This window comes from Psychroserpens luteus (genome assembly GCF_015319355.1).
Taxonomy (GTDB): domain Bacteria; phylum Bacteroidota; class Bacteroidia; order Flavobacteriales; family Flavobacteriaceae; genus Psychroserpens; species Psychroserpens luteus.
This window is the reverse complement of sequence record NZ_JADILU010000005.1, coordinates 230,686-346,028: the sequence shown is the minus strand read 5'-3', so window position 1 is coordinate 346,028 and position 115,343 is coordinate 230,686. Positions and strand designations below refer to the sequence as shown.

General features: G+C 32.8%; 87 protein-coding genes (2 of these 87 only partly in view). 58 read left to right on the top strand and 29 right to left on the bottom strand.

The window, feature by feature from the left end; translation table 11 throughout:
- From sufB to sufD, 4 genes are all read left to right on the top strand, one after another.
- Nucleotides 1-167 carry the end of a Fe-S cluster assembly protein SufB gene (sufB, locus tag IM744_RS13540; protein WP_194508677.1) on the top strand. 1,282 nt of this gene lie to the left of the window's left edge, so the window shows 167 of its 1,449 coding nt (coding positions 1,283-1,449); the start codon falls outside the window, past its left edge; its stop codon occupies nt 165-167.
- Between the two features lie 10 nt (nt 168-177).
- Nucleotides 178-609: a hypothetical protein gene (locus IM744_RS13535; RefSeq protein ID WP_194508676.1), complete on the top strand. Its 432-nt coding sequence runs from the start codon at nt 178-180 to the stop codon at nt 607-609.
- 1 nt (nt 610) lies between these two features.
- Nucleotides 611-1,363 carry a Fe-S cluster assembly ATPase SufC gene (gene sufC / locus IM744_RS13530; protein ID WP_194508675.1) on the top strand — a complete coding sequence of 251 codons (753 nt, stop codon included), beginning with the start codon at nt 611-613 and terminating at the stop codon, nt 1,361-1,363.
- A gap of 126 nt (nt 1,364-1,489) precedes the next feature.
- Nucleotides 1,490-2,803, top strand: a complete 1,314-nt coding sequence (sufD, locus tag IM744_RS13525; protein ID WP_194508674.1) for a Fe-S cluster assembly protein SufD — start codon at nt 1,490-1,492, stop codon at nt 2,801-2,803.
- Here the strand turns inward: sufD and IM744_RS13520 are convergent.
- The 5 genes from IM744_RS13520 to IM744_RS13500 all read right to left on the bottom strand — a co-directional run bounded on the left by IM744_RS13520 (nt 2,781) and on the right by IM744_RS13500 (nt 6,778).
- Nucleotides 2,781-4,439, bottom strand: a complete 1,659-nt coding sequence (locus IM744_RS13520) for a serine hydrolase domain-containing protein (RefSeq protein ID WP_194508673.1) — start codon at nt 4,437-4,439, stop codon at nt 2,781-2,783. The genes sufD and IM744_RS13520 overlap by 23 nt on opposite strands.
- Nucleotides 4,433-4,606: a hypothetical protein gene (locus IM744_RS13515; protein WP_194508672.1), complete on the bottom strand. Its 174-nt coding sequence runs from the start codon at nt 4,604-4,606 to the stop codon at nt 4,433-4,435. The genes IM744_RS13520 and IM744_RS13515 overlap by 7 nt, the downstream gene beginning before the upstream one ends.
- A 143-nt stretch (nt 4,607-4,749) precedes the next feature.
- Nucleotides 4,750-5,973 (bottom strand): alpha/beta hydrolase-fold protein, encoded by a 1,224-nt coding sequence (locus tag IM744_RS13510; protein WP_194508671.1) that lies wholly within the window; start codon nt 5,971-5,973, stop codon nt 4,750-4,752.
- Between the two features lie 26 nt (nt 5,974-5,999).
- Nucleotides 6,000-6,428: a hypothetical protein gene (locus IM744_RS13505; protein WP_194508804.1), complete on the bottom strand. Its 429-nt coding sequence runs from the start codon at nt 6,426-6,428 to the stop codon at nt 6,000-6,002.
- Nucleotides 6,425-6,778 carry a PadR family transcriptional regulator gene (locus tag IM744_RS13500; RefSeq protein WP_317175395.1) on the bottom strand — a complete coding sequence of 118 codons (354 nt, stop codon included), beginning with the start codon at nt 6,776-6,778 and terminating at the stop codon, nt 6,425-6,427. The genes IM744_RS13505 and IM744_RS13500 overlap by 4 nt, the downstream gene beginning before the upstream one ends.
- A gap of 93 nt (nt 6,779-6,871) precedes the next feature.
- Between IM744_RS13500 and IM744_RS13495 the strand changes: the two genes are divergently transcribed.
- The 7 genes from IM744_RS13495 (at nt 6,872) to IM744_RS13465 (ending at nt 12,935) form a co-directional block, all read left to right on the top strand.
- The gene (locus IM744_RS13495) at nt 6,872-8,086 is read left to right on the top strand and encodes an aminotransferase class V-fold PLP-dependent enzyme (RefSeq protein WP_206694498.1); all 1,215 of its coding nucleotides are present in this window, start codon (nt 6,872-6,874) and stop codon (nt 8,084-8,086) included.
- A gap of 53 nt (nt 8,087-8,139) precedes the next feature.
- Complete coding sequence (locus tag IM744_RS13490) at nt 8,140-8,634, top strand: hypothetical protein (protein WP_194508670.1); 495 nt, start codon at nt 8,140-8,142, stop codon at nt 8,632-8,634.
- 57 nt (nt 8,635-8,691) lie between these two features.
- Nucleotides 8,692-9,114: a SufE family protein gene (locus IM744_RS13485; RefSeq protein WP_194508669.1), complete on the top strand. Its 423-nt coding sequence runs from the start codon at nt 8,692-8,694 to the stop codon at nt 9,112-9,114.
- A gap of 6 nt (nt 9,115-9,120) precedes the next feature.
- Complete coding sequence (locus IM744_RS13480; RefSeq protein WP_147231411.1) at nt 9,121-9,447, top strand: DUF59 domain-containing protein; 327 nt, start codon at nt 9,121-9,123, stop codon at nt 9,445-9,447.
- Nucleotides 9,448-9,470: 23 nt separating this feature from the next.
- Nucleotides 9,471-11,306 carry an ABC transporter ATP-binding protein gene (locus IM744_RS13475; RefSeq protein WP_194508668.1) on the top strand — a complete coding sequence of 612 codons (1,836 nt, stop codon included), beginning with the start codon at nt 9,471-9,473 and terminating at the stop codon, nt 11,304-11,306.
- Between the two features lie 21 nt (nt 11,307-11,327).
- Entirely contained in the window at nt 11,328-11,834 is a 507-nt protein-coding gene (locus IM744_RS13470) for a DUF2480 family protein (protein ID WP_194508667.1), read from the top strand.
- A 141-nt stretch (nt 11,835-11,975) separates the two neighbouring features.
- The gene (locus IM744_RS13465; protein WP_194508666.1) at nt 11,976-12,935 is read left to right on the top strand and encodes a DUF3078 domain-containing protein; all 960 of its coding nucleotides are present in this window, start codon (nt 11,976-11,978) and stop codon (nt 12,933-12,935) included.
- A gap of 84 nt (nt 12,936-13,019) precedes the next feature.
- Here the strand turns inward: IM744_RS13465 and hflX are convergent, their stop codons facing one another.
- The gene (gene hflX / locus IM744_RS13460; protein WP_194508665.1) at nt 13,020-14,240 is read right to left on the bottom strand and encodes a GTPase HflX; all 1,221 of its coding nucleotides are present in this window, start codon (nt 14,238-14,240) and stop codon (nt 13,020-13,022) included.
- A 71-nt stretch (nt 14,241-14,311) separates the two neighbouring features.
- Between hflX and IM744_RS13455 the strand changes: the two genes are divergently transcribed.
- The 5 genes from IM744_RS13455 to IM744_RS13435 all read left to right on the top strand — a co-directional run bounded on the left by IM744_RS13455 (nt 14,312) and on the right by IM744_RS13435 (nt 28,664).
- On the top strand, nt 14,312-15,277 hold the full coding sequence (locus tag IM744_RS13455; RefSeq protein WP_194508664.1) for an endonuclease/exonuclease/phosphatase family protein: 966 nt from the start codon (nt 14,312-14,314) through the stop codon (nt 15,275-15,277).
- A 215-nt stretch (nt 15,278-15,492) separates the two neighbouring features.
- On the top strand, nt 15,493-20,706 hold the full coding sequence (locus IM744_RS13450) for a T9SS type B sorting domain-containing protein (protein WP_194508663.1): 5,214 nt from the start codon (nt 15,493-15,495) through the stop codon (nt 20,704-20,706).
- Nucleotides 20,707-20,774: 68 nt separating this feature from the next.
- Nucleotides 20,775-21,677: a PorP/SprF family type IX secretion system membrane protein gene (locus IM744_RS13445; protein WP_194508662.1), complete on the top strand. Its 903-nt coding sequence runs from the start codon at nt 20,775-20,777 to the stop codon at nt 21,675-21,677.
- Between the two features lie 18 nt (nt 21,678-21,695).
- Entirely contained in the window at nt 21,696-23,609 is a 1,914-nt protein-coding gene (locus tag IM744_RS13440) for an OmpA family protein (protein WP_194508661.1), read from the top strand.
- 105 nt (nt 23,610-23,714) lie between these two features.
- Nucleotides 23,715-28,664, top strand: coding sequence for a choice-of-anchor L domain-containing protein (locus tag IM744_RS13435; protein WP_194508660.1), 4,950 nt, complete (start codon nt 23,715-23,717; stop codon nt 28,662-28,664).
- Between the two features lie 263 nt (nt 28,665-28,927).
- Here IM744_RS13435 and IM744_RS13430 read toward each other — a convergent pair whose 3' ends face one another.
- The 3 genes from IM744_RS13430 to IM744_RS13420 all read right to left on the bottom strand — a co-directional run bounded on the left by IM744_RS13430 (nt 28,928) and on the right by IM744_RS13420 (nt 33,596).
- Nucleotides 28,928-29,308: a hypothetical protein gene (locus IM744_RS13430; RefSeq protein ID WP_194508659.1), complete on the bottom strand. Its 381-nt coding sequence runs from the start codon at nt 29,306-29,308 to the stop codon at nt 28,928-28,930.
- 76 nt (nt 29,309-29,384) lie between these two features.
- Complete coding sequence (locus IM744_RS13425; RefSeq protein WP_194508658.1) at nt 29,385-30,791, bottom strand: DUF5689 domain-containing protein; 1,407 nt, start codon at nt 30,789-30,791, stop codon at nt 29,385-29,387.
- A 36-nt stretch (nt 30,792-30,827) separates the two neighbouring features.
- Nucleotides 30,828-33,596: a TonB-dependent receptor gene (locus tag IM744_RS13420; protein ID WP_194508657.1), complete on the bottom strand. Its 2,769-nt coding sequence runs from the start codon at nt 33,594-33,596 to the stop codon at nt 30,828-30,830.
- Between the two features lie 139 nt (nt 33,597-33,735).
- Between IM744_RS13420 and IM744_RS13415 the strand changes: the two genes are divergently transcribed.
- Nucleotides 33,736-34,806, top strand: a complete 1,071-nt coding sequence (locus IM744_RS13415; protein ID WP_194508656.1) for an endonuclease/exonuclease/phosphatase family protein — start codon at nt 33,736-33,738, stop codon at nt 34,804-34,806.
- Between the two features lie 140 nt (nt 34,807-34,946).
- On the opposite strand, the gene IM744_RS13410 is transcribed toward IM744_RS13415, so the two are convergent.
- Both IM744_RS13410 and pbpC read right to left on the bottom strand, forming a co-directional pair.
- Nucleotides 34,947-35,387 carry a hypothetical protein gene (locus tag IM744_RS13410; protein ID WP_194508655.1) on the bottom strand — a complete coding sequence of 147 codons (441 nt, stop codon included), beginning with the start codon at nt 35,385-35,387 and terminating at the stop codon, nt 34,947-34,949.
- Between the two features lie 52 nt (nt 35,388-35,439).
- A complete protein-coding gene (gene pbpC / locus IM744_RS13405; protein WP_194508654.1) occupies nt 35,440-37,791 on the bottom strand; it encodes a penicillin-binding protein 1C in 2,352 nt (783 codons plus the stop codon).
- Nucleotides 37,792-37,879: 88 nt separating this feature from the next.
- Between pbpC and IM744_RS20845 the strand changes: the two genes are divergently transcribed.
- Nucleotides 37,880-42,898: a T9SS type B sorting domain-containing protein gene (locus IM744_RS20845; protein WP_194508653.1), complete on the top strand. Its 5,019-nt coding sequence runs from the start codon at nt 37,880-37,882 to the stop codon at nt 42,896-42,898.
- Nucleotides 42,899-43,013: 115 nt separating this feature from the next.
- Here IM744_RS20845 and IM744_RS13395 read toward each other — a convergent pair whose 3' ends face one another.
- From IM744_RS13395 to IM744_RS13385, 3 genes are all read right to left on the bottom strand, one after another.
- Nucleotides 43,014-43,325, bottom strand: a complete 312-nt coding sequence (locus tag IM744_RS13395; protein ID WP_194508652.1) for an antibiotic biosynthesis monooxygenase family protein — start codon at nt 43,323-43,325, stop codon at nt 43,014-43,016.
- Nucleotides 43,322-44,011, bottom strand: coding sequence for a hypothetical protein (locus IM744_RS13390; protein ID WP_194508651.1), 690 nt, complete (start codon nt 44,009-44,011; stop codon nt 43,322-43,324). Before IM744_RS13390 ends, IM744_RS13395 begins: the two co-directional genes overlap by 4 nt.
- Nucleotides 44,012-44,346: 335 nt before the next feature.
- A complete protein-coding gene (locus tag IM744_RS13385; protein WP_194508650.1) occupies nt 44,347-49,941 on the bottom strand; it encodes an alpha-2-macroglobulin family protein in 5,595 nt (1,864 codons plus the stop codon).
- A 363-nt stretch (nt 49,942-50,304) separates the two neighbouring features.
- Here IM744_RS13385 and amaB point away from each other — a divergent pair, with 363 nt between their 5' ends.
- The 4 genes from amaB (at nt 50,305) to IM744_RS13365 (ending at nt 56,418) form a co-directional block, all read left to right on the top strand.
- Nucleotides 50,305-51,858: an L-piperidine-6-carboxylate dehydrogenase gene (gene amaB / locus IM744_RS13380; RefSeq protein WP_194508649.1), complete on the top strand. Its 1,554-nt coding sequence runs from the start codon at nt 50,305-50,307 to the stop codon at nt 51,856-51,858.
- A gap of 79 nt (nt 51,859-51,937) precedes the next feature.
- Complete coding sequence (locus tag IM744_RS13375; protein ID WP_194508648.1) at nt 51,938-53,665, top strand: T9SS type A sorting domain-containing protein; 1,728 nt, start codon at nt 51,938-51,940, stop codon at nt 53,663-53,665.
- A gap of 185 nt (nt 53,666-53,850) precedes the next feature.
- Nucleotides 53,851-55,218 carry a DUF1800 domain-containing protein gene (locus tag IM744_RS13370; RefSeq protein ID WP_194508647.1) on the top strand — a complete coding sequence of 456 codons (1,368 nt, stop codon included), beginning with the start codon at nt 53,851-53,853 and terminating at the stop codon, nt 55,216-55,218.
- 9 nt (nt 55,219-55,227) lie between these two features.
- Nucleotides 55,228-56,418, top strand: coding sequence for a DUF1501 domain-containing protein (locus IM744_RS13365; RefSeq protein ID WP_194508646.1), 1,191 nt, complete (start codon nt 55,228-55,230; stop codon nt 56,416-56,418).
- A gap of 417 nt (nt 56,419-56,835) precedes the next feature.
- On the opposite strand, the gene IM744_RS13360 is transcribed toward IM744_RS13365, so the two are convergent.
- From IM744_RS13360 to IM744_RS13340, 5 genes are all read right to left on the bottom strand, one after another.
- The gene (locus IM744_RS13360) at nt 56,836-57,969 is read right to left on the bottom strand and encodes an ATP-binding protein (RefSeq protein WP_194508645.1); all 1,134 of its coding nucleotides are present in this window, start codon (nt 57,967-57,969) and stop codon (nt 56,836-56,838) included.
- 28 nt (nt 57,970-57,997) lie between these two features.
- The gene (locus IM744_RS13355) at nt 57,998-58,726 is read right to left on the bottom strand and encodes a phosphodiester glycosidase family protein (protein WP_194508644.1); all 729 of its coding nucleotides are present in this window, start codon (nt 58,724-58,726) and stop codon (nt 57,998-58,000) included.
- A 1-nt stretch (nt 58,727) separates the two neighbouring features.
- On the bottom strand, nt 58,728-59,357 hold the full coding sequence (locus tag IM744_RS13350) for an HD domain-containing protein (protein ID WP_241738330.1): 630 nt from the start codon (nt 59,355-59,357) through the stop codon (nt 58,728-58,730).
- A complete protein-coding gene (locus IM744_RS13345) occupies nt 59,354-60,106 on the bottom strand; it encodes an SDR family NAD(P)-dependent oxidoreductase (protein WP_194508643.1) in 753 nt (250 codons plus the stop codon). Before IM744_RS13345 ends, IM744_RS13350 begins: the two co-directional genes overlap by 4 nt.
- Before the next feature lie 80 nt (nt 60,107-60,186).
- Nucleotides 60,187-61,050 carry an aldo/keto reductase gene (locus IM744_RS13340; RefSeq protein ID WP_317175394.1) on the bottom strand — a complete coding sequence of 288 codons (864 nt, stop codon included), beginning with the start codon at nt 61,048-61,050 and terminating at the stop codon, nt 60,187-60,189.
- A gap of 104 nt (nt 61,051-61,154) precedes the next feature.
- Between IM744_RS13340 and IM744_RS13335 the strand changes: the two genes are divergently transcribed.
- The 6 genes from IM744_RS13335 to IM744_RS13310 all read left to right on the top strand — a co-directional run bounded on the left by IM744_RS13335 (nt 61,155) and on the right by IM744_RS13310 (nt 67,650).
- Complete coding sequence (locus IM744_RS13335) at nt 61,155-61,727, top strand: DUF4382 domain-containing protein (RefSeq protein ID WP_194508642.1); 573 nt, start codon at nt 61,155-61,157, stop codon at nt 61,725-61,727.
- A gap of 166 nt (nt 61,728-61,893) precedes the next feature.
- On the top strand, nt 61,894-62,895 hold the full coding sequence (locus IM744_RS13330) for an AAA family ATPase (protein WP_194508641.1): 1,002 nt from the start codon (nt 61,894-61,896) through the stop codon (nt 62,893-62,895).
- Nucleotides 62,896-62,992: 97 nt separating this feature from the next.
- A complete protein-coding gene (locus IM744_RS13325; RefSeq protein WP_194508640.1) occupies nt 62,993-63,859 on the top strand; it encodes a DUF58 domain-containing protein in 867 nt (288 codons plus the stop codon).
- A 52-nt stretch (nt 63,860-63,911) separates the two neighbouring features.
- On the top strand, nt 63,912-65,579 hold the full coding sequence (locus tag IM744_RS13320; RefSeq protein WP_194508639.1) for a BatD family protein: 1,668 nt from the start codon (nt 63,912-63,914) through the stop codon (nt 65,577-65,579).
- Nucleotides 65,579-66,583 (top strand): vWA domain-containing protein, encoded by a 1,005-nt coding sequence (locus IM744_RS13315; RefSeq protein WP_194508638.1) that lies wholly within the window; start codon nt 65,579-65,581, stop codon nt 66,581-66,583. Before IM744_RS13320 ends, IM744_RS13315 begins: the two co-directional genes overlap by 1 nt.
- Before the next feature lie 23 nt (nt 66,584-66,606).
- On the top strand, nt 66,607-67,650 hold the full coding sequence (locus IM744_RS13310) for a vWA domain-containing protein (RefSeq protein WP_194508637.1): 1,044 nt from the start codon (nt 66,607-66,609) through the stop codon (nt 67,648-67,650).
- Nucleotides 67,651-67,699: 49 nt separating this feature from the next.
- On the opposite strand, the gene IM744_RS13305 is transcribed toward IM744_RS13310, so the two are convergent.
- The gene (locus tag IM744_RS13305) at nt 67,700-67,963 is read right to left on the bottom strand and encodes a hypothetical protein (RefSeq protein ID WP_194508636.1); all 264 of its coding nucleotides are present in this window, start codon (nt 67,961-67,963) and stop codon (nt 67,700-67,702) included.
- 222 nt (nt 67,964-68,185) lie between these two features.
- On the opposite strand from IM744_RS13305, the gene IM744_RS13300 reads away from it, so the two are divergent.
- The 10 genes from IM744_RS13300 to IM744_RS13255 all read left to right on the top strand — a co-directional run bounded on the left by IM744_RS13300 (nt 68,186) and on the right by IM744_RS13255 (nt 78,398).
- Nucleotides 68,186-69,016 (top strand): tetratricopeptide repeat protein, encoded by an 831-nt coding sequence (locus IM744_RS13300; RefSeq protein WP_194508635.1) that lies wholly within the window; start codon nt 68,186-68,188, stop codon nt 69,014-69,016.
- A 125-nt stretch (nt 69,017-69,141) separates the two neighbouring features.
- Nucleotides 69,142-70,917: a BatD family protein gene (locus IM744_RS13295; RefSeq protein ID WP_194508634.1), complete on the top strand. Its 1,776-nt coding sequence runs from the start codon at nt 69,142-69,144 to the stop codon at nt 70,915-70,917.
- A gap of 2 nt (nt 70,918-70,919) precedes the next feature.
- On the top strand, nt 70,920-71,678 hold the full coding sequence (locus IM744_RS13290; RefSeq protein WP_194508633.1) for a tetratricopeptide repeat protein: 759 nt from the start codon (nt 70,920-70,922) through the stop codon (nt 71,676-71,678).
- 59 nt (nt 71,679-71,737) lie between these two features.
- Entirely contained in the window at nt 71,738-72,019 is a 282-nt protein-coding gene (locus tag IM744_RS13285; RefSeq protein ID WP_194508632.1) for a hypothetical protein, read from the top strand.
- 89 nt (nt 72,020-72,108) lie between these two features.
- Nucleotides 72,109-73,701 carry a SulP family inorganic anion transporter gene (locus tag IM744_RS13280; protein WP_194508631.1) on the top strand — a complete coding sequence of 531 codons (1,593 nt, stop codon included), beginning with the start codon at nt 72,109-72,111 and terminating at the stop codon, nt 73,699-73,701.
- 4 nt (nt 73,702-73,705) lie between these two features.
- The gene (locus tag IM744_RS13275) at nt 73,706-74,506 is read left to right on the top strand and encodes a universal stress protein (protein WP_194508630.1); all 801 of its coding nucleotides are present in this window, start codon (nt 73,706-73,708) and stop codon (nt 74,504-74,506) included.
- A 38-nt stretch (nt 74,507-74,544) separates the two neighbouring features.
- The gene (locus tag IM744_RS13270) at nt 74,545-75,174 is read left to right on the top strand and encodes a carbonic anhydrase family protein (protein ID WP_194508629.1); all 630 of its coding nucleotides are present in this window, start codon (nt 74,545-74,547) and stop codon (nt 75,172-75,174) included.
- The gene (locus tag IM744_RS13265) at nt 75,167-75,850 is read left to right on the top strand and encodes a DUF2490 domain-containing protein (protein ID WP_194508628.1); all 684 of its coding nucleotides are present in this window, start codon (nt 75,167-75,169) and stop codon (nt 75,848-75,850) included. Before IM744_RS13270 ends, IM744_RS13265 begins: the two co-directional genes overlap by 8 nt.
- 49 nt (nt 75,851-75,899) lie before the next feature.
- A complete protein-coding gene (locus IM744_RS13260) occupies nt 75,900-77,762 on the top strand; it encodes a SulP family inorganic anion transporter (protein ID WP_194508627.1) in 1,863 nt (620 codons plus the stop codon).
- Between the two features lie 9 nt (nt 77,763-77,771).
- Entirely contained in the window at nt 77,772-78,398 is a 627-nt protein-coding gene (locus IM744_RS13255; protein ID WP_194508626.1) for a carbonic anhydrase, read from the top strand.
- A gap of 48 nt (nt 78,399-78,446) precedes the next feature.
- Here the strand turns inward: IM744_RS13255 and IM744_RS13250 are convergent, their stop codons facing one another.
- Nucleotides 78,447-78,974 (bottom strand): CvpA family protein, encoded by a 528-nt coding sequence (locus IM744_RS13250; protein ID WP_194508625.1) that lies wholly within the window; start codon nt 78,972-78,974, stop codon nt 78,447-78,449.
- A 133-nt stretch (nt 78,975-79,107) separates the two neighbouring features.
- Between IM744_RS13250 and IM744_RS13245 the strand changes: the two genes are divergently transcribed.
- The 8 genes from IM744_RS13245 (at nt 79,108) to IM744_RS13210 (ending at nt 88,031) form a co-directional block, all read left to right on the top strand.
- Nucleotides 79,108-79,464, top strand: a complete 357-nt coding sequence (locus tag IM744_RS13245; protein ID WP_194508624.1) for a hypothetical protein — start codon at nt 79,108-79,110, stop codon at nt 79,462-79,464.
- 131 nt (nt 79,465-79,595) lie between these two features.
- Nucleotides 79,596-80,615: a phenylalanine--tRNA ligase subunit alpha gene (pheS, locus tag IM744_RS13240; protein WP_194508623.1), complete on the top strand. Its 1,020-nt coding sequence runs from the start codon at nt 79,596-79,598 to the stop codon at nt 80,613-80,615.
- Nucleotides 80,616-80,784: 169 nt separating this feature from the next.
- A complete protein-coding gene (locus IM744_RS13235; RefSeq protein WP_194508622.1) occupies nt 80,785-81,288 on the top strand; it encodes a GbsR/MarR family transcriptional regulator in 504 nt (167 codons plus the stop codon).
- An 11-nt stretch (nt 81,289-81,299) separates the two neighbouring features.
- Nucleotides 81,300-82,430 carry an efflux RND transporter periplasmic adaptor subunit gene (locus tag IM744_RS13230; protein ID WP_194508621.1) on the top strand — a complete coding sequence of 377 codons (1,131 nt, stop codon included), beginning with the start codon at nt 81,300-81,302 and terminating at the stop codon, nt 82,428-82,430.
- Nucleotides 82,431-82,452: 22 nt separating this feature from the next.
- Nucleotides 82,453-85,590: an efflux RND transporter permease subunit gene (locus tag IM744_RS13225; protein WP_194508620.1), complete on the top strand. Its 3,138-nt coding sequence runs from the start codon at nt 82,453-82,455 to the stop codon at nt 85,588-85,590.
- Nucleotides 85,591-85,594: 4 nt separating this feature from the next.
- Nucleotides 85,595-87,013 (top strand): efflux transporter outer membrane subunit, encoded by a 1,419-nt coding sequence (locus IM744_RS13220; RefSeq protein ID WP_194508619.1) that lies wholly within the window; start codon nt 85,595-85,597, stop codon nt 87,011-87,013.
- Nucleotides 87,014-87,024: 11 nt separating this feature from the next.
- On the top strand, nt 87,025-87,618 hold the full coding sequence (locus IM744_RS13215) for a TetR/AcrR family transcriptional regulator (protein WP_194508618.1): 594 nt from the start codon (nt 87,025-87,027) through the stop codon (nt 87,616-87,618).
- A 17-nt stretch (nt 87,619-87,635) separates the two neighbouring features.
- Complete coding sequence (locus tag IM744_RS13210; protein ID WP_194508617.1) at nt 87,636-88,031, top strand: hypothetical protein; 396 nt, start codon at nt 87,636-87,638, stop codon at nt 88,029-88,031.
- A gap of 126 nt (nt 88,032-88,157) precedes the next feature.
- Here IM744_RS13210 and IM744_RS13205 read toward each other — a convergent pair whose 3' ends face one another.
- Complete coding sequence (locus IM744_RS13205) at nt 88,158-89,159, bottom strand: NAD(P)H-dependent glycerol-3-phosphate dehydrogenase (protein WP_194508616.1); 1,002 nt, start codon at nt 89,157-89,159, stop codon at nt 88,158-88,160.
- Nucleotides 89,160-89,313: 154 nt separating this feature from the next.
- On the opposite strand from IM744_RS13205, the gene IM744_RS13200 reads away from it, so the two are divergent.
- Nucleotides 89,314-90,261, top strand: a complete 948-nt coding sequence (locus IM744_RS13200; RefSeq protein WP_194508615.1) for a nicotinic acid mononucleotide adenyltransferase — start codon at nt 89,314-89,316, stop codon at nt 90,259-90,261.
- A 205-nt stretch (nt 90,262-90,466) separates the two neighbouring features.
- Complete coding sequence (lysM, locus tag IM744_RS13195) at nt 90,467-90,976, top strand: peptidoglycan-binding protein LysM (protein WP_194508614.1); 510 nt, start codon at nt 90,467-90,469, stop codon at nt 90,974-90,976.
- 64 nt (nt 90,977-91,040) lie between these two features.
- Here lysM and IM744_RS13190 read toward each other — a convergent pair whose 3' ends face one another.
- On the bottom strand, nt 91,041-93,971 hold the full coding sequence (locus tag IM744_RS13190; protein WP_194508613.1) for a TonB-dependent receptor: 2,931 nt from the start codon (nt 93,969-93,971) through the stop codon (nt 91,041-91,043).
- Nucleotides 93,972-94,172: 201 nt separating this feature from the next.
- On the opposite strand from IM744_RS13190, the gene aspS reads away from it, so the two are divergent.
- The 4 genes from aspS to IM744_RS13170 all read left to right on the top strand — a co-directional run bounded on the left by aspS (nt 94,173) and on the right by IM744_RS13170 (nt 98,345).
- Nucleotides 94,173-95,927: an aspartate--tRNA ligase gene (gene aspS, locus IM744_RS13185; protein ID WP_194508612.1), complete on the top strand. Its 1,755-nt coding sequence runs from the start codon at nt 94,173-94,175 to the stop codon at nt 95,925-95,927.
- Between the two features lie 45 nt (nt 95,928-95,972).
- On the top strand, nt 95,973-97,751 hold the full coding sequence (locus IM744_RS13180) for a chloride channel protein (protein WP_194508611.1): 1,779 nt from the start codon (nt 95,973-95,975) through the stop codon (nt 97,749-97,751).
- A gap of 11 nt (nt 97,752-97,762) precedes the next feature.
- On the top strand, nt 97,763-97,999 hold the full coding sequence (locus tag IM744_RS13175) for a hypothetical protein (RefSeq protein ID WP_194508610.1): 237 nt from the start codon (nt 97,763-97,765) through the stop codon (nt 97,997-97,999).
- 154 nt (nt 98,000-98,153) lie between these two features.
- Nucleotides 98,154-98,345 carry a cold-shock protein gene (locus IM744_RS13170; RefSeq protein WP_206694497.1) on the top strand — a complete coding sequence of 64 codons (192 nt, stop codon included), beginning with the start codon at nt 98,154-98,156 and terminating at the stop codon, nt 98,343-98,345.
- Nucleotides 98,346-98,539: 194 nt separating this feature from the next.
- On the opposite strand, the gene IM744_RS13165 is transcribed toward IM744_RS13170, so the two are convergent.
- Both IM744_RS13165 and IM744_RS13160 read right to left on the bottom strand, forming a co-directional pair.
- Nucleotides 98,540-99,109 carry a cytochrome c oxidase subunit II gene (locus tag IM744_RS13165; RefSeq protein ID WP_194508609.1) on the bottom strand — a complete coding sequence of 190 codons (570 nt, stop codon included), beginning with the start codon at nt 99,107-99,109 and terminating at the stop codon, nt 98,540-98,542.
- Between the two features lie 8 nt (nt 99,110-99,117).
- Nucleotides 99,118-99,567 carry a nucleoside deaminase gene (locus IM744_RS13160; protein WP_194508608.1) on the bottom strand — a complete coding sequence of 150 codons (450 nt, stop codon included), beginning with the start codon at nt 99,565-99,567 and terminating at the stop codon, nt 99,118-99,120.
- 399 nt (nt 99,568-99,966) lie between these two features.
- Here IM744_RS13160 and IM744_RS13155 point away from each other — a divergent pair, with 399 nt between their 5' ends.
- A complete protein-coding gene (locus IM744_RS13155; RefSeq protein WP_194508607.1) occupies nt 99,967-100,626 on the top strand; it encodes an energy transducer TonB in 660 nt (219 codons plus the stop codon).
- 22 nt (nt 100,627-100,648) lie between these two features.
- The gene (locus tag IM744_RS13150; protein ID WP_194508606.1) at nt 100,649-102,427 is read left to right on the top strand and encodes a 1-deoxy-D-xylulose-5-phosphate synthase; all 1,779 of its coding nucleotides are present in this window, start codon (nt 100,649-100,651) and stop codon (nt 102,425-102,427) included.
- On the opposite strand, the gene IM744_RS13145 is transcribed toward IM744_RS13150, so the two are convergent.
- The 3 genes from IM744_RS13145 to IM744_RS13135 all read right to left on the bottom strand — a co-directional run bounded on the left by IM744_RS13145 (nt 102,405) and on the right by IM744_RS13135 (nt 106,845).
- Complete coding sequence (locus tag IM744_RS13145; RefSeq protein WP_194508605.1) at nt 102,405-102,581, bottom strand: hypothetical protein; 177 nt, start codon at nt 102,579-102,581, stop codon at nt 102,405-102,407. The two genes, IM744_RS13150 and IM744_RS13145, sit on opposite strands and share 23 nt — an antisense overlap.
- 133 nt (nt 102,582-102,714) lie before the next feature.
- Entirely contained in the window at nt 102,715-105,486 is a 2,772-nt protein-coding gene (locus tag IM744_RS13140; RefSeq protein WP_194508604.1) for a T9SS type A sorting domain-containing protein, read from the bottom strand.
- 15 nt (nt 105,487-105,501) lie between these two features.
- Nucleotides 105,502-106,845 carry a deoxyguanosinetriphosphate triphosphohydrolase gene (locus tag IM744_RS13135; protein WP_194508603.1) on the bottom strand — a complete coding sequence of 448 codons (1,344 nt, stop codon included), beginning with the start codon at nt 106,843-106,845 and terminating at the stop codon, nt 105,502-105,504.
- A 195-nt stretch (nt 106,846-107,040) separates the two neighbouring features.
- On the opposite strand from IM744_RS13135, the gene IM744_RS13130 reads away from it, so the two are divergent.
- Together IM744_RS13130 and IM744_RS13125 are read left to right on the top strand one after the other, a co-directional pair.
- The gene (locus IM744_RS13130; protein WP_194508602.1) at nt 107,041-108,321 is read left to right on the top strand and encodes a hypothetical protein; all 1,281 of its coding nucleotides are present in this window, start codon (nt 107,041-107,043) and stop codon (nt 108,319-108,321) included.
- Nucleotides 108,322-108,441: 120 nt separating this feature from the next.
- Nucleotides 108,442-111,288 (top strand): TonB-dependent receptor, encoded by a 2,847-nt coding sequence (locus tag IM744_RS13125; RefSeq protein ID WP_194508601.1) that lies wholly within the window; start codon nt 108,442-108,444, stop codon nt 111,286-111,288.
- A 69-nt stretch (nt 111,289-111,357) separates the two neighbouring features.
- Here IM744_RS13125 and IM744_RS13120 read toward each other — a convergent pair whose 3' ends face one another.
- Nucleotides 111,358-111,711, bottom strand: coding sequence for a toxin-antitoxin system YwqK family antitoxin (locus IM744_RS13120; RefSeq protein ID WP_194508600.1), 354 nt, complete (start codon nt 111,709-111,711; stop codon nt 111,358-111,360).
- A gap of 397 nt (nt 111,712-112,108) precedes the next feature.
- Here IM744_RS13120 and IM744_RS13115 point away from each other — a divergent pair, with 397 nt between their 5' ends.
- Together IM744_RS13115 and IM744_RS13110 are read left to right on the top strand one after the other, a co-directional pair.
- Nucleotides 112,109-113,311 (top strand): porin, encoded by a 1,203-nt coding sequence (locus tag IM744_RS13115; protein WP_194508599.1) that lies wholly within the window; start codon nt 112,109-112,111, stop codon nt 113,309-113,311.
- Nucleotides 113,312-113,389: 78 nt separating this feature from the next.
- Nucleotides 113,390-115,343: the 5' portion of an inorganic phosphate transporter gene (locus IM744_RS13110; protein WP_194508598.1), read on the top strand. Its footprint extends 347 nt past the window's final position; 1,954 of the gene's 2,301 nt are visible here — the first part of the coding sequence; the start codon lies at nt 113,390-113,392; the stop codon falls past the right edge of the window.

The following is a 115,343-nucleotide window of genomic DNA, read 5'->3' as shown; positions in this document are numbered from 1 at the left end:
GTGAAGACCAAATTTTCTATTGTAATCAAAGAGGTATTGAAACTGAAAAAGCGATTGCTTTAATTGTTAATGGGTTTAGTAAAGAAGTACTTAATAAATTACCAATGGAATTTGCTGTAGAGGCACAAAAATTATTAGAAATAAGTTTAGAAGGATCTGTAGGTTAAAAGTAGTATTATGAAAAAAATAATTGCATTAATTATGATTTTTACAGTAGTATTAAGCTGTAAAGAAGATAAAAAAACAGATGTTGAGGTGACTCAAGACAGTGAATCAATTGTTGCTGAAGATGGTAAAACAATGAAGCAAAGTGATGGGTTAATTGCTGTTCAAGGTGATTTTATTTATTATGCTGATGCAGCAGTTTTAAAAACACCAACAAAAATGTATGGTGTAGTTATCAATGAGGAAATGCAAGACTTACAAGAGCAAGTAAAAGCATTTAAAAAAGAAGATACAGATATGGTTCCTGTAACCGTTAGAGGACGTATGTTTAAAAAAGACCCAAGTGAAGAAGGTTGGGAAGATAGAATTGAGATTAAAGAAATTTTAAAAGTTTCGCCTCCTAATCCTGAGGCAAACGATGTTATAAAAATTGGAAGCAAATAGTATGTTAGAAATAAAAGATTTGCACGCTAGTGTAGACGGTAAAGAGATTTTAAGAGGAATCAATTTAGAAGTAAAAGCAGGAGAAGTTCATGCTATTATGGGACCAAATGGTTCTGGTAAGAGTACATTAGCTTCTGTTATTGCTGGTAAAGAGGAATATGAGGTTGAGAAAGGACAAATCCTTTTAGATGGTCAAGATATTGAAGAATTAGCTGCAGAAGAACGTGCTCATAAAGGTGTGTTTTTATCATTTCAATATCCAGTAGAGATTCCTGGAGTTAGTGTGACTAACTTTATAAAAACAGCAATCAACGAAACCAGAAAAGCTAAAGGTCTTGAAGATATGCCAGCAAAGGATATGCTAAAAATGATTCGTGAAAAGGCAGAGCTTTTAGAAATTGATAGAAAATTTTTATCACGTTCTTTAAATGAAGGATTTTCGGGAGGAGAGAAAAAGCGAAATGAGATTTTTCAAATGGCAATGCTTGAACCTAAACTAGCAATTCTTGATGAAACAGATTCTGGTTTAGATATTGATGCTTTACGTATTGTCGCTAATGGTGTTAATAAATTAAAAAGTAAGGATAATGCTGTAATCGTTATTACGCATTACCAAAGATTATTAGACCATATTGTTCCTGATTTTGTGCATGTACTTTATAATGGACGTATTGTTAAATCTGGTACTAAAGAATTAGCGCACGAATTAGAAGAAAAAGGTTACGACTGGATTAAAGAAGAAGTTGGAGCTTAAAAATTAGTTTACAGTATTCATTCATAGTTTGCAGTTGCTTACTCAGATGAATACTAAATAAAGAAAGTATAGTCTATATATTTGAAGTTTTTACTGAAAACCTGGACTCATACTAAAACGGAAAAAATGGAATTAAAAGATAAATTAGTATCGTCATTCATGGCATTTGAAAATACGGTAGATGTAGATTCTCCTGTGCATGATGTGCGTAATGAAGCGATAAAGATTTTTGAAGATAAAGGATTTCCTTCTAAGCGTGATGAAGCATGGAAATATACATCACTTAATAGCGTTTTGAAACATGATTATAGTGTGTTTCCTAAGCAAGAAAAGGCTATTGAATACAGTGATGTTAAGAAATATTTTATTCACGATATTGATAGTTATAAAATTATTTTTATAGATGGTAAATACTGTTCTCATTTATCACAAACCACTCATGATGGTATTGATGTATGCTTAATGTCATCTGCATTATCAAAACCAAAGTATCAACTCATTATTGAAAACTATTTCAATAAAGTAGCGACTAAAGATGGTTTGTCTTCATTAAATACTGCATTTTCTAAAGAAGGTGCTTATATCCATATTCCGAAGAATAAATTAGTAGCGAAACCAATTCAAATTGTACACTTTTCTACTGGGAATGAATCAGCTTTAATGCTACAACCACGTAATTTAATTGTGGTAGACGAAAATTCTCATGTTCAAATTATTGAACGTCATCAAAGTTTGACTGACAATCCTGTTTTGACTAACAGTGTTACAGAGATTTTTGCTAATAAAAGAGCAATTGTTGACTATTATAAAATTCAAAATGATAAAGAAAGTGCATCACTAATTGATAGCACATCTGTAAATCAAAAACGTGAGAGTCATGTCTCAATGCATACCTTTACTTTTGGAGGAAAATTAACACGTAATAATCTTAATTTCTATCAAAATGGTGAGCGTATGGACTCCACTTTAAATGGAGTTACTATTATTGGAAATAAACAACATGTAGATCACAACACGTTGGTTCATCATATAGAACCAAACTGTGAAAGTCATCAGGATTACAAAGGTATTTTCGCAGATCAATCTACAGGTGTTTTCAATGGAAAAGTTCTTGTAAATAAAGAAGCTCAAAAAACAAATGCTTTTCAATCTAATAATAATATTTTATTAAGTGATAAAGCATCAATTAATAGCAAGCCTCAGTTAGAGATTTTCGCAGATGATGTAAAATGTTCTCACGGTTGTACGATTGGACAATTAGATGAAAGCGCTATGTTTTATATGCGTTCTCGAGGAATTCCAGAAAAAGAAGCTAAAGCTTTATTAATGTTTGCTTTTAGTAATAATGTATTAGATTCAGTGAAAATCCCTGAAATTAAGCAACGTATCACTAAGATTATTGCTAATAAATTGGGTGTTAATATTGGGTTTGATCTTTAGTAAATTCAATGTTGCTTACTTGTCCGTCGCAGGATAATAACATACCTTTTATAGTTCCATCAGTTCCAGTTGTGAAATGATAAAGCGTTCTATCTTTATTTCCAAATTCATTCAATTGGACTGGATATAATTTGATGTTTTCATTATTGGTATACGACAATTTTAGAGTATAATTTTCTATAAATAAATGATAGGTCGTGTCTAGTTCTTCAGAATAATATTTACCACTAAATTGTATTAAATTTTCAGGATTTGATGTAACTAGTTTAGCACGCTTAAAGTAAAAAGGAGTGCCTCCAAATGATATCTCCATATCATATTGAGGTGTTTTTTCAAAATTGTATTTCACGTTTTGAGCATTACGTCTAACAAATTTATTTGTGTCGTTTTGTTGTAACGATATTTTATTATTTCCCATAGAGCCTTGGGCTTTTAGAGTATCGTTTTCTTCGGAAATTTGCATTGTCATATCACTGTTAACTTCTTTATAATCTCCAGTAAATTGATCAAGGTTTTGTGATTTGAAATCAATTGCTCGATCACTAATTGTATTTTCTAGTTCTTTAGAGTTGATTAATAGATCTAGGATTCTATAAGAAATTGGAGTTGGGTTTATAGATTGTAAATTAGTTAGAATAATGATTCCAATACCCTCTTCTGGAACAGTAATTAATTGCGTTTGTCCTCCAAAACCAAAACCGCTATGGCTGTAAGTTGTATGACCTTTATAATCATCAACCATTAATCCTCTTGCATATGATGCTTTTTTTCCAGTCGTTAGAATTTCAGTAGTTTTAAGAAATGTTGCAAGGTCTTTAAATTCAGGAATATTCTCATTTAGCATATGTATCCAAATAATCATATTCTTAGCATTACTTCCCATACTTCCTGCACCATAACTCAATTGGTTTGAAATAGAGTAGATATAATTATCATCTTGATTTTGATAACCAATAGCTCTGTTTTTAATAACTTTTCCATGAGAAACTCTAACAAATGTATTTGTCATTCCTAATGGAAGTAGAATTTTAGATTTTAGATAATCATTTAGATTCTGACCTGATAATTGTTCAATAATCAATGCTAAAATGTTGTAATTGGTATTTGAATAACTGACTTTTTCTCCAGAAATATGGTTTAAGTTTTTTTGTCTATTGGCAAGACTTAAAACCGTTTGATTGTCATAATAATCTCGATCATAATCAAATCCAGATAAATACATTAGGGTGTGATAATTACGAATCCCACTCGTGTGATTTAATAAATGTTTTATTTTTATAGATTTACCATATTCTGGAAAATCCGGAAAAAATTGATGTAAGTTGTCATCCAAACTTAGCTTGCCTTCCTCAATTAAAGCCCATATTGCTGCAGCTGTAAATTGTTTACTAATAGATGCTAAGCTAAAAATTGTAGAATCTGTATTTTTTATAGCATAATCTAAATTAGCAATTCCAAAACCTTTAGAATATAAAACTTCATTTTTATTAATGACGCTTATAGCTAATCCTGGTTGATGATTAGTGTCATATGTTTTTAAAATACTATCAATTGTATACTCTAGTTGGTTTTGAGCATTAAGATTAGTAAAGCAAAATGAAAGTATTATTAAGCCGAAGGTTTTTAACTTTAACATTGCTTATACTTTTGGTAAAAATAAGTTGGTATTAACCCGAAGTTTAAAAACAGGAAACCTATAAACACTATAATTCCTCTGTAAGGCCATGTTAAGAATTCAAACATTGCTCCAATACCGAGTATAAAACAGGTTAAGAACCCTAATATGTAAATTGATTTTTTCATAGTTAGTTATTTAAGAAAACTTATTAATTGATTGTTTGTATTTCCCATAAAATTGAATAGGTGGTATTACTAAAGTCGAAACTAGTATTGCAAAAAGCAAACCCGCTTGCATACAGAGGTGAGCCTTGATTTATTAATAGTTACTATTTCATTTCCAATTTTTTTAATTTATCTTTAGAAGGAGACTCTATATTTAAGGAGACTGATTTATTATAATTATCAATAGCCTTTTCTTTGTTTTCTATTTCTAAATAAAAGTCTCCTAGTGAATCATAAACGTTAAAACTTTCAGGATAATGTATCGCATTAAGACTAAAAAATTGTTCTGAATTTTTAAATTGGCTCTTACTCAACGCCCAATAACCTAGCATATTTAATAATTCTTCTTCTGGTTTTATCTCTCTTCCAAATTCTTTTGATAATCGCTTGTAATGATTTTCAACCTTCTCTAAGGTAACACTTTCCGGGCGTGTAAAATCAAGATCGAATTTAAAGAAGTCGAAAATAAACCGCAGTGCATCGTATGTAGCAATAAGCGGAACGGAACCATGGTGGTCGTCTTTATAAAATCTTCCTTTAAAGGATATATTTTTTTTATTGTCATTAGTGAAGTAATCATTAAGTTCTAGAATGGAACGTATATGGTTTGTTCCAGGAGTTGTGTCTTTTTTTACACTTAGGATATTTAAGCCTTCACTCATAGTATTTGCAATCCCTATAAATAGATTTTTGTCACTATACTTTCCATCTAAAGAGGTGTCCTTAATTTTATTTAGTAATTTATTGTTGTCCCACCACATCGATGGGTCAATTGAAATATAGGAATTAAATAAATTGGGTTTTTCTATTAATGTATTCATAACCATAAGGCCTCCGAATGAGTGACCAATAAAGGTGCGATATGAATCTGTAGGGTAATTAGAATCCATATATGGAATTAACTCGTTTTCAATAAATAGCATAAACTTTTCGCCTCCTCCTGAATTAGCAACCATACTGCTGTCAGTGTAATAACCGAGTTTTCCTTTTGTTGGTGTCAAATCTCTCGTTCTATTTGTATTAATAATTCCAACCACAATCATTTTTGGAAAAACTGAACCTCCTCCTAAACCACTTAAATGTTGAGTCATCCCAACTACTGAGTTAAAATGAGAATCTCCATCTAAAAGATAAACAACTGGGTAATTTTTCTTTTCAATTGCTCCTTCAGAATACTCTTTCGGAAGATGAATCCATAATTCTCTTTGTTCTTTTAATATTTTTGAATTTAAGCTGTCAATTTTTCCAATAATAATATCACTTACACTCTGTCCGTTCACAGTAAAATGAAATAAACATAGAAAGTATAATAAATGTATTTTTTTCATTTAATATTTTTATTCTAAAGAGTTAGTTATGAGAATTTGCGTATTGATGATTTGTAGCGATCATAGAAATATGTTGGAATCACCACTAAAATGAAAACTACACATCCTGAAAACAAAAGTATTGTAGCATAAGGCCAATGCATCACTTTAAAAAGTAATCCTGTCATAATTAATAGAACAGCAATTGTTGATACCAAATGAAGTACACGTTTTAATCGAATAGTATGTTGTGCAAATTTCTGCATATTAGTTTCTAACTGAAGATTTTGAAAACTACTATAGCCTCCAAATTTTTGAAGCGCTTCCTGATATAAGCTATCAAAATCTTGAGACTCATTTGTTTCTATATATGTACAAATATGATCTAACAAATCTTCTCTTAAATCAGTAGATTTAACACCATATAGCTTTAAATTGTTTTCTATAAATTCAATATGTTGATCAGTTAGTATCATGATTTTAAAGTTTTAGAATTAAAAATTATATGTAAGGTGTCCATGAAATCATTAATTTCTTTAGTGACCTCCGTAACCATCAGTTTACCATCTTTAGTAACTTTATAATACTTCCTTACTCGTTTTCCTATATATACTTTTTCAGTCTCCAAAACACCTTTGGCTTCTAATTTGTGAAGAATAGGATATAAAGCACCTTCAGAAATATCTATTTTCCCAGAGGTCATTTTTTTTACTTCTTGCGTTATTTCGTATCCATACATTTTATCTCTACTATCTATGAGTTTTAAAATGATGGGTTGTAATGTTCCTTTTGTGAGTTCTTTGCTATACATTTTGTAAATATACATTTTATTTAAATGTATTGTAATAAAATATTAAAAAATATATAACTTTCGTTTTCAGAATATCTTTTTAGGCAAACATCTCGTAACTTTGTCATTATGATAAACGTCAACAAAATCAGAGAAGATTTCCCAATCTTAAACCGAGAGGTTAACGGGAAACCATTAATATATTTTGATAATGCAGCAACATCTCAAACACCTAAACAAGTGATTGATGTGATTGTAGATTATTATTCAAATTACAATGCTAATATTCATAGAGGAGTTCACACCTTAAGTCAAGAGGCGACAGATTTATATGAAGAAGCACGATTGAAAATTCAGAAACATTTCAATGCTAAGCATAGTTATGAAATTATATTAACTTCTGGAACAACTCATGGAATCAACTTGGTAGCCAATGGTTTTTCTTCTTTAATAAAAAAGGGAGATGAGGTTTTGGTGTCTGCTTTAGAGCATCACAGTAATATTGTGCCTTGGCAAATGTTGTGCGAGCGCACTGGAGCTACTCTAAAAGTGATCCCAATGAATGACAATGGGGAATTGATTATGAGTGAGTATGAAGCGCTGCTTTCAGAAAAAACAAAATTGGTATTTGTTAATCATATTTCTAATGCTTTAGGAACAATCAATCCAATTAAGCAAATGATTGAAATGGCACATAAAGTTGGTGCTGCAGTTCTTGTTGATGGTGCGCAATCTTGTCCGCATTTAAAATCTGACGTTCAAGAATTAGATGTAGATTTCTATGTGACATCAGCTCATAAAATGTGTGGTCCAACAGGTGTTGGTATGCTTTACGGAAAAGAAGAATGGCTCAATAAATTACCACCTTATCAAGGAGGAGGAGAAATGATAGATCAAGTTACTTTTGAGAAAACAACCTATGCTGGATTGCCTCATAAATTTGAAGCAGGTACACCAAATATTTGTGGAGGTATTGCTTTTGGAGCTGCGGTAGATTATATGAATGCAATAGGTTTTGAAAACATAGCTAGTTATGAGCACGAACTTTTAGAATACGCAACGCAACAACTTTTAAAGATTGAAGGTTTAAAAATCTACGGAACAGCAAAAGAAAAAACCTCTGTGATTTCTTTTAACGTTGAAGGCATTCATCCTTATGATATAGGAACCATTCTCGATAAATTGGGCATTGCAGTAAGAACAGGTCATCATTGTGCTCAGCCTATAATGGATTTCTTTAAAATTCCAGGAACGGTTAGAGCGTCATTCGCATTTTATAATACTAAAGAGGAAATTGATGCTTTAGTTGAAGGTGTTAAGACTGCAAAAATGATGTTGTCTTAAACTTTGGCTTCTTTTTTGTAATATTACTATCGTAACCATTAAAATTTAATATTATGAAATTAATTATATGTATGTTCATTGTGCTTATTTCGGCTAAAGAATGTGATAAAAACAAAGCCCAATTAGCGAGCCAAAATAATACTGAAGCTATAGCGACAGGATCATCTGAAAAGCAAATGCAAAACGATTCAAAAATTACATATCTAGCAGTCTCTAGAGGTTACTTTTTAACTGTTGTATTAGAGGGAGATACAATAATATTCTCAAATGAAAGGGATTTAAAATCTGCAATAGCTCATGAAATTCCGAAGGAAGAAAAAGAATCACTAATGAATCTTATAAGCAAACTTGATGCAAAGACACTACCAGAATTAGAAGCGCCTTCAAAGGCACATGAGTATGATGGTGCAGCTATAGCAACTCTTGAAATTGCAGATGGAGAGAATTCTTATAAAACGGTTTCTTTTGATCATGGGAATCCGCCAGAATCAATAAAAGCTATCGTAGAAAAGATGTTATCGATTAAAACAATGATCGAGAAACAATAGAGATGTCGTATCTTTGTGTCTTCGGAAGATAATGGTCAAATAGACAAAAATAGAAGGATGACAATTTCAGAAATACAAGAAGAATTAATAGACGAATTTTCAATGTTTGATGATTGGCAAGAACGCTATCAATACATGATTGATCTCGGAAAATCTTTGCCTCTTATAGACCCAAAATATAAGACAGAAGACAATATCATTACAGGTTGTCAAAGTAAAGTTTGGGTTCATGCAGAAATGAATGGAGATAAAGTTGAATTCACTGCAGATAGTGATGCTATTATTACAAAAGGTATTATTGCCATATTGATTAGAGTATTTTCTAATCAGCATCCAAAAGATATCATAGAAGGTAACACCGATTTTATTGATGAAATTGGATTAAAAGAACATTTATCACCAACACGTGCAAATGGGTTGGTAAGCATGATAAAAAAAATAAAAATGTATGCTCTTGCATATCAAACACAATTAAAATAGTTCAAAATGAGCGATACAAAAATAGATACCAACCTCTTAGGAGAAAAAATAGTACGCGTTTTAAAAACAATATTTGACCCAGAAATACCAGTTGATATTTATGAGTTAGGTCTTATTTATGACGTATTTGTTAATGAAGATTATGAGGTAAAAATCTTAATGACTTTAACGACTCCAAATTGTCCAGTGGCAGAGACATTACCTTTAGAGGTAGAAGAAAAAGTAAAATCTTTAAACGATGTGAAAACTGCAGAAGTTGAGATTACTTTTGATCCACCATGGACACAAGATTTAATGAGTGAAGAAGCTAAATTAGAGTTAGGAATGCTTTAATGATGCTGAGTTTATAATTTTGAATGGCTAGACAAAAACCTAAATCTATAACTGAGGGAAATAAGGTTAACTTCAAAGGGTCCTTTAAAGCCTTAGTCTATATTCCAAGATTTTTTAAAGAAATCTGGAATACTAATAAAACACTTTTTTTAGGGTCTGCTTTTTGTCGTTTAATAGCTGCTGTTTTGCCTGTAATCATTTTATGGATTGGTAAAATAATCATAGATGAAATAATCTTACAAGCAAAAACTGAGGTTACAGATTTATCTACACTTTGGTTGTATGTTGGGATTGAGTTTGGTCTTATTATTCTTTCAGATTTAATAAGTAGAGCTATTTCCTTAACAGATGGACTTTTGGGAGATGCTTATTCCATAAATTCTTCAGTCAATATTATTAAAAAGACGAATAAGATTGAAATTAGTCTTTTAGAGGATTCCGAATTTTACGACAAACTAGAACGCGCAAGAACTCAAACTACAGGACGTGTAGGTTTAATGTCTAATGCGCTTGGCGAAGTACAGAGTCTTATTTCTATAGCTACTTTAGTTGCTGGTCTTATTTATTTTGAACCTTATTTAATTATACTTCTTGTTATTAGTATTATTCCATCGTTTATAAATGAAATTTGGTTTAGTCAAAGGCAATATTCTTTAGCCAGAGGCTGGACAACAGAGCGTCGCGAATTAGATTACCTTAGATATATTGGTGCCAATAATGAAACAGCAAAGGAGATAAAACTTTTTGGTCTTACAGATTTTATTGTGGACCGCTTCAAGAACCTCTCACAAGAATATTATGACCTCAATAAGAATCTAGCAATCAAAAGATCTGCTTTAGGTTTTTTATTTAATGTGCTGGGAACTTTGAGTTATTATGGCGCTTACGTATTTATAATTTACAGAGTTGTTACTGGCATGATAACATTGGGTGAACTTACATTTTTATCAGGCTCATTCAATAGGCTTACCCGAAATTTGCAAGACTTCTTTTCTAAATTCACGAGAATTACTGAAAGTGCATTATATCTAAAAGATTATTTTGAATTTATTGATATTTCAATAGAGCCAAACCATATAGAAGATCAACCAATGCCATCTAAAATTAAAAATGGATTTGAATTCAAAAACGTTACATTCTCTTATCCAGGATCTGATATAAAAATTCTAAAAGGCATATCGTTTAATTTAAATGCAGGCGAGAAGTTAGCATTCGTTGGACAAAATGGAGCAGGTAAAACTACACTTACAAAATTGCTACTACGTTTTTATGAGCCTACTTCTGGTGAGATCTTATTAGATGGAATTAATATTAACCGATTTAATAAAGCAGAATATCAGGAGTTTTTTGGTGTTATTTTTCAAGATTTCTTTAAGTATGAATTTACTGCTAAAGAAAACATCGCTATTGGTGATATCGCTCAGATAGATAATCTTGAAAAAATTAAAAATGCTGCGGAAATGAGCTTGGCAAGTGAAGTCATTTCAGAATTAAAAAAAGGTTACAACCAACAACTAGGAAAACGTTTTGCTAAAGGTCAAGATTTATCTGGTGGACAATGGCAAAAAGTTGCATTAGCACGATCCTATATGAAAGATGCGGAAGTCATGGTTCTTGATGAGCCAACATCGGCATTAGATGCAAAAGCAGAAAGTGAAGTGTTCCAGCGTTTTATAGCGTTAACCGAAAATAAAACCAGTATTATCATTTCTCACCGGTTTTCTACCGTTAGACAAGCAGACCGTATTCTTGTTTTAGAAGAGGGTAAAGTCTTGGAAATTGGAACACATGAAGAATTAATGGCTAATGATTCTTTGTATGCAGAATTATTCACTTTACAAGCAGAAGGCTATCAATAGAAAATAACTTAATTTTGTGTTATGGAGGAAGAGATAATAAATAGAGTCGCATTAAGTAAACTAATGGTTGTTGATCTTGAAGATTACTATCCAGAAGGAGAGCGTGTTGTTTTTGATATTAAGGATTGGTTGTATGAAGGTTTTGTATTAAGAGAAAAAGACTTTAGGCAATTGGTCAAAGACTATGATTGGTCAAAACATAAAAACCAATTTATCGCGCTAAGTTGTTCTACAGATGCTATTATTCCTGCTTGGGCTTATATGTTAATGACTATAGAATTACAGCCTTATGCTAAAAAAATTATTACAGGAGATTTAGAAGCACTTGAAACTTCAATTTATCAAGACATTATTAATAATTTAGATGTGGAGCCTTATCAAGATAAGCCTCTCATTATAAAGGGTTGTACGCATAAACCAGTTCCTTCAAATGCTTATATTATGCTATCTAGCAAATTAAAACCAGTTGCCAAGTCTATTATGTATGGTGAGGCATGTTCTTCGGTTCCTTTATTTAAAAGAAAATAAAGTAAATATTTTTGTGACCTTAGATAAAAAATAGGGTCTAATTAATTAGTGAATTATAAATCAAACTCTTAAGTTTTAAAATAGGGAAAGAATTATATTTGCATATTAATTAATTATATTGAAACTATTAAAATTAAAATTATGACTAAAAAATTACTTTTAACATCTGCATTGATGTTATCGATAGCATTTGGTTTTTCCCAAACAAAAGAAGAATTACATGCTCAAAAAGCTGAAAAACAAAGTATTGCTGATGCTGCTCAAGCAGAAGCTAATGCGCTTCAAGCTCAAATAGACGCACTTCCAGGATGGAGAGTTGGAGCATTTGGTGTTATTGGAGGAAGCTTATCCAACTTTAATAATTGGTATTCTCAAGGAGTTCCTAATAATTCATCAGGAAACATAGGAATTTCAGTTAATGGATTTGCTAATTTAATTGAGGATAAATTTTTCTGGAGAAACTCTTTAACGACTAATTTGAGTTGGGTAAAATTAGATAATAAGGATACAGATTTTGATTCAGATAAATTTGAACCAACAACAGATGTATTTAATATTTCTTCTTTATATGGAAGAAAATTAAGCGAAAAATTAGCAGCTTCTACATTACTAGAATACAGAACTACAATTTTAGATAACTTCAATGATCCTGGTTATTTAGATATTGGGGTTGGTGTAACTTGGACTCCAATTGAAAATTTAATCGTGGTGATTCATCCATTAAACTACAACTTTGTATTTGCAAAAAATGATGCAGTTTTTGAATCTTCTTTGGGAGCTAAAATTATGGCAGATTATACACGTCAAATTGGTAAAGTTGGATTTAAATCTAACTTATCTATGTTTCAAAGTTACAAGAGTGGAGATTTATCTAACGCAACTTGGACAAACTCTTTCAGTTATACATTATGGAAAGGAATTGGTGTAGGATTTGATTTTGCATTAAGAAGTAATAAGCAAGAAGCATTAAATTATGGACTTGACCAATATGCTATCGCATTAGCTGATAATCCAGGTTTAACTGATGCAGTACCTACATTTGATAATGTTGATAATGATTTACAAACATACTATACATTAGGATTGACTTACAAATTCTAAATTGTTTTAGTATTATACTAATAAAAAAAGCACCTCATTGAGGTGCTTTTTTAGTTTTAAGTATAATTTTTTTTTCTTTGGAAATTACTCTTCTTCTTCTTCTTCTGAATAATCTGGATATAAGAAACTATTATAAGGAAATCGCGTGACGTGTATTTCTCTTACTTCATCATAAACTCGTTTTTTAAAGACATCGATATTCTTTTTGTTCAATGCCGAAATGAACAATGCATTATTCCCAACGCGATTCATCCACGTTTTTTTCCACTCCTCAAGAGAATAGTGTAATGACGTTCTCTCAGTAACCAAATCATCGTCATCAAAAGGTTCAGCTTGATAAGCATCAATTTTATTAAACACCATTATAGTAGGTTTATTTGAACTATCAATTTCACCTAAAATTTTATTTACAGATTCAATATGCTCTTCAAAATTTGGATGAGAAATATCTACGATATGTAGTAATAAGTCTGCTTCTCTAACTTCATCTAATGTGCTTTTAAAAGACTCGACTAGTTGTGTCGGCAATTTTCGAATAAAACCAACCGTATCAGTTAACAAAAATGGAAGATTTTGAATCACAACTTTTCTAACCGTCGTGTCTAATGTTGCAAATAATTTGTTTTCTGCAAAGACATCACTTTTACTAATGACATTCATTAAGGTTGATTTACCAACATTAGTATAACCAACTAAAGCAACTCTAACCATTTTGCCACGATTACCGCGTTGCACAGCCATTTGTTTGTCAATAGTTTTAATCTTTGCTTTTAATAAAGCTATTTTGTCACGTACAATACGTCTATCTGTTTCTATTTCTGTTTCACCAGGACCACGCATTCCAATTCCACCTTTTTGTCTTTCAAGGTGAGTCCACATTCCTTTTAAACGAGGCAATAAGTATTCGCATTGTGCTAATTCTACCTGAGTACGTGCATAACTAGTTGTAGCTCGTTGAGCAAAAATATCGAGGATTAGATTTGTTCTATCTAGAACCTTACATCCTAAAATCTTGCTAATGTTACGCTCTTGAGCAGATGAAAGTTCATCATCAAAAATAGCAGTTCCAATATTATTATTTTCAATATACTCTTGTACCTCATTCATTTTACCACTACCTATAAAAGTTTTAGGGTTTGGCATATCCATTTTTTGAGTAAATCGCTTGAGAACTTGTCCTCCAGCAGTGTAAGTCAAAAACTCTAACTCATCTAAGTATTCATCAGATTGCTCTTCATTTTGTTCTCTGGTAACGACACCAATGAGTACTGTTTTCTCAAGTGATATATCTTTTTTTTCAATCATAAATTTTAGTAAAAAACAAAGTTACATAATTGGATGCTCGTGTATTGCATTTTAAAACTTAAATTTGTGTTGTGAATTCCCAAGAAATAAAAACATCTACACATACAATTGCATTCTATAATCTCGAAAATTTATTCGATATACATAGTGATGCAACAATACATGATAACGATTTTTTACCAGGTTCCCAAAAACGATGGACAAAAAAGAGATATGAACAAAAAATATTTAAGCTAGGTCAAGTTATTTCTAAGATTGGTTTTGAAGACACTCAAAGACCACCTGCAATCGTTGGTTTAGCAGAAATAGAGAATAAAAATGTTATTCAAGATTTAATACAAAGTAAAGATTTAGAGCCTTACGATTATGACTTAGTTCATTATGATTCCAAAGATGAACGAGGTATTGATGTTGCATTAATTTATGATAAAACTGTTTTTACAGTAGAAGACTCTAAAACATACACGGTTTATTTAGAAGATCATATTGGAGAGCAAGATTATACAAGAGATATTTTGCTCGTATCTGGTATGTTTAATTCTGAAAGATTACATCTCATAATCAACCATTGGCCATCAAGACGAGAAGGAGTATTAGAATCAAATCCAAAACGTGTAAAAGCAGCTGAGAAAGTCGTAGAAATTATTGATAATATAAAAGAAAACTATTCAAATCCTAAAATATTAGTCATGGGTGATTTTAATGATAATCCTAGCGACGAAAGCATCAAATTTCTATCTGAAAAAGCAGAGTTATACAACCCTATGGAGACCTTACTGTCTTATAGTAGAGGTAGTGTAAATCATAATTTTAAATGGAATTTGTTTGACCAAATATTATTTTCAACCAATTTTTTTGAAACAGAAAAAAATAAAATCAAATTTGATGAAGCTAACATCTTCGATGAGAAGTTTTTGACCCAATATAAAGGTAAATTTAAAGGCCAACCATTTAGAACTTATGTTGGTAAAAAATATAAAGGTGGTTATAGCGATCACTTTCCAGTTTATGTCCAATTAAATATTACAAAATCATAAGTATCTAAAGACTTTTTTCTTTTTGTCGATAATAATTACCTTTTATCTATTATAACAATGTTAACAGTCTCTTAACAGTCATTTTTTTTATCTTCGGTTTCTTATATGAGTCTTGCCTACAAGACTTGTTTATTATATATTACATGTTCTGCCTCTATATTCGTTTTTAAAACATTAACTATCAATTATTTAAATTGATGAATAGCATTGTTGATATGAAAAAAGTATTACTCTCTCTACCCCTTATTCTTATTTTGACCATTTGGTGTGCTGATGCGCAAATAACAACCTATCCTTATACAGAAGATTTTGAGTCTGGCGATGGTGGATGGATTGTTGATACAGCTAATCCTGGTAGTTGGGCACTAGGAACACCAGCAGCAGCTGTTATAAATAGTGCGGATTCTGGCGTAAATGCCTGGGTTACAAATCTAACAGGAGATTACGTCGCTAATGAAAATGGTGTTGTGACAAGTCCAGTTTTTGATCTGTCATCACTAAATGCACCTTCAATAGAAATGAGCGTTTGGTGGAATTCTGAATTTAGTTGGGACGGTATGGTTTTGCAGTCCTCAATTGATGGAGGAACAACCTGGCAAAATGTAGGTGCTAATGGAGATCCAAACAATTGGTATAATGATGGTACTATTGCAGGGAACCCAGGTGGGCAACAAGAAGGTTGGACAGGACGTGCAGCTAGTGGTTCAGGTGGTTGGTTAATTGCAAGACATGCTTTAATTGGTTTAGGTGGAGAATCTAATGTGATATTAAGAGTTGCATTTGGATCTGATGGATCTGTTCAAGATGAAGGTGTCGCTTTTGATACCGTTACAATCTTTGATGTACTTTGTGCAGAACCTTCAGGAATAACTATTGCTGAAGTAACAGAAAATTCTGGAGATATAAGTTGGAATCCTGGTGGAGCAGAAACAACATGGGAGATAGCAATACAAACAGCAGGAACAGGATTACCAACAGGATCTGGTGTTTCTACAATGAATAATAACCCTTATAATGCAACAACATTAACACCAAGTACAGCATATGAAGTCTATATAAGAAGTGACTGTGGTGTAGATGGTTTTAGCAATTGGGTTGGACCATTTAATTTTACGACTTTAAATGTGCCACCTCCAACTCCAGTTGGAGTAACATGTGCTACAGGAACTTCATCTTATATTTTTACTGAAAATTTTGACCAAGATCCTCCAGCAGGCTGGACTGGTACAGGTTTTGATGGTTCTGATGGGAATTGGGATATTACCGCAGCAGGAGCCAATTCATTTGGATCAGGTCCTGCAAATGCTTATGATGGTGGTACCGGATCACATTTAGAATATGAAGCGGGAGGTAGTGCAACAGATATTGCATCTGCTATTAGTCCTGCTATTGATTTAACAGACGCTATTGATGGTGCTGAATTATCATTCTTTTTTCATGCTTTTGGAGACAACATTGGAACATTAAATGTGGGTATAGCAAATGATGCATCAGGTCCATTTACAAGTCTATTTACATGGGTTGGAGATTATCAAACTTCTGATACTGAAGCTTGGGTGCCTGTTGGTATCAATTTAGATGCCTATTTAGGACAAGTTATTTATTTGGAGTTTAATTATGGTGGAGCTGGAACTGGTTTTGAAGGTGACATTGCAATAGATTTTATAAGAGTAGAATCTTGTGGAAGCTTTTGTATTCCTCCTAGCGGAATAACAGTAGCTAATATCACAGGAACTTCTGCAGATATTAGTTGGACTGCTAATAATGGAGAAACCTCATGGGAATATGTGGTAGTTCCAGTTGGAACAGGAGAGCCTACAGGACCTGGAACGACAGTAGCTACATCTTCTGCAACTATAACCGGTTTAGATTTTGAATCAGAATATGAAGTATGGGTAAGAGCAGATTGTGGAGGCGGAACATTTAGCATTTGGTCTGGACCTTCGAATTTTACAACGACTATTCAGTCAAATTATGCTATTGATTGTACGCAAGCTCCAACACAAATAAACTATTGCTATGATAATAATGATACGAATACTTGGACATTTGTTTCTACAGATGGAAGTCCAATTAGATTGACTTTTAATGCAGGTGGAATTGAAAGTTGTTGTGATGATATATTAGTCTATGATGGAGCAGATAATACTGCGCCATTAATATATCAAGGAAATAACGGAGGAGATCTTTCAGGCTTAGAATTTAACTCTACTGGAGATACTTTGTTTATGGAGATTGATTCTGACGGATCAGTTAGTTGTGCATCAGGAAGTGGATGTTGTACTACACCTTGGGATTTTACTGTAGCATGTGCGACTTGTACGCAACCAGAAGCTAATTATACTGTAGTTTCAAATTGTTTAGTTGGACCAGAGTTCTTTGTAGATGTTGACTTAATAAATTTAGGTTCTGCAACATCAGTGACAATTACTGATGATCAAGGGAGTCCTTCTCAAACAGTTAGTGCTTTAGGGATTGTGACTTTTGGACCATTTCCTAATAATACACCAGTTGTAATTACAGTAGCTAATGATGATGATGCTAATTGTACAATAACCAGTTCATCACTTGATCAAGAGTTTTGTACTTTAAACGCAGTAGATTGTTCAGTTGGCCCTACCAATGGTTTTATTTGCTACGGAAACAATGATTCTGAAATATTTACTTATACAAGTACAGATGGTTCGCTTTTAAATCTTACTATCAATACAGGAGAAATTGAAGGAGCACCTTTTGATTTCTTAGTAATTGTAGATGGTAATGGTACTGAACTTTATAATGGAGAAGGTAATAATGGAGTATTAGATGGTATATTTGTTCAATCTATAACAGATACAATTACTATACAAATACAATCAGATGGATCAGTAAGTTGTGAGTCTGGTAGTTTTTCAGATGGTATAGATTTTACAGTAGCTTGTGCCACTTGTGTGAATCCAACAGCGACTTATCAAGTGATTGACGATTGTGTAAATGGAGATCAATTTTTGGTAGATGTCAATATTACAAGTTTAGGAGATGCTACATCATTAACAATATCTAATAATATTGATGGTACTACAGAGGTAGTTTCTACAATTGGAACCTATCAAATTGGACCATTTCCATTTTTAGTAGATGTTGTTGTGACGGTGAGTAACAATCAAGATGTAAATTGTGTTATTAATAGTAATCCAATTCAACTATTAGCATGTCCTCCAGAAAACGATAACCCTTGTAATGCTACAATTGCAGTGGTAAATGCTGATCAATCTTGTGATATGGTTACTGCAGGATCTTTAATTGAAGCAACAGATTCAGGTGTGCCTAATGGAAGTTGTGGTGGAAATCCAGATGATGATGTTTGGTTTCAATTTACTGCATTAAATGAAGTTCAATTAATATCACTCGTGAATATTGCTGGTGGTGGATTCAATACAGATCACGCTTTGTATGAAGGTGATTGTGATAATTTAGTAGAAATGGAATGTACAGACGGTACAGCAAGTGTTACACCTCAATTAGTAGTAGGTAACACCTATTACGTTAGAGTGTTTTCAGGTGGAAATGATGCAGAAACAACCACATTTGATTTATGTATAAAAGAAGCACCTACAAATATTATTTGTGAAAATGCAGAAAACTTCTGTGCAGAACCAGGAGGAGCATTAACAACATCTAATATTATAGGTATTCCAGACCCTACAGATATCGCTTGTTTAGGTTCTGCGCCAAACCCTACTTGGAATATTATTCAAATTGGAGACCCTGGATTAATTGAAATAGAAATCTCGCAAGTAGATGATAATGGAAATGGTTTAGATGTTGATTTTGTGCTTTGGGGACCTTTTCCAGATTTAGAAGATGCATGTGATGGCCTGGATTTTGGTTGTCCAACTCCAGGTGATTGTCCTAATAATACAGGAGATCCAAATTTTTATCCCTTCGGAAATATCGTAGACTGTAGTTATTCATTTGTTTCAGTAGAAAACTTAACAATTGATAATGCTCAAACAGGAGAAATTTATTTATTGTTAGTTACTAATTTTTCTGATGATCCAGGGATAATTTCGATTAGTCAAACAAATAATGGAGGAGCTACTGATGGTGATATAACAGCAGAAATTGAAGTAGATCTAGGAGAAGATCAAAACCTATGTGGATTTGATTCTTATGAGATAATCGCAGATTCGCCTTTTGCAGATACTTGGGAATGGTATTGTAATGGATTTATCATTGATGGAGAAACTTCTTCTTCTTTAATCGTTACTGAAACATGTACATATACTGTTATTGTTTATGACGAACAATGTGACACACAAGCACAAGATTCTGTTACTATAACTTTTGGAGAAGAAGCTGTAGCGAATGCTGTTGATGATATTATCACTTGTGACGATAGCTCTGCAGATGAGGTAGAAGATTTTGATTTAGAGATACAAACTATTGGAATTTTAGGAACTCAAGCAGCAACAGATTTTAATGTGACTTATCACTTAACTTTAGCAGAAGCGCAAGCAAATACAGGAGCATTAACGTCTCCTTATACTAACATTTCAAACCCACAAACAATTTTTGTTAGGATTGAAGACGCTAATGCACTATTTTGTTTTGCAACAACGAGTTTTGATTTAATTATATCTGGTCCAACACCAACTGCTACAAGTATACCAATAGAAGTTTGTGATGATGATACAGATGGTATTGCAGACTTTGATTTAGCAGCACATAGTGTCAACATATTAAATGGTCAAAGTACTACAGATTATACAGTATCTTATTATGCTTCGGAAGCAAATGCAGAAACTGCAACAAGTGCAATAGCATTATTATATTCAAGTACTACACAAACAATTTGGGTTCGTGTAGAAAGTAATATCGCTTTTGATTGTTACACAGTAGTGCCTATCGATTTAATCGTTAAACCTTTACCTAGCACAACTTTTATGACAGACTTTGATTATGAAGTATGTCCTAATGCAACAGTGCCTATTTTGGTAACTGCTACAGCAAATAACTATTCTGAGAATGAAGTTACTATTGTTTGGTATCAAGACGGTGGTGTTATTGCTGGAGAGAATAGCTTAACACTCCCAGTGATTGAAGCTGGTTTATATGAAATTGAGGTGACATTTAACGATGGTACACAATGTTCTAGCATTACAGCTCAAAATATCATAGAATTAGATACTTGCATTATTCCACAAGGTATTTCTCCAAATGGAGATGGTATGAATGATACTTTTGATTTAAGCAGTTATGATGTAAGCAAACTCGAAATATTTAACCGAAACGGAACATTAGTTTATTCTAAGTCAAACTATACAGATGAGTGGTATGGTCAAACCAATGATGGTGATGAATTACCAGTAGGAACGTATTTCTATACCATGGAATATGAAAATGGTAAACAACGAACTGCATGGGTTTACATACAACGTTTAAAATAGTAACCAATTAATAATCATTATAAGAATTCTTTAATTCATCCAAACAACTAAAATCAAATAACTAACAAATGAAAAAATTTTATATCATTATTGTATTGCTCATTGCAACACAGGTGTATGGACAACAGGATCCACAATATACTCAGTACATGTATAATATGAATGTCATCAATCCAGCATACGCAGGTTCTAAAGAGAATTTGTCATTTGGATTATTGTACCGTACACAATGGGCAGGTATTGATGGCGCTCCAAAAACAGCTACATTTTTTGGACATGCTCCTATAGGAGAAAAAGTAGGGCTAGGTTTATCTGTAATCTCTGATGAGGTAGGACCAGTAAAAGAAACTAATGTGTATGCAGATTTTTCATATACATTAAAATTAGGTGGCGAACACAACTTGGCTTTTGGTATAAAAGCAGGAGCTACATTTCATGACATTGGTTTAGCAGGTATAGATTTAATAGATCCTAACGATCCATTTTTTCAAAATATAAATACAACAACACCTAATATTGGAGCAGGATTCTTTTATTATACAGATAAATATTATGTAGCAGGTTCTGTTCCTAATATTCTAAGTTCTGTTCATTTAGATGCTAACGGAAATAAAATTGGTTCAGAAGAAGCCCATTACTTTTTCACTGGTGGATATGTATTTGATTTATCTGCAAATACAGAACTTAAACCTTCATTTATGGTTAAGTCTTCTTTTGGCGCACCAACATCCTTTGATGTTAACGTAAATGCACGTTTTTTTAAGAAACTTGAAATAGGTGGTTCTTACCGATTAGACGATTCTTTCTCAGGATTAATAAACTTTGCTATTACACCATCAATTAGAGTAGGGTATGCTTATGATGCTGTGACATCAGATATCAAAAAGTATGCACCTGCATCACACGAATTCATATTATTATTTGATTTGAATTTCCCTAAAAAAGTTTCACGTTCACCTAGATATTTCTAAACAATTAAGCTAATCATTATGAAAAAAATATTAACACTTTTTACAATCGCAGCGTTAAGTAGTTTTGGCTTAATTGCACAAAATGCAAGTACCAAAAAAGCAGATAAACACTTTAATAGATTTGAGTTTGTTGAGGCAGCTGAAGACTATGAAAAACTAATAGAAAACGGTAAAGCAGATACGTATGTTTACAGCCAATTAGCAGAGTCTTATTACAATGTATATAACTCTGAAGCTGCAGAAAAATATTATGCAAAAGCATTAGAAAGTTCTGACAGTCCAGAAATGATTTTCAAATATTCACAAATGCTTAAGGCAAATGGTAAATATGAAGAATCTAATGTTCAAATGGCAAAATTTGCTAAAATGCGTCCAAGTGACGAGAGAGCTATGGCTTTCAATAAAAACCCAGATTATTTACCTAAAATTTTAGAGAAAGGAAAGAAATTTAATATTCAAAATTTAGGTTTAAATTCTCAATATTCAGATTATGGTGGTACACTTAACAATGGAAAGTTGTACATTACTTCAGCGAGAAATACCTCTAGAAAAACTTACGGTTGGAACGCTCAACCATTTTTAGATATTTATGAAATGACTAAAAATGAAGATGGAACCTATAAAGCAGGAAGTCTTGTTGAAGGTAAAGTAAATACTAAGTACCATGATGGTGATGTTGCTTTTTCATCAGATGGAAATACTATGTATTTTTCTAGAGAAAGCTTTTTTGAAAAAGAATTTGAAAAAGATTCTACTTCAAATACGAAGTATAGTTTGTTACATCTTTTCAAAGCAACCAAATCTGGTGATAAATGGGAGAACGTCGAAGGTTTTTCAATAAATAGTAAAAATTACTCATTAAAAAATCCAACGATAAGTGCTAATGGTAAAACCATCTACTTTGCGTCAGATATGCCAGGAGGTTATGGATTGTTTGATATTTATAAAGCAGTCATCAATTCTGATGGGACTATTGGAGATCCAGTTAACATGGGACAAAAGGTTAATACTGAAGGACAAGAAATGTTTCCATATATAAGTAGTAACAATACGTTATATTTTTCTTCAAACGGTCATTTAGGACTTGGTGGATTAGATGTATTTTATACGAAAGAAATTGATGGTAAAATGGCTCCAATACGTAACATTGGTATACCAATTAATGGTAATGCCGATGATTTTGCGTTTAGTTTAGATGAAGAAACTGAGGAAGGATTTGTTTCTTCAAACAGAGAAGGTGGAATTGGAAGTGATGATATTTACGCAATTAAAAAATTACAACCATTATGTGATGTTTTAATAACAGGAACAGTAACAGATAGTAAAACAGGTGCTCCAATTAATGCAGCATCAGTTTCAATGTATGATGATCAAGGAAACAAAGTGTTATCAAAAGTGACCAATTCAGATGGTACTGTTGAATTTATTGTTGAATGTGATAAATCTTCTGAATTAGAAGTAACGATGGACGGCTATGAAAGTCAAAAAATAACTGTAGCAGCTTCCGAAGAAGAAGAGGTTGAAGTTAATATTGCTTTAAATCCTATTGAAGATATAGTAGGGCCAGAAGCAATTAATTTAAACCCTATTTATTTTGATTTTGATAAGTCAAATGTAACAGCACAAGCAGCTTTTGAATTGGATAAATTAGTTCAGATTATGACTAAATATCCAGATCTAGTAATTAATGCTACTTCACATACAGATAGTAGAGGACCAGCTTCTTATAACGAAAGACTATCAGACAGAAGAGCAAAAACAACAGTTCAATACGTTATATCTAAAGGAATTGATAAATCAAGAATTTCTGGAATGGGTAAGGGTGAAAATGAATTAAAAGTAAATTGTGGTTCTAATTGTACAGATGAAGAACACCAACTAAATAGAAGATCAGAATTTATTATTGTTAGTGGTGGTCCATTACAACAATAGAATTTAAAGTATAAGCCTTGAATAATCATCAAGGCTTATACTCTTTATACTTTTAATAATTGCGAAAAATAATTATGTAATAAGGAAAAATAACAACCAACACAAATGAAAAAAATTACCTTTATAATTGCGTTAATTTTCACCTGTTCTTGGGTTAATGCGCAAACGTATTTACAAGAAGATTTTAATGTCGAAATACCTGCAACATGGACCGTTACTGATGGTGGTGGTACAACAGGAGATTCGTGGATTTCTGGTCAACAAGGAGGTGGAAATAGTCTTGATGGTACCAATAGTGCTATCGTTGATAGTGATTCTAATGGTAATGGAACAGAATTAATAGAAACATTAACATCTCCAGTTTTTGATACTACTGGAGCAACTGCTTTGTTTTTAGATTTTGATCAGTATTATAATGACTTAGCTGGAGGAGTAGATTCAGATACAGGAGTAGTTGAGGTCTTTGATGGCACAAACTGGATAGAAGTTTTAAACCTAGATGCAGATGCTGGAGGTTTTAATTCTTCAGATCAACAACATATTGATATTACAGCGTATTCTAATGCTGATATGCAGATAAGATTCATATATAACGATGGTAATAGTTGGGCATGGTATTGGTTAGTTGACAACATTCAAGTTTACAATTCTACTTGTAATTTTCCTTCAGATTTAACAGTAACAAATATAACATCTAACTCAGCAGATTTAGAATGGGTTGCAGGTGGTAGTGAAATGGCTTGGGAAGTTATAAACCAAGAAGCGGGAGGACCTGTTCCAACAGACGCAGATTCAGGTATCTCTACAGGAGGAGAAAATCCATTTCAAGTAATGGGATTAACAGAAGGTACTAATTATGAATTTTATGTAAGATCAGATTGTGATGCAGATGGTACAAGTATTTGGGTTGGACCTTTTGCTTATAGAATAAGTGGACCTGGTGAAGTTTGTGAAAATCCAATCATAGTTTCTTCATCTTTACCTTATACAACAACAGATGATACAGTAAATTACATAAATGATTATATTGGAGTTCCTGGAACAGATTGTGGTTCTGGATTTGGTTATTTAAATGGAGATGATGTAGTATATGCATACACGCCAACTGCAGATACGTCTATAGATATTTCTCTTAGTGGGATATCAGATAATTATACAGGTGTTTTTGTATATACAGACTGTGCTAATATTGGTAACCAATGTGAAACTGGAGCTGTTAATGGTTTTGGTCAAGGCGACTTGATTATTGATAATTTATCGGTAACAAACGGACAGACCTATTATATTGTGATTTCAACTTGGGCAGCTCCTCAAAATGTAGTTTATACATTAACTATTACTGAGAATACTTGTGTTGATCCTGTCATAGATTATATAGTAAGACAAGATTGTATCAATGGACCACAGTTCTTTATTGATGTAGATTTAACCGATTTAGGTTCTGCAACTTCAATGACAATCTCTGATGATCAAGGAAGTGCTTCTCAAAATACAACAGTAGCTGGTGTATTTTCTTTTGGACCTTTTGCAAATAATACGCCAATTATAATTACAGTTGTAAATGATGATGATGCTAATTGTAATAGCACTAGTGATGCTTTAACACAAGATCAATGTGTACTCAATGTTGTAGATTGTACACAACCACCGCTTCAATTTAATTACTGTTATGATAATAATGATGATACAGCTTGGTTATTTGAATCAAATGATGGTAACCCAGTTAGACTAACATTTAACGCAGGTGGAATAGAAAGTTGTTGTGATGACATTTTAGTTTATGATGGTCAGGATAACACTGCACCATTGATTTACCAAGGAAATAATGGAGGTGATCTTTCAGGATTACAATTTGATTCTACAGGTGATTCTTTATATCTAGAAATAGATTCAGATGGATCTGTAAGTTGTGCATCTAATAGTGGATGTTGTACTACTGAGTGGGATTTTACTGTTGCTTGTGCAACTTGTGTCAACCCAGAAACAACTTATACAGTGGTTTCTAACTGTACTGTTGGACCAGAATTCTTTGTAGATGTTGACTTAACTAATTTGGGTTCTGCTTTATCCGTAACTATTAGTGATGACCAAGGTAGCGCACCTCAATCAGTAAGTGCATTAGGTGTAGTTACTTTTGGACCTTATACAAATAATACCCCAGTTGAAATCACTGTAGCAAATGATGATGATCCTAATTGTACATTAACGAGTAATACATTAACACAAGAATTCTGTTTAGATAACGTGGTTGACTGTTCTGAAGGACCAATCAATGTATCTTATTGTTATTTTAATAATGATTCAAATGTATTCACGTATACAAGTACAGATGGAACAGCGTTAAATTTAACATTTAATTCAGGAGAAGTTGAAGGAGCTCCTTTTGACTTCTTAGTTGTTTATGATACAGATGGATCAGAATTGTACAACGATGAAGGCAATAATGGTGATATCTCAGGATTAACTTTCCAATCAACGGGAGATACAATATCATTTCAAATAACATCTGATGGATCAGTAAGTTGTGAATCTGGATCATTTGCAGATGGAATAGATTATACTGTTTCTTGTGCTACTTGTATAAATCCAGCTGCAACATATCAAGTTGTTGATGATTGTGAAAATGGTGATCAATTTCTAGTAGATGTAATTGTTACAACTATTGGAGATGCTACTTCAATTACAATTTCTAATAATATTGATGCAAATACTGTTTCAGCAACAGCTGCAGGTGTTTATCAAGTGGGACCATTCCCTTTTGCTACAGATGTTGTAATTACCTTAAGTAATGATCAAGATGTTAACTGTATTGTTAATAGCTCTGCTATCAGATTAGAAGCTTGTCCACCAGATAATGATAATCCATGTAATGCAACAATTGCAGGTGTTAATGCAGACGATAGTTGTAGTATAATAACTCCTGGAGTATTATTGGAAGCTACAGATTCTGGTATACCAACAGGAACTTGTGGAGGTGATCCAGATGATGATGTTTGGTTTGAATTTACAGCATTAAATGAATTTCAAATTATTCAGTTAACAAATATAGATAGTAGTGGTTTTTTCGAGAATCTTGACCATGCAGTTTATGAAGGAACTTGTAATGCTCCTGTAGAATTATATTGTTCTGATGCTGATGCGAGTTTAACTCCATCTTTAACAGTTGGTAATACTTATTATGTAAGAGTGTTTTCTGCAGGTTCAGATCCAGTTGATTACACATTTGATTTATGTATTAGACCAGGTTCTGGAAATGTAGCAATAGATCAAACAACATATACCGTAGAAGAACTGGTCACAGATATTTTAATCAATAGTCCATGTGCTCAAATCTCTAATATTACGTTTTCAACGGGTACAGACTTTGGTAGTACTAACGGAATCGGTTACTTTTCAGCAGATGAAGGTAGTTTCCCGTTTGAGGAAGGAGTACTATTAACTTCTGGTGATGCCAGTAGAGCAGGTGGTCCTAATTTTAACGCACTAAGTGATGGTGCATTTGATTGGCCAGGAGATGCTCAACTTGATGCAGAAGTGGGTATTAATTCTAACAATGCAACAATTATAGAATTTGATTTTGTGCCTTTATCAGATGAAATTAGTTTTGATTTCTTAATGGCTTCGGAAGAATATAATGGTGGAACAGGCGGGACTTTTGAGTGTACTTATTCTGATGCTTTTGCTTTCTTTTTAACTGATGGAAACAGTGTAACAACTAATTTAGCTGTAATACCTGGAACTAATACACCAATATTAGTAACTAATATTCATCCAGAAAACCCTGGATGTGCTGCTATTAATGAAGAGTATTTTGGTGGTTATACACCTGCAAATTTACCTCCAATTTCTTTTGATGGAAGAACAGAGGTGTTTACTGCATTCTCTCCAGTTAATATTGGTGAAACCTATCATATTAAATTGGTAATTGCAGATGCAACTGATACTGCATTAGATTCTGGTGTATTCTTAAAAGCAGGAAGTTTTGATATTGGTGAAGTAGAGTTAGGTGCAGATATTACTGTTGAAGCTGGTACTGCTGCTTGTATTGGAGAACAAGTTATTCTTGAAACACAAGCACCATCTGTCGCTCATGTTTGGTATAAGGATAACTTCCAAATTGATGGGGAAACTTCTAATGTTTTGGTGGTTACAGAAGATGGTACTTATACAGCTCAAATTATATTTTCTCCTTCTTGTATTATATCAGATGAAATTGTTGTTGAGTTTTTACCATTACCTATTGCAAACACACCTCCAGATTTAATTGGATGTTCTATTGGTAATGATACAGCGGTATTTAATTTACCAGACAATGATTTACCTATTTTAGGTGACACTCAAAGTCCTAATGATTTTACTGTAACTTATCATTTTACTGAGCAAAATGCAATTGATGGTATTGATCCATTAACTAGTCCTTATACTAGTGAGTCAGACCCTCAAACGATTTATGCATTAGTGACTAATAATGTATCAGGTTGTGAGAATACTACAAGCTTTAATTTAGTTTTAGGGATTGAACCAGAAACAACATTCACTGAAGATTTTAATTATGAGGTTTGTCCAGATGCTGTAGTTCCAATCAATATCGAGGCTACACCTGTAAATTATGATGCTTCTCAAGTATCAATTAATTGGTTTTATGCTTTTGATGCTAGTGCAACACCAGAATTAATTACTGGAGAGAATGGTTTAACGCTTCCGGTATTAGAAGGCGGTATCTATACTATTGAAGTTTCATTTAATGATACAGGATGTACATCATCTCAATCACAAGAAGTTATTGAATTAGAAAGTTGTTTCATACCACAAGGAATCTCTCCAAATGGAGATGGTATGAATGATAGTTTTGATTTAAGTAACTTTAGAGTAACGAGATTAGAAATCTTTAATAGATACGGAACATCAGTTTTTGAAAAATCAAATTATGTTGATGAATGGGTTGGACAATCTAGTGAAGGAGATGAGTTACCAGTTGGAACTTACTTCTACGCTGTAGATTTTGAAGATAGAGAAAGTGAAACAGGTTGGGTTTACCTTCAACGAGAAAAATAATAGGTAATTAACTTTTTATAAATAAAAAGCCTCAAGCAAATTATGCTTGAGGCTTTTTTAGTTTATTTATGTCTGTAAATAATAAGTTGACTCAATCTTAATTATGAACAAAAAGGAGTTTCTTTATCTTTCTTTTCGCTACTGAATGAGATTTTCTATTGTTAATTCAACCTACAGACGAGTTTTTAATTCTTTTTTGTAATGTAAAGGTTTTGAAATTATTTTCAGTACTTGTGATATCTATTTATGATAGTACGTCATTTTTAAATCACATTTAGCATTGCAAGAGGTAAAGCTATACTTACAGCTAACAAAAACCACAATAAATTAATATTGTAGAGATCTGTCGTTTTATTACTGTTTAGTTTTGCGTTTAATACCTTTCTTTTTTTACCTGTGTATTGTATCCAGTTTCTGAAAATGATTACAATGCATAAAACAACATATAGCATCCAAGCACTTTCCGAAGAAAAACTAATAGAATTCATTTCATTAAAAAAAGCAGATGCAAAGATTCCTGCTAATAATAACAAACTACATTGTAAAGTAGATATATAATATAAAGCTATACTATTAGCTTTTTGCTTTTTTGTTGGCTTATAATGCTTGAAAACATTAAAAAAAAGTGTGTCGAAGATTGTCATTATGTGTAAATGGTTAAAAAAAACCTGCTAAAATGAATTAGCAGGTTTTTTATAATTATTTTAAGTTTAATTATTTTTATTGAGGAGATAAGATTTTAACATTACTTAAATCTCTAGTTGAAGAAATCGCTGCATTATCACTATCATAAACAAAAGCAATTACACCACTACCAGTAGCAGCAGATAGGTCAATAAAACTAGTTACATCATATATATTATCAAAAAACCCACCATTAATTGGTAGTGCAGAAATTTGATTTGCTCCTACTTCAATCCAAGTTGCAGTAGAAGGGTCACTTCCTGAAACATAATCGTTAGAATAATAAGCTTTTAAAGGCTCTTCTCCTGTATCACTAAAAGCATCAGCGATTTCTAATACCATCTGTTCGTCCGTTTGAGCATCAAAATCAAAAGATGGTGAGATTAACCAACTAATCATTGGCACTGAATTTGAACCATCATATCCAGAACCTCTAATGTAAGAAACTCCACCAAAAGATGCTGGATACCAAGACTGAGTTCCTTCAGTATTAATAACATCCCAACCATTTAAACCACCAACAAAATCTTCTTCATACACAACTGAATAGTTACTAATATCTACCAATTCACAACGTTCTCCTGTAAAGTTTACATCGTCAGTTGAATTTAATGCTAAGATAATGCTACCACCATCAAAAGTTTTATTTACAACAGCTGTAATTGATCCATTACCAAGAGGCAATGGTTGATTTTGAAAACTTGCAAAAGCACTGGTTTCTAAACTAAATGTAGTATATGACGTTCCTTCACATGATTGAAGTGTTCTTTGTGTATCAAAAGATTCGATAGGATCAAAATATAACTCTCCAGCTAAATTATCAGCAAATTCAGCACCATCAACATTAACTAATACACCTACAAGCGAAGCGTTAATTTGAGAAAATGATACTGCCAATGGCACTATTTCTTCAGTTATTGTAGATCTAAGTACGCTTTGTCTTGTTTGACTTTCATTTATACTAGTTACAGTTGTTCCATATTGATCAGTTTCAGTTCCACCACCAATAGTAGTTACACCGTTTCCAACTCTTTCTTCACCAACAAATAATCCATTAAGTTTAATATAAACTTCTCTTCCTAAGTTAAACTGGTTGTATGTATCTACTTGATCTAATATGATTTTAAGAGCTCCAGTTGGGTTAGTAGGACTATCTTGAATATAAAATTCTTTAAAGAAGTTTCCCGTTTGGTCTGAAGAAGACACATAACCTTTTACATAAATATCAGTTTCAATAGCTTCAATAAATTCGCCCTCTACATACATTGCTTTTACATTAGCAATTGTTACTTCTGTTGCGTTATTTAATAATTCTTGTAAGACTGCATTTTCTTCATCACCTAAACTGCTTGGTACAGAATAGTCGTCGTCTTGTACACACGATGTCATTGCAAAACTCATTGCTATAATCGTGAAAAAAGTAAAAATTTTATTCGTTTTCATAAGGGTTAATATTATATTTTTCATAATTCTTTTTTTTTAAAATCTAAAATACACATTTACAAAATAATTAGTGCCACGTCCATACCAGTATTTTGCTCCAAATACTCTTGATGGGTTTTCATTATCCTCTTTTAATTCTCTATAATTTGCGTTTCTTCCTTGCTCAAAACCTCCAGTTTTGTATTGCTTATCTAATATATTACCAATACTTGCAAAGAATCCAATATAGTAATCATCTATTTTCCATGATTTCCCTCCAATTAGATTAACAACCATGTACTCATCAAATTCTTCTTGTTTTAATAAGTCTCTTGCAATGTCTTCATCATAGTCATTAAATGGTAAACCATCAGCGTCTAAGTAAAAATTCTCTGTTCTTGTTAATGGATTAATATCTACATAAGCATTAGAGAAAAAGTTTGCTGTTGCTCCAAACCACCAGTAATCAGGATCACGATATTCAAAACCAATAGAAGCTGCACGTTGTGGTCCTCCAGCAATTTTATAATCTTTTAAGTTAGATTCCCCATAAGAGATAGAACCGTCTTCAGATGTGAAACTAGCAGAAGTTAAATATAAATCAGGATTATTATCATACGTGTACTGACCTAAAGAAGCTGCACCTTTTAATTTAATTGTTGGTGTTACTTGTGCTTCAATACCAAGCTCCATACCTATGTGCTTTTTATCAATGCCTTGTAATACTTCTTGAACAAAAGCAGAAGTTTCGTTATCTTGGATATCAAAACCACTTAAACCGTCAGCATAATAAAAAGATACTTCATTGGCATCTGCTATTTTAGAATAGTATCCAGTAAGTCTAGCTTTAACAATTGGAGATCTAAAAATGTAACTAGCATCAATAGAACTAACTTTCTCTTCAGTAATGTCTCTTACAGTACTCTGATTTTCTCTTGAGTTAGAGTATGTATTACGTAAAGAAGGTGCTCTTGTGATGTAACCAGCATTAACATCTAATAAATGTTTTCCTGTTATTTTATAAGTAAATCCACCTTTAGCTCCAAATCCTGTAAAAGATAATTTCTCACCTTTTCCTAAAGATTCGTTTCCGGTAAACCTACTATGTTCCCATAAACCTTCTCTTTGGTAAGTTGTGTTAGTTAAACTACCAGAAAGGTAAAAATCTATTTTATTGTACTTAAATTGTGCTTGAGCATAACCAGAAATTACGTTAGCATAAAGATTGTAGTTGTATCTATATTTATCTCCTACATTTACAATTCTGTTAGGATTTTGAGTATCATATTGATAGTTGTCAAATGAATCTACATTTAATACACCTACATTAGATCCTAAAACGTCAAGAATTTCACCAAAGTTTTTAGATTCAAGATTCTTATAGTTAACAGAAGCATTAATTAAAATGTTTTCAGTTAATTCAGAACTTAGAATAGAGTTTAAAGTAAGTTGATTGTCATCACTTCTGTCTTCATATAAAGCATAAGCTGCTTGTATACCATTAATATTATTAGTGACGTTAGCATCAATAATACGATTCCAATCAATTTGGCCATCGTTTATAAAGTCTTGTTCAGCAATATAAGCTCCTGCATAATCAGGACCATTATCATCAGCTAAAAAATAACTAGGTAAATCTTGATAGTATGATGGACTTGGGTTTCCACCACCAGCATAATCTAAACGACTGTTTCCTAATTTACCAAATTGATAACCAACATTAGTATTTAAAGATGTTTTACTATTAATAGTCCAATAGTGGTTTAGCATTAAAATTGGCTCTTCAACTTCTTTAATACGAGAGTTGCGTTTGTCTCCATCTAAATAACCCCAATATTCATTATACTTAATACCTTTTAAGTCATAAACCTCTTGAGTATTAGGTGAAGATTTCCCTCTCCTGTTTGGTGCATAAATTGATGTAAAATTAATACTATGTTTGTCATTTATTTTTTTCTCTACGGAAGCAAAAAATGAATTAGAATCGTATAAAGAAGCATCTTGGAAACCTTCATTTCCCCAACGTCTTCCAATAGAAAAGCTATAAGCCCATCCACCTTCAATTAAACCAGAAGAGTAACTAGCCATTAAACGATTTGCATAACTCCTATTTGAAGATGAATACGTAACTCTACCACCTTGTCTATAAGCAGTAGCTCTAGTGCTAATGTTTGAAGTTCCTAAAATACCACCAAAGTTATATGCTGAAGGTGTTAATCCAGAAGTTAATTCTTGATTACGCATCACATCATTAAGTCCTCCCCAATTACTCCACTGAGGTCTACCATTGTAAATCTTGTTCATTTCAATTCCGTTAATTAAAACAGAACCATTGTCAGAATCTAATCCTCTTACTCTAAAGAAGGAAGAACTAAATTCAAATGCAGCAGTACGTTGAAAAATATCTTGAGATGATTGTAGTAATCCAGAAATATTATCTGAAGCACTTGTGTCATCATTCAGTTCATCGTCTGTTATTGTAATTGTAAATAAATCAACAGAATCAGATACATCAATGTCCAATGTCATTCCGCTAATATCTACGGTTTTACCTTCGTTAACAACAATAGGATAACGTTTGGTTTCATAACCTTGTTTCTCAATTTTTAATACTTGTTCTCCAAGAGGAACAATGCTAGGAAATTGAAATTCACCATTGGGATCAGTTTTTACAAATTGACCAGTTTCTTCGATGGTAATGGTTACATCAGGAATTGGTTCTCCAGTGACACCATCAAGCACACTACCTTTTACTATAGTATCCTGTGCAAATGATGTAAAAACGGAGAAAATTCCGAATAATAAAATAAAAAAACTTTTCTTCATACCTTATTTTAATGATTAATAGATCTTGCTTAACTAAATATTAATATTTAAAAGCGAGCAAATTTACATTATTTATAATAAATACATACTTTTGGCTCAAGATTTGCTTAGATCTTAATGATAAAATAATATAAATACTATGAGACCAATACATTATTCATTAGCAATTGTTTGTTTTTTAATGACATTTAGTGTCTTTTCTCAAGAAGAGAAAAAAGAAAAACGTTTTAAAATTCACACGGTTGCATTCTACAATTTAGAAAATTTATTTGACACTATTAATGATACAACTAAGTTTGATGAAGCTAGTCCTATCATGGAAATGAATGCTAATAGAGAAGAAGTCTATGTAAAGAAAGTTAAAAATATGGCACGCGTTATTGCAGAGATTGGTGCAGATATGACAGGAAACTCGCCAGCAGTTATTGGTGTTTGTGAAGTAGAAAACAGACAAGTATTAGTAGATGTCGTTAATGATCCACTTTTACTTTCTAAAGATTACGGTATCATACATTATGATTCTCCAGATGCAAGAGGTATTGATGTCGCTTTATTGTATCAAAAAGCCCTTTTCAAACCCGTAAGTCATGGGTCTTACGAGGTTAAAATATATGATGCAAAAACAAGAAAACGTAAACAAACAAGAGATCAATTATTAGTAAGTGGAGAATTAGATGGTGATCTTATTCATGTCATTGTTAACCACTGGCCTTCTAGAAGTGGAGGAGAAGCACGTAGTAGACCAAATCGTGTTGCTGCAGCTAAAGTGACCAAGCATATTAAAGATTCTTTAATGGTTATAGACCCATATGCTAAGATTTTTATTATGGGAGATTTAAATGATGATCCAACAAATGAAAGTGTAAAAGGTGTATTAAATGCAAAAAGCAGCAAAGAAGATTTAGATTTAAAAGACATTTATAATCCTTATGAAGAAATGTTTACTAAAAAAGGATTGGGAACTACAGCATATAGAGATGCGTGGAGTTTATTTGATCAAATTATGATGACCAAAGAGCTAACTAAAAAAGATGATTATTCCTCTTTTAGATTTTATCGAGCAGGAATTTATAACAAACAATACTTGACGAATAAAAAAGGTCGTTGGAAAGGATATCCTTTTAGAAGCTTCGCAGATGGTAGTTTTTCTAACGGATTTAGTGATCACTTTCCAGTCTATGTTCACTTAATTAAAGAAGTAGTAGAATAATATTCAAGTAAATAAATAATAAAAAAAATGCGCTATTAATTTAATAGCGCATTTTTTTTGTTTTTGAGAATGAAGTGATTGATGCTTTTTGCATTCTGATGAAAACTAGATGTTTTTTGACCGATTGGAAAAAGTTTAAATTATTTAAAAATCCAATTCGTCCAAGGAATTCTAGATAAGACTAGAAGAAAACCTAAAGTGTAAAAAATGGCTAACATTTTAAATTTTGGTTTAGAAGTCAATTTCTTTTTATGTTTTGAATATCCAATAGTAATAAAAGTAACAGCAATAATGCCAACAAATGGATGATCTACAGCTAAGAGCCTAGCAAGCGAATCTAATCCTTTTATTCCGTTTGCAGCTATGTTTTTAAATCCAAAAGGCGAAGTGAAATACAATACCAAACCAATTAGTAATTGAATGTGCATTACAATTAATGTAAATAGAGAAATTCTAAAATCTACAGCGCTAAATTCTTTGTTACCAAAAAACTTAATTAATGCATTAAAAGTGGCTACTATTAGCATAATTACTGCAAGATAAGCCCAATAAGAGTGAATCATTTTAACAACTTCGTACATCGTTTGTGGTTTTTAAAATTATGAAGGCAAAGGTAATAATTTAAACGATATTTTACTCTGAAATTGAAATCAAGCGTTTCACTTCATTTCCAAATTCATCAACGACGGTTATGGTATGTTTTCCTTTCTTCGGAAGAATAGCCAATTCATGAATATCTCTCGTTGTGCCAACATATGTTTCGTCAACATACCAAAACACACTAGATTCTGGTTTAGAATGTGCAATCTTTAAAATAAGTTCATTGGTTTCACCATCAAAATCTTTCGGAAGGAAAATCGAGTTGTTCTCCTTAGGGTAAATAAAATCCATTGACACTTGATTCTCTCCCATGCAATCCAAACGCAGTTTAGGCAATGGTTCATAAAAAGGGTTTTTACTCTTATAATAATATGCTTTTAAAGGTGATAATACAAACCAAGACTTATGTTTGATATTGCTTAAATCCTCACAGGAGGAATTAACTTGATAAGTTTCAGTTGCATCAACATGAGCCAAAATATGATATGGACAAGGTTCTGTTTTTAGCCCACTAATTTGAACATAGTTTTGCTCTGTAATATCGCAGTTTGGTGACGCACGATGTCCGCTTTTAGAGCAAATCGTCACCTCTTGCATTTCGTCAAATGGTTTTGCAAACCAATCGCTATTAGGTAAAATATCAAATACATCAAATAAAATAGGTGCTGCAGTTTGTACACCAACCAATCCTGGACGACCTTCACCATCTGCATTACCAACCCAAACACCAACAACATAATCTTTAGTCGTACCAATTGCCCAAGCATCTCTAAAACCAAAGCTGGTTCCTGTTTTCCAAGCGATTTGTTTAGAGTCATCAAAAAACTCCCAACTTTCATCACCTTGAGGCCTGTTTACTTTCTTCAAACTTTCATAAGTGAGGTAGATGGATGCAGCATCAAAGATTGTTTTTTCAGCAGACTTATCTCCAAAATTTATAGTTTCCGAAGCAATAAAAGTAGGCTCAACAAACTCATTGGTATAATACTCGCTAGAGGTTTCAGAAAAATGATTTAAGGTTGATGATAGTGACGCATAACTTTTACATAAATCCCAAAGATTGCTCTCTGCGCCTCCAAGAATGAGCGATAATCCATAATGATTGGCATTATATTTCAAATCTTTGAGCTGTAATTGTTTTAGATATTGATGAAAGCGATCTAGTCCAAAATCCTGAAGCATTCGTACTGCAGGAACATTCAGTGAACGAGATAACGCACGACTCGCAGGCACGACACCATCATATTCTTTATTGAAATTTTCTGGATTATAACTCCCAAACTGACTTGGGACATCTGTTACCAAAGTATTAGGTAATAAATCTCCAGCATCTAACATTGCAGCATATAGAAACGGTTTTAAAATACTACCAGTACTTCGTGGTTTGTCAATAATATCAACATCTTTTTGATGTGCTCTGTCTGTTGGAGTGTTACCAACATAAGCCAAAACTTTACGAGTACGAACGTCTAAAACTAATACAGATGCATTATGAATTTCATTTTGTTTTAATATGTTGTATTGGTTTTTTACAATATAATTGACACGTTCTTGAAGATTGCGATCAATAGTAGTTTGAGTACGTTCGCCACGATTAGTTGTCGCTACTTTTTGAAGTAAATGAGGTGCAATTTGTGGTAAAGCGTAGGGTTTTTGAGGTAAACCTTCTGCAATTGATAAATTGTAAGTTAATGAATCTATAATCTTATTTTCAACAAGTTTGGCCAGTAATCTGTCACGTTTTTCTAATAAACGTTCTTGATTTTTTCCTGGATAAATTAAACTTGGCGCATTTGGTAAAACAGCTAAAGTTGCACTTTCTGCCCAAGATAATTGATGTGCATCTCTATTAAAATAGCGCCAAGAAGCAGCATCTAAACCAACAACGTTACCTCCAAAAGGAGCGTTACTACTATAATAAGCTAAAATATCTTGTTTAGAATCTCTTACTTCTAATCGTGTTGCTAAAATGATTTCTTTTACTTTTTCTAGATAGGTTCTTGATTGCCCTTTTCTTGATAATCTAATGACTTGTTGTGTTAATGTACTTCCGCCACGTTTTACTTCTCCTGCGCTCATATTATCTTTAAGTGCTTTAAAAATGGAAATGGGATTGAAACCAGGATGCTTATAAAAATACTCATCTTCAAATTGTACAATACAAATTTTGAATTTTTCCGGAATGCTATCGTTATGTGGAAAACGCCATTGACCGTCAGAGGCAATTTGGGCTCCTAGCAATTGATTGTTTTGACTTGTGATAACAGTTGCGGTTGGATCTTTGAATAAATCACCAGGAAGACAGAAAAAATAAGCGATTAATAGGACTAAAAACACTACCGTTTTCTTTTTATTCTTCTTAATAAATGTAATTAACCTATACATGACCTATACAACAGTGTTTTATTATGTTTCTTTTAATTATGTTCAAATAAATATAGGTATTTTCAACAAATAACCATTCCTGTTTAACGTGAAAAAATGCTTCATTTGTATTAAAGTTATCTTAATTTTTAGCTTGTTTTTTTCTTCGGAAAATGTATTTGCTCAATTAGGTTTTTGTCAAGGTAATTCTGGTGATCCAATTTTCTTAGAAACCTTTGGAACAGGTACTACAGATTCTCCTTTACCAGCAGGAACTACAACATATAATTACGCAAATGGAGGCGAGCCTATTGATGGTAGATACACTGTAAGTAGTAACACCAATTACTTTGATTGGTTCAGCGTTCAAGATCATACACCTGACGATACTAATGGGAGAATGCTTGTGGTTAATTCTGCTTCTGCTTCTGGAGAATTTTATAGAACAACTGTTAGTGGTTTATGTGAAAATACATCTTACGAGTTTTCGTCTTGGATTGTAAATTTAACACCTGCTAATGGTTTTTGTGGAGCTGGAGCAATTCCAGTTAATGTAAGGTTTGAAATTTGGGATAATACAGATACTAATTTATTAGCATCTGGAGATACAGGAAATATTGGTAGTACATTTTCACCTAATTGGCAACAATATGCGCTGGTTTTTCAAACGATTGTTGGTCAAACGTCTGTAATTTTAAAAATGATAAATAATGGTTCTGGAGGTTGTGGGAATGATTTAGCTATAGATGATATTGTGTTTAAAAGTTGTGGTGATTTTATTGAAGTAATAAATACTGATTCTAATGATGGTGTTGCCTTATGCAGTAGTTCTACACCTTATGATACAATATTAACAGCGACACCAGATAATATAGTATTTAGCAGTCACTTCTATCAATGGCAAGAAAGTTTTGATAATATGTCTTGGACTGATCTTTCAGGCGAAACAAACGAAACTTTAACTGTCTCTAGTGTTACAACAACAACTTATTATAGGGCTAAAGTAGCAGAATTTGCTACTAATTTGAATAATAACGATTGTAATACGTTTTCAAATGTTTTTGAAATTATTATCACTCAAGCACCAACAGAACCTACTATAGAATGTTGGGAAACAGCAACAATTAATGATGTCACATGCGATTGGGAAATTACAGGTACTCAGCCAACTCAACCTACAGGACTAGAATGCTGGGAGGTGACAAATTTTAATACAGTGACTTGCAGTTGGGATATTACAGGCACACAACCAGTGCAACCTACTATTGAGTGCTGGGAAACAGTAACTTTTAATAATTCAACATGTTTGTGGGAAGTGTCAGGAACACAACCAACTCAACCAACAGGATTAGAATGTTGGGAAACCACTAGTTTTAATACTGTAACATGTAGTTGGGATATTACAGGTACACAACTAGTGCAACCTACTATTGAGTGCTGGGAAATAGCAACATTTAATACTATAACATGTGATTGGGATGTTACAGGTACTCAACCAACTCAACCTACTATTGAGTGCTGGGAAACAGTAACTTTTAATAATACAACGTGTAGTTGGGACGTTACAGGGACACAACCTCTAGAGCCAACTGGGCTTGAATGTTGGGAAACGACAACCTTTAATGATATCACTTGTACTTGGGATATTTCAGGAACAGAACCACTAGCAGCCAACACACCAACACCATTAGAGTATTGCGATCCAGACAGTGATGGATTTGGAGTGTTTACTTTAACAGATCTAGATAATGGAATCACAGGAGGCGATCCAAGTTTATCTGTTAGCTACCATGAGACGATGGCAGATGCCGATAATGATGTCAACCCATTATTAAGTCCTTACAATAATATTGTAGAAGACATGCAAACGATTTATGTACGTGTAGACAGTGCAACGGTAGTCATAGATTGTGCAACAACATTAGAACTTATTTTAATCGTCAACCCAACGCCACAATTAGGCGCAGGACCAACCGCATTAGAAGTTTGTGATGATTTATCAGCAGACGGTATAGCTCAATTTGACTTGACCAGTAAAAACGCAGAGATCCTTCAAAACTTAGCAGACCCAACCTCATATACGGTAAGTTATTATGCAGATGAGACCAATGCAGGTTTACCAAGTAATCCAATCGCAAATCCAGCCAACTACACCAATACCGAAGCATTCAATCAAATACTTTGGGTACGAGTAGAAGATAATGCAACAGGATGTTACAAGCTCACCACGTTAGAACTCATCGTCAATGCGCTACCCGTACTCGTACAACCAGCACCATTAGAATTATGTGATGACAATAATCCAGGTGATGAGATGGAATCGTTCATCCTAGAAGACGCAACCGATGAGATCTTAAACGGGCAAACAGGCATCAGTTTAACATACTTCGAGACGCAAGCAGATGCGAATACGAACTATAACCCGATCACAAGTCCATACATAAATACAGTTAATCCACAAACAATATTCGTCGTGGCAACTAACGATGTGACAGGCTGTTCAGTAAGCACAACTGCAACCATCTTATTAAGAGTCAATCCAATTCCATCACCAACCACACCAACAGATTTAGAAGAATGTGATGGAGATAACGATGGTTTTGCAAGTTTCGATTTAGAAGAACGAACGCTAGAAATTATAGGAGGCGAATTAAATACAGCAGTAACCTATCACGAAACGCTGGAAGATGCTAATATGGGAGACAATCCACTAGCAAGTCCATACACGAACATCGTGATTAACGAGCAAACCATTTACATCAGACTCACCAACACGATAACAGGATGTTATAATGCTTCGGAAACTTTAACGATTCGCGTACTAGAATCGCCAGAAGTACCCGTAACACTAGATGACTATGTAATCTGTGATACCAATGCAGATGGGATAGCACAATTTGATTTGACAACCAAAGATGCAGAAATCTTAGGGACACAAACTGATGTAACCCTAACTTATCATGTAACTATATTAGATGCACAATCAGGAGCAAATCCAATAGCCAACGTAGGTAACTATACCAATACCAGTAATCCACAAATCATCTATGTAAGACTGGTAAGCAATACCAATGGTTGTGTCGATACAGGACTATTTGAACTTAGCGTAGAATTACCACCAGTAGCAGTGCAACCAACACCATTACAATTGTGTGATGATGACGTTGCAGATGAAATCACAGTCTTTGATTTAACCGTAAAAGACAATGAGATCACAGGAGGTGAAGGCAGTTGGAGTGTGAGTTACTATGAAACTCAAGATGATGCTAATGCACAAGACAATGCAGTAGACGCAGAAGCGTATACCAATACAGCCATAGGAATAGCACCAGCCAATCCACAAACCTTATATGTAGTGGTAACCGATACCGATACAGGATGTACAGATCAAGTCACCCTTACGATAAGAGTCTTGCCAAATCCAACACCAACAACAGTACTTCCAGATTTGATTCTCTGTGATGATATCAATCCAGGAGATATGGAAGAGGCGTTTGATTTGACTACAGACGAAGTTTTATTACTCAACGGAGAAACAGGTGTCACACCAACTTACCATGAAACATTTGAAGATGCAGAAGATGGCGTGAATGCTATAGTAGATCCAACAATGTACACTAACATCAGTACACCACAAGTGATTTATGTAAGAGTGACCAATGACATCACACAATGTTATACGATTGTAAACTTTACTATCATCGTTAACCCATTACCAGATGTTATTGCAGTTATAGATTTTATAGCTTGTGAATTAAACAACGATGGCTTCTACGATTTTGATTTAACGATGAAAGATGCTGAAGTCTTAAACGGACAAGATGCAACGTTATTCACAGTTACTTATCACGTGAACCAAGAAGATGCGGACGATTTGATGAATGCGCTAGTCAGTCCATATACCAATGTGACCAATCCACAACAGATTTTTGTAGCCATTACCAATAATGATACAGGCTGTTCTATTAGCACACCAAGCTTTAATATAGAAGTACAAGAAGCAGCCGAAGCTAATAGTGATTTGGAAGCGATATTGTATGAGATTTGTGATGATGAGATGGATGATGATAATGATCCAGCCAATAACAGCGCACAGTTTGATTTAACACCAGTTACAGACCTAGTAGATTTAGATCTGGATAGTGTTCAAGCACAAGTGTTAGATGGTCAAGATCCAGCAAACTATAGCATCAGCTATTATGAAACAGAAGTCGATGCAGAATTAGGTGTTAACCCATTACCATTCTTATATGAGAATTTAGTCAACCCACAAATTATTTGGGCAAGAGTAGATAATGACACACTAGATGTAGCAGGTATGGATACCTCAATCTGTTATGCAGTAGCACCATTAACATTAGAAGTGAATCCGTTACCCGTATTTGATTTAGAAGATAGCTATATCTTATGTGTGGGACTTAATGGTTCAGAAGTCTTAAACCCATTAGTCTTAGACACAGGATTAAGTACACCAACTTATACTTTTGAATGGTTATTTAATGGTACACCAATTGCAGGCGCAACTAACGGAAGTTATATGCCAACCGAAGGCGGAACATACACCGTAAACGTTACCGATGTAACGAGCTCACCAAACACAATGTGTGTAGGAACAGATGAGACAGAAGTTGTAGAAAGCGCACCACCAACGGTAGTAGCTACAGTAACTACAGATGCCTTTGCAGATACACACGTTATAGAAGTGACCGTAGATGGAATAGGCGTATATGAGTACAGCTTAGATAATGGTCCATGGCAAGAAGAGCCAATATTTGTAGATGTATCTTTAGGAGAACATGTTGTGACAGTAAGAGACATCAATGGATGTGGAGAAGGATATGGTGAAGTTACAGTGATGGATTACCCAAAATTCTTCACACCAAATGGAGATGGTTATAATGATACATGGAACATTAGTGCAATAAATGATCAACCAAACGCAAAAATTTATATATTTGACAGATACGGAAAGTTACTCAAACAACTCAGTCCTACAGGAGCAGGTTGGAATGGTACCTACAATGGTAACCAACTGCCAACAAGCGACTACTGGTTTGTAGTAGAGTATAATGAACCTAATACAAGTGACCGTAAAGAATTTAAAGCCCATTTTACTTTGAAGAGGTAATTATTAAATAAACTATATTAATAAGGCAATGTCATTAACGTAGTCTTTTTTTTTGAGTATACCTTGTATTCTATTGATATGTAAGATTTAGGTTAACTTTAGAACTATAAGTAAATTAAGAGTTAAATTCATATTCTCGTTCCACTTTACATATCCTCACTTTGTACCAATTATACCAATTTTCATGTCCTTTTTGTTGAGCAATTAAATGATCGGTTTGTTGTTTCCAGTTTTTGATATCGTCAAGACTTTCCCAATAACTTACGGTAATCCCAACTTCGTTTCTGGTACTTTCAATACCTAAAAAGCCTTTTTGTTGTTTGGCTAAATTTTCCATTTGGTTGGACATTTCGGTATAACCTTTAACGTCTTCAGTTTGCGTTGAGGTGAAAATTACTGCGTAATATGGTGTATAATCTTTAATCATAATACGATACTCTTTTTAAAGTTTTTTGCACTGTATATATTATAAATCCCAACAATAAAAAATAAGATTATATTTAAAATGAATATTACAGATAATTCTGTGTCATCACTTATATAACCATCAATTCCATAAGATAATGAAATACCATATAAGAATTGAAGCATTGTAACCAAAACAACGAACCAACCTAGATTAGCACTTTTTGGCTTTAAACTAGAAAAGATATGTGCAGCTATTGGTAGCAAAATAGATAGATAGCCATGAAATATTTCACTTTCATAATCACCATACCATGTTCCATTATAAGAATGATAATTAAGTTGTGCACTACAAAACAGAATAACAACAATAAAAACTCTCACTATTATATAAGAAGCCTTTTTCTGTAGTTCAAATTTATATTTAGAGTGATTATTATATATGAGTATATAAAGAAAAAACATAGACCAGATAGTTATCATAAGTCCTGAAGTGCCACCATAATCTTTACCATCTAAATACATTGGGATAACAGAGCCTAAATAACAAATTCCAAAAAATAGAATTCCAATATTAACGATCTTATTATACTTGGTTTTGAGTTGTCTAGCCTCTTCAAAAAACATAAGTGTTATTAAAAGTGTGTAGAAGCATACTCTAAATAATAGTCCAAATGCAAATATGATATGGTCTGGTAGGTAGTTCAACTGTCTATCTTCTTTTTGGTTTTTGTTTACCGTTATACTTTTCTCACCCTTCCGATTTCAAAAGCTTTACTGCTTTTTGAAACCACCTTCCCTTAAAAAAAGGGAAGGAATTATTAATGATATTTTTTATTTAAGTTTCTAACTTTTTAAAAACCTAACTATTTAATTCTCCTCCTTTTTTAAGGAGGAGAGGATTTGGTTTCAGAAAAGAAACCAAAGACGAGGTGGTTTCTTATTCTTCCAATTTTCTCATTTCTTCGATTATGAGATTCCTGCTTTACTCATAATTTCATGTTTTTTTTGAATTCGTGAATCTTCGATTTCGCAGGAATTAGTTATTTCACAACCTCAATCCAACGTCCTTTATTTCTCACAAAGAAATCATTATCATACATCGCTTCTGCTTGTGTTCCTGGTAGATAATAGGTTCCTAGGTAAGCTGCATTGAGCATGACAGTAAATACTTTTTCTCCACCATTATTTCTACTGTTTTTATTACCTATATCGAAATAGAAATTCACACGATCATCACGAATATCTGTATAACGAGCTTGACTAGTTGTGGTATCTCCAAAATCTGTAAAACGCGTGTTCACAATCTCCCAACCTGAAGGGAAAATCTGTGTTAATGCTACATCATACAATCGACTATCAGATGTATTACTCACAGTAATTCTTGCTACGATGTCTTGACCTTGCTGTAGTTTTTTAACATCCAAACGGTTCCCATTTAGATCTTGATAAATAACTGAGACATTCAATCCACGTTGCTCAACCAACTCTTCACCCAATGGTAGTTGACCAGAATTTAAAACCCTTACATATACTAAATTACCAATATTGTTTTCTAGTTTTAAAGCATTTGAGCCATCTTTAACTGCAAGTTCTCTTTGTGCAATGGTACTCTTTGTGCTTATCGTTTCGGTTTTACCATTAAAGGTGTAACTCAAATTCATGTCTTTTCCACCATTAGCTTCAACTAATTTTGCCATAGCCAATAAACTGTATGCTGTTGTTTGTGTACTCATCCATTGATTACTTGATAAATCTTTGGCAATTTGCTCTGCCAACTCACGAGCTTTTGGGTTTTTAGTGATGATCATCGTCTCCAAAGCCATGGCTCTATTTCGATCAACAGATCCATAAGTATAGTAGTTATACTTTTGAGGTTTGAAATTTATATTGGCTCTGGTTGATAATTTTTCACTCGCTTCTTTTTGTCCAGCTAATGCATAAGCAGCAGCTAAACGCCATTTTGCTTCATTTGAAATTTCGCTAAACTCTCTAAGTCTATTCATCGATGCTAAATCTGCACTTCCAGCTAATGCTAACGTGTACAATCTATAGGCCTGAGCTAAATCTGAATTATAATTTCTATAACTAGGTCTCCAATCTCTTGCTGCTTGTTTTTGGTAGCGCAACCAGTTGCTTTTGAATGTCAATGGTAACACAAACCCTTTCTTTTCAGCTTCTATCATGAAGTGTCCTGCGTAACTTGATCCCCAATCATTGGCAGTATTTTCGCCAATCCAGTAACTCATGCCACCATTTGGTCTTTGGAAATTACCTAAACGTTTGATTCCGTTTTCTATGTTGGATTGAATTTCCTGCTTCTTTTCATATTTTAAATCGAAGATGTCACTTAAATATAACTGCGGAAATACGCCAGACGTCGTTTGTTCTAAACAACCATGAGGATAGCGAATCAAATACTGCAATCGCTTAGAGAAATCCATTGGCGGAAGCGTTGAAAACTCTACAATAGCCTTATTAGTTCCTGGAACGCCAAAGGTTGAAAACTCTAATGTTTCCGAAGCATTAGCCTCCAATTTCCCATTTTCGTATTTTGATGTTATTGGGTTAGGATTCGTCACATCAAGTTCTACTTTGTAAGTCGATTTTTCACCATTTCCAGTCGCGATAACTTCAACAGTATTAATGCCTTTTGCTTTTGAAACATCCAATTCAAAAAATACCATTTGCTCATCTGGTTTAGCGAATGTCAATTTCTGCGTAGCATTGCCAACAACCGAAATTCCATCACTCAACTTCAAGCTCAAACTCACATTTTTCACATTAGGTTCCATAGCAAATACGGTTACAGGAAGGGTTACTTTTTCTCCCGGACTTAATTTCCTAGGCAGCGTTGCCAACACCATTAAAGGCTTTTTAACCTCTACAGATTTGTCTGTGCTACCGTAAGCTTCGGTTTCGTTATTTCCTGCAACAACCATAGTTCGTACTGCTCCAATATAATTTGGGAGTTTGATTTTATGTGCTTTATTTTGACCTGCTTTTAATTCAAAAGGGCCTAAATAAGTGACTACAGGCTTAAAACGATTTGCTTTTTTATTCTTTCCTTTTGCAGCACTTCCATCACCACCAATGGCAAATACTTGATCAATACTACCAGAATATGCTCCAATAACATCATCAAAAATATCCCAAGTTTTTACACCAAGCGCTTCACGAGAATAGAACTCAGACCATGCATTTGGTGTTTTAAATCGTGTTAAATCTAATAAGCCTTCTTCAACCATCGCAATAGTATAGGTCATTGCTTTGTTGTTTTTTTCTGAAACAAAAACTTCAAATTCTTGTTCTGGACGTAAGACGCTTGCCATGCGTAATTCTGGCTCTAGAATCGTTTTTGGATCTTCAACCAAAATTGGAATTACACCATACAAACGGATTGGTAAATCATTACTTGTAATCGCATGAGGTTGCAATAAAGAGATATTGACAAATACGTTTGGCGCCATTTCTGAAGTCACAGGTATCTCAACCGTTGTTTCTCCTTTTTTGGTTTTTACCCATTTGTAATCTATCACATCAGATCCATTTTCTATACTTACCAAAGCACGACCTTCACTACCTGATGGGAATTTAATTTTAGCAGTTTCTCCAACCATATACTTATCCTTGTCACTAGCAAACACCAACATTTTAGCAGCTTCTTTGTCATCACCTGTTGACATACCAGACCAGTTTTTGTAGAAATAAGCTGTACGTCCAGTTGCATGACCACTTACAGGATCATAAATTCTAATTAAATAACGTCCTCTATCATTTTCAGGAATTTTGAGTGTAAATGTTGTTTTACCATTTGCTCCTGTAGACGCTTTTTGATCTAAAACTGGTCTGTGGTAACTACTAGACACGTAATTTGATAAATTGTCGTAAGAGGAGTTCCACCACCAACGCCATTCTACTTTGTACACTTTAATTTCAAGGTTATCTCGTTTTACAGGTTTTCCATCTTTATCTACAACTGCTAAGTCAAAGGTTTGATTAGTATCTGTAAAATAAGAGCCATAATAATTGCCTTTTGGAGATTTTAAACCAACATAAGACTCAAAAGGGGAATACTGTTTTGTAAACGCATCGAGCGAAAAATCACCTCCATTTTCAAAAGCTCTCACTAAAAATTGTGCGTTTAGCATTCCTGGTGCATTTTTACCAATATCTAGTTTTGTATTGATTGTTGCTTTTCCTTCTGTATCAAGATTGCCTTCAAACACATTGAGTTCTTCAGTATTAAATTGACGCGTAGGATCATTAAATACGTAGCCTTTATAGTTTTTAAAGTTGGTGTATGATGCACTGAATTTTGCTTTAACTTCTGCCTTAATACTCTTTGCAGGAGCTCCATGTAGCCATTTGACATCAAGTGTTCCGTCAAGAGGTTCTTCGCTAGAAAGAATCTCATTATCAAAATCAATTTTTATTTTTAATCGATTAGGTTTTACAGTTTCTACTTTAAGCGCTTTATAAAATTGTGCGCCTCCAACAGATACTTTTGCATTGTAGTTTCCTGTTTTTCCTTCTGCGGAAGTTGGTACAACAAACTTGTAAAAGTTATTGACGTTATCTGTAGTGACGTTTTTATAAACCAATTTTCCGTTAGGATCTGTAACTTCCATTTTTACTGGATGTCCTTTTGGAAGCTCGTTAGCTTTGTCATTCAGCATAAAAGTTAAAAATAAAGAATCTCCTGGACGCCAAACTCCTCGTTCTCCGTAGATGTAGCCTTTTAATCCGCGTTGTAATTTATTTCCGGAGACATCAAACTTACTTAGAGACAGAGAATTTCCGTCGGTAAGTCTCATATAACTTGTATTATTCCCTTTGGTTACAATAGCAAACGATGCATATTTATTAGCTTCATAAGTTGTTAGACCTTCACTATTGGTGAAAACTGAACCAATTTCTTGTTGTTGAAAGTTGAATAATTTGACATTAGCATTCGCCTCTGGATTTGTACTTAAAATGTCTGTTACTGCAAAATAGTATGTGTTATCTGCACCTTGTTTAGCGATGACGCCTAAATTTGATGCCAGTAAATTTTGGGCTACTATTTTGTTGTCATCATAATAAGCATCGTCACATGGGTTGTCACGTTGTCTCCAATTGTAACTGTAACTTCGGTATCTGTAGGTGCGATTATCCCAATATTCTTCCTCTTTTAGATCTTCATCTTCTGTGGAGGTTTCAGTATAATCACCATCATAATAGTAATCTTCTTCGTAGTAATAATTATCGTATTCGTCATCTTCATTTAGCGATCCATTTGGATTTTCTTCGCAGTCATACAGAGAATAATTCTTATTGTAGTCAATTTCTATACGATAGATTGCTCCAGCATCTGCCTTGAAAAATTTAGATAAATCTATGCTGTAGGCTTTCCATTTTCCAGAGTTTTCTGCTGCAGATTGTAGTTGAATCGTTTGTTTTGCAATACGACGACCAACACGTTTGATTTCATTTTTATTATTGCTATTTAAAGGATTGTCTTGTAAAAACTGTAAGACGTTATCTTCAAATATTTTTATCACTCTAACATCAACAGCACTTAAATTAACAGCTTCAAAATTGAACTTGAGATCATTAGAATTTGGTAGAATTGTCCCATTACTAATAAGACGAACCATAGGTTTTATTTCTTCAAATGAGATTGCTTCAGAAAATGGCTGCTTCAACTTATAACCGTCTTCATTTTTTATCCCTTGAAATACATCAACCTGAATATTTCCAACCAACTTAGTATCTGGATACACTTTTAAAACGTTACCAATAACTACGAATTTTGGTTTCTTTACACCTTGAATAGTCACTAAACCATCAAAATTTTGATTGTTTTTTATAGGATCAGAAAAGTTAATATATAAAAACTGTTCTGGTGTTTTATAAGGTTCAACATTGACAATTTTAAAGTTATTTATACCTGGTATCTGGATTTTGTTTTCACCAACATTATCTGATTTTATAACTTTACCATTCCATTTTATTAGAATTTCAGAATCTTCAACCAAACGATTAATACTGTCAATTCTAAAATCGAATTGCCTTGAAATTTCGTCAATTTCATTGAATTCTAGTTTTAGTTTCTTTCCATTTTGAGAAGCTTCAATAAGTGCTTTTGCATCTTTTAGAGAAACCACATCAGCAGATTTTATAACAGCTTCGAGATATTGCCACTTTTTGCTATACGATTGTAACGCATTAGTATTGATACTAAAATTTGGAGTAATCGTTTTAAACTGAAACACATAATCCTCATAGTCCTTAGGCATGTTTTTGTAAATCTGGTCTAATTTTACTTTCGCAGTATACTCAGTTGCTGGCTCAAGGTTTTCGTCAGGCGTGAAAATTAAAGTATGCTTATTTAAGACGGTTAATTTTCCATCAGCATGAGGAGAAAGGCTTACAAGATCTCCTTCTAATTCTTGACCTTGTTCCCATGTCTCAACATCTGTTGCAAGGTTAATTTTAATAGGATCTGCAACCGATTGAAAACCAGAAGACGTATAACTTATATAGTCTCTATATTTGAACAGGTTATCTGTTTCTTGTGTAATAGTATCTTTCTTTTTACAAGAAAATAGGATAGTTAAACAGAAAATGATGATGGAAAGTTGCTTTAGTTTCATGGTGAAAAGTGTTTAATCGTCAATGATTTCGACTATTCAAAATTAAGATTTTAATGGTGGATTATGAGCTGAAAAGACGATTCGTTGCTTATAAAATAGAATGTGTTGCTATTTTTATAGAATTCGTTTTTTCTTCGGAAAAATCTAGTTCGAAAGTATTGGTCTAACCATTTAAGATTTTTAATAGCAACACAACAGTAAAAATATAAGTAGAAAGGCAATAAAAAGGAAGATATCTTAATTCTGATGTAGCATTTTTAAGTGCTTTAAAGTTACAGTATTCGTAAGGTTGCAACCGCAAAAAATGATAAATTATTAGTAACTTTGCATGATAATTTAATAAATCATAAAATTTAATCATATATGGAAGCAATTGCTACCGATTTCGGAATAAAAGACGCTTTACAACAATTAGGTGTAAAGGATATAAATGACGGAACATCTACAGGTTCAAACAATTTTTCTAACGGAGAAATTATAGAATCTTATTCTCCTGTTGATGGTCAATTAATAGGAAAAGTAAAAACGACTACAAGAGCAGATTACGATAAGGTAATGGATGCTGCAACAAAAGCATTTTTGTCTTGGAGAGATATGCCAGCACCACAACGTGGAGAAATTGTACGTCAGTTTGGAAACAAACTAAGAGATTTAAAAGAGCCTTTAGGGAAATTGGTGTCTTATGAAATGGGTAAATCTTTGCAAGAAGGTTACGGTGAAGTTCAAGAGATGATTGACATCTGTGATTTTGCAGTTGGTTTATCTAGACAGTTGAACGGACAAACAATACCATCAGAAAGACCAGGTCATGTCATGAGAGAACAATGGCATCCAATTGGAGTTGTTGGGATTATATCAGCATTTAATTTTCCAGTAGCAGTTTGGGCTTGGAATACAGCTTTAGCTTGGATATGTGGTGATGTTTGTGTTTGGAAAGCTTCAGAAAAAGCACCTTTATGCTCAATAGCTTGTCAAAATATTATTGCAGGAATTTTAAAAGAAAATAACTTACCAGAAGGAATCTCTTCTATTATTAATGGAGATTACAAAGTAGGTGAAATGATGACAACAGATTCTAGAATTCCTCTAGTTTCTGCAACTGGTTCTACAAGAATGGGAAGAATAGTTGGCGTAACTGTTGCAGAGCGTTTTGGGAAATCTTTGTTAGAATTAGGAGGAAACAACGCAATAATTATCACGCCTACTGCAGATTTAAAAGTAGTGGTTCCTGGTGCTGTTTTTGGTGCTGTTGGAACTTGTGGACAACGTTGTACTTCAACAAGAAGACTAATCATTCACGAATCTGTTTATGATAAAGTAAGAGATGCTATAGTTGGTGCTTACGGTCAATTAACTATTGGTAATCCTTTAGATGAGAAGAATCATATTGGACCATTAATTGATAAAGATTCAGTAAACACATATTTAGCAGCTATTGAAAAAGCAAAAGCTGAAGGTGGAAATGTATTAGTTGATGGTGGTGTTTTAGAAGGTAAAGGTTACGAAAGTGGTTGCTACGTAAAACCAGCAATTATTGAAGCAGAAAATCATTTTGAGATCGTACAGCATGAAACATTTGCTCCAATTTTATATTTAATGAAATATTCTGGAGAAGTAGAAAATGCTATTGCAAAACAAAATGGTGTTGTACAAGGGTTATCTTCTGCTATTATGACAAACGAATTGAAAGAGGCAGAGAAATTTTTATCTTATGCTGGTTCAGATTGTGGTATCGCAAATGTAAACATTGGTACTTCTGGTGCAGAGATTGGTGGTGCTTTTGGAGGAGAAAAAGAAACTGGTGGTGGACGAGAGTCTGGATCTGATGCTTGGAAAGTATACATGAGAAGACAAACAAATACAGTTAACTATTCTGATGAGTTACCTTTAGCACAAGGGATTAAGTTTGACTTGTAGAAAAATAAATTAAAATAATCTTAAAAGCCACTTGATATTCAAGTGGCTTTTCTATTTTTAATATATTAAACACCTACTTATGCATAAAAAAATAGTCTTTTTCACTTCATTTTTTGTTTTTACAATACTACATTCTCAAAGTTTTTTACCTTTAAATGAAATGGTTTTTCAAACGTTGACGGTTTCAAATTCAGATGTTGGTGACTATGATAATGATGGTGATTTAGATATTATTATAATGGGTAGAAACTCAGGAATGCATTATACTTTGATTTATAATAATGATGGTTTGGGTAACTTCACATTGAGTCCAATAGCACTTCAGGATAGTTATAGAAATGGAGAAGTACAATTTATTGACTATGACAACGATAATGACTTAGATATTTTTATTTCAGGACTCGTCCAATCTGGAGACTATAAATCTCGATTGTATCAAAATATTGCAAATATCTTTACTGAAGTTCCGTTTGTCTTTGGTGGTAATATTATAAATAATCAATTTGATTGGGGAGATTTAGATATGGATGGTGATTTGGATTTGCTTTTAACAGGAGCGTCTTCTGCCTATCTATACAGAAATGATGGTAATAACAGTTTCACCTCTTTGAGTCATACTTTTTCATCTACAAATCAAGGAAAGATTTTAATAGGAGATTTAGATAATGATGGAGATAATGATATTGTAGCAGCTGGTCTAGGCTCTAGTGGCTTAGATATCTATAAAAATAATGGCAATTTTAGTTTTAGTTTAGAATTAAGTTTAGAGAACTTTTTTAATGGTGATATGGAGCTGAGAGATTGTGATGGAAATGGATTAATAGACATCATAAAAAATGGAAATGTTGGAAGTAGTAATAGTTCTAGAATGTATTTTAATAATGGTGGTTTCTCATTTTCAGAAAACACCTCTACAGTTTTTACCTCTGTAGGAGATAATTCTAATTTTGTTTCAGCAGATTACACTGGAAATGGAGAGTTAGATTTTTTGATTATTGGAAGGATTTCACCTTATACAGAGCTTAATTTTTCAGCGTCTATATTTGAAAACAGTGGTAGTTTGACATTTACAGAAAACATGAATCTAGGTGTTGTAGGGAACTCATTTGATGATATTGAAATTGGAGATTTTGACAACGATAAAGACATAGATTTATTTGTTCTAAGGAGTGATATGTCAAGTACATATATGAATCAATCAAGTATTCAAAATACAGCTCCTAATCCTCCTGCAAATCTTTCATCTAGTGTTACAGATTCTATTGTAGTTTTGAATTGGAGTTCTTCTACAGATGGAGAATCACCACAAAAACAGCTAACGTTTAATATTTATGTAGGAACAGCTCCAGGAATAACTAATGTTGTTAGCCCAATGTCTGATTTGAACACAGGATACAGAAAAGTTGTTGGCATAGGCAATTATCAGTACAAAAACCAAGCTACTTTAAAAGACCTTCCTAACGGAACTTATTATTGGGCTGTGCAGTCTATTGATAATCAATATGAAGGTTCGGTTTTTTCAACAGAACAAACATTTACTATTGATAATCTTGGATTAGAAGAATTTGATACTAAAATATCGGTTCAATATTATCCTAATCCTGTTAGTGATCAATTAATAATTTCATCGAATCATTCTATTGAAAAAGTTATAATAAGTTCAACCCTTGGAGAAAAGTTGAACACTATTTTAATTAATGAATTAACAGACTTTAAGATTGATTTTACTAATTACGATTCAGGTATTTATTTTGTCTCTTTACATTCGAGTCAAGGTGAAGAAATTATAAAAATTGTTAAACAATAACGATTCAATAATCTTCAGCATGTGAAGTCTTATTCATAATAGATTTTTAATCATAAAATGATAGCCACATCAATTGATGTGGTTTTTTTGGTTAAAAGAACTAGTTGATTTTAAATAAATATAACGTTTAAACGTTAAATAGATAGCCTATTAAACCATTTGCATTTCTTACAGTCATATAATACATGAACACGAAACATATTCTTCATCTATACGCCAGAGCAGGTTTTGGTGCAACCCAAAGTGATTTGGAGCGTTTTGCAGATATAAATGTAACCCAAGTTGTAGAAGCGTTGTTTGATACTTCAAAAGCGATGAAACCCTTAGAAGTTGATGTTTCCGAATTTAAAAACATTAATAGAAAGGATTTAGATGAAGAGGTTATTCAAGAACTTCGTAAAAAGAGTAGAAATAAAATAAAAACATTTAACATCAAATGGATTGAACGTTTGGAGTCTTCTCAAGAGATGCTTCGTGAGAAAATGACTTTATTTTGGGCGAATCATTTTGTATGTAAAGACGATAATATTCTGTTTGTACAACAGTATAATAATACACTTAGAGCAAATGCCTTGGGCGATTTTGGTGATTTTATAAAAGCTATTTCTAAGGAAGCTGCTATGATAAAATACCTTAATAATAAGCAAAATAAAAAATTGCGACCTAATGAGAATTTTGCACGAGAACTCATGGAATTATTTATGTTGGGAGTTGGTAATTATACCGAAACAGATATAAAAGAAAGTGCTCGTGCCTTTACAGGTTATAATAATGATCTCAACGGAAATTTTAAAATGCGAGTTTTTCAACATGATAATGATGAGAAGGTTTTCTTCGGAAAAACGGGAAATTTCAATGGAGAAGACATCATAAATATCATACTAGAACAAAAACAATGTGCACGTTTTATCTGCGGAAAAATCTACAAGTATTTCGTAAATGAGACAATTAATAAAGACGATGTAGAAGAATTAACAGTTCTTTTTTATAAAGATTATGATATCGAAAATTTGATGCGATATATCTTTAATTCAGATTGGTTTTATTCCGAAGAAAACATAGGAAACAAAATAAAATCTCCAATAGAATTGCTAGTCGGTATGAACAAAATTGTACCAATGACTTTTAAAAAACAAAAAGATGTTTTTAAAGTTCAGAAGTTACTTGGACAAATTTTATTAAACCCACCAAATGTTGCAGGATGGAAAGGTGGAAAAAACTGGATTGACAGCAATACAATTATGCTAAGATTGAAATTACCATCTATATTATTGGGAAATGCTCAAATTTCGGTAAAACCAAAAGGAGAATTTGAAGATACTTATGAAGAATTTTATGCTAAAGGAAAGCGCAAGAAAATACTTGATGTATCTGCCAATTGGAAAGCTTTTGAAAAACAGTTTCAAAATGCTTCAATTAAAAATTTAAGAGAGCAACTTATCATTGCGCAATTAAGTGATGGGACGCAAACCTATTTAGATACACTTAGTCAATCGTCAAAACGAGAGTACTGCATCCAGTTGATGTCATTACCAGAATATCAAATGTGTTAATCGTATAATATGGACAGAAGACATTTTTTAAAACAATCTACATTGGCGAGCAGTTTAATTTTTGTTCCCAGTTTTGTTAAGGCATTTGAAAACATATCGCCAAAAAGTTTAGGATATAAACGCTTGGTGATGATTCAGCTTTCTGGAGGAAATGATGGACTAAATACCATTGTGCCTTTCAATAATGATGAGTATTATCGTAGCAGGCCTAAGATTGCAATTTCTAAAAATGATGTGCTAAAAGCGACAGGTGATTTAGGGTTTCATTCTAATTTACTTCCGCTTAAAAAATTATATGACGATGGACATTTAACCGTCATCAATAATGTAGGTTATCCAAATCCAAATCGTTCTCATTTTAGAGCGACAGATATTTGGCAAACTGCAAGTGACTCTAATGAATATTTACAAGAAGGTTGGATTGGACGTTATTTGGATCATTACGGAAATGAGCCTTACAACGCTATTGAGACAGATGATAGTTTATCATTAGCTCTAAAGGGAAAAAAACTCAACGGAATTGCTACAAAAAACCCTGAAATTTTATTTAAAACATCTCAAGATCCATACTTCAAAAATGTGCTCAAACATTACCAAGATGAACATTTGAGTGAGCATAATTTGGGGTATTTATATAAAACAATGATAGCTGCAGAGTCGTCTGCTAAATATATTTATGAGAAACATAAAACAGCAAAAAGTCAGCAAGACTATCCTAATAACGAGTTTTCAAATCAATTAAAAACAACTGCAAAATTGATTAATTCTGGTTTAGAAACAAGAATTTTTTATTCATCACTTGGAGGATTTGATACTCATGCAGGGCAAATCAATAGTCAAGGTCGTTTACTAAAAATGTATGCAGAAGGCGTAGAAGCTTTTGTTAATGATTTAAAAACTCAAGGTACTTTTAATGATACATTAATTGTGACATTTTCTGAGTTTGGTAGACGTGTAAAGCAAAATGCAGCTAATGGTACAGACCATGGCTCAGCGAGTAATGTATTTATTATAGGCAATCAATTAAAAAAGCAAGGGTTTTATAATGATTTGGCTAGTCTCTCAAACCTAGATGATAATGGTGATTTAAAGTATGACGTAGACTTTAGGTCAATCTACGCTGCTGTGTTATCAAATTGGTTAGCGGTAGAAGATGAGCGTATTTTAAACAAATCATTTTCAAAATTAAATTTTATCTAAAATGCGTTCAAAAAAAAACCTTACTCCATTCACAACGTGGTGAAAGAAATAAGGTAGTTTGTAATTGATTAATAGCAGTGCTAAAATCGTAAAAATATAGACTACTATTCAAAAAAAACTATAAGTGGTCAAAAAAACTGTATGAATGGTAAATTTCACTCGTATAGAGTGTTACGAGAATCTTGTTTTATAAATAAACATGAAATTTTTGTTAATAAATGTACTGGTTCGAAGATTGTTACTATTATCTTAAAAGACAAAAACCTTATTTCGTTTTCGACAAGTCGATTAGAAATAAGGTTATGTGTAATTGATTAATAGCAATGCTAATTACGTGAAAATTAAAGTGTTTGTAGAATAATTACTACAAATAGCAAAAAAAGAGGCATGAACGGTAATTTATGCAAAATACTCCGATTAACTGTACTTGATTTTTCTTAAAATTCGAGTTGCTTCTTGGTAAGACTTGTAAACGAGTGGACTATGATTTTTTAGATATGGTTTTGCTTCGTTTAGTTTTTCAATAGCATCGTGAAATAAGTTGAGGTAACATATAAGGTATGTTGCAGGTAGATTTTTTAAATCTAGCAATTCGTTTTTATTGAGACTTAAACCTTTTTTTAATTTTTCTAATAAAGCATTGTTTGCATTATAAATATGGTGTAATATTTTTTTATCGAACTGAGGAGGCTCAAATAATAAATTGGTTTCAATATTATAATGTGCATTATCCTCAAAATGAATAATGATCTCTTCTAGTCTATAATATTTAGTTTGGTTTTGAAGTCCTAGGTTGACGTACTCAATAATTTTAAACGTGTTTTCATTGTACGATATTGAAACTTCATCAAAAGTTGAAAAGAATAAACGTACTTGCTCATTAATTAATTCTATATCTACTCTTGAGAAATAGGCATCATCTTTTACAACTTTCTTTTGACCAGACCAGCACAATACAAAGTACTCTTTAAAGACCTTGTATTGCGGATTGTAATCTTTACGCATATTCATAAAATCAAATACACCATCAAGCGTGTATTCAATGTTGTTTTGAGAATGAGATTCTATTGCTGCAACGATTTTAGAATTTACATCTTCAATTTCAATATCAAAAATTTTTGGCATGCTCATGCTTCCATCTCTTAAAAACACAGATCCACCATAATATTTCCATATATTTTTTCTGAGAGAAGTAATCTTACCGTTAGGTCTAATAGTTACTAGTCCAACGACTTTATCATCTGGCAAATGCGGAAACGGAATATTCTCATACTGCACAATTGGAGGATTAGTAAGATAGGCGTTGATGAGGTTTTGGATTTTACTGTCGTCAAAAAAGTTGACACCCATAATTTTATTATCTTTATCCTCTACACCAATAACGATAAAAGAGTTGTTTTTAGGATTACTATTTGAAAGAGCACAAACGTGTTTCAAAAATTTAGCTTTACCTTCTTTATGAGTAATATCGACTTTTCGTTTTTTATCATAAAAACTGTTCTCATCATTATGAGCGAGTAAGTTTTTGATAAGCAGTCGTTTATTGATCATAATATTTCCCGCTGAAGTTAGAGTATATTTAATTCAAATTTTTAGTTTCTCCAATGATAACTCCAAAATTTCCATCTAATTGTTTCCATTTTTTCTTCGGAAGGTAAGTTCTAGATACAAACCCATCAAGATACAAAGCATTTTGGCAACCTAGACTTTTAAAGAACTCTGCAAAGTCGTATAACGTAATAAGGTCTTTAGACATCGCAAATAAAAGCGTACCATTTGGTAAAATGCCAACGCCATTTCTTATATGTAAATTTTTAGAACCTTTTACAAAAACCGGATGAATCTCACCATCAATTACGAGCATTGGTCCAGATTGTGTTGCAAATGTGATATTAGAATTAAATTTAAAGTCTGTTGTTTTTGAAACAAAACCTTTATTATCTTTAGTTAGGTAGAAAATTCCGTTGGGTTGTAAATAAAAATTCCCATAAGCTTCTTTCGTGGTGTCGATTTGCTTTGTTGTAATTCCGTTTTCTATAAATAAACCTTGAGGAGAACCGTCTTTTAAATACATACCTCCATTCATAGCAAATACAAGTTCTTGATCTTTGTTTAATAGCTCTTGTTTTAAAGTTTTAAAATTTCCGAAGTTAATACTGTCCTCATTTTGATAATAAAGTTTTAGAGTCTGTTTTTGCAAATCAACAATATGAGACACAAAGCGATTGTCCTCAATTTTTTGAGCAGATGATGTGCATGAGATAATTAATAGAAATAGGCAAAGTATAGAGTTTGTAAATTGTTTCATTTTATAAAGTGCTAATTTCTCTTTCAATGTTTTGTCGTGCTTGAGTTTCAAATTTGTTTTGATATAGTTGCGTAAAATAAATAGACTCTCGTTCTAAGAAATGTTGCATCGCTTTTTTACGTCCTTTTTTGTACATAAAATCAGGATAAATGGCATATTCTTTTCTAATATTCTTAATGTAGGTTTGATATGCCTCCCAATTGGTTCCTAAAATGGATAGATCTATATCTAATAAGTATGCATTATCATGATTTTTATTTAAAATAACAGTGTGTTTTTCGGTTGATTTTATCAAATTGTCGACAATTTCTATGCGTTTTTTATCAAAATTGAATGATTTTAATCGATTTCGAGCAAATTCAGCGCTTTTTACTTCGTTATTCTTTTTGGTAGAATTATAAATAATATCATGATACCATATTGAAAATCTAAATGCATCATAATCATCAATGTCATTTACAATAGTTTCTGCTTGTTTTAGCATATTATAAATGTGAGTTAGATTATGATAATACCTTCCTTTTGAGGTATAGTACATTTCTATATCGTTCCAATATGTAGAAATGAGCTGTTGATCTCCAGTGTATTTTGAAGCAAGAGTCATCCATTCTTGTTTCAGCCAATGTATCATGACTCTTTATTTACAATCGTAGAAGTCGCTTGTGCAGTACAAAACATAAGTACATCTGCAATATTAACATGAGCAGGTCGTGAAATGGCAAACTGTATCATTTCTGCAATGTCCTCAGGTTGCAAAGCTTTATAACCTTTGTAAACATTGTCTGCAATTGGATCGCCTTTAAAACGGACTTTCGAAAATTCGGTTTCTACAAGACCAGGATTTATTGCTGTTACTTTTATTCCGAAGGGATTTAAATCAATCCGCATGCCTTCAGTAATCGCTAAAACTGCATGTTTACTTCCGCAGTACACATTTCCTTTTGGATACACTTCTTTTCCTGCAGAAGAACCAATGTTGATAATATGACCACTTTTTCGTGCTGTCATTTGTGGGATAATCGCTTTACTCACATACAATAATCCCTTTACATTGATATCCATCATAGCATCCCAATCGTCTAAATTTCCTGTTTGGATTGGGTCTAATCCATGAGCATTTCCTGCATTATTGATTAAAATGTCAATATTTTGAAATGCTTCAGGAAGTGATTCTATAGCTTCAAATGTTGCTTTTCGATCTCTTATATCAAAGTTGAGTGTATGCACATGGGTTTGTTTGCTTAATGCATCTTTTATAGTATCTAACCGTTCTTGACGCCTTCCGCAGAGAATCAAATTAATGCCATGGTTAGCAAATTCGTGTGCTGTTGCTCTACCAATTCCGCTTGTTGCTCCTGTTATTAGTGCTGTTTTTTTCATAATTCTATCATTCCTGAAAAGACAGGAATCTTTTTAGTTTAGTCTTGTTTTATTCATTTTGCATAAGTAGTGCAAACCGTTTAAGCTACTTCATGACCTTGACAAGCCTCTAATATTTTAAACCAATCTTCTAATTCTAGTTCAATATGTACAGCTTTTGCAGCATCAGTAATGCGTTTTTTTGTTGTAGTCCCAACCACTGGATGAATATGTGATGGATGTTTTAAAGTCCAAGCTAAAAGCAATTGGTCTTCTGTAACATTATATTTATCCAATAACTCTCCTAATTGCTTGTGAATTCGTCTGGTTTGTTCAGTATCTTCTCTAAATACGTTACCCAAAGGCGACCAAGCCATGGGTGTGATGTTTTTGGTTATCATATGGTCTAATGACCCATTGTGCATTGCTTTGTGTTGTGTGAGAGAAAATTCAATTTGGTTAACAGATATATCTATAGATTTTGAGATCAATTCTACCTGAGAAGGTGTAAAGTTAGACACACCAAAATCTCTTATCAGTCCTCTTTTTTTTAAGTTAGAAATTGCTTCTGTAATCTCATCTGGTTGCATTAATGGACTAGGTCTATGCAGGAGAAGTAAATCTAAATAGTCTGTTTTTAGCTTTTTTAAGGATTCTTCTGCAGACTTGATGATATAGTTGGTGTCATAATTATAATGTTTTACACTATTGCTTCTGTTTTTACTTATCAATTGAATACCACATTTACTAATGACTTGGATGTGGTCTCTTTTGATGCCACTTTCTGCGAAAGCGTCACCAAAATCAGTTTCTGTAGTATAATCACCATAAATATCTGCATGGTCAAATGTGGTCAGATTTTGTTCAATGCAATGTTGCATAAGGTCAATGATTTGGTTTTTTCGAAGTTTTTTACCCCAAACTCCCCATGTCATTGTACCTGCTATTAATCGAGAATATTTCACTTTTTTTTCAGTTTATAATGGTTTTTCTGCTATTCATGTATAAAAATAGTCAAATATTGAAGAATTGGATATCATTGTTACATATTAATTAATCGTCCCTTACTATGAAAACTTCTCGCAATTTTAAAATATTAGTTACAGGCTTATTAGCCTTATTTTTAGTGACTAGTTGTTCTAATGAGTTAGAAACTATAACATTTGAAAACAGTAGTTTGATAACAGTAAAACTTCAAGGAACTCCAAGTTCATTTAATAGAGCTAATTTAGAGGTCATTGATGTTCAGCTTCGTGTTTTAGAAGACGAATCAGACCCAAATGCTTGGGTGAGTTTAAATACGGTGAACACAGGAATTCATGATTTAACAAGAATTATAGATAATCAAGTGGTAACGTTAGTTGATTTTGAAGAAATTCCTTCAGAGTTTATCTACAATATTAAATTAGTATTTGGAGATCAAAATACAGTTGTAGAAAATGGACTGGAATATGTTTTAGATATTGCTTCAGAGTATGATAATGCTTCAGTAAATATTGTAGGAAAACAATTGATATCCAATAAGGTATATGATTTCGTGTTGGTTTTTGATACAGATAGATCTATTGAAATGTCTTCGGAAGGTACTGCAAATCTAAACCCAAAAATGTCTACTGAAATGAGACTTTTTAATCTTTACTAGAATACAATTTTACAGAGAAAATATCTTGAAATAAAAAGTTAAAGGCAACACACATCGTGTTGCCTTTAACTTTTAACCAAATGTTAACAGCAATTCAGCAAAAAATTTAACAATTTGCACTACTAAATTAAAAGGAGTTAATCACAGTATTTAAAACATATAAATAATGGAAGAAACTGGTACAATTGACATTAAAAGCATCAATGAGAAAATAGAAAAAGAAAGTGCTTTTGTTGATTTATTGATGATGGAAATGAATAAAGTCATCGTTGGTCAAAGACACATGGTAGAACGATTGCTTATTGGGCTTCTTGGTAGAGGACATATTTTACTTGAAGGTGTTCCAGGATTAGCAAAAACATTAGCAATTAATACACTGGCTCAAGCTGTTGATGGTAGTTTTAGTAGAATTCAATTTACACCAGATTTATTACCTGCAGATGTTGTTGGTACACTAATCTACAATATGAAGATTAATGACTTTTCAATTAAGAAAGGACCAATCTTTGCAAACTTTGTACTTGCAGATGAGATTAACAGAGCTCCAGCTAAAGTACAATCTGCTTTATTGGAAGCCATGCAAGAAAAACAAGTGACTATTGGTGATGAAACTTATATTTTAGACAAACCATTTTTAGTAATGGCAACTCAAAATCCAGTAGAACAAGAAGGAACATATCCATTACCAGAAGCACAAATTGACCGTTTTATGTTAAAAACGGTTATTGACTATCCTAAGAAAGATGAAGAGCAACTCATCATGAGAGCAAATCTTAAAGGTTCATGGGAAAAAGTGAATCCTGTAGTTTCTATTGCTCAAATTTTAAGAGCTCAAGAAGTTGCGAGAGAAGTTTATATGGATGAGAAAATTGAAAAATATATTCTCGATATTATTTTCGCGACTCGTTATCCAGAACAATATGGCTTACCAGATTTAAAACCATTAATTTCTTTTGGAGCATCACCTCGTGGAAGTATTAACCTGGCTACTGCTGCAAAATGTTACGCATTTATTAAGCGTCGTGGTTATGTAATACCTGAAGATGTTCGTGCTGTAGTTCATGATGTGTTAAGACACAGAATTGGGATTACTTACGAAGCAGAAGCAGAAAACGTAACGTCTGAAGATATCATTAATAAGATTGTAAACGAAATTGAAGTGCCATAGCATTGTCATTCCGTACTTGATGCGGAATCTCTTTAACTTTTAGAACGAATTTAATTTGATAGATTCCGCATTATGTGCGGAATGACAGAACAGAACAATGGATACTAAGGAATTACTAAAAAAAGTACGAAAAATTGAGATTAAGACACGACGGTTGTCTGATCATATATTTGGAGGCGAATATCACTCGACTTTCAAAGGTCGTGGTATGACTTTTTCTGAAGTTCGCCAGTACCAATTTGGTGATGATGTTCGTAATATTGATTGGAATGTCACTGCACGCTACAACGAACCTTATATTAAAGTTTTTGAAGAAGAACGAGAATTGACGATGATGCTCATGGTTGATATTTCGGGTTCTGAACTTTTTGGTACTGACGAGCAGTTTAAAAATGAAATCGTTACAGAAATTGCTGCAACACTAGCATTCTCTGCAACGCAGAATAATGATAAAATTGGTCTCATCTTATTTTCAGATGCGATAGAATTATATATTCCGCCTAAAAAAGGTCGATCTCATGTATTACGTATTATTAGAGAATTGATTGAATTTAAGCCAAAGAGTAAACTCACAAATATTTCCGTAGCACTTAAATTTTTATCCAATGTGATGAAAAAGAAAACGATTGTTTTTCTATTAAGTGATTTTATTACAGATGATGATTATAAGCAAAATTTAAAAATTTCAGCAGGTCGTCACGATATTACTGGAATTAGAGTTTATGACAAGCGTGAAGAAGAGATTCCTAATTTGGGAATGGTGCAAATGCAGGACGAAGAAACTGGGGAAATGGTATTAGTGAATACTGCATCAAAACAAGTGAGAACAAATTATAGTAAGTATTACAATGAAAAAGTAGGGTTTTTTAAAGAGACCTTTACAAAATCTGGTTCTGGTACGATAGATTGTCGTGTGGACGAGAGTTATGTAAAAAAATTATTGGGTTATTTTAAAATGAGATAACTAAAGTTAGAAGTACAACGTGAGTTTATATATGAAAGTTAAAACAAGTGTAATGCGTCATAAAATGAGAAAGTCCAAAGGCTTCGGTCTTTCGTTTTCGGTCATTTTATCTGCGCTCTTTTTTCTATGTTCTTTTCTGTCTTTTGCTCAAGTCACATCTTCAATAGATACTACAAAAATTAGAATTGGAGAGCAAATTACTTTTAAAGTAAAAGTAGAAGTAGATAGTACAGATTTGGTTGTGTTTCCAGAAGGTCAAACGTTTATGCCTTTTGAGATGATTGAGTCTTATAAGATTGATACAACAAAAAATAACAGCAAATTTCAGCTTATAAAAGAATATGCATTAACGCAGTTTGATTCTGGAGCATACACAATTCCGAAGCAAAAAATATTTGTAGGTGATAAAATATTTTATACAGATTCGTTGCGTGTTGAGGTGCAAACCATTGCTGTAGATACCACAAAACAAAAGCTTTTTGATATTAAACCAATGATTGCTGTTGAAAAATCATCAAGCAAATGGTGGTTATATGTGCTTATCGGTTTATTGGCTTTAGCTTTAATTGGTTTTGTTTTATACTGGTTTATTTGGCGAAAAAAACCTTTGACAGAAGAAGAGGAAATTGCATTGCTTCCTCCTTATGACAGAGCTAAAATGGCTTTAAAGAAATTAGATGAGAGCGATTACCTTCAGAAAGAAGAATTAAAAGATTATTACTCTGAGTTGACTTTTATCATTAGAAAATACCTTGATGAAAAAGTGTATGATCGTGCTTTAGAAAGCACAACCGATGAATTGGTTGGTCGCTTAAACATGCTTCGTGATGCTAATCAAATTGAGTTGAGCAATAATGATATAAAAAATATTGAGACGATTCTGAAACGTGCCGATTTGGTAAAATTTGCAAAATCAGCACCAGACGTCGAATTGGCAAAATTAGACAGAAATACGATTGATATAGAAATTGATCAAGTCAAAGAAGCTTTACCAGAACCAACGGAAGAAGAGAAACTTCTTGATGAGCAATACAGAGACGAACAAGAGCACAAACAAAAGCGTAAAAAGATTTGGCTTACCATAGCTGCAGGTCTTTTGATATTGATTGCAACGTTTGTAGGTTTTGGTGTTAAATACGGATTTAAATACGTTGTTGATACCATCATTGGAGAGGAGAGTAAAGAATTATTAGAAGGTGATTGGGTACGTAGTGATTATGGTGTGCCACCAATTATGATTTCAACTCCTGTGGTTTTAGAGCGTCTTGAAAAGAAAGATATAGACTCTACACAACAAGTGAAAATGACTATGTTTTCTTATGGAGATTTGAATACAGATATGAATATTTTGGTGAGTACTTCAAAATATAAAGATCTTGGAAAAAATGCAGAAGGTGAGCCTAATAAAATAGACTTAAATCTTGCAATTGAAGGTAATCTTAAAATGTACGAAAATAATGGTGCTAAAAATCTCATTGTAAAAAGAGAACAATTTATAACACCTAATGCTGCAGAAGGTTTAAAAGCTTACGGTACAGCACAATTTCCTACAGGTGAAGAAGGCGAATTTAGAGAAGGAGAATATGTGATTTTAGCATTTACTTCAGAAAACGTCTTACAACAAATCGTTTTAGTTTGGAATAATCAAAATGAATATACCAACCAAACGATTGATAGAATTATAGATTCCGTTGAACTTAAAAAACTAGAAGAAGAGTAATGTTTGAAGGGATAGAGTTTTTAAATAAAGAGTTTTTCTGGTTGTTTTTATTACTGCCATTAGCAATCGTATGGTATTTTTTTAAAAGAAAACAACAAACAGCAGAGCTTAAAATGTCGAGCATTAAAGGTTTCAAGGTTGGCAACTCTCTGCTTCCAAAATTGCGTCCAATATTGTTTGTGTTGCGATTATTGGCATTGTCATTTTTAATTATTGCATTAGCCAGACCACGAACATCAGACGAGACCACAAAAACAAAAACAACCAAAGGTATTGACATTGTCATGGCAATAGATGTATCTGCAAGTATGTTGGCAAAAGATTTATTACCAAACCGTTTGGAGGCTTTAAAAAATGTAGCTTCAGAATTTATTAAGGGCAGACCAAACGATAGAATTGGCTTAGTAGAATACGCAGGAGAAAGTTATACAAAAACACCAATTACGAGTGATAAAAGTATCGTGCTGCGTTCTCTTAGAGATATTAAATACAATACAGTTATTGAAGGTGGAACTGCAATTGGGATGGGTTTAGCAACATCTGTAAACCGTTTAAAAGACAGTAAAGCAAAGAGTAAAATTATTATTCTACTAACAGATGGTGTTAATAATTCCGGATTTATAGATCCTAAAATTGCTAGTGAGCTCGCTGTAGAATATGGCATCAAAGTGTACACGATAGGTTTAGGAACCAATGGGATGGCATTATCACCCTATTCTATTTTACCTAACGGAAGTTTTCAATACCGAAGAGTAAAAGTAGAAATCGACGAAGAGTTACTTAACGAGATAGCAGATGTCACAGGCGGAACTTATTTTAGAGCCACAGATAACAAGAAATTAAAAGAAATTTATAACGAAATAAATAAACTCGAAAAGACAGAAATCGAAGAGATTAAATACACGACGTATGATGAAAAATATCGTCCGTTGATTTTAATTGCTTTAGGTCTATTACTTGTAGAAGTATTGTTGAGGTTTACTGTGTTTAGAAGTTTTGTATAGTTAAAATTTAGAGAATAGAAAAAATGTTTGATTTTCAATTAGAAGAAAAAGTTTGGTTTTGGATTTTACTGGTAATCCCAGTAATCATCTTGCTATTTGCTATACTTCAGTTTTGGAAATATAAAACGCAAAAACGTTTTGCTAATCCTAAACTATTGAAACGTTTGAGTCCTAATCAATCGTTGTTTAAATCCATTTTAAAGATTGTCGTATTGAGTTTGGCTATTGCCTGTTTCGCTATTGCGTTGGTCAATCCTAAAATTGGAACAAAGCTAGAAACCGTAAAACGTCAAGGTGTAGATATTGTATTTGCAGTAGATGTTTCTAAAAGTATGTTGGCAGAAGACGTAGCTCCAAACCGATTAGAAAAATCAAAACAATTGGTGACGCAAATCATCAATAATTTAGGAAGTGATCGCGTTGGGATTATTGCTTATGCAGGGAAAGCATTTCCGCAATTACCAATCACCACAGATTATGCCTCTGCAAAAATGTTTTTGAATAACATGAACACAGATATGTTGTCCTCTCAAGGTACAGCTATTAACGAAGCTATTAAATTAGCAAAGACTTATTTTGATGACGAGGAGCAAACCAATCGTGTGTTAATTATTATCTCAGATGGAGAAGATCACAGTGATGTGGCGAGTACTATTGCAGAAGAAGCGAGTGAAGAAGGGATTAGAATTTATACAATAGGTGTTGGTGACGTTAAAGGTGGTCGCATCCCAATTAAACGTAACGGAGTTTTACTCAATTACAAAAAAGACAATCAAGGCGAAACGGTTATTACGAAGCTTAACGAGGAAACTTTAAAAGATATCGCAGAAGAAGCTAATGGTGCTTATATCAATGGTAACAATACAGCAGACGTTATCAAAGAAATCAAAGACATTCTCAACAAGATGGATAAAACCGAATTTGAAGCCAAAGAATTCGCAGATTATAAAGACCAATTTCAATGGTTTTTAGGTTTTGGAGTTTTCTTTTTATTCTTAGATATTTTCTTCCTAGAACGAAAAACAGGTTGGTTGAAACGACTTAATTTGTTTAATGAGAATTTTTAGTAGTGCTTCGGAAATGTTATGATTTAGAAGTTTTTGCTAGCCTTAATAACTAGAGATTATTCTCTTCATGGAATGATGTTTTTCCTATACCTATATTTAAATCCATCAATTTTGATGCTAATTGATTACATTCTTTTATATCTGCTACCAATTCAATTTCTACAGATTTATCAGTATTGAACTTGTTGATCAAATAAATTAAATCTTCTGTTGAATAATCAGTATACTCTTTTAATAAAACAACCATATTTGAACTAAGAGTAGTCTCTTCAATTTTTAGAATTTCTATAAAATTTGTTTTATTATCCTTCATTATTCTTTTATTTCTATACGTTACCATGCATATACGACAGGTACTTAAATTAATATAGCTAATTCTGAATAAGAATTAGCTATTACAAACATACAATTCCATCCAACACCAACTCATCCAATATTTTATAAATTCTTTAACTATATCAAGTCCACTAGTTTTATATCTTGCTAAGCGTTTTACTTATGTCTAATTGATATTAAGGTAAAGTTTATTAAAACTATGAAGTTATACATCACATACATATTTATTCTAATCTCTGGACTGTCTTTTGCACAAGACAAAACCAAAGAAAAAGAACAGCAATTAGCACTAGAAAGTGCTAATAACTATGTCTATGAAGGCAATGAACTCATTGATGCAGATAATTATGTCAACGCAGAGATGGAGTATAGAAAAGCAATTTCTCAAGCACCATCTGTAATTGCAGGCTCTTATAATTTAGGAAACACCTATTATGATAAAGGTAATTATGATGAAGCTTTATATCGTCATACCGAAGCTGCAAAAAACGCAACCTCAAAAGAAGAAAAACACAAAGCTTACCACAATATGGGTAATGTGTTAATGAAAGAAGAGTTGTGTAAAGAAGCTGTAGAAGCCTATAAAAGCGCCTTGCGTAATGATCCAACCGATGATGAAACGCGTTACAATCTTGTGATAGCTCAAGAATGTGCAGCGCAACAACAGCAAGAACAAGACAAAGAAGAAGACAAGAAAGACGAGGATAAAGAAAACGAAGACAAGAAAGAGGATAAAAAGGAAGATGAGAAAAAAGATGATCCTAAAGATGAAGGCGATCAAGATAAAAAAGATGGTGAAGACCAAAAGGATGAAGATGGTAAGCCAAAAGATGAAAAAGATCAAGGCAAAGGCGATAAGAAAGATGATAAAAAGGAAGAAGGACAGCCTAAACCACAACCTGGACAATTGTCTCCTCAACAAATTAAGAATTTGTTAGAAGCTATGAATAATCAAGAACAAAAAGTTCAAGAGAAAATCAATGCTGAAAAACAAAAAGGTGCTAAGGTAAAAACTGAAAAGGACTGGTAGATTTTAGTTTTCAGTCGCAGTTTTCAGTAAAAAGAAAGTTCAATAGTTTCAATAATACAAGAGATCAAGATAAATTATAGCAGACTAAAAGTTAAATCATAATATTTCCGAAGAAAAAAATTGAGATGAAACTCATAAAACACATATCCATATTATTAATCGTACTCACATCGAGTATGACATTTGCGCAAATTAAATTTGAAGCCAAAGTAAGCAAGACAAAGCTAGGTCAAAATGAACGTCTGCGTGTTGATTTCATAATGAATAAGGATGGCGATAATTTTGAGGCTCCAGATTTTGAAAATTTTCAAGTCATTGGAGGACCAAATACATCTGTTAGTAATTCTTGGCTCAATGGCGCACACTCTTATGCAAAAACATACAGCTATTTTCTTGCTCCTCAAAAGCAAGGACGATTTACAATTAAAAGCGCAAGTATTGAAATTGAAGGTAAAACGTATAAAACAAATGCGGTTACAGTACAAGTTACAAATGCTGTAAAACGACCAAATGATCCCTACAATGTAGAAGGTGTTGCGTCAGAGAATATTCATTTAGTGGCAGAGGTTTCTAAAGAGGACCCTTACCTTAATGAAGCGATTACAGTGGTTTACAAACTCTACGTGTCACCAAATACAGGTGTGAGTAATTGGAGAGAGCTAGATAATCCTAGATATAATGATTTTTGGAGTCAGAAGATAGATACCAAAGGATTGAGAGTTCAAAATGGAACCTACAAAGGCGAAGATTATCGATATGTTGTACTTCGGAAAACGGTTCTCTATCCACAAAAATCAGGCAAGTTAGAAATAGAACCGTTAACACTAGACGTTACTGTTGAAGTGCCAACCAATCGAAGAGATATTTTTGGTGGTATGCATATGGCTCAAACTAATAGAACTGTTTCTGCAGGAAGTAGAACAATCAATGTGAAACCTTTGCCAGAAGAAGGAAAACCAGAGGATTTTACAGGAGCTGTTGGTGATTTTAAGTTTAATGTGATGACCTCAAAATCTGAACTTAATGCTTCGGAAAGTTTACGAGCTACAGTAGAAGTAACAGGAAAAGGAAATCTCAAATTGTTTCAATTACCTAAATTGACACTACCAAGTTCACTAGAAGTTTACGAACCTGAGTATAACGAAACAATTAGAACGAATACAAATGGTATGCAAGGCTCAATTGCAGATAGCTATACTATTGTTCCGCAGTACAAAGGTAAATATCCAATTCCAAGCATCTCATTCTCATATTTTGATTTAGAGACCCAAACGTATAAACGTGTGTCCTCTGGAGAAATCATTATTGATGTGATTGAAGGTCCAATAAACACATCTTCGGGTGATGATAATTTAGCATCAGCTAATGGTGATAAAAAGGAAGTGATTCTAAATAATGATCAATTTGCATTTGTGAAAACTAAAGCAAATTTAAAACCAATTGCATCTAATGATTTCTTTAAATCTACTGCGTTTTGGGGCTCTTTATTGTCACCTTTTCTATTGATTCCTTTGGCACTTGTATATCGTAAGGAAAAAGAAAAACGTAATGCAGATGTCTTCGGAAATAAAATAAGAAAAGCAGATAAGCTAGCTAGAAAATATTTAGGTGAAGCTAAAAAAGCTTTAGGTGAAAAGGAAACATTTTACATCGCTCTTGAAAAAGCATTACATAATTATCTGAAGGCGAAATTACAGATTGAAACGAGTGATTTCAGCAAAGAAAAAATTGAAGAAATTCTTATTGAGAGACAGGTTAACGAGCCAACAGTTAAAGAATTTATTAGCATTTTACAGCATTGTGAATTGGCAAGATATACACCAATTACCAATGTAGAAATGCAGCAAGATTACGATAAAGCAGCATCGACGATTTCAATAATTGATAAAGAGATACAATAGATATGAAAAAGATATTTTACATATTCGTATGTCTATTAAGCACACTATCATTTGGTCAAAATGAAAAAGTATTTGAACAAGCTAATACGTTGTATAATGATGGTAATTATACCGAAGCTTTAAGTAAATATACCTCGATTTTAGATCAAGGCGAGCATTCTGCAGAGTTATATTTCAACATAGCAAATGCACATTATAAATTAAATCATGTTGCTCCAAGTATTTATTATTATGAAAAGGCTTTATTATTAAAACCTAATGATAAGGACATTTTAAATAACATAGCATATGCTAAAAATATGACTATTGATGACATTGAAATAGTTCCTGAAGTTGGTTTTTCCAGACTTATTAAAAAAGCAACAAACACTATGGTTTTTGATAATTGGGCTAAATTATCGGTTGCATTAGTTGTGCTCTTTGTACTACTGTTTTTGATGTATTACTTCTCTCAAAGTACATCAAAAAAACGTTTGGCATTTATAACAAGTTTATCCTCCTTAATATTGGCTTTTATTGCACTTGCTTTTGCATATAATAGCTATGAGCTTGATCAAAAAAATCAAATAGCTATTGTTTTTGCACAAGAAAGTCAAATTAAAAACGAACCTAATTTACGAAGTGCAGAAGCCTTTAAACTCCATGAAGGCACAAAGGTTCAAGTGATTGATACAGTTCCTAATTGGAAAAAAATAAAGCTTGAAGATGGTAAAACAGGATGGGTTATTGAGGATGATATAAAAATAGTGACAGATTTTTAAAAATTCCTTAACACTTCTAAAGCTTCGTTGCCTTATATTTGCATTTCAAAATTATTTTTATGAATAGAAAAATCATAGCAATTTTATTTTCTGTTTTATTTGTGGCCTTAATTACTGCGCCATCAATAATCATTGCTATTGACGATTCTGTTGATGTTTCTATTTTCTATAGTGTTACTGAAGAAGAAGAAAAGGAAACCTTAAAAGTATTTCCTATGAATGAACTTGATGAGGAAGATTATTTCTTAACCTCTAATTCTAATGATAATTTAGGTTATTTCTTTAAAAATTACCTAAAACCACATCTCAATATCATTTCTCCTCCACCAGATTTTATTTAATATTTTATTCGTTCGACATTTATTGTCCCCAAAATAAATATTAAAACAACTATTGAAATCTATTCAATAGTAATAAATCATTATATCAAATGTTTAAAACATTAAAAAACGACTTGCCTGCAAGTGTCGTTGTATTTTTTGTAGCATTACCTTTATGTTTAGGTATTGCTTTAGCCAGTGGAGCACCTCTTTTCTCTGGTTTAATTGCTGGAATTATTGGAGGAATTGTAGTAGGAGCCTTAAGTGGTTCTAAAATTGGAGTAAGTGGACCTGCAGCTGGTTTAGCAGCTATTGTATTGACAGCAATTGGTACATTGGGAGGTTATGAAAATTTCTTAGTTGCTGTTGTTTTAGGAGGTGTTATTCAATTGATTTTTGGCTTTTTAAAAGCTGGTATTATTGGGTACTATTTTCCGTCATCTGTTATTAAAGGAATGCTTACGGGTATTGGTATTATCATCATTTTAAAACAAATACCTCATTTTTTTGGTTACGATGCAGAGCCAGAAGGAGCAGATAGTTTTTTAGGAGCTTCTGGAGAAAATACTTTTTCTGCAATTTTGCATATTTTTGATAATCTTATAATAGGCTCTATGGTTGTTGGCTTTATAGCTTTGGGTATTTTGCTATTATGGAGTAACGTCTTAGTTAAAAAAGGAAAGTTTTTTGAAATTATTCAAGGCCCTTTAGTTGCTGTTGTTGTTGGAATAATTTTTTTCCTAGTAACACAATCTAATGAGAGTCTTGCTATTGCAGAATCACACTTAGTAAGTGTTCCTGTTCCTGATAGTTTAGATTCTTTTATAGGTCAATTTAGTTTTCCTAACTTTTCAGCAATTACAAATCCAGAAGTTTGGGTTATTGCTTTTACCATTGCATTAGTTGCAAGTTTAGAAACTTTATTGTGTGTAGAAGCCTCTGATAAGATTGATCCAGATAAAAATGTTACACCTACAAATAGAGAATTATTAGCTCAAGGTACAGGTAATATATTATCAGGTTTAGTTGGTGGTCTTCCTATTACACAAGTAATTGTAAGAAGTTCAGCTAATATTCAATCTGGCGGAAAAAGTAAAATGTCTACTATTATCCATGGGTTTTTATTATTGATTTCTGTGATATTAATTCCTGCTCTACTTAATAAAATTCCTTTATCTGTGTTAGCTGCAATTTTATTAATTGTAGGATATAAACTAGCAAAACCTTCATTATTTGTGAAGATGTATAAATTGGGATGGAAACAGTCTGTCCCATTTTTTGTTACTGTGGGAGGAATTGTTTTTACAGATTTATTAGTTGGTATTGGTCTAGGTTTAGCTGTTGGTATAGTTGTCATACTATTAAAAAGTTACCAAAACTCTCATTTTCTCCATATTGAAGATAATAGTAATGGAAAACATAAAATCAAAATGGCTCTTGCTGAAGAGGTGACTTTCTTTAATAAAGGTGCTATTTTAAAAGAGTTAGATAGTTTGCCAAGAGACACCTATTTAGAATTTGATGTAACAAAAACCAGATATCTTGATTATGATATTGTTGAAATTCTTGAAGATTTCGCTTTTAAAGCAAAAGAAAGAAACATTGATATCAAGTTAATTTCAAAACGAGGTATTGTTGAAAATCCACCAAGTTTTATTGAGTTCTTTCAATTAAGACCTAAATCTAATATAAGTTTAAGTTAAGGATATGAAAACAGAAAAATATAAAATATTAGTACTTTCAGATTTAAAGAAGACGGAAAACACTATCTTAAAAAATAGTGTGAGTTTAGCAAAAATGATTGATGCAGAAATTGCATTATTTCATGTTAAAAAACACATTGATATAGTAGGTGGAGACAATCAATTATCTGCAATTAGAGCATTAAATGAAGAGCATAATACTACCAAAAAGACTATTGATACATCCGTAAATTCCTATGCGAAGGATTATGATGTAAAAATTAGAGGTAGTTATGCGTTTGGAAAAATAAAAGAAGAGATTCTCAAACAAATTAAGAGTTATAAACCAGATGTTATTGTTTTAGGACAACGAGATTCTAATTCTCTTCAACTCATTGGAGATGGCATAATAAAGTTTGTTTTAAAGGAGTTTAAGGGTTACATAATGATTTCTTCAGATGAGAACGGATTAATACCTAATGAAAAAATGACATTAGGCGTTTTTAATAATTCTACTAAATTTTTCGATACTGAATTTTCTAAGGATGTTATAACACATACGCAGACACCATTAAAATCTTTTAAGATTATTAATAGTCAGAAAACAGATACAAAAACGGTTATTGAGAAAGAACCAAAAATGGTAGAGTATGTTTTTGAACAAAACTCTAATGCTTTAAAAACACTCTCTTCATTTATTTTAAAGAATAATGTGAATTTATTATGTGTCGATAGAACTGAAAATAAAACAAAAAACACAGGAGAAGCCTCATTGAGAGAAGTGGTGAATAAGTTGAATGTTTCATTATTAGTTTCCGAAGCATAATAAATAACAATTTTAATTAAACGTAAAAACAAAACATTATGAAAGCACATACAAAAGAAACACAAGCAACAATGACACCTGAAAAGTCATTACAATATTTAAAAGAAGGAAATCAAAGGTTTCAAAACAATTTAAAGGCTAATAGAAACCTTTTAGAACAAGTAAATGATACAAGCGAAGGGCAGTTTCCATTCGCAACTATTTTAAGCTGTATAGATTCTAGGGTGTCTGCTGAGTTGGTATTTGATCAAGGATTAGGCGATATTTTTAGTGTACGTGTTGCAGGTAATATTGTGAATGAAGATATTTTAGGGAGTATGGAGTTTGCATGTAAATTAGCAGGTACAGAGCTTATTGTAGTTTTAGGACATACTAGTTGTGGAGCAGTAAAAGGAGCATGTGACCATGCAGAAATGGGGAATTTAACTAAGTTAGTTCAAAAAATTACACCAGCAGTTAATGCGGTTACAGAACCAAAAGACGAAAGTTTAAGAACCTCTAAAAACTTAGATTTTGTAGATGAAGTATCACACATAAATGTGGAATTAATGATTGATAGAATTCATGCCGAAAGTCCAATACTTACTGAAATGGAAAAAGCAGGTGAGATTAGAATAATTGGAGCCATGTATGATGTCAATACAGGTGAAGTGAAGTTTTATGAATAAAAACAAATTGAAAAAGAGAGTAAGAATGGTAGTACTAACTTTTTTGTTAGTGCTGCCTAATTTAACAAATGCTCAAGAAAGTGATTTTGGAAATTGGCTTATTTACATTGGTAATAAAAAGATTAATGATAAATGGAATATCCATAATGAAATACAGTATAGGAGCTACAATATTATAGACGATTTAGAACAATTACTCATAAGAACAGGTCTTGGGTATAATTTATCAGAAAATAATAACAATATTTTGCTAGGATATGGTTATATTTTGTCTGAAAATTACATTGGAGAAACAGATGATAAAGTTTCAATAAATGAACATCGAATTTATCAACAATTTACAACAAAACAAAAAGTTGGTAAAATAAGTTTGAGCCATCGTTATCGTTTTGAACAGCGTTTTGTAGAAAACGATTTTAAAATGCGATTGAGATATTTTTTAGGAATTAATGTACCACTTCAATATAAAGAAGACGGAAGAAATCCGCTATATATTTCATTATATAATGAAATATTTTTAAATACAAGGTCGTCAGTTTTTGATAGAAACAGAGTTTATGGAGGTTTAGGTTATAAGTTTTCAAATGCATTGCGATTTGAGTTAGGTTATATGAATCAGTTTTTTGAAACTTCTGGAAGAGATCAAATTAATTTAATTGCATTTGTTAATTTTTGATTTTTAAAAGAAAATGTAAGTAACTTTAAAAAAATACCAAAGATAAAATATGAAAAACTTTTTTTCCAATTTTAAAGGAGATGCCTTTGGAGGTATCACAGCAGGAATTGTAGCATTGCCATTGGCATTAGCATTTGGTGTTTCATCAGGTTTAGGGCCAGAAGCAGGGCTTTATGGCGCCATTTTTATAAGTTTCTTTGCTGCGCTTTTTGGTGGTACTCCAACTCAAATTTCTGGACCAACTGCACCTATGACTGCTGTAAGTATGGTAATTATTGCAGGAATTGTTGCTGCTAATGATGGTAGTGTGGAAAAAGCATTACCAGCCATTTTAACCGTGTTTTTATTAGCAGGATTAATACAAGTAGGCCTTGGTTTTTTAGGCTTAGGAAAATATATTAGATACATCCCTTATCCTGTTGTTTCAGGTTTTATGACTGCGATTGGAGTTATAATTTTATTAACTCAAATATTACCATCAATTGGTTATTATCCTAAAGAGGACGAAGCTTTTGTAGAACAATTTAAACCACAAGCTGAAGAAGTTATTTTAGAAAATATTTTAAAAGAAGAAGCTGGAGAGGGTATTTTAGTACTTGAAAATTTTAAAGAAACTATAGAGCGTGCGCAGCAAATTACTCCTGAGCAAGTTTTAACAGAATCACAAACTTTAGCTGCTAAAGAAGCTTCTGGTACAGTGGGAGCTTTAAAAGTACTACCAAGAGCTTTAAAGAATATTAATTGGTTAGAACTTATTTTAGCTTTAGGAACCATATTTATAATTTATGGTTTTAAACGGATAACAACAGCAGTACCAAGTACATTAGTTGCTCTAATTGTAATGTCTGGAATTGCTTATGGGTTTAATTTAGGTTATAGACCTATTTCCGAAATCCCTGGAGGTATTCCAATTCCAAGATTAGAAATGTTTACGAGTTTTAGCTTAGGGAGTATTACACCTTATATTTTTACAGCACTTACTTTATCACTTTTAGGAGCTATAGATTCTTTATTAACAAGTGTCGTTGCAGATAATATGACCAAAACCAAACATAAACCAAACAAGGAATTAATTGGACAAGGTATAGGTAACAGTATTGCAGCAATATTTGGAGGGATTCCTGGAGCAGGAGCAACGATTAGAACAGTTGTAAATATTAATGCAGGTGGTAAAACAAAGCTTTCTGGAATGATTGCTGGTGTCATGTTATTGTTAATAATGCTAGCATTAAGTGATGTAGCATCAAAAATCCCAGCAGCAGTTTTAGCTGGTATTTTAATAACTGTTGGTATTGGTGTAATGGATTATAAAGGTCTTAAAGCGATTCCTAGTTTACCAAAAGACATTAAATTTGGTCCATTAAAACTAAGTTCAGAGGTTTTAATAATGCTTGTTGTATTATTATTATCTACGTTCTGGGATTTAATTTATGCTGTAGGTATCGGTTTGATTATCGCTTCACTAATGTTTATGAAAAAAATAGGAGACTTAACAGCAGAGCGTTCTGATGTGAAATCACTAAAAGAAGAATCTTGGGAGGATGAGGTAGGTTTTCCTGAAGCCTTAAAAGAAGAAGTCTTTATCAAGCATTTAAAAGGACCATTATTTTTTGGATCTACCAGTGATTTTCAGGCGTTAACAGAACAAATTCCAAAAACAGCAAAAACGGTTATTTTACGATTAGGACGTATGCAATATATGGATCAATCGGGTTTATATGCTATGGAAGATATGCTTCAAGAATTAAAGAAAAATGATGTGGAAGTATTATTTGTAGGACTCTTAAAACAACCAAGATATATGATGGAACGAATTGATATTATTCCAGATTTTATTCCTAATGAACATATTTTTAAAGATTTTAAAACCTGTTTAAAATGGGTTAAAAATAATGTTAAAGACACCATATAAAATAACATCATGAATTTAGATAAAGTATTTGAAAATAACGAAAAATGGATAAAAGATAAATTAACTACTGACCCAAATTATTTTGAAGAATTAGGTAAAGGTCAAAATCCAGAATTGTTATTCATTGGTTGTTCAGATAGTAGAGTGACTGCCGAAGAACTGATGGGACTTGGTCCTGGAGATGTTTTTGTACATCGTAATATTGCAAACATGGTTTCAGGAATTGACCTTAATGCAATGTCGGTTGTTGAATATGCAGTAACCCATTTAAAAGTAAATCATGTTGTCGTTTGTGGTCACTATGGTTGCGGTGGAGTAAAAGCAGCAATGCAATCAGCAGATTTAGGAGTGTTGAACGGTTGGTTAAGAAATATTAGAGATGTCTATCGTATGCATCATGATGAGCTTAATGCTATTGAAAATGAAGACAAAAAATACGATCGTTTAGTAGAGCTCAATGTTCAAGAACAATGCGTTAATTTAATTAAAACTGCTGCAGTTCAAAAAGCCTATAGAGATAGAGGTTTAAAAGTACATGGTTGGGTATTTGATGTACACACAGGAAAACTGATTGATTTGAAATTAGATTTTGAAAAATATCTAACAGATATTATGGAAATTTATCACCTAGATTAAAAATCTAAAACAATAAAACAAAACTGTCTATGCAAATAGGCGGTTTTTTTATGCTTCGGAATTAGTTTCAGGATTTTCATCAGAATCTTCTTTTCCTTTATTTAAAATACCTGGAAAAATTAAAGGAGCCAATCCTTTAACAGGTTTGTATAAAATAGAATCTTCTAAGTCCTCTTTGTCAGCAAATGGTATAGCATTATTCATATTATCAAAAACAATAAGAAGAATACTCAATATTAAACCAATTTTAAGAGCTCCAAAAACACCACCCAAAAGCTTATTTATAATCCCAAGAGCTGCAAAATCTGCAAGTTTGGTTAAAGCTTTTCCTGCGAGAGCAATGATTAAAACGATGATGACAAACGTAACAGCAAAAGCAACAATATTAATGTATTTCTCTTCCCAATCAAGTCTGCTATCTAAAAATTCCGCAGCAAAATTACTAAAGTGAATCGCACCATAAATACCAGCCACAAGAGCAACCAGAGAAGCGACTTCTACAAAAAGTCCTTTCATAACGCCTCTAATGAGACCAAAAAGTAAAAGTGCTCCTAAAATAATATCAATGATTGCCATAGTTATAGTCAGTTTTAACAAACGTACATAATTTTTCTCATTTTAAAATAATAACGTATTTCTAGAGCCTATAGTTTATTAACTTTGCAATCTTATTAATTAAAATGATTTTCGCATACGCGGAAAAGTGATTATGGCAAGAGATGAACAATTAAAACAACGTTGGGATTTAGTGGTAAAAAAGTTGTCTGCAACATTTGCAGATGGTGATCCATTAGATTTAGATGCAATAATATATTTAATAGGTGTGCAAGAGTTGGGACAGCTAGATCGTAAGTTTAAAAAAGATCATAAGCTTGATTTGATGCACATTGCCATCTGCAAGTTGCTCACACCTTATGGTTACTATGAATTTGATTTTGCAGACGAAGACGGTTGGCCTCATTATAAAATAAAAGAAGAATTACCACCATTAAAAGCAGGAGAACAAAGTGTTTTGATGAAAGATGCTATCGTTAATTATTTCATTGAATCTGAATTTATAGAATAAATTTTTGAGCGTTACCCAAAAGGGTCGCACTTTCCACTACAATCTTTTGCGAAAAGCAAAAGGATTTCCATTGCAATCGCTAACGCAAATAGCGATAAAATTCATAAATTTGCCATTCATTTTAAGGAGATATGATAGATAAGATAAAAGAACTCATAGCAGAAGCCGAAGCATTTAAAGCACAATCTAAAGAAGAGGTTGAGGCTTTTCGTATAAAATACTTAGGTAAAAAAGGATTACTTAATGACTATTTTTCGGAGTTTAAAAATGTAACAAACGAGCAGAAAAAAGAGTTTGGTCAAACCATTAATAAACTTAAGCAAACTGCCGAAGCAAAAGTAAACGCCTTAAAAGAAGAATTAGAAAGTAAGGAAGAAGTCAAAGGTGTTTATGGAGATTTATCCCGTCCAGGAGAACCTATTGAGATTGGTGCACGTCATCCAATATCTATAGTGAAAAATCAAATTATCGATATCTTTTCTCGTATAGGATTTAATGTAAGTGAAGGTCCTGAAATTGAAGATGACTGGCATAATTTTACAGCATTAAACTTGCCAGAATATCACCCAGCGCGTGATATGCAGGATACATTTTTTATTCAAACAGATCCAGATATTTTATTGCGTACACACACAAGTTCTGTGCAAGTGCGTTATATGGAAAACAATAAACCACCAATTCGTACCATTTCTCCAGGTCGTGTGTTTCGTAACGAAGCTATTTCGGCACGTGCACATTGTTTTTTCCACCAAGTAGAAGGTTTATACATTGATAAAGATGTGAGTTTTGCAGATTTAAAACAAACCTTGCAATATTTTACTACAGAGATGTTTGGTAAATCTAAGATACGTTTGCGTCCTTCATATTTTCCGTTTACAGAGCCTAGTGCTGAGGTAGATGTATATTGGGGATTAGAGACAGAAACAGACTATAAGATTACCAAAGGAACAGGTTGGTTAGAAATTATGGGTTGTGGTATGGTAGATCCAAACGTTTTGGAAAACTGTGGTATTGATTCTAAAGAATATTCAGGTTTCGCATTCGGAATGGGAATAGATCGTATAGCAATGTTACTAAATCAAATTAGCGATATTCGTTTATTAAGTGAAAACGATGTTAGGTTCTTAGAGCAGTTTAAATCTGCACTATAAATTGCAACAAAATATTCTATAAAGCCGACTGTTAATAGTCGGCTTTTTTATTTAACAACATTTTAACTTCGATTAGTTCGGTTTGTTCCGAACCAATATATATATTTGCATAGAAATTTACTGTAGCTTAATATTTCCGTATTAAAAAACAGTAATAAGATAATTTAAAATGAAAGAAGATATCTGCCAAAAAAAAATGAGTTTAGTTGAGAAACTAGGTGTGCATTTAGAAAATAGAGAGCAATTAGCTCCTGTTGCAGCACGTATTTTAGCTTACATCATTCTTACAGGTAAAAAAGGAACCACTTTTGAAGATATGGTAACCATACTTTGTGCAAGTAAAAGTACTATTTCTACGCACCTTAATCATTTACAAGATTTGAATAAGATTGTGTATTTCACAAAAACTGGAGATCGCAAAAAATATTTTGTAATTAATAAGGACATGGTTGTTCAACATATTGACAGCATGATAAATAAATGGAATGAAGAACGAGATATTCACTTAGAATTAAAAAATTACAAAGAAACTATAAACAATAATAAAATTGAAAATGAAGACGAGAAATTCGACTTAAGTTTTCATGATGATTATATCAAATTTATAGATGGAGCAACAGCTTCTGTAGAAGAATTAAGAACAAATCTAGCAAACAATAAATTCAATATTTAACTAAAACAAAAATGAGGCATAATAAATTATTAGTGTTACTTACACTAAGTGTATTTTTAGTCGTTTTAAGTTGTGGAAACACAGAGAAAAATCAACCAGTAGTAGAAGCACCACCTGCAGCTTTTCCTGTAGCTCAAATACAAAGCAAAACTGTAACAGGATATACTGATTATCCTGCAACTATTGAGGGTATAGTTAACAGTGATGTAAGAGCTAAAACATCAGGATATATTGAAAAAGTATTTGTTGATGAAGGTCAAAAAGTAAGAAAAGGACAGGTGTTGTTTAAATTAGAAACACAATCTTTAAGTCAAGATGCTGGAGCTGCAAAAGCACGTGTTAATGTAGCACAAGTTGAAGTAGATAAATTGATTCCGCTTGTAGAAAAGAACATCATTAGTCCAGTACAATTAGAAACTGCAAAAGCTAATTTAGCACAGGCTAAAGCTAACTTAAGTGGTGTTTCTGCGAATATTGGTTATGCAACTATAAAAAGTCCAATAGATGGTTATGTAGGAGCTATTAATTTTAGAGAAGGTGCTTTAATTAGCCAAAGCGATGCAAGACCTTTAACAACAGTAAGTGAGATTGATCAAGTATATGCCTTTTTTAGTTTTAATGAGGCGCAGTACATAGACCATTTACAAAGATCTGAAGGAAAAACTAAAGCTGAGCGTATTAAAAATTCTCCAGATTTAAGTTTGATTTTAGCAAACGGTAAGATGTATTCTGAAAAAGGACGCATTCAAACAAGTACTGGTCAAATAAATCAGAACACAGGAACTATTCAAATTAGAGCAGCTTTTAACAATCCAAACGAAATCTTAACCAATGGTAACAGTGGTAAAATAAGATTTCCTATAGAATATAAAGACGCTATAGTTGTCCCACAATCTGCAACCTTTGAGCAACAAGGAAATATTATGATTTTTAAACTTGTTGAGGGCAATAAAGTTTCAACTTCAATTTTAAAAGTTAAAGGTACAGTAGATAATTTATATGTTGTAGAATCTGGTTTAGATGCAAAAGATAAAATTATTATATCAGGAGTTGGTAAATTAAGAAACGGAATGATAATCTCGCCTCAAGAAACTTCTTTTGAGGAAGCTATTACACCTGTTGCAACTTTATTCAGAAATTAGATAAACAAAAAACATATCAATCATGTTAAAAACATTTATTGAAAGACCAGTTCTTTCGACGGTAATCTCTATTATCATAGTTTTACTTGGAGTTATTAGTATAACTAGTTTGCCTATAGAGGAATATCCAGATATTGCGCCACCAACTATTAAAGTTACTGCAAATTACACAGGAGCAAACGCCGAAACTGTTTTAGAGAGTGTTATCATTCCTATAGAAGAACAAATTAATGGTGTAGAAGGTATGACATACATTACCTCTACTGCATCTAATACAGGATCAGCAGAAATTACAGTTTATTTTGATCAAGATATCGATGCAGATATCGCTGCAGTTAACGTACAAAATCGTGTTGCTAGAGCAAATCCATTATTACCACAAGAGGTAATTCAAACAGGTGTAACGACACAAAAACAAGAAACTAGTGCGTTAATGTTTATATCTATGTATTCTGAAAGCGAAGATTATGATGCTACGTTTATTCAGAATTACTTAAAAATTAATGTGATTCCAGCCATGCAACGTATTAGTGGTGTTGGAGATGTTAGTGTATTTTCTCAACAGGATTACGCGATGCGTATTTGGTTAAATCCAGAAAAATTAGCATCATATGGTTTAATTCCTTCAGATATTTCAGCTGCTTTAGCAGAACAAAATTTAGAAGCAGCAGCTGGTTCATTAGGTCAAAACAATGGAGAATCGTTTTCTTATACGTTAACCTATAGCGGACGTTTTAAAAATGAAAGTCAGTATAGTGATATTGTAATTAAAGCTTTAGGAAATGGAGAGTTTTTAAGATTAAAAGATGTTGCAACTATTGAGTTAGATGCACAATCGTATTCTTCTAATGCGATGAGTTTAGGTCATCCAGCTGTCTTTATGGGTATTTTTCAAACCAAAGGATCCAATGCACAAGAGATTATTGAAAACATTAAAATCACTTTAGAATCTGTTAAAAAAGACCTTCCAGAAGGTTTAGATATTTTTGTACCATACGATACCAGTTTGTTTTTAAATGCATCTATCGAAAAAGTGGTTACTACTTTATTAGAAGCCTTTGTATTAGTGTTTTTAGTAGTATTTCTCTTCTTACAAGATTTTAGATCTACATTAATTCCTGCAATTGCAGTTCCGGTTTCTATTATAGGGACGTTCTTCTTCCTTAGTGTTTTTGGCTATTCAATAAACTTGTTAACGCTATTTGCGTTAGTCCTCGCCATTGGTATTGTAGTGGATGATGCTATCGTTGTTGTGGAGGCTGTTCATGCCAAATTGGATGAAGGTGAAAAGGATCCTAAAAAAGCGACGTTAACAGCCATGAATGAAATTTCTGGTGCTATTATTTCCATTACTTTGGTAATGGCAGCAGTATTTATTCCAGTTACGTTTGTAACAGGTCCTACAGGTGTGTTTTACGAGCAATTTGGTGTGACGTTAATTATTGCTATTTTAATTTCAGCAGTAAACGCTTTAACCTTAAGTCCAGCATTATGTGCTTTGTTGTTAAAAGGACATAAAGACGATGAAGAAATAAAAGGAAAAAGTCCATTAAAACGTTTTTATACATTATTCAATCGTGGATTTAATGCCACAGTAGAGCGTTATGGTAGATCTCTTCAGTTTTTATACAAAAGAAAATTTATTTCTGTTTTATTATTAATCATTGCTGTTATTGGAATCTATTGGGCTTCTACGACAACACCAACAGGTTTTGTACCTAATGAAGATAGAGGAATTATTTTCGCAAATATCGAATTACCTCCAGGAGCATCTCTAGATAGAACAGATGCAGTGGCAAGAAAGCTATATGATAAAGTGGAAGGGATAGATGGTATTGTTGGTGTCAACTTTATTAAAGGTAGAAGTTTAATTAGTGGAGCTGGTAGTAATTTTGGTTTCGGAATTATAAAACTAGAAGATTGGGCAGATCGTACAGACCCTTCTTTGTCAGCGCAGGCTATTACAGGAAAACTATTTGGTATTGCAGCGACTATTCCAGATGCTAATATTATTTTCTTCTCACCACCAAGTATTCGTGGTTTTGGAAACTCCTCTGGTTTTGAGATTAACTTATTAGATAAGTTTGGAGGCGAGTTTGCAGATTTAGATAAAGCGAATAAAGACTTCTCTATGGCTTTAATGAGTCACCCAGAAATTAAATACGCAACGTCTTCTTTCAGTACAAATTACCCACAATACGAAATGGAAGTGAATGTGCCTTTAGCAAAAGAAAAAGGAGTTTCAGTAACGAGTATCTTCTCTACTTTACAAGGATATATTGGAGGTATTTATGCTTCGGATTTCTCTAGATTCGGAAAACAGTTTAGAGTATACATACAAGCATTACCAGAAGATAGAGCAGATGAAAATGCTTTGAATAGCATGTATGTGCGAACAGATACTGGTGAAATGACTCCAATTACACAGTTTGTCACATTAGAGAGAGTGTATGGTCCACAATCTGTAACGCGTTTCAACTTGTTTAATTCTACAAGTATAACAGGAGCTACAAACGATGGATTTAGTACAGGTGATGCTATTAGAGTTATTGAAGAAGAAGTGGCAAAATTACCAAGTAATTATACGGTTGCTTATTCTGGTCTAACGCGTGAAGAAGTGAATGCAGGAAATCAAACTACATTTATATTTATTTTAAGTATTCTGTTTGTGTATTTCTTATTAAGTGCACAATATGAAAGTTATTTACTTCCATTTGCGGTTGTATTATCCTTACCGTTTGGTGTATTTGGAGCTTATATAAGTACAAAGTTCTTCGGATTAGAAAACAATATTTATTTCCAAATTGCTTTAATCATGCTTATTGGTCTGCTCGCTAAAAATGCCATACTTATTGTAGAGTTTGCATTGCAACGAAGAAAGAATGGTGAGAGCATTGTAGATGCAGCTATTCATGGAGCAAAAGCGCGTTTACGTCCAATTTTAATGACTTCGTTTGCCTTTATTTTAGGATTGATGCCTTTAGTATTAGCAAAAGGTGTTGGGTCAGAAGGAAACAACTCGATTGGTACAGGAGCAGCAGGAGGAATGCTTATTGGAACTCTTTTAGGAGTCTTTGTAATTCCTATCTTATTTATATTATTCCAGTGGTTACAAGAAAAAGTTTCTAGTAAACCAGCAGTACAAACTATTGAAGAATAAAAAGATGAAATCAATTATCAAACATAGAAGTTTTAGTAAAGGAGTACTATTACTAGTAGTTGCATTAACATTACAAAGTTGCTTTGTAGCAAAAGATTATGTTAGGCCAAATTTAGATACAGAAACCCAAGCGCTTTATAGAACAGAAAATCTCCCAACCGATAGTGTTTCTATAGCAGACGTATCATGGAAAGACTTATTTAAGGATCAGTATCTTCAACAATATATAGAAGAAGGTCTGCAAAATAATATGGACATTCGTATTGCAATTCAGCAAATGATAGCTGCTGAAGCTTATGCAAAGCAAGGTAAGGCAGGTTATTTCCCAACATTAAGTGTAGGTCCTAACTATACACATCAAGAATATTCAGAGAACAGTCAGTTTGGTTCTATATTTAGTGGTGGTTTAGATACTTATGATGTTACTGCAGATTTATCTTGGGAAGCAGATATCTGGGGGAAAATAAGAAGTAATAAAAGAGCATCACAAGCAGATTATTTGCAAAATGTTGCTGGACATCAAGCAGTAAAAACACAATTGATTTCTAGTATAGCAAATACCTATTATAATTTATTGGCTTTAGATGCGCAATTAGAAGTAACTAAGGAAACCATAGCAACCAGAGAAAGTGGTGTAGAAACTATTAAAGCTTTAAAAGATGCAGGTCAAGTAACTCAAGTTGCAGTAGAACAAAACATAGCACAGTATAATAGTGCAAGAGCTTTACAGATAGATATTGAAACTGCTATTTTTAAAACAGAAAACACGCTTAGTATTTTATTAGGAAAAACACCTCAAAAATTTGAAAGAAGTCGTTTAGATACCCAAAGTATTGATCAAGACATTAAGTTAGGTGTTCCTGCAACATTGTTAAGAAATAGGCCAGACGTCATGGCTGCGGAATATGCTTTAATTAAAGATTTTGAGTTAACGAATGTGGCTAACAGTAATTTTTACCCGTCATTAACTTTAACAGCTTCAGGTGGTTTGCAAAGTTTAGAGTTGGATAATTTGTTTAGCGCTAACTCATTATTTGCTACAGTGGTCGGAGGATTAACACAACCACTTTTAAATCAAAGAAAACTAAAAACTCAAAAAGAAGTCGCACTTGCTAATCAGGAAAGTTCCTTGTTGAATTTTAAGAAAACCTTATTGGTTGCAGGTAGTGAAGTCTCAAATGCTTTATATTCTTATGAAGCTGAAACTAAAAAATTCGTGTTTAGAAAAAACGAAGTAGAAGCCTTACGTACAGCTGAATCCAACTCAGAAGAGTTACTTAAAAATGGTTACGCAAATTATTTAGATCTATTAACAGCACGACAAAGTGCATTAAGTGCCGAGCTTAATATTATAGATAGTAAGCTACAACAATTAGTGTCTATTGTAGATTTATATGAAGCACTAGGTGGTGGATGGAGATAAAATAAACTAAGATGATTACTAAAGCAGAATTGTTAAAATGTTCTATTACAAAGTTTACTCAATTTGGTAGTAAGCATGTCACTTTAGACGAGTTAGCACATGAGCTTGGTATTTCTAAAAAAACAATTTATACGTTTTTTGATAACAAAGAAGACCTGGTTACCTCTAGTCTTGAAAGCTTATTAAATGAGTATAAAGAAGATATAAATAGGTTGATTAATAGCAATGGTAAAGACCCTATTTTATGTGTTATATTAATTTACCAGAGAGGGTTTGAATATTTAAAATATTTTAAGCCCTCTTTTCTTTTTGGTTTAGAAAAGTATTATCCTAAAGCGAGTCAGTTATTTGATGATTTTGTTGAAGAGCTATCAAATGTCATAATTTATAACTTATTGAGAAAAGCGCAAGAAGCTGGTAATATTAAAAAGGAAGTAAATTTAGAATTGATAGTGAAGATTTATTTTTTTAGAATTGATAATCTCGTGTTTAAAGAGAATAATTTGTTTGAATTATACCCAAAAGAAGAGCTTTTTGAACATTTAGTTATCTATAATTTAAAAGGTATAATTAGTAATAATTATTCTAATTCTTTTTTTGAATAGTTTACTATTTTTGCATTATGAAAAAAGATATTGACATCCCAAAAGTAGAAGGTGTTTACATAGCAGTTGTAAATGAGTATAATGATATTTATAAAACTCAAGATTGGAATGCTTATATAATTAACGATAAAGATGTGGATTTAGAAATGGTGCTTATTGTTACTAGTGGCTATTCTGAAGATAAAATGACTTCCATTTTTCGAAAAAAACTAGACCTGCTTCCTAAAAAAAGTTATGCTAAAATTGAGTTACTACAAGAGGGTTTATTTGCTATAAATAACCAATTCAACGTGACTTTCTTTGAAGGGAACAAAATGTTCGATAAGACCTATACGTTTAGGAAAAATACTATCAATTTAAAAGCTCTACAGGCGATTCCGTTAATGGAAGCTAAAGGTATTTTAGTGAAGTAGCCAATTCTTGTGATTTTGTACTTGATTTAGAATCTATTGCTATGAGATCCTGAACTTGATTATTCATAAATACAAAAGTTTGAAACTGTAAACCATGAATAATCAAGTTCAGGATGACATTTATATTTAATCCAACTTATCAGTCAATTTCTTAAAAACCTTTTTTGGGTCTTTATTCTCATACAAAATTTCATAAACCGCATCAATTATAGGTAAACGCGTTTTCTTCGCATTTTTCTTATTGAGTTCATGTGCACTTTTCGTGGCATAGTAACCTTCGGCAACCATGTTCATTTCCATTTGTGCAGATTTCACAGTATAGCCTTTACCAATCATGTTTCCAAACATTCGGTTTCTAGAGAATACAGAGTAGCCTGTTACCAATAAATCACCTAAATAAGCTGAGTTATTAATATTACGTTTCATCTTATGCATCTTTTTGATAAAACGCTTCATTTCACGAATGGCATTACTCATCAATACACTTTGAAAATTGTCTCCATAACCCAATCCGTGAGCCATTCCAGCAGCAATAGCATAAATGTTTTTAAGCATTACAGCATATTCGGTACCAATAACATCATCGCTAATTTTTGTTTTAATGTAATCACTCGATAAGGCATCTGCAATAGTTTGTGCTTTTTTTGCATCATCACAAGAAATGGTCAAATATGATAAACGCTCAAGAGCAACCTCCTCTGCATGACAAGGTCCAGCAATCACAGCTATGTTTTCAAAAGGAATCTTATAAACATCATGAAATTGTTCACCTACGAGTTTTCCAGTTTCGGGCATGATCCCTTTTACAGCAGAAACTATTATTTTATTTGAAATGTCTACAGTGAGTTTTTGTAATTCGGCATGAATAAAAGCAGACGGTATTACAAATATCAAAATATCTGCCCATTCTGCTAGTTCATTGATGTCATTACTCAACTTGAGTTGCTCAGTATGAAACTCTACAGAGCTCAAATAACTTGGATTGTGCTTTTCCTTGAGCAGATGTTCTTTGGTATAAACACTTCGCATATACCAACCTATTTCATCTAAGTTTTCAGAAAGCATTTTTACGATAGCTGTTGCCCAACTTCCTGCTCCAAATACTGCATATTTTAATGGTTTACTCATTGAAAATTTTCTTTTCATTTCCGCGAAAGCGAAAAACTTATTCTGCATTCAAAAATAAGCATTTTATGTCCTTTTTCCGAAGAGAAAATATATACATTTTGTTTTTGGCACGTGTTTTGAAACTTACATCATAGAAATCACAAAACGAATGATTATGAAAACAATCAAACTACTTTTAGGTTTTGCTTTAACAGCAACATTATTTACGTCGTGTTACACAGACCAAGTCATTGTAAACGATTACAATAATCAAGGAGTTTCTTTAAATCAATTATTGAATTCTTATGAGTTATGGTATGTAGATATCAATCAAACTTTAGGAAACGGAGAAACACCTTTCTTAAATATAGCGTTTACACTATCGTTTAGAAATGGTGTGGTATATGCTAATAATAATTTGGTTGGTTTTGGTAATCAAGGTAATGGATATGGAATTGATGTGGGTGTTTATGATGCTTACGATATGATTTTAGATATTAATCATGATATTGATGGTTATGAAACATTTGATGTGTACCAGATTGATAATAATACCATAGAATTATACAACCCATTTAATGATACATCGTATTTTTTAAATGGATACCAAAGAAACACTTTTGATTACGACTTTGTGTTCTACGATAACATTCATTATTTTTTACAAGAATATGAAGCTTGGGAAAAAACATATACAAGTCAGTTTGGAGCAATTAATGAATTTGATAATGAGAACTACCTTCAGTTTTTAGCTGGTGGAAATGACTCAGAGTTTAGAAGTTCTCAAGATGTAAATATCTCAAATCCAAACAATATTTATTGGGATTACACAGGTGTTTATGGCGTTGGAGATGTGAGTGGTAATATGTACTTAAAAACATTAACACTAGATTATGATTTCTTTGACAATGAATATTTTGAGTTGAGCGTTATTAATGATCAAAGGATAGAATTATTTCATCCATCATCTCAAACCGTGTATGAATTTACAGGACGAGGATATATTCAATTTTTAAGAGAAACAGATGCTACAGGAAAACGTGTAGAAGGCACAAAAGAATTAAAAAAACGTAAGCAGAAAACTGCTAAAAAAGATAACCCAAGAGAAAATACAAGGAGCTAGATTTTGGTTGGTTATTTAGTCTCCAAAAGCGTCCATCTCATTAATTTGAGTTGGACGTTTTTTTTTGTGCATTATTTTATTTTCTTCGGAAATGTGACTTTATGAACTAAATGGTGTCCAAAGAATGTAGTTGGTTATATAATTGGAATTCATAAAGAATTTCGCCAACTTTACAAATACATTAATACTAAATCAATAAACAATTATGGGATTATTTTCATTTATCAAAAATGCAGGGGCTAAAGTCTTCGGAATAGGAAAAACAACAGACGAAGAAGCAGCAGAAGCAAGAGCAAAAGCGACTAGAGAAGAAGATGCAGCAGAGTTACGTCTAGAAGAAGCAGCAGCTAGAAATATGGAAGAAACGATTAATGATCTACAATTACAAGTAGAGAACTTAAGCGTGTTTGTTGATGATGATATGGCTAGAGTATCTGGTTTAGCTTATGATCAAGCTACAAAAGAAAAAGTAGTTTTAGTGATTGGTAATACAACTGGTATTTCTACAGTAGATGACCAAATGACGGTTGAGCATGTTGAGCCAGAAGCTCAATTTCATGCAGTTGTAAGTGGAGATACTTTAGGAAAAATAGCAAAGCATTATTACGGTAACGCAATGAAATATCCAGAAATTTTTGAAGCTAACAAACCAATGTTATCACATCCTGATAAAATATATGTTGGTCAGGTTTTACGTATTCCAAACTTGGATTAAGTATAAAAACTTTAATAGCCTCAACATTTGTTGAGGCTTTTTTTTATATAAAATTCTTCTGAAATTATTTCAATTTAAAACTTAATCTACCAAAAACATAACGACCATTGTTTCCAAATTGAGATACACGTCTAGAATATACAAATTGGTTGCTTGAAGTTAAATAATCAGGTAATTCATCTGGATATATATCTAACAAATTATTAGCTCCAACCGTCAACTTTAAAACATCACTTAAGTTGTACCCAATCGATAAGTCTGTTACCACTACAGATCCAATTTCTGGGTGGCCACCACCTGTTAGTGTCCCAGTATCTTCAACACCTCCAAAGAAAGCATTTCTTAAAAAGAAGTTCCACTTACCCGTTTCATAGTTATTTGTCAAATTAGCTTTAACTCTTGGTACTGCTAATTCTAAATACACTCTAGAAGATTCATCAAAATAAGTATCCAACAATCCAGCATCTGTTAAGATATCACTTCCTTTTGTCGCACCTATTTTATAAGTTTTAGAATAGGTAGCTGCTAAACTATTTGTCAATTTACCTTTACCAACATTAGCTTTGTGTATAATAACAAGATCTACACCTTTAGTTTCTGTATCAATTGCATTTGCGAAAAAAGCAGCTTGTCCAATTCCTAAATTAGTAAAAATATCTGCTAATTGACTACCATCATTAGGGCTTGAGAAGTTTCCTGTATATGTAATTCTATCATCAATAGCAATAAAGAAACCATCTACTGTAATTGTTAAGTTTGCATCTGGAAGTTTAGTAGTAAATCCTAAACTAGCATTAAACGAAGTTTCTTCTTTTAATTCTGGAATACCAAATAATTGAGCAGCTCTAGAATTATTAGTAAAAGTTCCTACTTCTTGTGATACACCTTGATCATTAAACAATGTATTAGATTTACTATAAAATTGTTGATGTAAAGAAGGTGCTCTAAAACCTGTACTTACTGCGCCTCTAATATTAGTATTCTCACCAACTTTATAACGCATTGCCAACTTTCCATTTAATGTACTTCCAAAATCACTAAAATCTTCAAAACGTACAGCAGCACTCACTAAGAACTTTTCAGTTACATCTGCTTCAACATCAACATATAGTGCCATAGAATTTCTTCTGGCATCAATTTCATTTTCTGGTGTGAACCCAGAAAAAACTTGAGCTCCAGCAGACGCTTGATTACCAAAAAAGTCAGTAACTTGTAATGAAGGAGTTAAACTAGCAGTAAATGTTTCAACTTCTCCATTGATGTCATATCTCGCATATGATGATTCTTCACCTGCTTCAATAAAATAGTTTTCCACACGATATTCTGAACCAAAGGCAACATTTAAGCCAGAAAAGATATCTTCATAAAACTTAGAGACATCAAAATTAACAGTGTTTTGTTGAAAGCCATTTAAACCAGCATTAAACTCTGTAGGTGATGAGGATTGTAAGTAGAAGTTAGTTGTATTTGTAATATTATAAGCAAATGTATTTAGACCCCAAGTATGAGATAAATCAACATTCCAACCATTAATTTTACCACTAATACCAAATCCTAAAGACTTATCAATAATATCTGATTCTATATTTGGTAAAAATCCATTAATATAAGATAAGGTATTTCCTCTACCAGAACTATGTCCTGGTGTTCTATAAAAACCTGAAGCATCACCATGTCGATAAGACAATCCTCCAAAAGCATAGAACTTTGCGTTATTTTCTTCTTCTCCAAATGGAATTTCAAGATTACCCATAAGCTGTCCTTGGTCTAAACCAGATTGACCTACGCTCATGTTATAATTACTTCGCGATTGTCCTCTTGCTGCTAATTCAGCATCTGTAACATCTATACCAGATAAAATACCTGTTGATTGAGCTCCTGTAACAGGATTATATCCAGATAATTGTTCTATACTAGTTGCTCCAGCAATTTGAGATTGTAAAGCAGCATCAAAATGACCAACTTGAGCAGCATAAGTTTGAATAGCACTCAAATCATTTCTTAAATCAGATAGATTAAATCCATCTTGATAAGCTTCCCATTCAATTGAATTATAAGCATGAAAAATGCTACTACTATTGGCTCTAGCTCTAGATGTACGCTTACGAGTTGTCAAAGAACCTGTCATGTTAAGAAAACCTCCATTGTCACCTAATGGAATACCATAATTTAAGTCAATTTGAGTTTTTTCTCCATCTGTTCCGCCATCATGATCATTAGAGTTTTTAGACATATTAACACCTGAAGTTACTGTTGCAGTTAACTCGTTAACACTATTTTTTAATACAATATTAATAACTCCTGCAATAGCATCTGACCCATATTGAGCTGCTGCGCCATCACGAAGCACTTCGATTCTTTTAATTGAAGCTGCAGGAATTGCATTTAAATCTGTCCCAACAGAACCACGTCCTGGAGTTCCATTTACATTTACTAGAGACGATGTATGTCTTCGCTTTCCGTTTACCAAAACTAGTACTTGATCTGGTCCTAAACCCCTTAACTGAGCAGGGTCAATATGATCTGTCCCATCAGATACTGTTTGTGTATTTGATGAAAAAGATGGTGCCACATAATTTAGAATTTGTGTCACAGAAACTTGAGGTCCAGCACTTGTGAGTTCGGCCATGTCAATGACATCAACAGCGACTGCTGTATCAATAGCTGTTCTACTTGGGTTTCTAGAGCCAACTAGTAAAATTTGATCTAAAGCAACTCCAGATTTTAATGTAATATTCATTTGGTTTCCAGTTACTTTAACTTCTTGCGAGTCATATCCAACATAAGAAAAAACTAGGATATCTCCTTTGTTAGCATTAATTGAATAGTTACCATTAAAATCTGTCGTTGTTCCTGTAGTTGTATTTTTTACAATTACAGATACACCTGGTAAAGGTCCAGAATCATCTGCAACTATACCTGAAACTTCTTGGGCAAAAACAGCATTTGAAAGCCCTAAAAAAAACATCAAAAGCAATACGTAATTTTTAATCATAATAAAATTATTTTATTGGTTCTGTTAAAGAAACGATAAATAATTGTATAAATCCTTATTTTACAATTGATTAAATGAGTGATTTAGAAAATAAATGTTAAAATTTTGAATAATTTTCATTTCTTGATTTTTATATGGTTTAATTCCATCACAAAATATAAATCTTAACTTTGCAGACTATTATTAAGTCAATAAGATATAATGTACAGAAGTCATAATTGTGGTGAATTAAGAGCATCACATATCAATACAGAAGTTACCCTTGCAGGTTGGGTTCAAAAATCTAGAAATAAAGGTTTTATCGTTTGGGTAGATCTTCGTGATCGCTATGGGATGACGCAACTCGTTTTTGATGAGGAGCGCACACCTAAAGAAATGATGAAACGTGCCGAAGATTTGGGTCGAGAATTCGTTGTCCAAGTCAAAGGGAAAGTGATTGAGCGTGCCTCTAAAAATCCAAATATGCCAACTGGTGATATTGAGATTTTAGTTTCTGAATTAACAATATTAAATGAAGCACTTGTACCTCCATTTACTATTGAAGACAAAACCGATGGTGGTGAAGAACTACGTATGAAATATCGTTACCTCGATATTCGTCGTAATCCTGTAAAAAACAACTTAATCTTTAGACATAAAGTAACTCAAGAAGTGAGAAACTATTTGTCTCAAGAAGGATTTATAGAAGTAGAAACACCTTATTTAATCAAGTCAACACCAGAAGGTGCTCGTGATTTTGTGGTGCCTTCACGTATGAATGAAGGTCAGTTTTATGCATTACCACAGTCACCTCAAACATTTAAGCAATTGCTTATGGTTGGTGGTATAGATAAGTATTTTCAAATTGTAAAATGTTTTAGAGATGAAGATCTTCGTGCAGATAGACAACCAGAATTTACTCAGATTGACTGTGAGATGTCATTCATTGAGCAAGAAGATATATTAAACGCGTTTGAAGGATTGACACGTCATTTACTTAAGGAAGTGAATGGTGTTGAGGTTGAAAAATTTCCTAGAATGCTTTATGATGACGCGATGCGTCTCTACGGAAACGATAAGCCAGACATCCGTTTTGGGATGGAATTTGGAGAACTAAACGCTGTTGCACAACATAAAGATTTCGGAGTATTTAATGCTGCAGAATTAGTAGTTGGTATTGCAGTTCCTGGCGGAAATAGTTACACTAGAAAAGAAATCGATAAATTAATTGATTGGGTAAGACGTCCACAAGTTGGCGCTCTAGGAATGGTTTACAGCAGATGTAACGATGACGGAAGCTTTAAATCTTCCGTAGATAAATTTTACGACCACGACGATTTAGCAAAATGGGCAGAAGTGACTGGTGCTAAACCAGGTGATCTAGTTTGCGTCCTTTCTGGAGAAAAAAATAAAGTAAGAACTCAATTGAGTGCTTTACGTATGGAATTAGCAGAACGTTTAGGGTTGAGAGATCCTAAAGTATTTGCTCCACTTTGGGTCATGGACTTTCCATTATTAGAATGGGATGAAGATACAGAGCGTTACCACGCGATGCACCATCCATTTACATCACCAAAACCTGGACAGTTAGAGTTATTGAAAACAAATCCAGGAGATGTAAAAGCGAATGCTTACGATTTGGTCCTTAACGGAAACGAGATTGGTGGTGGTTCTATTCGTATTCATGATAAAGAAACTCAGGCTTTAATGTTTGATTATTTAGGCTTTACTCCAGAAGAAGCAAAAGCACAATTTGGATTCCTAATGGATGCATTTCAATATGGAGCACCTCCTCATGGTGGATTAGCTTTTGGATTGGATAGATTGGTTTCTATTCTTGGCGGACAAGAAACCATTCGTGATTATATCGCGTTCCCAAAAAACAATAATGGTCGAGACGTGATGATAGATGCGCCTGCACCAATTGATGATAAACAATTAACAGAGTTGAGTTTAAAACTTAACTTAAAATCATAAATATCAAATCCTGCTTCTTGCAGGATTTTTTAGTAGATTTAATATATGCCAATCAAACCAATCATAAAACGCTTACTCATTTTGCGATATAAATATATCTCGCAAAAAAACTTTGTGTTTTTACTCGCAATGCTCATTGGTTTATTGTCTGGATTAGTATCTGTAACCATTAAAAATATTACCTATGCAATTCAATGGGGTCTTGAGCATCTCGTTATTGTTTCAGCAAATAGCATTTACTTTATTTTACCCGTTATTGGACTTTGGTTGGTATATCTATTTGTTAAATATGTATCTAAACAACACATTGAGTTTGCCATACCAAGTATTTTATTTTCATTGTCAAAAAAGAATGGTTTTCTCAAACGAAGCAAGATTTATTTACCATTAATTACAGCACCAATAACTGCTGGTTTTGGAGGATCTGTTGGGTTGCTTGGTCCTGCGATTGCTTCTGCGTCTGCAGTGAGTTCTTATGTTGGTCAGCTATTTCATGTCGATAGAAAAACGAGAACCTTACTTATTGGTTGCGCTGCAGCTGGTGCTATTTCTTCTATTTTTCAATCACCAATTGCAGCTATTATTTTTGCTGTTGAGGTGTTTAGTTTAGACTTAACATTTGCATCACTATTACCTTTATTGATTGCTTCGGTATCTTCGGTTTTGACGTCTTATTTTTTTGTTGGAAACGGTGTATTGTTTAATTACAACATTACAACGCCTTTTGCATTAAAAGACACTTTGTTTTTAATTGTTTTAGGTATAGGTACAGGAATAGCTTCAATCTATTTCACTAAGATTTATTTTGCAGTTTATAAGTTTTTTGAACGCTTTAAAACCAGCGGACAAAAACTCATCGTTGGTGGTTTGGCGATTGGTGTCATGTTGTATTTCATTCCGCCATTGTATGGTGAAGGTTTTGGTTTTATAAACGATTTGCTAGGCGGAAATCACTTGCACGCTTTAGGTAAAACACCTTTTGATGATTATCTCGATAATATTTGGGTAGTAATCGCCTTACTCTTTGGGATTACCATTTTTAAAGCGATTGCCATGACGACAACATTTGCAGCAGGTGGAGCAGGAGGGATTTTTATCCCAACCATGGTTATGGGAAGTGCATTAGGAAATGTTATGGCAAAAATTATTAATAATATTGGTTTAGGTTTTCAAGTGTCTGAAACTAATTTTACACTCCTTGGGATGGCAGGATTAATAGCTGGTGTGCTTCATGCACCATTAACTGCTATTTTTTTAATTGCTGAAATTACTGGTGGTTACCAATTGTTTGTTCCATTAATGATTACGGTTTCTATGTCCTTTATTATTAAAAAAAGCGCCATAGATCATACAATCTACACAAAGGAATTGGCGGAAAAAGGAGAACTCTTAACGCATGATAAAGATCAATCTGTGTTAACATTGATGAAATTGGATAGCGTTATTGAGAAAGATTTTACGGTTTTAAAACCAGAGATGTCGCTAGGAAAAATGTTACATCAAGGTGTGGCGAAATCGAGTAGAAATTTGTTTCCAGTTGTTGATGAAAACCAATATCTTGTAGGTATTATTTTACTAGATGATATAAGAACAGTCATGTTTGATCAAGCATTGTATGAAACGACATCTGTAGAAACATTTATGCACAATCCGCCAGATTATATATATTACGAAAGTGATTCTATGAAAGAAGTAATGCGTAAATTTCAAGATAGTGGTGCATGGAATCTTCCGGTTATTAAAAAAGGAAATTATCACGGGTTTGTTTCAAAATCAAAGTTGTTAACCGCTTACCGTCGTGAATTGATTAACTTTACATCCTAAATTAATATTAAATGAAGTACCTCATTCTTATTGCTTTTATAACTTCCTTAGGAAGTGTTTTGTGTGGTTTTTTTATGAAAGTAGCCTATTCTGAGAAATTGATAGGTTTTGGCGTTATAGGTCTTTTTTTTATTGTTTTCCCCATGTTTGCATACCATCGATGGAAAGACAAAGACATTAAGGACTACATGCTTACCAAAGAGAATTTGGATAAAATGAGAGAAAATCAAAAAAGAGGAAAGCATTAATTTTTAATCAAGTGATTTTAAGTGATTTAAACTTTTAAAGATATTTTAATATTTTGATAATAATTTTAGATTCTGAGATAAAAATTTACAATTTATTTACTTACCGAATCATTTTAAATTATACCTTTGTAACTTAATTAATATATTTTTTATAATGACTGGAACAGTTAAATTTTACAATGATTCTAAAGGATTTGGATTCATTACCAACGAAGAAACAGGAAAAGACATTTTCGTACACGTATCAAACCTTAACGGTGTTGAGTTACGTGAAGGCGATAATGTAGAGTACAACGAAGAAGAAGGAAGAAAAGGACTAGTAGCAGCTAATGTACAAGTTCTTTAAGAAGATATACTTTATTACAGTTTCAACGTCTAACGAAAGTTAGGCGTTTTTTTTTGTGATTTTTTGGGCGTTACCTTTCATACCTACAAGGTTTTCAAAACCTTGCAGGAAACAGGTCAGGCTCTCGGTAGTCGCTTCCCGATAAAAACCGGGAGAGCTCCAACAATACCTCCATCCTTAACGCGAGTTTTGGCTTAATTTAAATCCCTTATGTCTAGAATACCAAAATTTTCATTTAATGGAAGAAGCTTTTTATTTAATTGGTCAACTTCATATTTCTCAGTAAATAAGTTTTCAGTCTCGTTTTCTAAATTTAGTCGTTTTAGTTGAAGTTGGTTGTCTATCAATTCAAAATCACCTTGATAAGTACAGCTAAAATCTGCACTATGTAAAGTTGCAGCGAAAGTTCCGTTTTTATAAAGTATAAGATCACCACTTCTTGGAGTTGATTCTATTTCAATCAGTGCGATTAATGTCTTTTCTGTCCAAAATTTAGGTTCGTCTAAATTGGATAATATGTAAAAAGAGACAAAAATTATAAGAACAATTAATACTGGAATGACATCAAACTTTAAATTTCTTTTCCTCTTTTGTAGGAGATTTATGATTGTTAGAATAATAAAAACAAGAACTAGTAATCCACCAAAAAAGATAAAGTTGATTGTATTTAAAAGTCCTCTACAATAATCTCCATATAAGATTAAGGGTTTCAGAATAAAAAATCCTAAAATAATTAAAACACCATATTTAAGAAATTTCTTCAATAGCTATATTAATTCAAATTACGTTTCTCAATAAAAAAACGTTTTAATAATGCTGATGCTTCTTCGGCTAAAATACCTCCTACCATTTTAGTTTTAGGGTGTAGCTTGGTGTCTAATGCAATACAACCACGTTCTTCATCACGAGCTCCATAAACTATTTTAGAAATCTGACTCCAATACAAAGCGCCTGCACACATTTGGCAAGGTTCTAAAGTAACGTAGAGAGTACAATTGGTTAAATATTTTCCGCCTAGAAAGTTTGCTGCAGCTGTGATAGCTTGCATTTCGGCATGTGCTGTAACGTCGTTTAAAAGCTCCGTTAAGTTATGTGTTCTTGCGATGATTCTGTCTTTTATAACGATGACTGCGCCTACTGGGATTTCGCCTTTATCAAAAGCTTCTTGGGCTTCTTGTAAGGCTTTTTTCATATAATAGGTATCGTCGAAAGGGTTTATCATAGTTGTAAAAATACAATTCTATTTGATGTAATTAAATGTCGGCAAGAAATTTGATGCTATTCAAGAAATCTTCACTTAGTATGAAAACACGTTACTCAATTTCAATCCTGAAGCCTTGTCATGAAAATTGGTCTGAAATGACACCAAACGAAAAGGGTCGGTTTTGTCAATCCTGTTCTAAAACGGTAGTTGATTTTACCACAATGAAAACGAATTAAATTCAAGAGTTTATTCATAAAAACAAAGGTCAACGTATTTGCGCACACATTAGACAATCGCAACTGGATACTATTAACTTACAGATTTCAGATACTGTTTTTGAGTAAACCATGAGTTTTCATAAATTGTTTTTATTGGCTTTATTATTAGCGATGGGAACATCTTTGTTTAGCTGTGCAGATGATAAAGGCAATACCAAAAAAAATAGAAAGTGTTGAGATTGTTGAGAAGGCTATTGACTCTACTCAAATTGAAGTAAAAAAGAATGTTGATTCTATAAGCGTTCATTCTTCAAAAGAGAAAACAGAAAGTATTATTCAAAAGAAACCGATCCCTACACCTTCAATTCCAGCTTTAGATGGTATGATTATAGTTACTGGTGATATAGATAAACATGAAAAATCGCCTATTCATCCAGATTCAATTGTTGATCCTCAATATCCTGAGATAGAAGGTGAAAAAGGTATTTATGAAGATATTGTTTTTGGCATGCTCGATGTTGAAAAACCTATTGAGTTTCCAAATACGCCTACGAATTTATCTAGAAATGAAAAACAAAATTATTTCAATAGCAAAATGAATGAGTTAGTAACTAAAAATTTCAATATTGCTATTTCTAAAGATTTAGGATTAAAAGGAAAACAAAGAATGCAAGCTCAGTTTACAGTAGATACTTTAGGAGCTATAAATGATATAAAAGTTAGAGGTCCTCATAAGTTACTTGAGGAGGAATTATTACGTTTTATGAATTTGCTACCAAAATTTATACCTGCAAAGCACGAAGGCAGGAAAGTTTCTGTATCCTATGCTTTACCTTTTGCTTTTAATATCGAAGACTAATTAATTCTCGTATTTTTACAATGTGCAAAAACGATTATTAAACCATATCAACTTTCCAAAAGATTTAAGAGAATTAAATCCTAATGAGTTACTACAACTTGCTAAAGAGTTACGTGAGTTTATCATTGATATTGTGGCAACTAAAGAAGGGCATCTAGGTGCAAGTCTAGGTGTTGTAGAACTGACCTTAGCTTTACATTATGTGTTTAATACACCTAAAGATCAACTCATTTGGGATGTTGGACATCAAGCTTATGGTCATAAAATACTCACAGGAAGGCGTGATAATTTTCATACGAATAGACAAAAAGGTGGTATAAGTGGTTTTCCTAATCGTGAGGAAAGTGAATACGATGCATTTGGTGTAGGACATTCATCTACATCAATTTCTGCTGCATTAGGAATGGCAATTGCGTCTCAATTAAAAGGAGAAGATAAACAGCATATTGCAGTAATTGGTGATGCATCAATTGCCAGCGGAATGGCTTTTGAAGGACTAAACCATGCAGGAGTTACAAATGCCAATTTATTAGTCATTTTAAATGATAATGCTATTGGAATTGATCCAAGTGTTGGAGCATTAAAACAATATTTAACCAACGTAAAAAAAGGAAAAGAGAAACAAGACAATATTTTTGAAGCATTAAACTTTGATTATTCTGGTCCTATTGATGGACATGATTTGCCATTGTTAATTTCAGAATTAGAACGATTGAAATCGGTTAAAGGGCCAAAGTTCCTTCATGTGATTACAACAAAAGGGAAAGGTTTAAAACAAGCTGAAGACGATCAGGTAAAATATCATGCTCCTGGTAAATTTGATTCGGTTACTGGTGATATCCTTCCGAAGCAAGAAGAAATACAAGCACCAAAATTTCAAGATGTATTTGGTCACACCATTGTTGAATTGGCTAAAATGAATAAAAGTATTGTTGGGATTACACCAGCAATGCCTACGGGAAGTTCTTTAAAGTATATGATGGAGCAAATCCCTGAGCGTGCCTTTGATGTTGGTATTGCAGAGCAACATGCAGTGACTTTAGCTGCAGGTATGGCAACTCAAGGGTTGACCGTGTTTTGTAATATTTATTCTACGTTTTTACAGCGTGCTTACGACCAAGTGATTCATGATGTGGCACTTCAAAACTTACCTGTAATTTTTTGTTTAGATCGTGCTGGTTTGGTAGGAGAAGATGGAGCGACTCATCATGGCGTTTTTGATTTGGCTTATTTAAGATGTATTCCAAATATGATTATTTACGCACCTCGTAATGAAATTGAATTGCGTAATATCATGTACACAGCGCAATTAGGTTTAGATTATCCAATTGCTATTCGTTATCCTAGAGGTCGTGGAAGTGTTATTGATTGGAAACAGCCTTTTTCAGAAGTAAAAATAGGAGAAGGTATTCAGCTTAAAAAAGGAAAAAAGCTAGCTGTATTAAGTGTTGGTGCTATAGCTTCTAATGTTGAGGAGGCTATCTCTAGATGTGAAGTTAATGATACGATATCGCATTATGATATGCGTTTTATAAAACCTCTGGATGAAAAATTATTGCATGAAATATTTAAAACTTACACAGAAATCATAACGATAGAAGACGGTGTTATTTCGGGAGGTTTTGGAAGTGCAATTTTAGAGTTTGCAGCTTTTAATGGTTATTCTATTTCTATTAAAACATTAGGGATTCCTGATGTGTTTATAGAGCATGCTTCTGTAAAACAACAATATCAATCCGTTGGGATTGATATTGATAGTTTAACTATGTTATTTAGTTCTATTCTTCTTCGTCTAAAGTAGCAATATTTGGCTGTTTGTTTGTGTCATCAATCTCGATATTGACATTGTTTTGTTGTGGTTCGTGATTACCACTACTTGTAATATCATCTAACATTAATAAAAATGCTAGCGTTACAAAAAATACAACTGCAGCTCCTAGAATGTTTTTCTTCATGATCGTGGGTTTAAAAGATTATGATTAAACAAATATAGCTAATTATCGGTAAAATACAAATTTATTCGATGAAACGCATATAATAATAAAGGGAACTTAACAGTTCCCTTTATATTAAAAATAAATATTTTGTTTATTTAATGATGATTTTTTTAGTCTCTGAGTAATTATTAACGGTAATATTAACAAAGTACATACCTGCGTTTAAATTGAGATTGACATTGGTATTAGACGTTGAGATGTTTGATTTAGTACTATAAACTTCTTGACCATTAATATTAAATACCTTAATATTTGCATCACCTAAATCACTTTCAGATTTAATAGTAATTTGTCCGTTAGAAATTGTAGGGAATATTGTTATTGCACTAGTGTTAAATTCAGTTTCTAAAACACTTAAAGGTTGTGAAGTGAACTGGCTCGTAAACAATCCACGACCAAATGTTGATGCTAAGATTGTGTTATCAGATGCTTTTAAATCTAAGTCGGTAACTGTTACATCACTCATACCATTAAAAGACTGAATCCATATAGGATTTGCTATAGTATAATCTGGTGTTACCCAAACCCCTAACTCTGTACCAATAATTAACTCTTGAGGAATTAATGGATTTTGAAGGATACAACGCACTGGTATATCTGGTAGATTTCCTTCAATTCCTGTCCATGTTGATCCTCCATTACTGGAAAAGAAAATACTTTGAACACCATAGTTGTACATAGTCACAAAAATTTCTTGTTCACTTTGACCAAATTCAATATCAGATACACTGCCCACAAAATCAATACTATTTATTCTTTGAAAAACAGGATTGTTTAAATTTGCTAATTCTCCACGTAATACTCTACCATTTCTTAAACCAACAAATAACGTTGTTGATGTTGTTGTGAAAGGTGAAACTTTCATGGCACTTGGTGTAGAATTTAATTGTCCAGATGTTAATAGGTCATTTTCTGTAGGGGCTCCACCAGGTAAAAATTCTGAAATACGTTCAATTGCTATTCCATTTGCATTACTAGAAGCATTTACAAATAAAATATCTAAATTTTTATCTAAAGTTGATTCATTAATAAAACTACCACCACCAAAAGTTGAAATATTTGCTCCATTTGTAAAACTAGGATAGCTAATAAAAATGGGTGTATTATTAGGATATGTAGTAATCACATAATTACCAGCAGCGCCAAAGTCTGTGAATCCTCCATCTCCACCTACTGGATCGAAAAAGCCATTGGCTCCAGCTGCTGCGTTAGTGATAAACTGTGTGCCATTATCCTGTGTTCCTCCAGCTATATTAGTGTTTGTAGAACTCGGGTCAATAGCTCCATAATAAAACTGAACCGTATTGTAATCTTTATTTCTAGATTGTATAATGTTTGCGTTTCCAACAGAATTGGCTAAATCAGCCGAGTAATAAACACCACCATCATTTCCAAAAACAGCTTCATTTCCATTAGTTCCAGGTCTAAATACTATAGCATGTTGATCTGCATGTACAGCAGAAGATATAACTCCTCCAAGATTAGTCCATTCAGAAATTTGTGACCAATTAGCTCCTGAGTTACTAGAAACGAATAAATCTATTCCTCCCACATATAATTTACCATTCTCGTCTGCTTCTATTGGTAAATCATAAAAAGCTTGATTTCTTGTATAATCGGTTGCACTAATTCCAGTATCAGCATCAACGGGCTCATTAACTACAGAAATATTTCCACTAGTAGCAAAGGCATCAGTAGTCATAAATATATCAGCTTCACCACCTATATTACAAACAACCCAAAATATATTTGGATTAGTTGGATGAGGTTCTAATTCTGTTCTATCAGAGGCTCCGAAAGCACGTACAAAATTAAAAGTATTTCCATCGGTTGAGCTCCAAATATCTCCTCCACCTATATTAAGTTCGTTAGATGTTGTTGTGAGCCAAATGTTATTATTTGCATCGAGTTCAATATCATTTGGATTTTTATAAGTACCATCATTGAACTGAATATCAAAACGAGTCCATGTGTCTCCATCATCTATAGATTTATATAGGCCTCTATTATTAGCTCCTAAAAAATTATTTGGAGCAGAAGCTTCAACATATCTACCACTAGGAAATGCAGCGTAAAGTTCAGTTACACCACCATTATTTCTAGCAACGATATCACTCACATAGAATATTCCATCTATATTTAGTCCGTCATTGCTTACGCCAGTATAGCCACCAATAATATTTTCCCACGTGACACCTCCATCTAAAGATCTATAAACACCTCTTCCAATAACAGCACCATCTGCTCCAATGTAAGGCTCTCCAGAACCTACATACATTTTATTACTATTGTTAGGGTCTGAAACGATAACTGTCACAGAGATGTTTTCTTGAATACCTGGTATTAAAGTCCATGAAGAATCTGGATCAGTAATGTCATCATTTACCCATAATCCACCAGATACTCCTCCTGCGAAAACTCTAGTATAATCATCTGCTGGATTGGTATTATTTACATCATTAGGATCAAACATAATTCCTCTAGTTCGACCTCCTTGATTGTTTGGCCCTCTATCTATCCATGGATTAGAATTATCTCCTCCAACTCCTCTTAAAGCAGATCTTTGTTCTCTTAATTCTTCTTGAATCTCTAATGCTATCTCAGGCATTGGTCTACCAGTTGAAGGATTCATAGTAAGTTCCCATATTTGATCACTATAAGCATTTGGAGGTAAGCCCATTGCCTTTCTTTCTTTTCTTGATAAATTTTGTGTTTCCTTAAAAGGGCTGTTTTCTAAAAATGATAAATGCTGTTTTCTTAAAGTATCAATAGTTTTATCTTCTTCTGAATTTGATTTTACAATCAATACAGCAATTAAAGATATCGCGATAAGCGAAGTGACAAATAATAATTTTCTTTTCATGTTTTTCAATTTTTTTTATAAGTGGTTTCCTTTTAGTTTCTGATAGGTTAACATAGCATTACTATCAGACATTTTTGAAATGTAGAAGCATATAGATAATAGATTATCATAAATAGTATCTTTCTGTAAGTCTACATTAGGCTCTAAAACTTTCAAAATAAGTCTATCATAATTAGATAACTCTCCCTTTAAATTATTTATAACCGCTTTTGTAAAGATATTTAAAAGTTCATTAATAACCTTATAACCTACAATCTCTTTGTCAATAACGTCTTTTGATTGATATACATTTGAAATGCTCAATTTGAGGATGTCATTGATTTGAGCTTCGTATGCACTGCAATCTAAAAGTGCTTTTGAAAAGGCACCACTTAAGATATCTTGTTCGTTTTGCATAAAGATCTCAACAGCTTCGCTAATTAGTGTGTTAATTGCCAATGATCTCAAATAACTTAATCTGTCTTGTGTGCTTTGCAGCGTATTATATGTTTTTGTTTGAATAGAATCTCTCACCAAGTTTATAAGATATTCTAAAGCGTATTCTTCTTGTATAAGTCCTAAGTTAATCCCATCTTCAAAATCAATTATCGTGTAGCAAATATCATCTGCTGCTTCAACTAGATACACGAGAGGATGCCTACAATAACTGACATCATTTTCATCACCTCTTTTAACTAATCCTAATTCTTGTGCGATGTCTTTAAATGTTTCTTTTTCATTTTGAAAAAAGCCATACTTTTTATCTGCGATGTGTGTTGTTGGTTTCTTCGGAAGGGACTCTTTAGGGTATTTTGTAAATGCACCAAGAGTAGCATAACTTAGTCTTAAACCACCAGAACGACCTTGACGACTCTCAGTAAGTATTTTTAAACCATTAGCGTTACCTTCAAAATCACATAAATCTTGATATTGTTTTTTAGTGAGTTGATCTTCATAGTAACGACCATTGCCAGATTTAAAAAACTCACCAATAGCTTTTTCTCCAGAATGACCAAAAGGCGGATTTCCAATATCATGCGCTAATGCAGCAGCAGCGACGATGGCTCCAAAATCATTCATTTGATAGCCATGAACATCTTTTAAATGTGGATGTTTTTCTAATATTTTTTGACCTACTTTTCTTCCTAAAGAACGTCCAACGACACTTACTTCTAAACTATGTGTTAATCGTGTGTGAACAAAATCGGTTTTTGATAATGGTACGACTTGAGTTTTGTCTTGTAGACTTCTAAATTCCGAAGAAAAAATAATACGATCATAGTCAACTTCAAAACCTAAACGGGTTTCATCTTGTTCTTTTCGTAAGCGTTTATTAGTGTCTCCAAATCGCTTTAAGGAGAGTAATTGTTCCCAATTCATAAATATTGTTTAGCTGTAGCAAGATAGGGATTTCAATGTTAAATTTATGTTTCGAGATTATAAAATTCACAGTTTCTGGTAACACTGAATTAACAGTTTTATGATTTAGGTTTAATAATCAATTAACCTTGACTTTACACTATGCGCTTTTCTTTGCATCGTTAATAAATAATAAAAAACTAACAAAACAATATCATGAAAAAATTAGTATTATCTGCATTAATCGCTTCTTCATTAGTATTCACTGGATGTTTTAAAGATGACGACACTCCTATAATTATAGAAACAACTACTATTAACAACTATGGTGATGATGGTAACGGAAATAGTGGAGAAACTTGCCCTATAGTTGCAGTTACTGGAGCAATTACAGAAAACACAACTTGGACAAACGACAATATATATCAATTAAACCAAAAAGTTGTAGTAGATAATGGAGCAACGTTAACCATTGAAGCTGGAACTATAGTTAAAGGTTCTCCAGGAACAGGTTCTTTGGCATCTGCATTAATTATTGCTAGAGGAGCAAAAATTAACGCTGTAGGTACAGCATCTCAGCCAATTATTTTCACATCTATTAGTGACAATATTACTTGTGGTCAAACTGCAGGAACAAACTTAGATGAAAATGATAGAGGTCAATGGGGAGGATTAATTGTATTAGGTTATGCGCCTAGTTCATTCTCTGGAGATAATGTAGAAAATCAAATTGAAGGTATTCCTGCTGATGACACTTTTGGATTATATGGTGGTTCTAATCCTGCTGATAACTCAGGTGTGATGTCATACATTTCTATTCGTCATGGTGGTGCCTTAATTGGTGAAGGTAACGAAATTAATGGTTTAACACTTGGTGGTGTTGGAAATGGAACAGTGATTAACAACATTGAGGTTGTTGCTAACGTTGATGATGGTGTTGAGTTTTTTGGTGGTACTGTAAACGCTACAAACTTATTAGTGTGGTCACAAGGAGATGATGCCTTGGATATTGATCAAGCTTATTCAGGTACTATTAATAATGCTGTAGTTGTTTTAGGAGATATTTCAGATCATGCTTTTGAGGTTGATGGTCCAGAAGGAACAGGTACTGGCTCTTTTATTCTTCAAAATGTAACAATCATTGGTAATACAGTTACAGAAAATGGTGAATATGCAGATTACAGAAGTGGAGCTACAGGAACAACTAATAATATATATGCTTTTGGTTTTAAAGATTCATCTGATGTTGAATTGGACAATGATGGTGTGGCAACAAACTATAACAATGGTGAATTAACTTTTGGTGTTTGGCAAATAGTTTTACCATCAGGTGCTACAGACGTAACAAATATTTTTGTAAACAAAGCAGAAACAGTAATGGTTACTGGATTTGGTTCTACAGCAACTGCAGTAGCAGAAGGAGCAAATACTGTTGGAGCGAATACATCAGATTTTGCGTGGACTTACGCAAATACTGCGGGTGGATTAGGTTTTTAATATTAAACTAAACCTAGTTAACTCATTAGTATTTTATAAGTCAAATAAACTCTTTCAATATAAACTAATACTACTCGTTAACTTTTTAACGAGTAGTATAGTTTAGATAATTAACTAATTATGGAAAAAAAAATATACTCACTCTTAATACTTTTCTTTATTTGTGTTGGTTTTATCAATGCTCAAAAAGGAACAGTAGCTGGAAACGTTATTGACGGTGAGTTTGTAGAGCCAATGGCATTTGCTAACATTTTAGTGAAAGGCACAACAACAGGAACAACTTCTGATTTTGATGGAAAATATGAATTAGAATTAAATCCAGGAACATACACATTGATCTTTTCTTTTGTTGGTTACAATACACAAGAAATTGTGGAAGTAGTCATCAAAGCAGGAGAAGTTACTGAGCTAGATGTAACACTACAAACAAATTCATTAGACACAATTATTTTAACAACAAGTGTCAAAAAAAATACTGAAAGCGCTGTCTTAAATTTGCAAAAAAAGTCAGTCACTTTATTGGACGGTTTATCGGCTCAATCTATAAAAAGTAGTGGTGCAGGAAACGTTGCAGCAGCTGTAAAGAACGTACCTGGTGTATCAATTCAAGGAGGGAAATATGTTTATGTTCGTGGTTTGGGTGATAGGTATACTAAATCTATATTAAATGGTATTGATATTCCTGGGTTAGATCCAGATAGAAATACAATACAAATGGATCTATTTCCAACAAGTATTTTAGATAATATTATTGTATTAAAATCTGCAGCAGCAGAGTACCCAGCAGATTTTACTGGTGGTATCATTGACATTATTACTAAAGATTTTCCAACCAAAGGAGAATATTCTATCTCATTAGGTAGTAGTTATAATCCAGATATGCACTTTAATGATAATTATTTAACTTCGGAAGGGAGTGATACAGATATTTTTGGATATGATGATGGTACTAGAAATTTGCCAATCAATAGATATCAACCAATTCCTGCAACAAGTGAAAATAATTCATTATTAACAACACTTACTAATAGTTTTCAAAAAGAACTTGCTGCAAAACAAGAGAGGAGTGGAATGGATCTTGATTTTGGATTTACATTAGGAAACCAATACGATATAGGAGATGATAAAATAGGATATCAAGCTTCATTTTCTTACAAAAACACAACAACGTTTTATGAAAATCGTGTTGATGGTGCTTATATTAAAAATCCGCAAGACACTTCAGATTATGAGTTACTTGCAGCGTTAAATTCAAAAGGAGCAGAAGGGATAAACAATGTCATTTTAAATGGTTTGGCAGGTATTGCATACAAAACTGAAAAATCTAAGTTTAAAGTTAATATACTGCATATCCAAAATGGAGAATCTTCAGCTGGATTTTTTAATCAAATAATTTCGCAAGATGGTACTGGTGGAGCTTTAGAGCCATTAACTAAAAATGCGATTGCTTATACTGAAAGATCAATTACAAACTTATTGGTAACAGGTAAACATAGATTAAATAGTATTGGTGATGAAAAGGCATTTAATTTTGAATGGAAACTATCACCAACATTCTCTAAAGTAATGGATAAAGGTCATAGAATTACACCTTTACAGCAGTCTGATAGTGGGAACTCTTTTTTATCACCATCTGCTTCTACGTTTCCAATTCAATTATGGAGAAATCTTTTAGAAGAATCATGGAATGGAAAGGTTGATTTTGATAAAACAATTGATCTATTTAATAGACCAGCCAAAATAAAATTTGGTGGTGCTTATACCTATAAATTTAGAGATTTTAGTGTCGATGATTATACCTTTAACATTAGAGGAAACCAATCGTTTATTTCAAATGGAGATGTTAATAATTTATTAGCAGAAGAAAATGTGTGGAACCCTACAAGTGATGCAGGTACTTATTTGATAAATATAGATACATTTAATGCTAACGATGCTTACGAAGGTGAGCAACATATTGGAGCAAATTATGTGTCGTTAGAGTTTAATGTAAGTGAGAAGATGAAAACTGTTTTAGGACTAAGAACAGAGTTTTTTAAATCTTACTATACAGGACAAGATGGTCCAGAAAATATATTTGATAGAGAATTAGTTTTAGATGAGTTTGATTTCTTTCCGTCAGCTAATGTTATTTACGCTTTAAATGATGATGATAATTTACGAGCATCTTACTCTCGTACGACTGCCAGACCCTCTTTTAAAGAGCAATCTAACTCACAAATCTTTGACCCTATAACAGGTCGTTTATTTATTGGAGCATTGGCTGTAAAACCTTTGGTGCCTACTTATATAAACAACTTTGATTTGAGATATGAGCATTTTGGAGAAAAAGGTCAAATGTTTGCTATTAGTGGATTTTATAAAGGCTTTACAGATGCTATTGAACAGCAGTTTTTTGTCAATGCACCAACGCAACTTACTGTAGGTAATTTGGGAGATGCTAATGTTATTGGAGCAGAGTTTGAAGTGCGTCAGCGTTTAGGTTTTATTACAGAAGGGTTAAATAACCTTAAAATTAATGCTAATGTTTCAATAATAAAATCTGAACTTACCATGTCTGACGATGAGTTTCAAGGAAGGGAAGATAGTGCAAGAGATGGTGAAACAATAGATAAAAAAAGAGATTTGCAAGGTCAAGCACCATATTTAATTAATGTTGGTTTAGATTATAATAATGATGATATAGGATTGCAAACCGGATTGTTCTTTAATGTGCAAGGAAAAACTTTAGAGGTTGTAGGTATTAGAGAAGTACCAGATGTATATACAAAACCGTTTAATAGTTTAAATTTTACTTTAAATAAAACGTTTGGAGAAGATGAACATACATCAATAGATTTTAAGGTGTCAAATATTTTGGGTAATTCAAGAATAAGCGAATACGAATCGTTTAGAGCTCAAAACCAAATTTTTACTTTGAGAGATCCAGGAACAACCTTTTCTTTAGGATATACTTATAAATTCTAAAATAGAGTTTGAATTAGTCAAAAAAAATCCCAACTGTTTAGTTGGGATTTTTTTTATTTAAATTATTTTTTAATTTATAGCTAATTGAACCTTATCTGTCCATTCACTTACACTAGCTATTTTAGAATCTTGGTAATCTACTTCTCTAAGTTTATTACCAGACCAAAATAACCATTTACCTGTTTTTTGTCCGTTTGTGAAATTAGCAACGGTTACTTTATTTCCTTCTTCATCAAAACTAGTCCAAACACCATGAAGTTCTCCTTTTTTATTGAAAGTACCTTGTTGCTCTATGGCACCATTATCATGGTAATATGTAGCAATTGTTAAATCTCCATCTTTTTTTAAATCAACTTTGGGTTTTTCTTGAGCAAATGTTAGAGTTACACTTAACATTAATAGAATAGCGAATATTTTTTTCATGATTTTTTTATTTGGGTGTTTAATATATTACTTGATTCAAAGTTAAACAAAACTTTACAATTATCAAACATTTACGTAACATTAAATTAACATTAGGGTTTTAATTTATTGTTAATCAATGTTTTATTTATTTTTATATGGGTTTAATTCTTAATGATTAGATAATATTAGCATTACAATTAAATTACTTTACATCCTCATATTTGTATTAGTGTTTTATACACCATTAGAGCTTCATAAATTTTATTAGTTTTTGTCGACTAAAAGGCTATGTTGTCTAATAAGGCTGCTTTGAAAAAAGTAGCCTTTTTTGTTAATATCTCCTAAAATCTTAATTATTAGGAAACATTCAGTTAACATTAAAATCAGTTATTTGCAGCGACAAAAACTGATAATAATGAAATTTCTATTGACTTTAGCACTAATACTGTGTGCTTATAGTTATTCTTACTCTCAAGAGATTAGCGATACATCTTTTGGTAAAGGATTAATCAACTTCGTAGCCAAGGATAGTTCCTTTAGTATAAAATTTGCTCCTCGTTTTCAAGTACGTTCAATATCTTCATGGGATCATGATGGTGATCAATATGGCAGTCCAGAGCATAATTTTATAGTTAGACGTGCTCGTTTAAAGTTTGATGGTTTTGCTTACAGTCCAAAATTGAAGTATAAAATAGAATTAGGATTATCTAACAGAGACATCTCTGGCGCAAATGAGTTCAATAGAGAAACACCTCGTTATATTTTAGATGCTGTTTTAATGTGGAATTTTGCTCCTAACTGGGAGCTCTGGGCTGGACAAACTAAGCTTCCAGGAAATATAGAGCGTGTAGTATCTTCAGCAAATCTTCAATTAATTAATCGGTCGCTTTTAAATAGTCGTTTTAATTTAGATCGAGATGTCGGTATTCAACTTCGTCACAAAAGTGATTTAGGAGGTGGTTTTTTAATGCGAGAAAAATTTGCAATCTCTCAAGGAGAAGGTCGCAACGTTACAGAAGGAAATGAAGGTGGATTACAATATACAGGACGTCTTGAGTTTCTTCCCTTCGGAAATTTTAAATCAAAAGGAGATTATGTCCAAGCAGATTTAAATCGTGAGAAAACACCAAAATTAATGGTTGGTTTCACGTATAACCTTAATCAAAATGCTGTAAGAGAAAGAAGTGGCTTAGGAGATTATATGTTTAAAAGTGATGAATCACTTTATGAAACAGATGTGACTACTATTTTTGCAGATGCCATGTTTAAATATAATGGGTTTTCATTTATGGGAGAATATGCAAATCGAACTGCTGCAAACCCTATTGCGATAGATGTTGATGGTACAACACCTACAGGAGACGTTGTTTTAACTGGTAACGCTTTAAATTTGCAAGTGGGATATGTATTTAAGACGAACTATGAGGTTGTTACTCGTTTTACGACTCTTGATTATGATTCAATTACAAATACGCTTTCAAAAAAACAATACACTCTGGGAGCTTCAAAATATATTGTAGGTCACAAATTAAAAGTCCAATCTGACATTAGTTATAGTAGCTTAGATGGAAACGATGACAACATAACATTTAGATTAGGATTTGATATTCACTTTTAACGCTAAAAACATAACAATAAGGTAACACACTAGAGAGAAACTCTAAAGATATTTGCACACCTTTTTAAATTAAAGATTATGGATAATATTTATTTATATATGATTATTGCACTAGCCATTTTAGCAGTAGCTGATTTGGTTGTAGGTGTTAGTAATGATGCAGTGAATTTTTTAAATTCTGCAATTGGTTCTAAAGCTATTTCCTTTAGAACAATTATGATTGTAGCGAGTGCTGGTGTCGCAATTGGTGCTGTGTTCTCAAGTGGAATGATGGAGGTTGCTAGAAAAGGAATTTTCAATCCTGGAGAATTCATGTTTAATGAAATTATGATCATTTTCATGGCAGTAATGATTACTGATATTCTTTTACTTGACTTTTTTAATTCAATTGGGATGCCTACTTCAACAACGGTATCTATTGTTTTTGAATTACTAGGTGCTGCAGTGGCAATGGCTTTAATTAAAATTGGTCATGATGGAGGAAGTTTTGATGATGTCGTTGGATATATCAATACTTCTAAAGCTACAGAGATTATATTGGGTATTCTGCTTTCGGTCGTCGTCGCCTTTTCTATAGGCGCACTGGTTCAATGGTTCTCAAGATTACTACTGTCGTATAATTTTGAGAAAAAGGCAGCATGGGTTGGCGCTTTGTTTGGTGGTATGGCTATAACTGCAATTACTTACTTTATTTTCATGAAAGGTTTAAAAGGTACAGCTTATGCAAGTCAGTCCTTTGATATTCTAGGAGGTGGTACCATGAAAGATTTTTTAGAGCACCAAGTGTTTTATATTATTTTGGTGAGTTTGGTCATTTGGTCGATTTTCTCTTATGCACTTATTGCTTTTTTTAAGACTAATATCTATAAGTTAATTATCATTCTAGGAACTTTTGCATTAGCATTAGCTTTTGCTGGTAATGACTTGGTAAACTTTATTGGTGTACCTATCGCTGCATTTAATGCTTTTGAGCAATGGACACTTTCTGGATTACCAGCTACAAGTTTCCCAATGGATGTTTTAGCAGAAAAAGTTCCAACTAACAATTTACTTTTGTTTGCAGCAGGAATGATTATGGTATTAACCTTATGGTTCTCTACGAAAGCAAAAAATGTAGTCAAAACATCATTAGATTTAGCTAGTCAAGGTGCTACAAAAGAACGTTTTCAACCTAATTTCTTATCTCGTGGATTTGTAAGAGTAGCAGTGGGTTTATCTCAAATGACAGCTTATGTTTTACCAAATACGTGGCAAGCAAAAATTGAAAAGCAATTTGAAGCACCTGTGATTTCACTTCCAAAAGATAAAAAATACGAACTACCAGCTTTTGATCTTGTTCGTGCAGCTGTAAACTTAATGGTAGCAGCAGTATTAATTTCTATTGCTACATCATACAAACTACCATTATCAACAACCTATGTTACTTTTATGGTAGCCATGGGTACTTCATTAGCAGATAGAGCTTGGGGAGCAGAAAGTGCAGTTTACAGAGTAGCTGGTGTTATTAATGTGATAGGAGGTTGGTTCTTTACTGCTATAAGTGCATTTTTGGCTGCTGCTTTGGTTGCTTATTTGTTAAACCTTAATTTACATGTTATGTTCCCATTATTATTGGTAGCAGCGTTTGGTTTATTATTAAGAAATTACATATCTCATAATAAAAAATCAAAAGAATCTAAAGCAGAGGATAGTTTGACTAAAGCAGAAAGTAGTTCTGTTCAAGGTGTTATTCATGAAAGTGCAAAAAACATTGCTAACGTAGTAAAACGTGGTAATAAAATTTACACGAATGCAATTAGAGGTTTAGCTAAACAGGATTTGGCTTTATTGAAAAAGAATAAAAAGCAAGTCGTTAAACTTTCTGATGAGGTTGATGAATTGCGAGATAACATATTTTATTTCATTAAAAATCTTGATGAATCTAGTATTGGTGCGAGTAATTTTTACATTAATATTCTAGGTTATCTTCAGGATATGACCCAATCTTTAGAGTACATTTCTAAAGTGAGTCATAAACACGTTAACAACAATC

Bases quoted from the DNA above. Each gene is read 5' to 3' on its own strand.
- IM744_RS13115 (WP_194508599.1), top strand. From the start codon at position 112,109: ATGAAATTTCTATTGACTTTAGCACTAATACTGTGTGCTTATAGTTAT.
- IM744_RS13320 (WP_194508639.1), top strand. From the start codon at position 63,912: ATGCGTCATAAAATGAGAAAGTCCAAAGGCTTCGGTCTTTCGTTTTCG.
- IM744_RS13470 (WP_194508667.1), top strand. From the start codon at position 11,328: ATGGAGGAAGAGATAATAAATAGAGTCGCATTAAGTAAACTAATGGTT.
- IM744_RS13425 (WP_194508658.1), bottom strand. From the start codon at position 30,791: ATGAAAACGAATAAAATTTTTACTTTTTTCACGATTATAGCAATGAGT.
- IM744_RS13300 (WP_194508635.1), top strand. From the start codon at position 68,186: ATGAAGTTATACATCACATACATATTTATTCTAATCTCTGGACTGTCT.
- IM744_RS13295 (WP_194508634.1), top strand. From the start codon at position 69,142: ATGAAACTCATAAAACACATATCCATATTATTAATCGTACTCACATCG.
- IM744_RS13285 (WP_194508632.1), top strand. From the start codon at position 71,738: ATGAATAGAAAAATCATAGCAATTTTATTTTCTGTTTTATTTGTGGCC.
- hflX (WP_194508665.1), bottom strand. From the start codon at position 14,240: ATGATTGAAAAAAAAGATATATCACTTGAGAAAACAGTACTCATTGGT.
- aspS (WP_194508612.1), top strand. From the start codon at position 94,173: ATGTACAGAAGTCATAATTGTGGTGAATTAAGAGCATCACATATCAAT.
- IM744_RS13160 (WP_194508608.1), bottom strand. From the start codon at position 99,567: ATGATAAACCCTTTCGACGATACCTATTATATGAAAAAAGCCTTACAA.
- IM744_RS13120 (WP_194508600.1), bottom strand. From the start codon at position 111,711: ATGAAAAAAATATTCGCTATTCTATTAATGTTAAGTGTAACTCTAACA.
- IM744_RS13415 (WP_194508656.1), top strand. From the start codon at position 33,736: ATGAGACCAATACATTATTCATTAGCAATTGTTTGTTTTTTAATGACA.
- IM744_RS13370 (WP_194508647.1), top strand. From the start codon at position 53,851: ATGAACACGAAACATATTCTTCATCTATACGCCAGAGCAGGTTTTGGT.
- IM744_RS13305 (WP_194508636.1), bottom strand. From the start codon at position 67,963: ATGAAGGATAATAAAACAAATTTTATAGAAATTCTAAAAATTGAAGAG.
- IM744_RS13505 (WP_194508804.1), bottom strand. From the start codon at position 6,428: ATGATACTAACTGATCAACATATTGAATTTATAGAAAACAATTTAAAG.
- IM744_RS13520 (WP_194508673.1), bottom strand. From the start codon at position 4,439: ATGTTAAAGTTAAAAACCTTCGGCTTAATAATACTTTCATTTTGCTTT.
- sufD (WP_194508674.1), top strand. From the start codon at position 1,490: ATGGAATTAAAAGATAAATTAGTATCGTCATTCATGGCATTTGAAAAT.
- IM744_RS13245 (WP_194508624.1), top strand. From the start codon at position 79,108: ATGGCAAGAGATGAACAATTAAAACAACGTTGGGATTTAGTGGTAAAA.
- IM744_RS13235 (WP_194508622.1), top strand. From the start codon at position 80,785: ATGAAAGAAGATATCTGCCAAAAAAAAATGAGTTTAGTTGAGAAACTA.
- IM744_RS13510 (WP_194508671.1), bottom strand. From the start codon at position 5,973: ATGAAAAAAATACATTTATTATACTTTCTATGTTTATTTCATTTTACT.
- IM744_RS13290 (WP_194508633.1), top strand. From the start codon at position 70,920: ATGAAAAAGATATTTTACATATTCGTATGTCTATTAAGCACACTATCA.
- IM744_RS13440 (WP_194508661.1), top strand. From the start codon at position 21,696: ATGAAAAAAATATTAACACTTTTTACAATCGCAGCGTTAAGTAGTTTT.
- IM744_RS13515 (WP_194508672.1), bottom strand. From the start codon at position 4,606: ATGAAAAAATCAATTTACATATTAGGGTTCTTAACCTGTTTTATACTC.
- IM744_RS13490 (WP_194508670.1), top strand. From the start codon at position 8,140: ATGAAATTAATTATATGTATGTTCATTGTGCTTATTTCGGCTAAAGAA.
- IM744_RS13250 (WP_194508625.1), bottom strand. From the start codon at position 78,974: ATGGCAATCATTGATATTATTTTAGGAGCACTTTTACTTTTTGGTCTC.
- IM744_RS13155 (WP_194508607.1), top strand. From the start codon at position 99,967: ATGATAAAGGCAATACCAAAAAAAATAGAAAGTGTTGAGATTGTTGAG.
- IM744_RS13255 (WP_194508626.1), top strand. From the start codon at position 77,772: ATGAATTTAGATAAAGTATTTGAAAATAACGAAAAATGGATAAAAGAT.
- IM744_RS13200 (WP_194508615.1), top strand. From the start codon at position 89,314: ATGAAAACAATCAAACTACTTTTAGGTTTTGCTTTAACAGCAACATTA.
- IM744_RS13210 (WP_194508617.1), top strand. From the start codon at position 87,636: ATGAAAAAAGATATTGACATCCCAAAAGTAGAAGGTGTTTACATAGCA.
- IM744_RS13360 (WP_194508645.1), bottom strand. From the start codon at position 57,969: ATGATCAATAAACGACTGCTTATCAAAAACTTACTCGCTCATAATGAT.
- IM744_RS13465 (WP_194508666.1), top strand. From the start codon at position 11,976: ATGACTAAAAAATTACTTTTAACATCTGCATTGATGTTATCGATAGCA.
- sufC (WP_194508675.1), top strand. From the start codon at position 611: ATGTTAGAAATAAAAGATTTGCACGCTAGTGTAGACGGTAAAGAGATT.
- amaB (WP_194508649.1), top strand. From the start codon at position 50,305: ATGGAAGCAATTGCTACCGATTTCGGAATAAAAGACGCTTTACAACAA.
- IM744_RS13220 (WP_194508619.1), top strand. From the start codon at position 85,595: ATGAAATCAATTATCAAACATAGAAGTTTTAGTAAAGGAGTACTATTA.
- IM744_RS13535 (WP_194508676.1), top strand. From the start codon at position 178: ATGAAAAAAATAATTGCATTAATTATGATTTTTACAGTAGTATTAAGC.
- IM744_RS13485 (WP_194508669.1), top strand. From the start codon at position 8,692: ATGACAATTTCAGAAATACAAGAAGAATTAATAGACGAATTTTCAATG.
- IM744_RS13225 (WP_194508620.1), top strand. From the start codon at position 82,453: ATGTTAAAAACATTTATTGAAAGACCAGTTCTTTCGACGGTAATCTCT.
- IM744_RS13215 (WP_194508618.1), top strand. From the start codon at position 87,025: ATGATTACTAAAGCAGAATTGTTAAAATGTTCTATTACAAAGTTTACT.
- IM744_RS13355 (WP_194508644.1), bottom strand. From the start codon at position 58,726: ATGAAACAATTTACAAACTCTATACTTTGCCTATTTCTATTAATTATC.
- IM744_RS13170 (WP_206694497.1), top strand. From the start codon at position 98,154: ATGACTGGAACAGTTAAATTTTACAATGATTCTAAAGGATTTGGATTC.
- IM744_RS13420 (WP_194508657.1), bottom strand. From the start codon at position 33,596: ATGAAGAAAAGTTTTTTTATTTTATTATTCGGAATTTTCTCCGTTTTT.
- IM744_RS13495 (WP_206694498.1), top strand. From the start codon at position 6,872: ATGATAAACGTCAACAAAATCAGAGAAGATTTCCCAATCTTAAACCGA.
- IM744_RS13275 (WP_194508630.1), top strand. From the start codon at position 73,706: ATGAAAACAGAAAAATATAAAATATTAGTACTTTCAGATTTAAAGAAG.
- IM744_RS13395 (WP_194508652.1), bottom strand. From the start codon at position 43,325: ATGATTAAAGATTATACACCATATTACGCAGTAATTTTCACCTCAACG.
- IM744_RS13365 (WP_194508646.1), top strand. From the start codon at position 55,228: ATGGACAGAAGACATTTTTTAAAACAATCTACATTGGCGAGCAGTTTA.
- IM744_RS13205 (WP_194508616.1), bottom strand. From the start codon at position 89,159: ATGAGTAAACCATTAAAATATGCAGTATTTGGAGCAGGAAGTTGGGCA.
- IM744_RS13435 (WP_194508660.1), top strand. From the start codon at position 23,715: ATGAAAAAAATTACCTTTATAATTGCGTTAATTTTCACCTGTTCTTGG.
- IM744_RS13450 (WP_194508663.1), top strand. From the start codon at position 15,493: ATGAAAAAAGTATTACTCTCTCTACCCCTTATTCTTATTTTGACCATT.
- IM744_RS13480 (WP_147231411.1), top strand. From the start codon at position 9,121: ATGAGCGATACAAAAATAGATACCAACCTCTTAGGAGAAAAAATAGTA.
- IM744_RS13350 (WP_241738330.1), bottom strand. From the start codon at position 59,357: ATGATACATTGGCTGAAACAAGAATGGATGACTCTTGCTTCAAAATAC.
- IM744_RS13140 (WP_194508604.1), bottom strand. From the start codon at position 105,486: ATGAAAAGAAAATTATTATTTGTCACTTCGCTTATCGCGATATCTTTA.
- IM744_RS13475 (WP_194508668.1), top strand. From the start codon at position 9,471: ATGGCTAGACAAAAACCTAAATCTATAACTGAGGGAAATAAGGTTAAC.
- IM744_RS13175 (WP_194508610.1), top strand. From the start codon at position 97,763: ATGAAGTACCTCATTCTTATTGCTTTTATAACTTCCTTAGGAAGTGTT.
- IM744_RS13125 (WP_194508601.1), top strand. From the start codon at position 108,442: ATGGAAAAAAAAATATACTCACTCTTAATACTTTTCTTTATTTGTGTT.
- pheS (WP_194508623.1), top strand. From the start codon at position 79,596: ATGATAGATAAGATAAAAGAACTCATAGCAGAAGCCGAAGCATTTAAA.
- IM744_RS13330 (WP_194508641.1), top strand. From the start codon at position 61,894: ATGGAAGAAACTGGTACAATTGACATTAAAAGCATCAATGAGAAAATA.
- IM744_RS13335 (WP_194508642.1), top strand. From the start codon at position 61,155: ATGAAAACTTCTCGCAATTTTAAAATATTAGTTACAGGCTTATTAGCC.
- IM744_RS13190 (WP_194508613.1), bottom strand. From the start codon at position 93,971: ATGATTAAAAATTACGTATTGCTTTTGATGTTTTTTTTAGGGCTTTCA.
- lysM (WP_194508614.1), top strand. From the start codon at position 90,467: ATGGGATTATTTTCATTTATCAAAAATGCAGGGGCTAAAGTCTTCGGA.
- IM744_RS13445 (WP_194508662.1), top strand. From the start codon at position 20,775: ATGAAAAAATTTTATATCATTATTGTATTGCTCATTGCAACACAGGTG.
- IM744_RS13180 (WP_194508611.1), top strand. From the start codon at position 95,973: ATGCCAATCAAACCAATCATAAAACGCTTACTCATTTTGCGATATAAA.
- IM744_RS13375 (WP_194508648.1), top strand. From the start codon at position 51,938: ATGCATAAAAAAATAGTCTTTTTCACTTCATTTTTTGTTTTTACAATA.
- IM744_RS13260 (WP_194508627.1), top strand. From the start codon at position 75,900: ATGAAAAACTTTTTTTCCAATTTTAAAGGAGATGCCTTTGGAGGTATC.
- pbpC (WP_194508654.1), bottom strand. From the start codon at position 37,791: ATGTATAGGTTAATTACATTTATTAAGAAGAATAAAAAGAAAACGGTA.
- IM744_RS13500 (WP_317175395.1), bottom strand. From the start codon at position 6,778: ATGTATATTTACAAAATGTATAGCAAAGAACTCACAAAAGGAACATTA.
- IM744_RS13265 (WP_194508628.1), top strand. From the start codon at position 75,167: ATGAATAAAAACAAATTGAAAAAGAGAGTAAGAATGGTAGTACTAACT.
- IM744_RS13325 (WP_194508640.1), top strand. From the start codon at position 62,993: ATGGATACTAAGGAATTACTAAAAAAAGTACGAAAAATTGAGATTAAG.
- IM744_RS13310 (WP_194508637.1), top strand. From the start codon at position 66,607: ATGTTTGATTTTCAATTAGAAGAAAAAGTTTGGTTTTGGATTTTACTG.
- IM744_RS13230 (WP_194508621.1), top strand. From the start codon at position 81,300: ATGAGGCATAATAAATTATTAGTGTTACTTACACTAAGTGTATTTTTA.
- IM744_RS13315 (WP_194508638.1), top strand. From the start codon at position 65,579: ATGTTTGAAGGGATAGAGTTTTTAAATAAAGAGTTTTTCTGGTTGTTT.
- IM744_RS13430 (WP_194508659.1), bottom strand. From the start codon at position 29,308: ATGACAATCTTCGACACACTTTTTTTTAATGTTTTCAAGCATTATAAG.
- IM744_RS13145 (WP_194508605.1), bottom strand. From the start codon at position 102,581: ATGAAGAAAAACATTCTAGGAGCTGCAGTTGTATTTTTTGTAACGCTA.
- IM744_RS13135 (WP_194508603.1), bottom strand. From the start codon at position 106,845: ATGAATTGGGAACAATTACTCTCCTTAAAGCGATTTGGAGACACTAAT.
- IM744_RS13385 (WP_194508650.1), bottom strand. From the start codon at position 49,941: ATGAAACTAAAGCAACTTTCCATCATCATTTTCTGTTTAACTATCCTA.
- IM744_RS13270 (WP_194508629.1), top strand. From the start codon at position 74,545: ATGAAAGCACATACAAAAGAAACACAAGCAACAATGACACCTGAAAAG.
- IM744_RS13280 (WP_194508631.1), top strand. From the start codon at position 72,109: ATGTTTAAAACATTAAAAAACGACTTGCCTGCAAGTGTCGTTGTATTT.
- IM744_RS13410 (WP_194508655.1), bottom strand. From the start codon at position 35,387: ATGTACGAAGTTGTTAAAATGATTCACTCTTATTGGGCTTATCTTGCA.
- IM744_RS13130 (WP_194508602.1), top strand. From the start codon at position 107,041: ATGAAAAAATTAGTATTATCTGCATTAATCGCTTCTTCATTAGTATTC.
- IM744_RS13345 (WP_194508643.1), bottom strand. From the start codon at position 60,106: ATGAAAAAAACAGCACTAATAACAGGAGCAACAAGCGGAATTGGTAGA.